A 115343-nucleotide genomic window follows, 5' to 3' on the forward strand; every position below is an offset into this window, starting at 1 on the left:
CGGTTGGCCAGTCTCGCGCCCAGGGCCTGCTCCGCGTTGGTCACCGCCAGTTGCTGCCAGCGCGCCCGCGTGCCGCGCACACGGTGGCTGATGGTCAGCTCCCGGCCGCGCAGCGTGTGGATCGCCTCGATCAGCGCCGGGAAGTCGTCGTGCATCACGTTGACGATCAGCTCGCTCGGCAGATCCCGCTCCGGGCTGCTGATGAAATACTGGCCCAGGAACGCCGACATGACCTCGGAGACATCCTCCTCGATCCCGACCTGCGGAAAGAAGTTCTTGCTGCCCAGGACCCGCCCGCCCCGCACGCTGATCAAATGCACGCACGCGCCGCCCGGGTTGACGAAAGCGGCGATGACATCGATGTCGCCGGTGCCGCCCTCCATGCTCTGCTGATCCTGAACCCGGCGCAGCAGCGCTATCTGGTCACGCAGCTCGGCGGCATGCTCGAACTCCAGATTGATCGCCGCCTCTTCCATCGCCGTGGACAGCTCATTGGTCAACGCATGGCTGCGCCCCTCGAGGAACATCACCGAGTGGCGCACGTCCTCAGCGTACACCTGCGGCTCGACCAACCCGACGCAAGGCGCCTTGCAGCGCTTGATCTGGTACTGCAGGCACGGACGGGTGCGGTTCTTGTAGTAGCTGTCCTCGCACTGACGCACGAAGAACGTCTTCTGCAGCAGGCTGAGGCTTTCGCGGATCGCGCCGGCGCTGGGATAGGGGCCGAAGTACTTGCCCTTGGCCTTCTTGGCGCCACGATGGATGCTCAGCCGCGGAAACGGGCCGTCGGACAGGAACACATAGGGATAGGACTTGTCGTCGCGCAACAGGATGTTGTACGGCGGCCGCCATTCCTTGATCAGCGTCTGCTCAAGCAGCAGCGCCTCGGTTTCGTTGGCGGTGATGGTCGTCTCGACCTGGGCGATGCGGCCCACCAGCGCGGCGGTCTTCGGCGCGAGGCCGGTCTTGCGGAAATAGCTGGCCAGGCGCTTTTTCAGGTTCTTGGCCTTGCCGACATACAGCAGGCGCGCGTCGCTGTCGAACATGCGGTACACGCCGGGGCGCCCGCTGACGGTCGACAGGAAGGCGCCGGAATCGAATGGGTCGGCCATGGTCAGAGGCTGGCGTCCACCATGCCGTGACGAACCGCCAGCAGCGTCAGCTCGACATCGCTGCTGATCGAAAGCTTCTCGAAGATGCGGTAACGGTAGGTGTTGACGGTTTTGGGCGACAGGCACAGTTTGTCGGAAATGATCTGAACCTTCTGACAGCCGACGATCATCAACGCGATCTGGATCTCACGCTCGGACAGGGCGTCGAACGGCGAGTCGTTGGTGGGCTGAAAGGACTTGATCGCCAACTGTTGGGCAATCTGCGGGCTGATGTAGCGCTGACCGGCGAACACCAGGCGTATGGCCTGCACCATTTCCGCCAGGCCGGCGCCCTTGGTCAGGTAACCGGCGGCACCTGCCTGGAGCAACCGCGTCGGAAACGGGTCTTCCTCGCACACGGTCACCGCGACCACCTTGATGTCCGGATGGCTGCGCAGCAACTTGCGCGTGGCTTCCAGGCCGCCGATGCCGGGCATCTTGACGTCCATCAGCACCACATCGGGCTTCAGTTCCCGGGCCTTGATCAGGGACTCTTCCCCGGACTCGGCCTGCCCGACCACCTGCAGGCCATCGATATCGGCCAGCATCCGTGTAATGCCTGTACGAACGAGATCATGGTCATCGACCACTAGCACCCTAATCAAGCAGACACCTCGCGAAACGGTCTTATTGAGTTGCCGGACACCTTAGCAAAAAAGTACCGGACAGACCTAGCGAAAAGCCGAAGATAAAAAGTTTCAATTCTTCATCCAGCCCTTGCCGGGCCTGCGTTTCAGAGCACAAGCGTACTCGGATCCAATTCCATCCGCAGGAAACACTCGTCCTCGCCCTGCACGGCAAATCCCTGTCTTTCATACAAGTTCCGGGCCGGATTGCTCTTGAACACGGTCAGGCGCACGGCCGGGCGCCGTTCCTGACGCGCCATCGCAACAACCTGACCGATTGCCCAGGAGCCCGCACCCTGACGGCGACAGGCTTCGGCAACCTGCAACTCACGAATATAGATCGCCCGCGCATCGCGGCTCAGGCTGAAAAAGCCGGACGTCACCCCGTCACGCACGATCAGCCAGTTTTCACGCCCCGCCCAACCCACGTCGAACCCTTCGTCCCGCCACAGCAGATCGTACTGGATGTAGTAACGCAGCATGTTCCGGCAGGTGAGTTCCCGGGCAAACGCCAGATCGGCGGGGCTTGCCGGCCGTCGGTCAAACACCATTCACACCTCCGACACAGCGGTGACCTGCCCCTGCCATGCGCCGGCCCGGCGCCGAGCGACGACCAGGCAGTCTCCGGCACCGGGCGCCGCGACGACCAGAGCCCCGTCTGCGGCCCAGATGGCGCTGCGCCCGGCCGACTGCCATCCGCCGGTCTCGCCGCCATGGTTGGCCATCAGCACCGTCATCCCATGCTCGCGGGCGTAGCCTTGCAGCAGGGTGCTGTCGGGGCCATAGCCCTTTTCGCTGATCAGCACGCCGGCGGCATAACACTGCGCGCCCAGCCGTCGGGCTGCGGCGGCATGGCTGGCATGGGTGAAGTCGGCGCAGACCGCCAGCGCGACGGTCTCGCCGCCGATCGTCAATGCCGAACCGCCCTGGCCCGGCGCGAAATAGCGATCCTCGCCCGTATGCAAGTGCTGCTTGCTGTAGACGCCCAGCGAACCATCGGCGCCCATGACCAAAGCGCCGATCAGCACCGGGCCATGCGGCTGCAACCGAATCGGCATGCCGACCGCCGCGGTCACCTTCATCTCGCGGGCGAGATCGCGCAACGGTTGCAACACGGCGTCCTGAGGATCGATGGCCAGGCCGGCGGCCAGCGCGCCCTCGTAGCCGGTGAGCGACAGCTCTGGGAAGACCAGCAGCTCGACGCCCTGCTCGGCAGCCTGCCGGATGAAGCCGCAGTGGCGCGCAATGTTGGCGCCGAGGTCGCCGTTCACGGAAACGGACTGGGCGGCGGCAATCGTCAGATCTGACATGGTTGGTCCTTGGGAATGGCTCGATGCCAGAGTGTGTCACAACGCCGCCTGCACTCAAGCGATAGAGACTGACGCAACCTGTGATAGCAATTTCTGATTGCTGAGCCGCACAGGCCTCTAGTAAGCTCGGCCCCAACCTAACGGAGACACACCATGTTCAACGTCCCTTCCCTGCTCGACACCGCCAGCGCCCTGCGCTCGGTTGCCGCTGCCCGGTCGGCTGACGTCTGCGCTCCGGCCGGTTTTTATTTTGGGTATTGGTTTAGCCACTGGCGCGCCTGATACCCACAGGGCGCCCATATGAACGGGTCGCCCACCAGAGAATTCTCAACCCCCGGTCGGCCTCCCGACCGGGGGTTTTGTTTTTCAGGCCCAAAGCTTTTTCCGCGACACACCAGACATTTTTGAGGAATCACGACATGAACTACGCCACCTATTACCGCTACGACAGTTTTACCGCCTGGCGATTTACCAGCCTCCGCTCGGGACAGCCTGCCGCCTCCGATCGGTCACCCCAAGGTGGCAAGCACACACTCGAAGCCAATACGGCCCCTTGTCGAACACCCCAGTAGGGACGAGTGCGCGGGAAGCACCCGCCACTCGCCCAGGAAGCTTGAATATGAACTCGTCCGTTTCTGCGTTGCCGCTGTCCACCCTCGATTCCGCCAACGAATCGCTGACCCTGCGCCTGCCCACCTCGTTGCAGCTCAAGCAGCAATTGCCCCTCGGCAATGTCCTGAGCCAGCAAGTCGCCGTCCACCGCCAGGCGGTCCGCGCCATTCTCGACGGTGAAGACCACCGTTTGCTGGTCATTGTCGGGCCCTGCTCGATTCACGATCCCCGCTCCGCCCTCGAATACGCTGAAAAGCTCGCCCGCTTGAGCCATGACGTCAGCGACCAGATGCTGCTGGTGATGCGCGCCTACGTCGAAAAGCCCCGTACCACAGTCGGCTGGAAAGGCCTGGCCTACGATCCGCGCCTGGACGGCAGCGATGACATGGCCGACGGCCTGACGCTCTCGCGCGAACTGATGCTGGAGATGATCCGCCTGGGCCTGCCCATCGCCACCGAATTGCTGCAGCCCATGGCCGCCGGCTACTTCGACGACCTGCTCAGTTGGGCCGCCATCGGCGCACGCACCACCGAATCGCAGATCCACCGGGAAATGGTCAGCGGGCTGCCCATGCCGGTCGGCTTCAAGAACGGCACGGACGGCGGCGTCGCCATCGCCGTGGACGCCATGCGCTCCGCCGCCCATGGCCACCGGCACTTCGGCATCGACAGCCAGGGCCACCCGGCCGTCGTCCAGACCCCAGGCAATCCCGACACCCACCTGGTGCTTCGCGGAGGCCACAAAGGGCCGAACTTCGACCGCGGCAGCGTTGCCGAGATCCAGACTGCCCTGGCCCGCCAACCGGTTCCTGGCCGGATCATGGTCGATTGCAGCCACGCCAACAGCGGCAAGGATCCCCTGCGTCAGCCCGCCGTGTTCAACGACGTGCTCGAACAGCGTCTGCAAGGCAACCGCGCCTTGATCGGCATGATGCTGGAGTCCCATCTGTTCGACGGCTGCCAGCCATTGAGCGGAACCTTGCGTTACGGCGTTTCGATCACTGACGGTTGCTTGGGCTTCAGCCCGACGGAACAGCTTCTGCTGCAGGCCGCAGAACGTTTGCGCAATCAGGCGTAGACCGGCGACGACAGCCTTCCGGATCGCCAGGGCCCGGAAGGCCCGTCGCCCCCCAGCTACGCGCTGATCTGCACCCACGCCACCTCCGACTCCTGACTGACGTCGTCCAGTCGCTCCACCGAGTAGGAAACGCGCACCACGGCGCCTCGATGCTCTCTCCAGAACCGGTAAGGCACGATGAAGGTCAAGGACTGCCAGGCCGTTTCCGCGGTGATTTCCCGATAATCGCGATGGTTGAAGTGCTCGCCGTCGCATCGCAAGTACACCAACTCACCGTTTTCGGCCTGTGCGTTGCCGATCACCACAGTGATGCCATCAAGGGCCTCTTCCACGTCAAGCACACCGGCTTCGGCCTCCAGCACCTGCGGAGCGGCCAGCGGTTGGCGCACCAGCGGAGCAACCTTGATCCGGGTCGTCTCCGACTGTCGGGCCGTTCCCTGCTGCTGTTCCACCCGATAACTGACGGTCACCTCCTCGCCCAAGGACGCTGCGATCTTGTCGTGGGCCATCCACAGCGAGAGCGGTGCCCCCACTGAAGCCGGCGCTACGGTCAAGGCATCCTCTACCTGCCCCGTTTCACCTTGCCAGGACAGCTGAATGCAGTCGCCTTCGGCCATGGCGGGGTATGGGCGAATCGTGACGGGGGTTCCTTCGGGCACCCGATCAGGATCGAGCGCGCCGCCGACCGCTTCCTCGACGATCGGCGCAAGCAGCCCGCCTTGCGACTCGCCGATGAGCAACGGCAGCCGCTCGGAGGAGACCGTCTCGCCGCACCTTGCGCGGTAAAGCGTCCAGTGCACCTGCGCGCTGCCGCCCTCCAGCGCGGCGATGCGGTCACCCTTGATGACGAACACCACGTCGCACCCCACCTGTTGCCGGCTGATATGGCGGATCAGGGAATGCCCCTCGGGAATGCCTTCGGCGTCCAGGCCGCTCCAGTGCAGGATCAGCCTGTCGCCGTTGGCCATGCCGGGGTAAGCCGCCACCGTGACGACGGCCTTGTTCCAGGCCGGATCGAGCATGCCGTCATTCAGGTGGGCGACCGAAGGCGCCGGCAAGTTCGGGGCCGCGCCGCAGGGGATAATTGATTCATTCATGTTCATTTGCCGCTCCGCTCCTTGGATCGACCGCTTTGCGATAAAGCGTCGTGTACCGCCTATTGAACGCCGTCCGGAACAAAAGAGATGTCGGGGCTTTTCGATTCGGCGTCCGGAAACGGCCGCCACGCACGGTAGGCAACCGATGGTGAGGCTAAGGTAACCGGGCAACAGATTTCCGATAGTTCCGACTCTAGCCTCAAGCAGAGATGAACCCTCCTACGTTCTCTAATCCCGTTCAGGCCGCGCCGAATCCGCTCCCGCCGCCTGCCCGACAGGCAATCCGTGCGCAAACGGCTAACCTATGACATCCACACCTACACCCTGGCACCGGACAGCCGGACGGAACATTGCCGAGAAATCGCCCGCCGAATCCGGTAGGCTCCACCCTTCATCGATTTGATTGGAGAGTTACCCCATGGCCCGAGCCACCGCCCGCCACATCCTGGTTGCCACTGAAGCCAAGTGCAACGAACTCAAGGCCGAGATCGAAGGCGGCGCCGATTTCGCCGAAGTGGCCAAGAAGAACTCCACCTGCCCGTCCAGCCGCGACGGCGGCAACCTGGGCTCGTTCGGCCCGGGCCAGATGGTCAAGGAATTCGACACCGTGGTGTTCAGCGCACCGGTCAACACCGTGCAAGGCCCGGTGAAGACCCAGTTCGGCTACCACCTGCTGGAAGTCACCAGCCGTCAGGACTGATCCAACGTCCGGCCTGTTGTGCAACGGCCCGCCCTTCGGTGGGCCGTTGCGTTTCGGTTGTGCGATACGGCTGGCGACCGGCGCGTCGCTCGCGTACAACTGGCGCTTATCGATCACCCGGCTCTAAGGCTGACAATGCGACTGGCTTTCCCCACTTTGATGTTCACTGCCGTGGCCCTGCTGCTGGGTGCCGCCGGTGTGGACGCCGCACCGCAACACGCGCTCACCGTCTATGGCGAACCGGCCAAGTACCCCGCCGGCTTCAGTCACTTCGACTACGCCAACCCGCAGGCGCCCAAGGGCGGGACGATGCGCCGCTCGGCCATCGAGATCGGCCACTTCGACCATGTCCTGCCTTACATCGACAAAGGCATCGGCGTCACCCAGATCGACGGCCTGCTCTACTCGCCGCTGGCCCAGCGCTCGCTGGACGAGCCCTACACCGTCTACGGCCTGGTCGCGCAAAAGATGGAACGCTCGGAGGACGGCCTGTCCCTGCGCTTTTTCATCAACCCCAAGGCCCGCTTCGCCGACGGTCAGGCGATCACCGCCGAAGACGTGCGCTACACCTACGACCTGCTGATGACCCAGGGCAGCCTGCGCTACCGCACCCAGTTCGCCGACGTCAAAGGCGTCGAGGTCGAGGCGCCGCTGACCGTGCGTTTCGACTTCAAGAGCAACGAAAACCGCACCCTGCCGCTGGACATCGCCACCCTGCCGGTGTTTCCGCAGCATTGGTGGAAGAGCCGTGACTTCGCCGGCGGCGGCGGATACGAACCGCCGCTGGGCAGCGGCCCGTACCGGGTCGGCAAGGTCGATTCCGGGCGCAGCATCACCTTCGAGCGCAATCCCGACTGGTGGGGCAAGGATCTGCCGGTGAGCCGCGGGCTCTACAACTTCGATCATTTCAGCATCGAATACTTCGGCGACACCGACGTCGCCCGCCAGGTGCTGCGCGGCGGCGCCTACGACTACAACCGCGAGTTCTCCGCCACCGGCTATTCCATCGGCTACGACAGCCCGGCCCTGAGCGACGGCCGTCTGCAAAAGGCCCACCTGGCCACCGAGGCGCCGCAATCGGCCCAAGGTTTCGTGTTCAACCTGCAGAAGCCGGTGTTCCAGGACCGCCGCGTGCGCCAGGCGCTGGCCATGCTCTGGGACTTCGAGTGGAGCAACCGGCAGATGATGCGCAACCTGTACATCCGCCAGCAGAGCTACTTCTCCAACACCGACCTGGCCGCCCGCGAGCTGCCGGACGCCGACGAACTGAAGATCCTCGAACCGCTGCGCGGGCAGATCCCCGACGAAGTCTTCACCCAGGTCTTCGAAGCGCCGAAGACCGACGGCAGCGGCCTGATCCGCGACAAGCAGCTCCAGGCGCTGGAGCTGCTGGAGCAAGCCGGCTGGAAACCGGACGGCGACCAGTTGGTCAACGCCCAGGGCGAACCGCTGGCGTTCACCTTCCTGGTCAGCCAGAACGGCATGGACCGCCTGCTGCTGCCCTACAAGCGCACGCTGAAGCAGATCGGCATCGACCTCAGCATCCGCCGCATCGACTCCTCGCAGTACGTCAACCGTCTGATGAGCCGCGACTACGACATGATCGTCACCGGTTACCCGGTCACCACGTCGCCGGGCGGCGAGCTGCTCAACTATTTCGGCTCGGCGTCGGCCAACGACCCCGGCGCCAACAACTACATGGCGCTGAAGAACCCGGCGGTGGACACCCTGATCAACGGCCTGATCCGCGCCTCGACCCAGGCCGACATGCTGCGCTACGCCCATGCGCTGGACCGGGTGCTGCAATGGAACTACTACTGGATCCCCAACTATTACCCGCCGGGCACCTCCACCGTGTGGTGGAACCGCTTCGGCATTCCCGCCGTGCAGGCCAGCAACGACGAGGCCATCGAGAGCTGGTGGGAAATCAGCCGCACGCCGTTGACCAACCAAGAGATGACCGCTGAGAAAATCAGCCGTGGCAGACCCGGAGGGCCGCACTGATGTGGGCTTACATATTGCGGCGCCTGCTGCTGATCATCCCGACCCTGGTGATCATCCTGCTGGTGAATTTCGTGATCATCCAGGCCGCCCCCGGCGGCCCGGTGGAACAGGCCATCGCCCACTTGCAGGGCATCGGCGGCGCTGCGGTCGGCGGCGGCTCCGGCGAAACCATGAGCGGCACCTCCCGGGCCAGCCGCGGCCTGGACCCGCAACTGATCAAGGACATCGAAAAACAGTACGGCTTCGACAAGCCGGCCCACGAACGCCTGTGGCTGATGCTCAAGAACTACGCGCAGCTGGATTTCGGCAAGAGCTTCTTCCGCGGCGCCACGGTCACCGACCTGATCCTGCAGAAGATGCCGGTGACCATTTCCCTCGGCCTGTGGGCGACGCTGATCACCTACCTGGTGTCGATTCCGCTGGGCATCCGCAAGGCGGTGCACCACGGCAGCCATTTCGACATCTGGAGCAGCACCGCGATCATCATCGGCTATGCGATGCCGGCGTTCCTGTTCGCGATGTTCCTGATCGTGGTGTTCGCCGGCGGCACGTCGCTGAACTGGTTCCCGGTGCGCGGGCTGGTCTCGGACAACTTCGAGTCGCTGTCGGCCCTGGGCAAGGTCGCCGACTACTTCTGGCACCTGGTGCTGCCGGTGACGGCGCTGGTGATCGGCGGGTTCGCCACCCTGACCATCCTGACCAAGAACTCGTTCCTCAACGAAATCACCCGCCAGTATGTGGTCACCGCACGGGCCAAGGGCCTGAGCGAGCGCCGGGTGCTGTACGGCCATGTGTTTCGCAACGCGATGCTGCTGGTGGTGTCGGGGATCCCCCAGGCGTTCATCAGCGTGTTCTTCGCCGGATCCCTGCTGATCGAGGTGATCTTCTCCCTCGACGGCCTGGGCCGCATGAGTTATGAGGCGGCGGTGTCGCGGGACTACCCGGTGGTGTTCGGCTCGCTGTTCATCTTCACCCTGTTCGGCCTGCTGATAAAACTGATCGGCGACCTGTGCTACACCCTCGTCGATCCGCGCATCGACTTCGCCGCGAGGAACGCCTGATGTTCAAGCTCTCGCCTCTGGGGCGCCGCCGTTTCCAACGGTTCAAGAAAAACCGCCGGGGCTGGTGGTCGCTGTGGCTGTTCGTCGGCCTGTTCGTCTTAAGCCTGGGCGGCGAGCTGATCGCCAACGACAAGCCGCTGGTCGTCAGCTATCAGGGCCAATGGTATTTTCCGGTGTTCAAGCGCCACACCGAACAGGCGTTCGGCGGACAACTGCCGTTCCAGGCCGACTACCGCAGCGACTATGTGCAGCAACTCATCCGCAAGGACGGCGGCTGGCTGCTGTTCCCGCCGATCCCGTTCAGCGACGACACGCCCAACTACGACCTCAACAAACCGGCCCCGAGCCCGCCGACCACGGTCAACTGGCTGGGCACCGACGACCAGGCGCGGGACGTGCTGGCCCGGGTGATCTTCGGCGCGCGGGTGTCGATCCTGTTCGCCTTGATGCTGACCTTCGTCAGCGCGCTGATCGGCATCGCCGCCGGCGCCTTGCAGGGCTACTACGGCGGCTGGGTCGACTTGCTCGGGCAACGGCTGCTGGAGGTCTGGTCGGGGCTGCCGGTGCTGTACCTGCTGATCATCCTGTCGGGCTTCGTCGAGCCGAACTTCTGGTGGCTGCTGGGGATCATGGCGCTGTTCTCCTGGCTGGCGCTGGTGGATGTGGTGCGCGCCGAATTCCTGCGCGGGCGCAACCTGGAGTACGTCAAGGCCGCGCGGGCACTGGGCCTGAGCGACCGCAAAGTGATCTTCCGGCACATTCTGCCCAACGCGATGAACGCGACCCTGAGCTACCTGCCGTTCATCCTGACCGGGGCGATCTCGACCCTCACGGCGCTGGACTTCCTGGGTTTCGGCATGCCCGCCGGCAGCGCGTCGCTGGGCGAACTGATCGGCCAGGGCAAGCAGAACCTGCAAGCGCCGTGGCTCGGCCTGACGGCGTTCTTCACCCTGGCGCTGATCCTTTCACTGTTGGTGTTCATCGGCGAGGCGTTGCGCGATGCCTTCGACCCTCGCGCCTGAAGCGGATCCTGAAATGACTGACAACCTGATCGAAATCCGTGACCTCAACGTCGCCTTCGGCGGCCAGACCGTGGTGCGCGACCTGTGCCTGGACATCCGTCCCGGCGAGTGCCTGGCCCTGGTGGGCGAATCGGGCTCGGGCAAATCGGTGACCGCCCACTCGATCCTGCAACTGCTGCCCGAAGGCGAAGCCCTCACCACCGGCAGCATCCGCTACCGCGGCCGCGAACTGGTCGGCGCCGAACCCGCCGCCCTGCGCGACCTGCGGGGCAACCGCATCGCCATGATCTTTCAGGAGCCGATGACCTCGCTCAACCCCCTGCACACGATCGAGAAGCAGATCGGCGAAACCCTGCTGCTGCACCGGGGCCTGGGCGGCAAGGCGGCCCAGGCGCGCATTCTCGAACTGCTGGAGCTGGTGGGCATCCAGAAGCCCAAGGAACGGCTCAAGGCCTATCCGCACCAGTTGTCCGGCGGCCAGCGGCAACGGGTGATGATCGCCATGGCCCTGGCCTGCGAGCCGGAACTGCTGATCGCCGACGAGCCCACCACCGCCCTCGACGTGACCGTGCAGCGCAAGATCCTGCTGCTGCTCAAATCCCTGCAGCGGCGCCTGGGCATGTCGCTGCTGCTGATCAGCCATGACCTCAACCTGGTGCGCAGCATCGCCCAGCGCGTGTGCGTGATGAAGGCCGGGCAGATCGTCGAGCAGGCACCCTGCGAAACCCTGTTCACCGCGCCGCAGCATCCCTACAGCTGCGTGCTGCTCAACGCCGAACCCGAAGGCGAGGCACTGCCGCGGGATGAGCGTGAGAATGTGCTGGAAGTGGACAACCTGCGGGTGGACTTTGCGGTGGGCGGCGGACTGTTCCGACGCAAGCAATACCTGCGCGCGGTGGACGGCATCAGTCTGAACATCCAGCGCGGCAAGACCCTGGGCATCGTCGGCGAGTCGGGCTCCGGCAAGTCCACCCTCGGCCAGGCGATCCTGCGCCTGCTCGACTCGCAAGGCAGCATCCGTTTTCAGGGCGAATCGCTCGATGGCCTCAACCAGAAGCAGTTGCGGCCCTGGCGCCGGCAGATGCAGGTGGTGTTCCAGGATCCGTTCGGCAGCCTGAGCCCGAGGATGTCCGTGGCGCAGATCATCAGCGAAGGCCTGGAAGTGCACTGCGAGTCCAGCGCCCTGGAGTGCGACGAACAGGTGATCCGCGTGCTCAAGGAGGTGGGCCTGGATCCCGAGAGCCGCCACCGCTACCCCCACGAGTTCTCCGGCGGCCAGCGCCAGCGCATCGCCATCGCCCGAGCGCTGGTGCTCAAGCCGGCGCTGATCCTGCTCGACGAACCGACCTCCGCCCTCGACCGCACCGTGCAGAAACAGGTGGTCGCCCTGCTCCGCCAGCTTCAGGAAAAGCACGGCCTGACCTACCTGTTCATCAGCCACGACCTGGCCGTGGTCAAGGCCCTGGCCCACGACATGATCGTGATCAAGGACGGCAAGGTGGTCGAGTGCGGCGCCAGCCATGAGGTGTTCGAGTCGCCGCAGCATCCGTACACCAAGGAGTTGCTGGCGGCGGCGCATCCTGAGTGATCAGGGGCACCGCGTCGCCTTCATCGCGAGCAGGCTCGCTCCCACAGGGGACTTCACTGCGCCTGGGGGTGCGGGGCCGCCCCGGCCACACACATTCAGGATCCGCCCCATGAACACCAGCGAAAACCTCAAGGACTACCAACGGGTGCGCACCCTGGCGATCCGTTCGCTGTTCGAGATCATCGAGCAGTCCAGCGAAGGCACGGTGATCGTCGACCGCGACGCCAACATCGTCTGGATGAACGAGCGCTATGCCCGGCGCTTCGGCCTGGAATCCGCCGCCGGGGCCATCGGCAAGCCCTGCGAGAGCGTGATCCCCGGCAGCCTGCTGCGCGAGGTGGTGCGCACCGGGCGGCCGATCCTGCTGGACATGCAGGACACGCCCAAGGAGCCCCTGGTGGTGATGCGCCTGCCGATCCACGACAACGCCGGCGCGGTGATCGGCGCCATCGGCTTCGCCCTGTTCGACGAGTTGCGCAGCCTGTCGCCGATGCTCAAGCGCTACCTGAGCCTGCAAGAAGAGCTGGCCTCGACCCGCTCGCTGCTGCGGGCGCGGCAGACCAAATACAACTTCGCCCACTTCATCGGCACCAGCGCCGCCAGCCTGGAAGTCAAACGGCGGGCCCGGCGCAGCGCCAGCGCCGAGTCGCCCGTCCTGCTGCTGGGCGAAACCGGTTCCGGCAAGGAACTGCTGGCCCAGGCGATCCACAGCGCCTCGCCCCGGGCGCACAAGGCGTTCGTCAGCATCAACAGCGCGGCGATCCCGGAGGCGTTGCTGGAGGCGGAGTTCTTCGGCACCGCCCCCGGCGCGTTCACCGGCGCCGACCGCAAGGGCCGCACCGGCAAGTTGCAGATCGCCCAGGGCGGCACGCTGTTCCTCGACGAGATCGGCGACATGCCGCTGCCGCTGCAAAGCAAGCTGCTGCGGGTGCTGCAGGAAAAGGAGTTCGAGCCGGTCGGCTCCAACGACGTGATCCAGAGCGACGTGCGGGTGATCGCCGCCACGTCCACCGACCTGGAGGCGGCGATCAAGCGCGGCGAGTTCCGGGCCGACCTGTATTACCGCCTCAATGTGCTGCCGATCCATGTGCCGCCGCTGCGCGAACGCCTCGACGACCTGCCGGCGCTCAGCGAGGCGATCCTGGAGGATCTGCGCAGCCAGCACGAACTCGACCGCCAGGCGCTGGAGCTGTTGGGGCAGCATGCCTGGCCGGGGAATATCCGCGAACTGCGCAACGTGCTGGAACGGGCGGCGCTGCTCAGCGACGCCCTGGTGCTCACGACCGAGGACATCCGGGCGGCGATCGGCACGTTTGTGCCGGTCGAGCGCGGGCCGTCTCCGGTGTCGGAGCCCCTGGCCCACGAAACCTTCAGCCAGGCCCGTGAACGGTTTGACCGGCAGTTGATCCAGGCCACCCTCGCGCAATGCGGGGGCAAGGTGGTCGAGGCGGCGCAGCGGCTGGGGCTGGGGCGGTCGACGCTGTACAAGAAAATGGTGGCGTTGGGGATTGCCGAGTCTCACTAGAGAGACTCGCATCTCTTTATAGAGAAGAGCGAAAGCGTCGCAGGCAAGCCTGCTCCCACAGGAGTTTGGGTCAGACACAGAAACACGGGGCTTGCCCTGGTTTTGTGGTGCTTTCACTGGCTTCATCGCCAGCAGGCTGGCTCCTACAGGGTTCTGTGGTGATTTGACTGGGCCTATTGGCTGGCTCCACAGGGTTCTGGGGTGAACACAGGTTCTGCATTCAACCTAGTCCTCTGTGGAAGCCAGCCTGCTGGCGATGGGGCCCTTCCAATCACCAGAAATCTCAAAAAAGAGACAAAAGACCCTCGCACACCCACAAAAGCGAAATTAATTCCTTATATTTCAACGTCTTAACGTATTGGCACAAAACTCGCTAACCGCCTCTGCGTACCCGCACCACCCACAAAAATAACAATCCCTGGAGACACACCATGAGTGTGATCATTGCCCTGGCGGCGCTTGCGCTGCTGATGCTGGCCGCTTACCGAGGCTACAGCGTCATCCTGTTCGCCCCCATCGCCGCCCTCGGCGCTGTCCTGCTCACCGACCCGTCCGCCGTGGCGCCCGCGTTCACCGGGGTGTTCATGGAGAAAATGGTCGGCTTCATCAAACTCTATTTTCCCGTGTTCCTGCTCGGCGCCGTGTTCGGCAAGCTGATCGAGCTGTCCGGCTTCTCGCGCTCCATCGTCGCGGCGGCGATCCGTCTGCTCGGCACCCGCCAGGCGATGCTGGTGATCGTGCTGGTGTGCGCCCTGCTCACCTACGGCGGCGTGTCGCTGTTCGTGGTGGTGTTCGCGGTGTATCCGTTCGCGGCGGAAATGTTCCGCCAGAGCGACATCCCCAAGCGGCTGATCCCGGCGACCATCGCCCTGGGCGCGTTCTCCTTCACCATGGACGCCCTGCCCGGCACGCCGCAGATCCAGAACATCATCCCCAGCACCTTCTTCAACACCACCGCGTGGGCGGCGCCCTGGCTGGGTGTGATCGGCACGGTGTTCGTGTTCTGCGCCGGCATGCTGTTCCTCCAGCGCCAGCGCCACAAGGCGCAGAAGGCCGGCGAAGGCTACGGCCGCGAACTGCGCAACGAGCCGGACACCGCCGACGACCTCAAGCTGCCGAACCCGTGGCTGGCCCTGTCGCCGCTGCTGGCGGTGGGCGTGATGAACCTGCTGTTCACCCAGTGGATCCCTCAGTGGTACGGCAAGACCCACAGCCTGGCGCTGCCGGGCATGGCCGCGCCGGTGACCACGGACATCGCCAAGCTCACGGCCATCTGGGCGGTGCAGGCGGCGTTGCTGGTGGGCATCCTGATGGTGCTGGCGTTCGGTTTCGGCGCGATCCGCAGCAAGCTTGCCGAGGGCAGCAAAAGCGCGGTCAGCGGCGCCTTGCTGGCGGCGATGAACACGGCGTCGGAATACGGTTTCGGCGCGGTGATCGCCTCCCTGCCGGGGTTCCTGGTGCTGGCCGACTGGCTCAAGAGCATTCCCAATCCGCTGGTCAACGAGGCCATCACCGTCACCTTGCTGGCCGGCATCACCGGTTCCGCGTCCGGCGGCATGAGCATCGCGCTGGCGGCGATGTCCGAACAGTTCATCAGCGCCGCCCACGCGGCCAACATTCCGCTGGAGGTGCTGCACCGGGTGGCCGCCATGGCCAGCGGCGGCATGGACACCCTGCCGCACAACGGCGCCGTCATCACGCTGCTGGCGGTCACCGGGCTGACCCACCGCGAAGCCTACAAGGACATTTTCTGTATTACGCTGATCAAGACCCTGGCGGTCTTCGTGGTGATCGGCACTTTCTACGCCACCGGCATTGTGTGAGGTATTCATGACGACTCTTTCGGGCAAGACCGCGCTGGTCACCGGTTCCACCAGCGGCATCGGCCTGGGCATCGCCCACGTGCTGGCCAAGGCGGGCGCCGACCTGATCCTCAACGGCTTCGGCGACGCCTCGGCGGCGGTCGCCGACATCGCGCGGCACGGCGGCAAGGTCGGCCATCACCCGGCCGACGTCAGCGACCCGGCGCAGATCGCCGACATGGTCGCCTACGCCGAGCGCGAATTCGGCGGCGTGGACATCCTGGTGAACAACGCCGGGATCCAGCACGTGGCCGCCGTCGAAGACTTCCCGGTGGAGCGCTGGGACTCGATCATCGCCATCAACCTGTCCTCGGTGTTCCACAGCACCCGCCTGAGCCTGCCGGGCATGCGCGGCAAGGGCTGGGGCCGCATCATCAACATCGCCTCGGTGCACGGCCTGGTGGGCTCCACCGGCAAGGCCGCGTATGTGGCGGCCAAGCACGGGGTGATCGGCCTGACCAAAGTGGTCGGCCTGGAGACCGCCGCCGGCAACGTCACCTGCAACGCGATCTGCCCGGGCTGGGTGCTGACGCCCCTGGTGCAGAAGCAGATCGACGACCGGGCGGCCAAAGGCGTCGACCCGCAGCAGGCGCAGCATGACCTGCTGGCCGAGAAGCAGCCGTCGCTGGCGTTCGTGACGCCGGAGCACCTGGGCGAGCTGGTGCTGTTCCTGTGCAGCGAGGCCGGCAGCCAGGTGCGCGGCGCGGCGTGGAACATCGATGGCGGATGGTTGGCGCAATAGCCGCTACCGCCCCTTCCCCTTTGCGGGAGCGGGCTTGCCCGCGCCCGCAAAGGGGACAGTGAGGCCATCGAATCTTTGTGTGCATACGATAAGAAGAGGCAACCCATGTCCGACATCCTCTGGCAGCCCGACGCCCGACGCATCGCCGATTCGCCCATGGACGTCTTCCGGCGCTTCGTCGAGCAACGCCATCACCTGAACCTGGCCGACTACCCGGCCCTGCATGCCTGGAGCGTCGCGCAGCGCGAGGCGTTTTGGCAGGCCATCGTCGATTTCTTCGACATCCGTTTCCGCACCCCGCCCGAGGCCGTCCTGCGCGAAGGCCCGCAGATGCCCAGCGCCGAATGGTTTCCCGGCGCCACCCTGAACTTCGCCGAACACCTGCTGCGCCGCCGCGACGAGGCTGTGGCGGTGGTGGCCGTGGCCGAAGACGGTCGGCGCGAACAACTGAGCTGGGCGGAACTGGCCCGCCAGGTCGCCGGTTTCCAGGCCGGCCTGCAAGCCGCCGGCATCGGTTTGGGCGACCGCGTGGCCGCGTGCATGCCCAACACCTGGCAGACCCTGGTGGCGATGCTTGCGGCCACCGGCCTCGGTGCCATCTGGTCGTGCTCCTCGCCGGACTTCGGCACCCACGGGGTGATCGACCGGTTCGGCCAGATCGAACCGAAAGCGTTGATCATCTGCGCCGGTTACCGCTACGCCGGCAAGACGGTCGACCAGACCGTCAAAATCAACGAGATCCTGGCGCAGCTGCCGTCGCTGCAACAGCTGATCATCGTGCCCGGCCCCGAAGCGCAGAGCGACACCGGGGTGTACCGCACCGAGGCCGACGTGGCACTGTGGAGCGACTTCTACCGCCCCGGCGGCGAACCGCAATTCGTGCCGGTGCCGTTCAACCATCCGCTGTACGTGCTGTATTCCAGCGGCACCACCGGCGTGCCGAAATGCATCATCCACAGCACCGGCGGCGTATTGCTGCAACACGTCAAGGAACACGGCCTGCACGTCGGCCTCGGCCAAGCCGACCGTCTGTTCTACTACACCACCTGCGGCTGGATGATGTGGAACTGGCTGGTGTCGGCCCTGGCGGTCGGCAGCGCCGTGGTGCTGTACGACGGCTCGCCGTTCCATCCGGCCAACGAACGGCTGCCGGACCTGATCGACGCCGAGCGCATCAGCGTGTTCGGCACCAGCCCCAAGTTCCTCGCCACCCTGGAAAGCAGCGGCCTCAAACCGCGTCACAGCCATGACCTGGGCAGCCTCAAGACCTTGTTGTGCACGGGTTCTGCGCTGTCGCCGCAGAGCTACGATTACGTCTACCGCGACTTCAAGGCCGACGTGTGCCTGGCCTCGATGTCCGGCGGCACCGACATCGTCTCCTGCTTCGTCAACGGCAACCCGCTGTCGCCGGTCCGCCGCGGCGAGATCATGGGCAAGAGCCTGGGCATGGCCGTGGAGGTCTGGAACGACGCCGGCCAACCGGTGATCGGCGAGAAGGGCGAGCTGGTGTGCACCCGGCACTTCCCCGCCATGCCCATCGGACTGTGGAACGACCCGGACCGCGAGAAGCTGCGCAAGTCGTATTTCAGCCTGTTTCCCGGCGTCTGGGCCCAGGGCGACTACGCCGAGGAGCGGCCCCACGGCGGCATGCTGATCCACGGCCGCTCCGACGCTGTGCTCAACCCCGGCGGCGTGCGCATCGGCACCGCCGAAATCTACCGGCAGGTGGAAAAGGTCCCACAGGTGCTGGACAGCGTCGCCATCGGCCAGCACTGGCAGGACGATGTGCGGGTGGTGCTGTTCGTGCGGCTCCAGGACGGCGTCACGCTCGACGAAGTGCTGCAGCAGCAGATCCGTCAGGTGATCCGCGCCAACACCACACCGCGCCATGTGCCGGCCAGGATCGTCGCGGTCACCGACATCCCGCGCACCCTCAGCGGCAAGGTAGTGGAACTGGCCGTGCGCAATGTGGTGCACGGGGAGCCGGTGAAGAACACCGATGCCCTGGCCAACCCCGAGGCGCTGGAGCAGTTCCGCGACCGGCCTGAGCTTCAGGCCTGAGCCCACTCCCCTGTGGGAGCCGGCCTGCTCGCGATAGCGGTGTATCAGTCGTATCCAGGCTGACTGACAGGACGCTATCGCGAGCAGGCTCGCTCCTACAGGTATTTGCGGTGGCCGAAGATTCTGCAGCCACCCACATTTTCTGTGGGGGCCAGCCTGCTGGCGATGGCGTCAGTCAAGGCACCGCGGGATCAGGGCAGTCGCGCCCATAGGATCAGCGGGGATCAGTCCATCAGCCCCCAATCCCCGGCCGCGCCCGCCGGCGGCGGCAAGGTGTCGGCGTGCAGTTTCAGGCGCAGGCGCAGGTTGTTCACCGAATCGGCGTTCTTCAGCGCTTGCTCCTCATCGATCACGCCCTCCGCCACCAGGTCGAACAGCGCGCCGTCGAAGGTCTGCATGCCCAGCTCCGCGGACTTTTCCATGATCGTCTTCAGTTCGACGAACTCGCCGCGGCGGATCAGGTCGCCGACGGTCGGCGTGCCCAGCATCACCTCCACCGCCGCCCGCCGCTGGCCGTCGCGGGTGCGCACCAGCCGCTGGGACACGAACGCCTTGAGGTGGTTGCCCAAGGCGTGCAGCAATTGCGGACGCCGCTCTTCGGGGAAGAAGTTGATGATCCGCTCCAGCGCCTGGTTGGCGTTGTTGGCGTGCAGCGTCGACAGCACCAGATGCCCGGTCTCGGCGAAGGCCAGCGCATGTTCCATGGTCTCGCGGTCGCGGATCTCGCCGATCAGCACCACGTCCGGGGCCTGGCGCAGGGTGTTTTTCAGCGCCGCATGGAAACTGCGGGTGTCGACCCCGACCTCGCGCTGATTGATGATCGAACGCTTGTGCCGATGGATGTACTCCACCGGATCCTCGATGGTGACGATGTGCCCGCTGCTGTGGCGGTTGCGGTGGTCGACCAGGGCCGCCAGCGACGTGGACTTGCCCGAGTCCGTGGCGCCGACGACCAGGATCAGCCCCTGCTTCAGCATCACCGACTCCAGCAGCACCGGCGGCAGTTTCAGGTCTTCGAAACGCGGGATGTCGAGCTTGACGTTGCGGATCACCACCGAGACGTCGTTGCGCTGCTTGAAGATGTTCACCCGGAAACGCCCGATGCCCGTACGGGAAATCGCCAGGTTCATTTCCAGCTCGCGGTCGAACTCCCGGCGCTGTTCGACGTCCATCAGTGAAGCGGCGATGGCGGCCACTTCGCCGGGCTTGAACGGCGATTCGGTCAACGCCGTGAGCACGCCTTCGAACCGGGCGCTGGGCGGCGCCCCCGTGGAGAGGAACAGATCCGAACCGTGGCGGCTGGCCAGTTGTTTCAACAGTGCGTCGATTTCCATGGCAAAAAGCACCCGCAAAGTTTTCAATGAACCCGCAGAGGCAGGCGACTACCGCATCAGGATAGTCGACGCCGGCCCGCCGACCGACGATCAGGACCCGACCGATGAACGCTGTACCCGCCACCGATGACGCCCAGGCGCTGATCGCCTGCACCGACTGGAGCCGCACGCCGCTGGGCGCCGCCGGCACCTGGCCGCAGAGCCTGCGCACGGCGGTGGACATCGTGATCCATTCGCCGATGCCGATGCTGTTGCTGTGGGGCCCGCACCTGACGCAGATCTACAACAACGGCTTCGCCCTGCTGGCCGGCAGCAATCACCCGCGCGCTTTCGGACAACCGGCGCATGAAACATGGCCGGAATTTCGCGACTTCACCGACCCGATCTACAGCGCCGTCCTACAGGGCCAGGTGCGCACCTACCACGAGCAGCGCTTCACCCTGCCGCAGCGGGACGGTCGGGAGTCCGATTTCTGGCTGGACCTGACCTACAGCCCGATCCGCGACGAAAGCGCCCGGGTGGCCGGGATTCTGGTCACGGCCATCGAGACCAACGAACGCCGGCGCATGGCCCAGGAGCTCAAGCAGCGCTCCGAAGACAGCCTCAAGGCCCAGCGCGAAACCGAAGAACGCCTGCAACTGGCGCTGGCCGCCACCGATGCGGTCGGCACTTGGGACTGGGACATCGGTGAGGACCGCTTCATCGCCGACGCGCATTTCGCCCAGTTGCACGGCGTCGATCCGGCGCTGGCCAACCGTCTGCCGATCAGCGAATACCTGCACGGCGTGCACCCCGAAGACCGCGCGCTGATCGCCCGCAGCATCAAGCACTGCATCACCCACGGCACCGAATACGCCGAGGAATACCGCCTGCAGCAAGCCAACGGTGAGGTGCGCTGGGTGTTCGCCCGGGGGCGCTGCTACAAGGATCACCATGGCCGGCCCGTGCGCTTCCTCGGTGCGGCGCTGGACCTGACCGAGCGTAAGCTCACCGAACAAGCCTTGCGCCAGAGCCAGACCGAGCTGCAGCTGATCATCAACGCGATGCCGATCCTGATCAGCTATGTGGACCGCGAAGAGCGCTTTCGCCTGAACAACGCCGCGTACCTGGACTGGTACGGCCTCACGCCCCAGGAACTGTACGGCCGCACCATCCGCGATGTGCTCGGCGACGAGGGCTACTTTCCGCGCAAGCCCTACATCGCCGAAGCGCTGGCCGGGCGCCCCTGTTCGTTCAGCCTGTACTCGCCGCACCGCGACGGCAGCCTGCGCCATGCGCTGATGAACTACTTGCCGCGCCACGGGCCGGACGGCGCAGTCAACGGCTTCTACATCTTCGTGATCGACGAGACTGAACGCAAAAAGACCGAAGAGGCCCTGCGCGACCTCAATGAAACGCTGGAGGAGCGCGTCGCGGCCCGCACCAAGCAACTGGCCCAGGCCAACCAGCGCCTGCAAAACGAAATGTTCGAGCGCGAGCGCGCCGAAGACGCCCTGCGCCACGCCCAGAAAATGGAAGCGGTCGGTCAGCTCACCGGCGGCATCGCCCACGATTTCAACAACATGTTGACCGGCATCATCGGCAGCCTCGACCTGATGCAGCGCTACATCGCCAGCGGCCGCACCGACGAGATCGGCCGGTTCACCGAAGCCGCGGTGTCGTCGGCCAACCGCGCCGCCGCCCTCACCCACCGCCTGCTGGCGTTTTCCCGGCGCCAGTCGCTGGACCGCAAGACCCTGGACGTCAACGAGCTGATCCACTCGCTGGAAGATTTGATCCGCCGCACCAAGGGCGACCCGATCGAACTCACCCTGCGCCTGGGGGCCGGCGTGTGGCTGGTCAGCACCGACGTCAGCCAGTTGGAGAACGCAGTGCTCAACCTGGTGATCAATGCCCGCGATGCCATGCCCGAGGGCGGCGAACTGCTGATCGAGACCGCCAACGTCTACCTCGACGGCAGCGACATCACCACCCTGGAGCCGGTCAAGGCCGGCGACTACGTGATGCTCGCGGTCAGCGACAACGGCACCGGCATGACGCCGTCGGTGCGCTCCAAGGCGTTTGACCCGTTCTTCACCACCAAACCCATCGGCCAGGGCACCGGCCTGGGGCTGTCGATGATCTATGGCTTCGCCCAGCAGTCCGGCGGGCATGTCAGCCTCGACAGCCTGCCGGGCCGCGGCACCTGCGTGCGCCTGTACCTGCCGCGCCTGCATGCCTTGCAGTCCCAGCTGCCGGCGGACGAACCGGCCGTCGCGGCGCCCGCCGCAGCGACCGGCGAGACCGTGGTGGTGGTCGAGGACGATCCGGCGGTGCGCATGCTGGTGCTCGACCTGCTCAGGGAACTGGGCTACCGCGCCTTCGAGGCCGAAGATGCGAAAAGCGCCCTGCCGCTGTTCGAGTCCGGCCAGCGGATGGACCTGTTGGTGACCGATGTCGGCCTGCCGGGCATGAACGGCCGCCAACTGGCGGAAATCGCCCGCCAGCACCGGCCGGGGCTCAAGGTGCTGTTCATGACCGGGTACGCGCAGAACGCCGCCGAGCGCCAGGGCTTTCTGGAGGACGGCATGGACATGGTGGCCAAGCCATTTTCCATCGAGGCGCTGGCGGCCAAGATCCGCACGATGCTCAGCCAAACCCCATGAGTTGAGGCATAATCCGCGCCCCGCATTCAGGTACCGCATCATGAAAGCCCAAGCCCGCCACATTCTGGTGAAGACCGCCGAAGAGGCCGAACAGCTCAAGCAACGCATCGCCAAGGGCGAAGCCTTCGACGTGCTGGCCAAGAAACACTCGACCTGCCCGTCCGGCAAGCGTGGCGGCGACCTGGGCGAAGTGCGGCCGGGGCAGATGGTCGGCGCCATCGACGCGGTGATCTTCAAGAAACCCTTGCGCACCGTGCACGGGCCGATCAAGACCAAGTTCGGCTATCACCTGGTGCAGGTGTTCTTCCGCGACTGAGCGGCAAGATCCTGCCCCGCGGCGCCTCGGCTGCCGCCATCGCCAGCAGGCTGGCGATGGCGTACGGTCAGGCGGCACCGAATCCGGAGTACCGGCCTCATCGCTGGCAAGCCAGCTCCCACAGGGTTCTCGGGCGTTCGCAGGCCTAGCGGACAGCCGCTCCTTCAGCTCATCTCGGGATCAGTGCCCCCGGCACCTGGATCACTCGGCTCGCCAACCGGTGCCCTGCCTCGGCGGCGTCCGCCGGGCCGGCGCCTGACAGGCGGCTGGCCAGGTATGCCGCGCTGAACGAGTCCCCCGCCGCCGTGGTGTCGATCACCCTCTCGACCTTCTGCGCCGGCACGTCGAAGGCTTCCCCGTCGCAGCGGATCAGGCACGCCTCGGCGCCGCGCTTGAGCACCACTTCCGGCGTACCGACCTGCGCGTAGGCGTCGAACACCGCTGCGCAATCGGCGAACCCGAACAGCGCCTGTTCGTCCTCCACCGTCAGCAACGCCAGATCCACATGGGGCAACACACTGCGGTAGGCCGCCTGCGCCGCTTCCCGCGAGGCCCACAGGCGGGGCCGGTAGTTGTTGTCGAAGACGATGCGCGCATCCCGTTGGCGGGCTTCGGCCAACACCTCGACCAGCCGTTCCCGCCCCTGCGCGCCCAGCACCGCCAGGGTGATGCCGCTGAAATACAGCACGTCGTAATCCGGCAAGGCCGCCAGCGTCGCGGCGCCGTTCGGCAGGGTGAAACAGTCGCGCACGGCCGCTTCGTTGCGCCAGTACAGGAAGCGCCGCTCGCCGGCGGCGTCGGTCTGGATGCAGTACAGGCCCGGCAGACGGCCAGGCAAGCGCTGCACCCAGTCCAGGCCGATGCCTTCGCCGGCCCAGCGGCGGCACATCTCGTCGCTGAAGCTGTCGTCGCCCAGGGCCGTGACGTAATCGACCCGGGCCCGGTCGCCCATGGCCCGCGACAGGTAGACAGCGGTGTTGAGGGTGTCGCCGCCGAAGCTCTGCTGCAGGCTGCCGTCGGCGCGCTGCTGGAGTTCGATCATGCATTCGCCGATCAGGGCGATGCGCGGGGTGTGGGGGCCCAGGGGGCTGAGAGTGCTCATCTGAATGGAGTCCTGGCAATTCAAGGGTGTTCTTTGGGCCGTCATCGCCAGCAGGCTGGCTCCCCCATTGGATCTGTGTCGGGCACATGACCCTGCGGGAGCCGGTCTGCCGCAGATGGCGTCAGTGCAAACGCCGCCGGGCGCGGCGCTTGCTGAAGCCTCAGAAACAGGTGCCCATCGTCTCGATCACCGTCAACCGCTCATCCACCAGCAGCCCCACCCGCCATTTGTCGAAGGTCAGGCACGGGTGCGAGGTGCCGAACGAGATGATGTCGCCGACCCGCAACTCCACCCCCGGCGCCACGGTCATGAACGCATGCTGGTCCATCACCGCCGTCACCTTGCACGCGCCGACGTCATCCCCCACCGCCGGCAGCACCCCGGCCCTGTAGCGCAGCAACGGCACCGGCAGGCCGGCGTCGAACGCGACGTCTCGCTTGCCCAGGGCGACCACCGCAAACCCCGGTTCCGGCAGCGACTGCACATGAGCCCAGACCTCCAGGGCCGGGCGCAGCCCTTCGTGCAGGTCGCTGCGCCGGTCGAGCACGCAGCACTGCGCTTGCTTGTAGATGCCGTGGTCGTGGGCCACGTAGCTGCCCGGCCGCAGCACGCTGAGGAACCGCCCGGCGGCGTTCTGCGCCTCGAAGGACTCGGCGATCAGGTCGTACCACGCCGACCCCGACGCCGTGATGATCGGCTTGGCGACGGCGAACGCGCCGCTGTCCTGCAACTGCACCGCCAGGCGCACCAGCGACGCGGCGAATTCGCGGATGCCGCTGACGGCATGGTCGCCGTGGATCACGCCTTCATAACCTTCGATGCCGGTCAGGGCCAGGGCCGGTTGCGCGGCGATGGCCTCGGCCAGCGCGATGACTTCCTGCTCGCTGCGGCAACCGCAGCGGCCGCCGACCACGCCGTACTCGATCATCACGTTCAGCCGAACGCCCCGGGAGGCGAAGTACGCGCCAAGATCGGCGACGTTGTCCGGGTGATCGACCATGCAGTAGAAGTCAAAGCCAGGATCGGCCAGCAGATCGGCGATCAGCGCCATGTTCGGCGTGCCGACCAGTTGGTTGGCCATCAGCACCCGGCGCACGCCGTGGGCATAGGCGGCGCGGGTCTGGGTGGCGCTGGCCAGGGTGATGCCCCAGGCGCCGGCGTCGAGCTGACGACGGAACAGCGCAGGCGTCATGCTGGTCTTGCCGTGGGGCGCCAGTTCCGCGCCGCTGTCGCTGACGAACGTCTGCATCCAGCGGATGTTGTGCTCCAGCGCCTGGCGGTGCAGCACCAGCGCCGGCAGGCTGACATCGCGCACCAGGTGGGCGCCGACGGCGGCATCGCCCTTCTCCACGGCAGCGGTAGTGTTCACGGTCGTCATGGTCGAACTCCTCACAGTCGCGCCCGCCGACGGGCGCGGTCAGTCGTTGATGCGCCGGGCGAGGCTGTTGGCGCTCTCGATCAAGACCCGGCGATAGTCGTCGTAGTTGTTCTTGGCGTCGGCGCGCGGGGCGACGATGCACAAGGTGCAGATGGCCACGCCGGCGGGGTCTTTGACCGGCGCGGCGAAGCAGTGGGTGAAGGTGTCGGCGACACTGTCGAAGGAAAAGAAGCCGTCGATGCCGGCCTGACGGATTTCCCCCAGGAACGTCTCCAGCGGCAAGCGTTCGCCGTCCGGCAGGATGAAGTCGTCGGGGTCGATCAGGTCGATGATCTGCCGGTCGCTCAGGTGCGCCAACAGAAGGCGCCCGGACGCGGTCCACGGGATCGGCGCGTTCTCGCCGATGTCCGAGGAAATGCGAAAGTGCCGCTCGCCCTCCTTCATCAGCGCCACCGTGTACTTGCGCCCGTTGAGCAGGCACATCTGCGCGGTTTCCCGGGTCTGGCTGACGATCTCCTGCAAGGCGTGGTCGGCCTCGCGGCTGAGGTCGAAATGCCGCAGGTGCGCCTGGCCGAGGAAGTACAGCTGACGGCCCAGGTAGACGTGACCGTCCTTGCCCACCGGCTCCAGGATCCGCCGCTCAAGCAAGGACGCCACCAGTTCGTAGACCGTGGACTTCGGGCTGCCGATGCCGTTGGCGATGTCGTTGGGGCGCAGCGGCTGGCCGATCTCCTTGAGGAAATCGAGAATGTCGAACGCCCGGTCCAGGCCCCGGGCCCGGCGTTTGATGGTGTCTTCGGTCATGTCTTCAGGTTCCCATTCACAGTGCCGGGAGTGTACCGAGATCGCCGTGGCGACCGGTAGGCCGCCATCGCCGGCAGGCTGGCTCCCAGAGCAAGACGCCTGTCAAAGGTGGGAGCCACCCCGCTTCAAGCCTTCTTCTTGTAGGCGATGCAATCGATCTCGACCTTGCAGTCGACCATCATGCTCGCCTGCACGCATGCCCGCGCCGGGGCGTGTTCGGGCTTGAAGTACTCGCCGAACACTTTGTTGAAACTGGTGAAGTCCCGCGGATCGTCCAGCCACACGCCGGCGCGCACCACATCCTCCAGGCCGTAGCCGGCCTCTTCGAGAATCGCGATCAGGTTCTTCATGGTCTGATGGGTCTGCTCGACGATGCCGCCGACGATGATTTCGCCGTCCACCGCCGGCACCTGGCCGGACACATGCAGCCAGCCGTCGGCCTCGACGGCGCGGGCGAAGGGACGGGGCTGGCCGCCGGCCGCGGTGCTGCCGGTGCCGTATCGGGTGATGCTCATGGATGTTTCTCCTGATTGAAAAGTGAAAGGTCAGAACCGCGTGCTTTTGAGGAATTCCGCCAGGCGCGGCGACTGCGGACGCTCGAACAGTTCCTTGGGCGGCCCCTGCTCTTCGATGCGTCCCTGATTCATGAAAACGATCTTGTCCGACACCTCGAACGCAAAGCGCATTTCGTGGGTCACCAGCAGCATGGTCATGCCGTCTTCGGCCAGGCCCTTGATCACGTTGAGCACCTCGCCCACCAGTTCCGGGTCGAGGGCCGAGGTGACCTCGTCGAACAGCATCAGGCTGGGGTTCATCGCAATGGCCCGGGCGATCGCCACGCGCTGCTGCTGGCCGCCGGACAACTGGCCGGGAAAGTGGTCGCGGCGCTGCAGCAGGCCGACCCGCTCCAGCCATTTTTCGGCCAGCGCCACGGCTTCGTCCTTGTGCATCTTCTTCACCTTCAGCAGGCCGAGGGTGACGTTCTGCAGCGCGGTCAGGTGCGGGAACAGGTTGAACTGCTGGAACGCCATGCCGGTCATCGCGCGGTGGCGGGCGATGACTTTCTCGCCATGGCGCACGCGCTTGCCGTTGACCTCGTCGTAGCCGATGGACTCGCCGTCGAGCAGGATCTGCCCGCCCTGGAACTCTTCGAGCATGTTCACGCAGCGCAGCAGCGTGGTCTTGCCCGAGCCGCTGGAGCCGATCAGCGTGACCACGTTGCCACGCTGCATGCTCAGGTCGACGCCCTTGAGCACCTCCACCGCACCGTACTGCTTGTGCAGGCCGCGGATGTCCAGCAGAGGTTGGGTCTGGTTCTGTGAAGAAACTTGAGCTTGAGTCATGGCAAGGCCACCCGCTTTTCAATGTACCGGCCGAACAATTCGATGCCGTAGTTGATGACGAAGAACAGAAAACCGGCGAACAGGTAGAACTCCAGGGTCATGAACGTGCGGGCGATGATCTGCTGGGTGCTGAGCAGCAGCTCCGCCACGCCGATCACCGACAGCAGGGTCGAGGCCTTGACGATTTCCGTCGAGGAGTTGACCCACGTCGGCAGGATCTGGCGCAGCGCCTGGGGCAGCAGCACATAACCGAGCGCCTGACGGAACGTCAGGCCGATGGCCTTGCTCGCCTCCATCTGCCCGCGCGGCAGCGCCTGCAACGCACCGCGCACGATCTCGGCGACGTGGGAGCCGCAGAACAGCGTCAGGCCCAGTGCGCCGGCCTGGAACGCGCTGATCTGCCAGCCCAGCGCCGGCGCCATGTAGAAGCACGCCAGCACCAGCACGAACACCGGGGTGCCGCGGATCAGGTCGACGTAGAAACGGAACGGGGCGCGCATCCAGAAGCGGCCGTAGGTCAGGATCAGGCCGGCGACCACGCCGACCAGCGTCCCGAGCAGGATCGCCAGCGCCGACACCTGCACGCTGGTGACAAAGCCCTGCCAGAGCGGCTCGCGCGCCACCCACAACTCATGCAACCAACCGGGCGATTCGTACATCGCAGCCTCCTATCGGCGGATCGCCAGACGCTGCTCCAGGTAACGCAGCAGCATGGCGATGAGGTAACAGGCCGCAACGTACAGCGCCGTGGTCACCAGCCAGGTTTCGATCACCCGGTAGCTCTCGACGTTGATCTTGCGTGCGTAATAGGTCAGTTCCGGCACCGCGATGGCGGCGGCCAGCGAGGTGTCCTTGAACAGCGAAATGAAGTTGTTCGACAGCGCCGGCAGCACGTTGCGCAGCATCACCGGCACCGTGACGTAGGCCTTCACCTGCCACTCGCCCAGGCCGATGGCCAGACCGGCCTCGCGCTGCCCTTTCGGGATGCTCAGCAGCCCGCCGCGGAACACCTCGGTCAGGTAGGCCCCGGCGTACAGCGACAGCGTGATGATGAACGACGGGATCTTGTCCAGCCGGATCCCCAGGCTCGGCAACGCGAAATAGATCAACAGGATCAACACCAGGATCGGCGTGTTGCGGATCACCGTCACGTACACCGAGGCCAGCACCCGCAGGGCGCGATGCCTGGACAGCAAGGCGAACGCCATCAGCAGGCCGATCACGCAGCCGATGGCGATCGACACCAGCGCCAGCTCCAGGCCCAGTCCGAGCCCCGCCAGCAAGGTGTCGAAATCGCGCCACACGGCGGCAAAGTTCAACTGATAGTTCATGGTTGGCAGTACCTTGAGCGGGGCGACGCGCATCGCCCCGCTCTCACGGGATCATTTGAATTCGACGGGGAAACCGATGGCCGGGGTCGGCAGGTCGACGCCGAACCACTGCTTGAACGAGGCCGCGTACGTCGGGAACTCCACGCCGGTCATGGCTTCATGCAGGGTGGTGTTGACGAAGTTCAGCCAGTCCTGGTCGCCGCGCTTGACCGCGCAGGCGTAGGTCTGCGGGCTCCAGGCATAGGTCGGGCTGCGGTAGCGGCCGGGGTTCTGCACCATCAGGTACTTGACCGAAGACTGGTCGGTGGCGGCGGCATCGGCGCGACCGGAGTTCACCGCCTGGTACATCAGGTCGACGCTGTCGTACTGATCGACCTTGGCCTTGGGCAGCGCCTGGTGCACCAGTTCTTCGGCGTACACGTTCTGCAGCACGGCCACGGTCACGCCGTCGCCGGCGGCCTGCAGGTCTTCGATTTCCTTGTACTTGCTGTTGGCCGGCAGCAGCAGGCCCACGCCTTCGCGGTAGTACGGCAGGGTGAACGCCACCTGCTGGGCGCGGCTGGCGGTGACGGTGATGAACTGGCAGCTCATGTCGACCTTGTCGGTCAACAGGTTGGGAATCCGCGCATCGGACGACTGCACCACGAACTCGACCTTGCCCGGGTCGTTGAACAGCCCTTTGGCCACCATCCGGGCGATGTCGATATCGAAGCCCTGCAACTTGCCGTCCGCCCCCTGGAAGTGCCATGGCGCGTTGGTGCTGCCGGTGCCCACGATCAGCTTGCCCCGGGCCAGGACACTGTCGAGCTTGCTGTCGGCCGCCTGGGCCATGCCCGCAACGGCGGACGAAGCCGCGAGAACGAAAACACACGCTTTGAACAATGAAGGACGGCGATGCATGGCAAGGACTCCTGGAGGATGTATATTCCGCTATACCGGAACTTGGTATGTAACAACGGAATAGACAGCAGAAAGTGTGCCACAGGATTCGATGGGAATCTGTGCCGGATTGAAAATTTCAGGGAATCAAGGAGATACGTTGAACGAGGGAAAGCGGCGCAACTCACCCCGATGGCGTCGAGCGCTACCGATGGCCACAGGGGGCGGGTAACAGGTACTCAATGGGGGCAACTGGAGCGGGATTGGTGCGAGGCAAGAACCGGGGAATCAGAAAGAGGTGCGTCAGGCGCTGAAAAAGGGTGGGAAGTCAGCGCTGCGCGGCTGCGTTGTACACATCTGCTCCGTCACGTTTCCCCACCGCAATGACGGTAACGATCAAATGTCGGGGCGCTCCTGTATTTGTGTGGGAAAAGTACGCGTTTTCCGAGCCCACCTGTAATTTCTGACAGTAGACCCGCCTCCTTCCCTGCCTTAACGTCAGGAAACCTTTAACGGTCGTCTGGAGGAGTCTCTGATGAAGGCGATCCCACCTCTTGCAACGCTGCCCCCCACCTACCGCAAGGCCCTGAAGACCTGGCGCCCGGTGATCCTGTATTTCACCAACGAACACTGCCCCGCCTGCGAAATGGCCGGCCCGATCTTCCGGCATGTCGCCGAGCCGTACCGGCAGCGCGCCGACATCTACATGCTCAACACTCGCGATGCGCCCCGGCATCCGAACGTCACCGGGACACCGACGGTGCTGTTCTACCGGGACGGCAAGCTGATGAAGAAACTCAAGGGCATCGGCACCGAAGACACCCTCAGGCAAGACTTCGCCCTGCACGTCGGCAGGGTCAAGCCGCCCTCCCGGCACCGCCGACGCCGGCGGTGCCATGACCTGAACTGGCTCCACGTCACCTTGCGCACCCTGCGCACCATCCCCGATGCACGCCGACGGAACTTTTCCTGAAAGTGCCACCTAAGAGCCATCATCACTGGTACTTTCGTTCCAACTGATGGACATCAATCGCGCTCCGGGCCGGATTGGACAAGCTCCGATCCGGCTGCTTTTCTTTCATTTCTCAACACGAGATCCAGCGCGCCGGCCCACGGCCGTCGTGCGCTCACGTCCCAGGAGGGGTCCATGTCCTTTAAAGTCATGATGGTTTTCGGCACCCGACCGGAGGCCATCAAAATGGCCCCGTTGGCCCGGGTTCTGCGTCAGTGGCCCGACATCCAACTGAACATCTGCTCCACCGGCCAGCACCGGGAAATGCTCAACCAGGTGCTCGACGCCTTCGAACTCACCGTCGATGAAGACCTGCAAGTGATGACCCAGGGCCAGACCCTGAACGGCCTCTCGCAACATCTGCTCACACAACTCGACCAGGCCTACGGGCGGGTCAAACCGGACATCGTCCTGGTGCACGGCGACACCACCACCAGCTTCATCGCCGCCCTCGCCGCGTTCAACCGCCAACTGCCCATCGGCCATGTCGAAGCCGGGCTGCGCACCGGCAACCTGCGCGCGCCGTGGCCGGAAGAAGCCAACCGGCGCCTGACCGGCGTGATCGCCGACCTGCACTTTCCGCCGACCTCCAAGTCCGCCGCCAACCTGCTGCGCGAGGGCGTGCCCCAGGACAACCTGGAAATCACCGGCAACACCGTGATCGACGCCTTGCTGTGGATGCGCGAGCACCAGCGCGAGACCGGCTGGCACCCGGCCGCCGACTCCCCCCTGGCCGCGCTCGACGACAACCGCCGGATGGTGCTGATCACCAGCCACCGCCGGGAAAACCTCGGCGGCGGCTTCAACAACATCTGCGAAGCGCTGGCGGAACTGGCCGAGCGCTACCCGGACGTGCAGTTCGTCTACCCGGTCCATCTCAACCCCCAGGTGCAGCAAGTGGTGTACGGCATGCTGGCGGGCAAGCCCAACCTCTACCTGATCGCCCCGCAGGATTACCCTCACTTCGTCTGGCTCATGGGCCGCGCGCATTTCATCCTCACCGACTCCGGCGGCGTGCAGGAGGAAGCGCCCGCCATCGGCAAACCGCTGCTGGTGCTGCGCGACGTGACCGAGCGACCGTCGGTGCTGGAGAGCGGCACCATGGTGCTGGTGGGCACCGACAAGGCGCGCATCGTCCAGGAGGCCAGCCAGTTGCTCGACGACGAAGCGACCTACACCCGCATGAGCCGCGTGCACTTCCCATACGGCGACGGCCACGCCAGCGAACTGATCGCCACCCGCCTCCACGCCTGGCTGAGCGCACGCTCGGCGGCGGGTAACGGGGTATGAGCCTGGGTTGGGTCGATTTCTTCGCGTACGTGCTGTTCGGTCTTAAATATGTGGCGATCCTTCTCGCCCTGCTGATGTTCATCCTCGGCCTCGATGACCTGTTCATCGACCTGGTGTACTGGGGCCGCAAGTTCATCCGGCGCTGGCGCATCTACGAAAAATTCAAGCGCGCCGACGAGGAGCGCCTGTACGCGATTCCGGAAAAGCCGCTGGCGATCATGGTGCCGGCCTGGAACGAGGTCGGCGTGGTCGGGGAGATGGCGCGCCTGGCCGCCTCGACCCTCGACTACGAGAACTACCAGATCTTCGTCGGCACCTACCCCAACGACGCCGAGACCCAGGCCGACGTCGACGCGGTCTGCCTGCACTACCCCAACGTGCACAAAGTGGTGTGCGCCCGCCCGGGGCCGACCAGCAAGGCCGACTGCCTGAACAACATCATCGACGCGATCTTCCGGTTCGAGAACGAAGCGAAGATCCAGTTCGCCGGCTTCATCCTGCACGACGCCGAAGACGTGATCTCGCCGATGGAGCTGCGCCTCTACAACTACCTGCTGCCGAACAAGGACCTGATCCAGATCCCGGTCTACCCCTACGCGCCGGAATGGAAAGGCTTCACCGCCGGCCACTACGTGGACGAGTTCGCTGAGAACCACGGCAAGGACGTGATCGTGCGCGAGGCCCTGACCGGCCAGGTGCCGAGCGCCGGGGTCGGCACGTGCTTCAGCCGCAAGGCGATCAGCGCGCTGCTCGAGGACGGCGACGGCATCGCCTTCGACGTGCAGAGCCTGACCGAGGACTATGACATCGGCTTCCGCCTCAAGCAGAAAGGCATGAAGTGCATCTTCGCCCGCTATTCGGTGAGCGATCCGAAGCTGGCGCTGGAACAGCCCTGGGTGTTCGGCATGAACCGCGAGTTCGCCCAGGTGATCTGCGTGCGCGAGCATTTTCCCCGTGACCTGCAACATGCCATCCGCCAAAAGTCGCGCTGGATCGTCGGCATCGTGTTCCAGGGCACCAAGAACCTGGGCTGGAGCCGCAAGGGCCTGCTCAACTACTTCCTGTGGCGCGACCGGCGCGGGCTGATCGCCTACCTGCTGAGCTTCATGGTCAACCTGCTGTTCCTGGTGCTTTTGGCGATGTGGCTGATCACCGTGATCGCCCCGGAGGCCTGGCGCTATCCGTCGATCCTGGCCGACAGCGCGCTGCTCTCGGCGCTGCTGTGGCTCAACGGCCTGATGCTGCTCAACCGCCTGTTCCAGCGCGGCTGGTTCGTCACCCGCTACTACGGGATCGTCGAAGGCCTGCTGTCGGCGCCGCGGATGATGTGGAGCAACTTCGTCAACTTCTTCGCCAACCTGCGCGCCCTGCGCCAAGTCATGGAAATGGGCGACTCGCGGCGCGTGGCGTGGGACAAGACCACCCACGAGTTCCCGGCCTTGACCAAGGCCCAGCGCACCCCGCTCGGCCACCGGCTGGTGGAGAAAGGCCTGCTCAGCGAAGAGCAGCTCGAAGCCGCGATCACCAGTCCGGTGCGCCGCCGGCTCGGCCGCGAACTGCTGCTGCGCGAACACATCGACAGCACGCAACTGGTGCAGACCCTGGCCGAACAGCTGGACCTGGAATGGGCGCCGCTCAATCCGTTCAAGCTCGACAAACGCCTGATCGACGCCGTGCCGCGCCGCGTGGCCTCGCACTACGGCGTGCTGCCGGTGGCCGAGGACGGCGACACCCTGGTGCTGGCCTCCGAAGGCCCGGTCAGCCAGGTCTCGCTCGGCGCGATCGGCCGTCAACTCAAACGCCCCGTGCGCTGCCGTCTGGCGCCCCAGGGCCGCGTCACCCTGGGGATCCGCCACTGGTACGCGAGCCCCCGCCAGACCGAGGAAGTGCGTCATATGCTGCAAGTGCTGGAACGTCATCAGGACGACGAAGCCCTGCTTGAGCGGGTCAGCCATCACCAGGTGCTGCTGGGCAACCTGCTGCAGGTGCGCGGCATGGTGCCGCCGACCCTGTTCAATCAGGCCCTGATCGACTTCGATGCCGAGCACATGTCCCTGGGCGAACACCTCATCTCACGGGGCATGATCACCCAGGAGATCCTCGAGCAGGCCCTGGCCGACCAGGCCAGCGAACAGCAAGCCGCCTACCGCATCGTCCGGGAGGTCGCATGAAGCCTGTCGTCAACCGCCGCACCCTGCTGATGGGCAGCCTGTTGCTCGGCCTGAGCGCGCAGCCGTCGCTGGCCGCGCCGCTGAGCGATTTCGAGCAGTTCCGCAGTTACCCCTACATGGACCGCAGCTACCGGGAAGCCAAGAAAGGCAACTGGAAGGAAGTCGAACGGCTGATGCGCCACCTGCTGGAAAAGGTCCCGAAAAACGACGAAGCCCGGGCCTTGCTGGTGGAGTCGCTGGCCAAGCAGCGCCGCTACAAGGACGCCTTGCAGGCGCTGGGCAACGACAGCGACGGGCTGCTCGACCTGCGCCTGACCTGGATCGAGCAGGATCCGCCGTCCAGCACCCAGGTCGAAGGCTGGATGGCCACCAGCAGCCTGAACGACCGCATCCGCCTGTGGCAGGCCTACAGCCTCAGCCTGGCCAGGTTCGGCGGCGCGGGCCGGGCCCACGACTGGCTGGCGCAACTGGCGCCCAAGGGCGACGACAACATCCTGCGCCTGGCCCGGGCCAACTGGTCCGAGCAGTTGCGCGACTGGAACGGCACCATCGAGCAACTGGCGCCGCTGGCCGCCCGCAGGCAGCTCGACGCCGAAGGCTGGCAACGCCTGGCCAACGCCTACGTGCAGCGGCTGGACGAAAAGCCGCTGCAAGACCTGTTGCGGCAGGCCCCCAGCCCGGAAGCGGCGCGCAAGATCCGTCTGGCGATGGTCGACCGCGCCATCGCCATGGGCCACGATCAGCAAGCCCAACGCTGGATGCAGTCGTTGCCGGCCAGCGACCTGGCCGATCCGGCCCAGCGCCAGCGCCTGTGGGAGCTGGCCCGGCAGACCGGCGACAGCGCCAGCGTCCAGCGCCTGAGCAACGATCTGCAGCGCCCGTGCCTGGAGACCGTCGAGTGGCTGTCCCGGCACGACCCGGAGGCCGCCAGCGCCCAACTGCGCCGCTGCAACCCCACGGACGATCCGCAGGCCTGGCTGGTACTCGCCCAGCGCCTGCAGGCCACCGACCTGTTGCAGTCCACCCGCCTGCCCCAACCCTGGGACAACCGCCGGCAGGCGCAACTGCTCGACGTCTGGCAGGCCGAGGGCCGGAACGACGAGGTCATGGCCTGGCTCGCCGCCCAGCCGCAGACCGCCGAGGTGATCAAGCGCCGGGCCGAACTGTTGCAGAAACAGGGCCGCAGCCAAGACGCCGCCGGGCTGTGGGAGCGCCATTACCGGCAGACCGGCAACCTCGCGTCGCTGGATCAGGCCAGCTACATCGCCTTGAACGCCGGGCAGCGCGAGCGCGCGCAAGCGCTGCTCGAAGACGCCTACGACCGGCATGGCGGCCGCCTGCCCGCCACCGCGTTGCAGCGGTTGGCCGGGCTCTACGCTTCGTCGGCCGGCACGACGCCAGCCCGGCAACGGCGCATGGCATCGCTGCTGGGCCGCGTCGACGGCGCCACCCGGGGCCAACTGCTGGCGCAACTGGCGGAGAACGGCCAGTGCGACGTCGTGCGACAAGCCATCGGCAGCCAGCCGCAGGCCGCCGGCGACTTCCGCGCCCTTGGCCGTTGCGCGATGCCGGAACGGCCCGGGGAAGCCGTCGTGTATTACCGGCAGGCCGAAAAGCTCGGCGACCGCGGCAGCCGCCTGCCGCTGGCCTATGCGCTGGAGGCGGCCGGCGATTCCGCCGGGGCCCTGGCCCTCTGGCGCAGCCTGCCGGCCTCGGAACTCAGCGACAACGCCCGGCTCACCGCCAGCCGCAGCGCGCTCAACGTCGGCGACAGCCAGACCGCCGAACGCTACTGGCAGCAAAGCACCACCCGCGGCGCCAACGAATGGGCCCTCGGCGCGGCGATCGCCGACGCCCGGGGCGACCATGCCCAGGCCATGGAGCGCCAGCGCCAGGCCTTGCGGCAGCAACCCGATGCCGGCCACTTCTACGCCGCCTCGGTCACGGCACAGAAAGCCGGCGACCTGCCTCAAAGCACCGCGTGGCTGGCCGAAGCCGTGCGCCGCGACCCGGCCAACCCGCGCTACCGCGCCGACTACGGCATGCGCCTGGCCGGCGCCGAAACCCGTGAAGAACGCGCCACCGCCATCCCGCACCTGCAACAGGCCACCCGCGACTTTCCCGAGGACTACCGCCTCGGCGAGACCCTGGCCTGGCGCTACGACGAGGCCGAGGACAGCGCGTCGGCCCGCCGGGAACTGCGCCGGGTGATCGACCTGGAGCAGAACCCGGTGGCCGCCGACGACGAGGACGGCAGCATGGAAGCCCGGCGCTACCGTCAGCGCCGCGCCCACGAAACCCTGTCGCGCCGCGACAGCCGGACGCTGGCCAGCACTTGGTCGCCGGCCGGTGTGTCGACCAACGACTTCGTGCGCCCCGACGACAGCAAAGGCACAAACCGCCGTTCCGACTCGCAGAACGTGCAACTGGCGATGTGGGACCATGCGCTGGGCGAAGAGCCGAGCCGCGCCGGCAGCACGCTGTCGGTGTATGGCCGGGTGCTGCTCGGCGGCCAGGGCCGCTCGCGCTACGCCGAATCCCTCGCCGCCGGCGTCGGCCTGCGCTACAAGCCGTGGGGCACGCAGAACATCAACTTCTACGGCGAGATCTACAAACAGAGCCAGTTCGACGACGATGACAACCATAGCCTGAACCTGGGCCAGATGCTGGTGCCGGAAAAGCTGCTGGACCAGATCGGCGACCACCGTCAGGACGGTCACACCAGCACCGACTACCTGCTGCGCGCCACCGCCTCGTTCCTCGATCAGGGCCAGTACCGCAACGACTGGCGCGTCGACGAGAACGACTGGGACGAACGCTTCCTCTACCTGGACGCCGCGTGGTGGACCAAGGCCGGTGACCACCAATGGCTGTCGCGCTTCCAGCAGGGCCATGCCTGGAAACTGCCGTTCAACGGCGCGCAGACCCTCATGCCGTACGGCTTCCTCGAGTTCGCCAGCCAGGATCCCGGCAACGACTGGCGCCAGGACTTGCGCACCGGCGTCGGCCTGCGCTGGCAATGGTGGTACGACGATGACCGCTACAACGCCTACCGCTCGAAACTGACGGTGCGCACCGAGTACCAGCAATCGCTGGGCGGCAATCTGTATGAAGGCGGCAACGGTGTGCTGCTGGGTGTGGAGTGGAATTTCTGATGGCCCGATGGATAGTGTTTTTCTGCCTGTTGCTGGGCGCGACCGTGGCGCGGGCCGACGCCCGGGTGTTCTACCAACCGCTGAACGTCGATGCGCGGCTGACCCAGGCGCAATGGCAAAAGATCTGGCAGGACACCGCCCGCCAGGGCACCCGCACGCTGATCGTGCAGTGGACGAGCTATGGCGATTCGGACTTCGGCGGCGCGGACGGCTGGCTGGCCCGAAGCCTCAGGCTCGCGCAGCGCCAAGGCCTGGAACTGGTGCTCGGGCTGGCGATGGATCCGGCCTATTACCGGCGCATCGACGAGCTGGACAGCGCCGGCCTCGGCACCTACTGGCAGGCGCAGTTGGGACGGTCGCTGGCCCGGCAACGGACATTGCGCCAGGACTGGAAACTGCCGGTCGCCGGCTGGTATCTGCCGCTGGAGCTGGACGACCTGCACTTTCTGGCGGCGGACCGGCGGGCGACCCTGCAACGCCAGCTCAAGGACTTCGCCGGCCAATTGGATGCGCCGCTGCATGTCAGCGCGTTCAGCGCCGGCAAGCTGGCGCCGACGGTCAACGGCCAGTGGCTGGGCGAGATGAGCTCGGCGGGCATTCAGGTGTGGTGGCAGGACGGTGCCGGCACCGCACGTTTGCCGCCGCTGGTGCGCAACGGTTACGCCCAGGCGTTGCCCTGCTCCGTGGGCATCGTGCGCGAGGCCTTCCGCCAGACCAGCGCCGAAGGCCAGCCGTTCCGCGCCGAACCCGCAGCGCCGGACGCCAGCGCCGCCGGCTGTCACCCCTACGCGGTGTTTTCCCTGCGCTATCGGCCGTGGGGCCGGGTGATCCTCGACAACCAGCGCGAACATCAGTAGAGCGATGTACAAAACCATTGAAGACGAAGTCCTGAAGCGAACCGCGCCCGCCGAGCTGTGGGCCGAGTTCATCCAGCATGAGTTCGAGCGCCTGCGCTCGTTCTGCCTGCTGATCTTCGTCGCCAGCATCAGCGTGTGGGTCATCTTCGACCTGATCGTGAGCTTTCTCGGCGGCCAGGGCTTCACCTGGCGCTCGATGGTGTTTCTCGTGGTCTTCGCGATGCTGACCGTGATCCTGCTGTTCACCCGCCGGGCCCGGCACTTCGACGTGCTCAACCTGCTGTTCGTGCTGACCATGACCCTCGGCGTGCGCCTGCTGATCGAGGGTCTGCCGTCCAGCTACCAGCCGGCGTGGCTGGTGCTCGGCGCCTCCAGCGTCCTCTACAGCACGTCGGTGCTGCCGATCAGCCGCTGGTCGTTCTATGCCGCGCAGGTGACGATCTGGCTGGTGCTCAACCCGTTCCTGCGCACCGACATCGGCCTGTTCGAGCTCAGGGGCGTACTGACGGCCTGCTACAGCGTCTTCCTCTGCGGGTTGACCATCTACACGTTCCTGAAGCTGCGCGAGGCCAAGCTGCACAACTACATCATGTCCCGGCTGCTGCTGGACCAGGCCTACAACGACACCCTCACCGAAATCCCCAACCGCCGCTCGTTCATGGCCCGCGCCGAAAAACGCCTGATGGCCGTCCCCCGCGAACAGGACCACTACCTGGCGATGATCGACATCGACAACTTCAAGAAAGTGAACGATGTGTACGGCCACGACGTCGGCGATGAAGTGCTCAAGGCCATTGCGGCGGACATCAAGTCGGTCATGGCGCCGTATGAATATGCGCGCCTGGGCGGCGAAGAGTTCGCCATCTACCTGGCCGGGGTGCGCCACGCAGACGTCGAGGCGCTGGCTGGCGAACTGTGCCGGACCGTGCGCGAACGGCCGACCCGGCACCCGGTGACCATCAGCATCGGCGTCACCCGGGTGGAGGACGGCGACACCCTCAACCAGGCGCTGATCAAGGCGGATGAAGCGCTGTACGAATCCAAGCACACGGGGAAGGACCGCTACACCTTTCACGGCTGATCGCGAATCTTCGCGACCCGGCCGTACGGGGTGCCGATGCCGGCCCCTTGGCCGGCAGGGCCACCAGGCAAGCATCAGCGATGCCTAGCGCCCGCCGCCCAGATCGACAAAAGTGCCGGTGGCGTAGGACGCCTTGTCCGAGAGCAGCCAGACAATCGCCTCCGCCACCTCGTCCGGCCGCCCCCCACGGGCCATCGGAATCGCCGACTCCAGCTTGCTGACCCGGTCCGGATCGCCGCTCAACGCATGGAAATCGGTGTAGATGTAGCCCGGCCGCACCGCGTTGACCCGGATCCCCTCGCCCGCCACTTCCTTGGACAGGCCGATGGTGAAGGTGTCCAGCGCGCCTTTGGAGGCGGCGTAATCGACGTATTCGTTGGGCGAACCCAGGCGGGCGGCCACCGACGAGACGTTGACGATGCTGCCGCCCTGCCCGCCGTGCTTGGGCGACATGCGCAGGATCGCGTGCTTGGCGCAGAGGATCGGCGCCAACACATTGGTTTTCATGATCTTGAGGATGCGGAACTCGGACATTTCGTCGACCCGCGACTTGTGGCCGACCGTGCCGGCATTGTTCACCAGCGCGGTGACACGGCCCAGCTCCGTGTCGACCCGGTGGAACAGGCCCACCACTTCGTCCTCGATGCTGACGTCGGCCCGTACGGCGATGGCCTGCGCGCCCATGGCCCGCACCTGGTCGAGCACCTGGTGGGCGGCTTGCTCGTCGGCCTGGTAATTGATGCAGATCCGGTAGCCCTGCGCGGCGGCCAACAGCGCCGTGGCGGCCCCGATCCCGCGCCCGCCGCCGGTGATCACAATGACTTTATCCATGCTGGCTATCCCCCGATGCACACGTGACAGTCGAGGGCAAGAATAACCGCCATCGGCGGGTTTTGCATGGCTGCACATTGCCCATCGGGATCGCCGTGGCGAGGGAACCGGGTCAGCCCGCCGCCAGACGCCCGCTGCGCTGGCGCACGCCCTGCAGGAAGTGCTCCGCCGGCATCGGATGCCCCAGCAGGTAGCCCTGCAGCGAATCGCAGCCCAACTGGGTGAGGAAGTCCTGCTGCACGCCGGTCTCGACCCCTTCGGCGACGATCCGCAGCCCCAGCGCCTGCCCCAGCGCGACGATCGCCGAGACGATGGCGGCATCATCGCTGTCGTGCTCCAGGTCACGCACGAAACCGCGGTCGATCTTCAGCTCGTTGGCCGGCAGGCGCTTGAGGTACATCAGGCTCGAATAGCCGGTGCCGAAGTCGTCGATGGACAGGTCGACGCCCATGTCCGACAGCTCCTGCAACACCGTCATGCTGGCGTCGGCATCGTTCATGGCCGTGGTTTCGGTGATTTCCAGGGTCAGGCTGTTGGCCGGCAAGTGATGGGTGGCCAAGGCCTTGGCCACGCTCTGCACAAGGCCCGAGTGGCAGAACTGCAGCGCCGACAGGTTCACCGCGATCCGCCAGTCGGTGTAGCCCAGCACATACCATTCGCGCATCTGCCGGCAGGCTTCGTTGAGCACCCACTCGCCGATGGGGATGATCAGGCCGGTCTTCTCGGCCAGGTCGATGAACTTGTCCGGCATCAGCATGCCGTCGGTGGGGTGCTGCCAGCGCAGCAGCGCCTCGGCGCCGACCGGACGGCCGTCGGCGGCGTCGAACTTGGGCTGGTAATGCAGGCTGAACTGGTTGTGCTCCAGGGCCGCGCGCAGATCCTGCAACAGCTGCAATTGCTTGCGGGCGTTGCTGTTCATCGAGGCGTCAAAGAAGCTGTAGCCGTTCTTGCCGCCGCCCTTGGCGTGATACATCGCCGCGTCGGCGTTCATCAGCAGTTCCTGGGCGTTCTGGCCGTTGCCCGGGTACAGGGCGATGCCGACGCTGGCGGAAATCTGCAGCTCGTGGTCGGCCACCCGGAACGACTGCGCGATCAGCCCCACCTGACGGGCCGCCAGGCCCAGGGCATCGTCGGGCTCGTTCAGGCGCACCAGCAGGACGAACTCGTCGCCGCCGATGCGCGCCAGGGTGTCCATGCTGCGCAGGTCCTGGCGCAGGCGCGCCGCCACTTCGCGCAGCAACTGGTCGCCCATGTGGTGGCCGAAGGCATCGTTGACCGGTTTGAAGCCGTCCAGGTCAATGAACATCAGGGCGAAGCAGCCGCCCTGCTCCTGCACCTTTTTCATGGCCTGGTTGATCCGGTCGTCCAGCAGCATGCGGTTGGGCAGGCCGGTCAGGGTGTCGTGCAGGGCCAGTTGGGTGAGTTCGCGGTTGGCCACCGTCAGGGAATGGGCCAGGTCGGCGGTGCGCGCCTCGAGGCGGGCGTCGAGGATCGAGGTCAGCAAGGCGATGGCCAGCACCGCCAGGGTGGTGATCAGCACCAGGTTGTCCAGCCCGTTGCCGTTCAGGCCGTCGAGCGCGGCGCCGCAGAAGCTGCCTTCGGGAAACCGCGCCGCCGCCATGCCGGTGTAGTGCATGCCGACGATCGCGATGCCCATGATGATTGCCGCCCCGGCGCGGAACAGTCGCACGTAGGGCGAATGCTGACGCAGGCGGAAGGCGATCCACAGCGCCGCCGCCGATGCGCCGACGGCGATCATCAGGGAGGCGCCGAACAGCGTCGGGTCGTAGTCGATCCCCGGCGTCATGCGCATGGCCGCCATGCCGGTGTAGTGCATGGCGCTGATGCCGGCGCCCATGACCAAGGCACCGACGCCCAACTGCCAGGCCGGCAGTTTCGGCTGGCTGACCAGCCACAGGGCAAAACCGCTGGACAGCACCGCGATCAACAGCGACAGCGCCGTGATCGCAATGTCGTAGCCCAGGCTGATCGGCAGCTTGAAGGCGAGCATGCCGATGAAATGCATCGACCAGACGCCGATGCCCATGGCGAACGCGCCGCCTGCGGTCCACAGATGCACGGCCCGCCCCTTGGCGGTGGCGATGCGCCCGGTGAGGTCGAGGGCGGTGTAGGACGCCAGGATCGCGACACACAGCGAAATGAAAACCAGGGTGAAGGAATAGCTACCGATGAGCATGGCGATTCTCGTGGCCACCCCGCCGCGGTCAGTCCATTGGGGTCGGGGCAAATGCGCCGATTGTACTGATTGCGCAGAAGAACGCACTGACTAAGTAATCAATTGGCCATCAAGCCGATGAAACGCTTGTTTGATGAGCGTGAACGGCTCTGGAACGACACTTGGGGCTGCCTGTGGCGAGGGAGCCTGTCGGATCGCCGCACCGTCCCGCCGGGGTGCGCAGCAGTCACGAGGCCAGTGAGCGCTGCGCGCTCACGCGGGAGCCAGCTCCCTCGCCACAGTGCACCCGCCGCCCTCAGCGGCTGTCGCTCATCTCCAGCTGGCCGTCCCAACCGCCCCCGAGCGCCGCGATCAACTGCACGCTGGCGATCAGGCGGCTCTGCAGCACGTTCAGCACGCTGCGCTCGTTGCTCAGCGCCGTGGCCTGCACCACCACCACGTCGATGTAGGCGATGAGGCCGGCCTTGTACTGGTTCTCGGTCAGGCGCAGGGAGTCCCGCGCCGCGTCGAGGGCTTCCTGGCGCACGCCCGCCTCGTTCTCGTACACCTTAAGCTGCACCAGGTAGTTCTCCACCTCGCGGAAGGCGTCCAGCACCGTCTGCCGGTACTTGGCCACAGTCTGGTCGTACACCGCCTCGGTGCGGTCGACTTCCGCCGAGCGGCGGCCGCCGTCGAACAGCGGCAGGTTGAGCTTGGGCCCCACCGACCAGAAGCGGTTCGGCAGGCTGATCAGGTTCCGGGACGTACTGCTGCTGTAGCCGCCGCTCAGGCTCAGGGTCAGATCCGGGTAATAGGCGGCCTTGGCCACGCCGATGTTGGCGTTGGCGGCGATCACCGAGCGTTCGGCCGAGGCGATGTCCGGGCGCCGTTCCAGCAGCTGCGACGGCAGGCTCAGGGGAATCTGCGGCAGCTTCGGGATGTCCTGGGTTTCGGCCAGCTTGAACTGCGCCGGCGGCTGGCCGGTCAGCACCGCGATAGCGTTCTCGAACTGCGCCCGTTGCCAGATGAGGTCCACCAGGTCGCCCTGGGTGGTCTTCAGCTGCGTCTGGGCCTGGGCCACCGCGTCACGCCCGGAGACCCCGGCGTTGTACTGGTTCATGGTCATCTTCAGCGAGCGTTCGTACGCCGCCACGGTCGATTCGAGCAAGCGCTTCTGCTGGTCGATCACCCGCAGCTGCAGGTAGTTCTGCACCAGCTCCGACTGCTGGCTCAGGCGCATCGCCGCCAGGTCCGCAAAACTGGCCTGGGCGCTGGCCTCGTCAGCCTCCAGCCCGCGGCGCAGCTTGCCCCAGATGTCGGCCTCCCAGCTGACGCCCAATTGGGTGTTGTAGGTGTCGCGGATGCCGCTGGAGGAACTGCTCAGGCTCGAACTGCTGCTGCCGGTGCCTTGGCTGGAGCGGGTCTTGCCGGCGCTGAGGTCGATGCTCGGGTAGAACGCACCGCGCGCGTCACGCACCAGGGCCTGGGCCTGGCGGTACTGAGCCTCGGACTGGGCGACGGTCTGGTTGGCGCTGTTGAGCTTCTCGATCAGTTCGTTGAGCTGGCGGTCGCCGTACAGCTCCCACCAGGCGCCGCGGGCCAGCGAGTCGCTGGGGCTGGCCTGGCGCCAGCCCTCGGCTTCCTTGTACTGGGCGATCTCGGCGGTCTGCGGGCGCTGGTAGTCCGGGCCGACGGCGCAGGCGCTGAGCATCGCCACGCACAGCGACAGGCTCAGCAGACGCGAGCCGCGGACGGAAGCCAGGTGGATAAGCGAACGGTCAGTCATAGCGGAGTTTCCAGAGCGGCATCGGTGCGCACGCCACGCCATTGGTTGAAGCGGTGGCGCAGCTTGTCGAGATAGAGGTAGACCACCGGGGTGGTGTAAAGGGTCAGCACCTGGCTGAAGACCAGCCCGCCGATGATGGTCAGGCCCAGCGGCTGGCGCATTTCGGCGCCTTCGGCGCGGCTGAGCAGCAGCGGCAAGGCGCCGAGGATCGCCGCCAGCGTGGTCATCAGGATCGGCCGCAGGCGTTGCAGGCAGGCGCTGCGGATCGACTCCAGCGGCGACAGGCCGTCATGGCGCTCCAGTTGCAGCGCCAGGTCGATCATCAGGATCGCGTTCTTCTTCACCACGCCGATCAGCAGGAACAGCCCGAGCAGCGAGATCAGGCTGAACTCGCCGCCCAGCGCGTAGATCGACAGCAACGCGCCGACCCCGGCCGACGGCAGCGTGGACAGGATGGTCAGCGGGTGGATGTAGCTTTCGTACAACACGCCCAGCACCAGGTACACCGCCAGCAGCGCACCGAGGATCATGAACGGCTGGCTCTTCTGGGTGGCGGCAAAGGCGTCGGCGGTGCCGGCCACCTTCACGATCACGTCTTCCGGCAGGCCGACCTTGGCGATGGCCCGCTCGATGGCGGCGGTGCCCTGCTCCACCGTCACGCCTTCGGCCATGTCGAAGGAAATGCTTTCGGAGGCGAACTGGCCTTCATGGCTGACCCGGTCGTCCTCCAGGCTGCTTTCGTAGTGGGCGATGGTCGACAGCGGCACCCGTGCGCCGTCGGCGGTGATGACCTGCACCTGATTGAGCGTCACCGGGTCCTGGGCGTATTTCGGATTGACCTCCATCACCACCCGGTACTGGTTGAGGCTGTCGTAGATTGTGGAGATCTGCCGCTGGCTGTAGGCGTTGTTGAGCACGGCGGTGACCATGTCCATGTCGATGCCCAGGCGCTTGGCCTGGTCGCGGTCGACGATCAGCGTCACCTGCTGCGCCCCGCGGCCCTCGCGGGCGTCGATGGCGGTCAGCTCCGGCAAGGCCCGCAGCGCCGTGACCACTTTCGGGTACCACTCGCGCAGCGCGCCCAGGTCGCCGCTCTGCAGGATGTAGGAATACTGCGAGGTGGTCTGTTCGCGGCCGCCGCCGAACTGCAGGTCCTGGTCGGCCATCAGCATCAGTTGCGCACCGGCCACCTTGGGCATTTCCTTGCGCAGGCGCTCGATGACCTTCTGCGCCGACAGGTTGCGTTCCTTGATCGGCTTCAGGCGCACGAGCATGAACGCGTTGTTGGTGCCGTTGCTGCCGCCGATGAAGCCGGCGACGCTCTCCACCGCCTCGTCCTTGAGCACCGCCCGACGGAAGATCTCCATCTTGGGCTGCATCACGCTGAACGACAGGCCGTCGTCACCGCGCACGAAACCGATCAGCTGGCCGGTGTCCTGCTGCGGCATGAAGGTCTTGGGCACCACCACGTACAGCGCGACGTTGACGCCGACGGTGACGATCAGGCTCAACAGCGTCAGGCGCCGGTGGCGCAGCACCCAGTCGAGGCTGGTGGCGTACTTGCCGACCATCCAGTCGTTGGTGCGCCGGCTCCAGCGCTGCAGGCGGTTCTCCTGCCCCGGCACATGGGGCTTGAGCCAGCGGGCGCAGAGCATCGGCGTCAGCGTCAGCGACACCACCAGGGAGACGACGATGGCCGCCGCCAGCGTGATGGAGAACTCACGGAACAGGCTTTCGATGATCCCGCCCATGAACAGGATCGAGAGGAACACCGCCACCAGCGACACGTTCATCGACAGCAGGGTGAAGCCGACTTCCTTGGCGCCCATGTACGCCGCGCGCATCGGCTTGACGCCCTCGTCGATGTGCCGGGAGATGTTCTCCAGCACCACGATGGCGTCGTCCACCACCAGGCCGGTGGCGAGGATCAGCGCCATCAGCGACAGGTTGTTCAGCGAGAAGCCGTACAGGTACATCACCGCAAAGGTGCCCACCAGCGACACCGGCACCGCCAGGGTCGGGATCAGCGAGGCGCGGAAATTGCCCAGGAACAGGAACACCACCAGGATCACCAGCGCCACGGCGATCAGCAGGGTCATCTCGGCCTCGTGGAGGGTGGCCTTGATCACCGGCGAGCGGTCCATCGCCAGGTTCAGCTTGACGCTGGCCGGCAGCACCGCCTGCAACGCCGGCAGCTGGGCCTTGATCTCGTTGACGGTCTCGATGATGTTGGCCCCGGCCTGGCGGTTGATCACCAGCAGCACCGCCGCGTCATCGTTGAAGAAGCCGCTGTTGTAGCGGTCCTCGACGCCGTCGCTGACCTTGGCCACGTCCTTGAGGCGCAGGGCTGCGCCGTCGGCGTAGTGGATGATCAGCGACTCGTAGTCCTTGGCCTTCTCCAGTTGATCGTTGGCCTGGATCTGCCACAGGCGCTGGCCGTCTTCGACCGAGCCCTTGGGCCGGCGCACGTTGGCCCCGTCGATGGTCTTGCGCACGTCGTCCAGGGACACGCCGTACTGGTTCAGGGCCTGGGGCTCGAGCTCGATGCGCACCGCCGGCAGGGAGCTGCCGCCGATCTGCACCTCGCCCACGCCCTGCACCTGGGACAGGCTCTGGGACAAGATGGTCGAGGCCAGGTCGTAGAGCTGCCCCTTCTCCAGCACGTCGGAGGTCAGTGACAGCACCATGATCGGCGCCTGGGACGGGTTGACCTTCTTGTAGGTCGGCATGCTGCGCATGCCGCTGGGCAGCAGGTTGCGCGAAGCGTTGATCGCCGCCTGCACTTCCCGCGCCGCGCCGTTGATGTCGCGGTCGAGGTCGAACTGCAGGATGACCCGGGTCGAACCCTGGCTGGAACGGCTGCTCATGGTGTTGACGCCGGCGATGGCGCCGAACGAGCGCTCCAGCGGCGTGGCCACCGTCGAGGCCATGACCTCGGGGCTCGCGCCGGGCAGGCTGGCCTGCACGACGATCACCGGGAAGTCCATCTGCGGCAGCGGCGACACCGGCAGCAGGCCGAAGCTCACGCCGCCCAGCAGCATGATCGCCAGGCTCAGGAGCATGGTCGCCACGGGGCGTTTGATGAAAGGGCCAGAGAGATTCATGGGTGGCAACCACTAGCCGCAAGCCGCAAGCCACAAGCAGGAAAGCCACACGGGATCCGCTCTTTTCCTGCAGCTTGACGCTTGAAACCGGCCATGGCCTTCATACCGCCACCTCTTCGTTGGCGGACTTGCCGAAGCGACGCCCCAACCGGTCGAAGTACAGGTAGATCACCGGCGTGGTGAACAGCGTCAGCACTTGGCTGGCCAGCAGGCCGCCGACCATCACCAGGCCCAGCGGTTGGCGCAGCTCCGCGCCGGAGCCGGTGGCCAGCATCAGCGGCACCGCACCGAACAGCGCGGCCAGGGTGGTCATCAGGATCGGCCGGAAGCGCAGCAGCGCCGCCTGGTAGATCGCCTGTTCGGGCGCCATGCCCTGATGGCGTTCGGCGTCGAGGGCGAAGTCGATCATCATGATCGCGTTCTTCTTGACGATGCCGATCAGCAGGATGATGCCGATGATCGCGATCATGCCCAGGTCGTTGCCGCTGAGCAGCAGCGCCAGCAAGGCGCCGACCGCCGCCGACGGCAGGGTCGAGAGGATCGTGACCGGGTGGATATAGCTCTCGTACAGCACGCCCAGCACGATGTACATGGTCACCACGGCCGCCAGGATCAGCAGCAAGGTGCTCGACAACGAGGCCTGGAACGCCTCGGCCGCGCCCTGGAAGCGGGTCTGCACCCCCAGCGGCATGCCGATGTCCTTCTGCACCTGCTCGATGATGTCGACCGCCTGCCCCAGCGCCACGCCCGGCGCCAGGTTGAACGACATCATCACCGCCGGGAACTGGCCGATGTGGGTGATCGCCAGTTGCGCCTGGCGTTCCTCGACACGGGCCAGGCTCGACAGGCGCACCTGGGCCCCGTCGGTGGTCTTGACATGGATCTGGTCCAGCGCCTGCGGGCCGATCTTCTCCCCGGCCTGGGCCTGGAGCACCACGCGGTACTGGCTGGCCTGGGTGTAGATGGTGGAGATCTGCCGCTGGCCGAAGGCGTCGTACAGCGCGTCGGTGATGTTCGACACCGACACGCCCAGGCGCGAGGCCGCATCGCGGTCGATCACCAGGTACACCTGCAGGCCCTTGTCCTGCAGGTCGCTGGCCACGTCGGTCAGTTCGGGACGTTGGGCCAGGGCGTCGACCAGGCGTTTGCTCCACAGGCTCAGCAGGTCGGCGTCCGGCGACGACATGCTGAACTGGTACTGGGTGCGGCTGACGCGGTCTTCGATGGTCAGGTCCTGCACCGGCTGCATGAACAGGCGGATGCCCACCAGTTTGTCCACCTGCGGCTGCAGCCGGGCGATCACGTCGGCGGCGCTCAGGTCACGTTCGCGGTGCGGCTTGAGGTTGATCAGCAGGCGGCCGCTGTTGAGCGTGGCGTTGTCGCCGTCCACGCCGATGTAGGACGACAGGCTTTCCACCGCCGGATCGTCGAGGATCACCTTGGCCAGCGCCTGCTGGCGCTCACCCATGGCGGCGAAGGAAATCGACTGCGGCGCCTCGGAAATGCCCTGGATCACCCCGGTGTCCTGCACCGGGAAGAACCCCTTGGGCACCGCCATGTACAGGAACACGGTCAGCGCCAAGGTGCCGACGGCCACCAGCAGCGTCAGCGGCTGGTGCCGGAGCACCCATTGCAGCATCCGGCCGTAGACGGCGATCATCCAGTCGATGAACTCGCCGCTGGCCCGGTAGAAGCGGCCCTGTTCGTGGGCCTGCGGCTCGCGCTTGAGCAGGCGGGCGCACATCATCGGCGTCAGGGTCAGCGACACCACGAGGGAAATCAGGATGGCCACGGCCAGGGTGATGGCGAATTCGCGGAACAGCCGGCCGACCACGTCGGCCATGAACAGCAGTGGAATCAGCACGGCGATCAGCGACAGGGTCAGGGAAACCAGGGTGAAGCCGATCTGCCTGGCGCCCTTGAGCGCGGCCTGCATCGGGCTGTCGCCCTCCTCGATGAACCGGGCGATGTTCTCCAGCATCACGATCGCGTCGTCCACCACGAAACCGGTGGCGATGGTCAGGGCCATCAGGGTCAGGTTGTTCACCGAGAAACCGGCCAGGTACATCACGCCGAAGGTGCCGATCAGCGACAGCGGCACCGCCACCGACGGAATGATGGTGGCGCTGGCCCGGCGCAGGAACAGGAACGTCACCATCACCACCAGGGCGATGGCGATCAGCAGCTCGTGCTGCACGTCGGTGACCGAGGCGCGGATGGTCTGGGTGCGGTCGGTGAGCACGGTGACCTCAAGGCCCGCCGGCAGGTTGTCGGTGATGCTCGGCAGCAACGCCTTGATCCGGTCGACCACCTCGATCACGTTGGCGCCGGGCTGGCGCTGGATGTTCAGCAGCACGGCCTGGTTCTGGTTGGCCCAGGCGGCCAGCCGCTCGTTCTCGGCGCCGTCGACGATCTGCGCGACGTCCTTGAGCCGCAGCGGCGCGCCGTTTTTGTAGGCCAGGATCAGGTTGGCGTAGTCCTCGGGTGACCGGAGCTGGTCGTTGGCGTCGAGCATCGACACCCGGGTCGGGCCGTCGAAGTTGCCCTTGGGCTGGTTGACGTTGGATGCGCCGATCAGGGTGCGCACGTCCGACAGGTTCAGGCTGTTGGCCGCCAGCGCCTCGGGGTTGACCTTGATCCGCACCGCCTGGCGCTGGCCGCCGGCGATGCTGACCATGCCGACGCCGCTGATCTGGGCGATCTTCTGCGCCATGCGCGTATCGACCAGGTCGTTGAGCTTGGGCAGCAGCATGGTCTTGGAGGTGATGGCCAGGGTCAGCACCGGGGTGTCCGCCGGGTTGACCTTGTTGTACACCGGCGGTGCCGGCAGGTCGCTGGGCAACAGGTTGGTGGCGGCGTTGATCGCGGCCTGCACCTGCTGTTCGGCGACGTCCATGTTGATGTCGAGGCTAAAGCGCAGGGTCAGCACCGAGGCGCCGCCGGAACTGGTGGAGGCCATCTGCGTCAGGCCGGGCATCTGCCCGAACTGGCGCTCCAGCGGCGCAGTCACGGCACTGGTCATCACATCGGGGCTGGCGCCGGGGTACAGGGTCATGACCCGGATGGTCGGGTAGTCGACCTGCGGCAGGGCCGACACCGGCAACAGGCGGTAAGCGATCAGGCCGGCCAGGACGATGGCCAGCATGCTGAGGGTGGTGGCGACCGGGCGGAGGATGAACAGCCGTGAGATGTTCATGCGCCCTTCTTGGCCTTGTCGCCGGCGGCCGCATCAGGCGCGCCGGCCGCGGACTTGCCCTGCAGGTGGCCGGTGGGGGTGGCCGGCACGTCCTGGCTGTCGTTGACCACTTCCACCTCGCTGCCCTCCTTCAGACGGTCGGTGCCTTCCAGCACGACGCGGTCGCCGGGCGCCAACCCTTCGGTGACCACGGTGTTGTCGCCGTCGCTGGCGCCGATCTTCAACTGACGCAGGGTGACCTTCTTGTCACCGTCCATCGCGTAGACGAAGGTGCCGTTGGTGCCGAACTGGATCGCCGCCGACGGGGCCAGCAGCACGCCCTTGAGGGTATCGGCCAGCAGGTGGACGTTGACGAACTGGTTGGGGAACAGCGACTGGTCGCGGTTGTCGTAGCGCGCCTTGAACTTCAGGGTGCCGGTGGCCACGTCGATCTGGTTGTCCAGGCTCTGCAGCACGCCGGTGGCCTGCAGGCGGGTGTCGCCGCGGTCCCAGGCCTCGGCCGGCAGCCTGGCGCCGCTGCGGTAGCGGGCGAGCACGGTGTCGAGGCTGTTTTCCGGCAAGGTGAAGGCGACGCTGATCGGTTGGGTCTGGGTGATCACCGCCAGGGCCGTGGTGTCGTTGGCCGCCACCAGGTTGCCGACATCGAGCTGACGCAGGCCGACGCGGCCGGCGATCGGCGCGCGGATCTTGGTGAACTCAAGATTGAGCTTGGCGTCGTTGACCGCCGCCTGGTTGGTCTTGACCGTGCCCAGGTACTGGCCGACCAGCGCTTCGGCGGTGTCCAGGGTCTGCTTGGCGATGCTGTCTTCCTTGTACAGGCCGCGGTAGCGCTCGACATCGACCTGGGCGTTCTTGAGTTGCGCCTGGTTCTGCAGCAGGGTGCCCTCGGCCTGGAGCAAGGCGTTCTGGTACGGGCGCGGGTCGATTTCCGCCAGCAGGTCGCCGGCCTTGACCATCTGGCCCTCTTCGAACCAGATCTTCACCACTTCGCCGCCGACCCGGCTGCGCACATTGATGGTGTTGAGCGCGGTCACCGTGCCGAGCGCCTTGTAGTACAGCGGGAAATCCCCCTTGACCACCGGCGCGACACGCACCGGCACCGGCCCCGAGCCGCCGCCGAACCCCGGACGCATCATCCCCGAACGGCCGGTGTGGCCGGCCTGGGCCTTCTCGCCGCCCTCCTTGTGGGCGGTGCCGGCGGGCCAGAATTTCCAGCACAGGCCGGCGACGGCCACCAACACAAGCAGGCTGAGCAGCCAGCGACGGGAATGACGGGGGGACGATTGCATCGAGTGATTGACCATAGGGCGCGTGGGCTTCTGTTACGGGAGGCTGAACGATAAGCACTGGTGGGGATTAAGCAAAGCGGCTTTACCGGCAATTTACCTTCAACTTACGTTTCAAGGTGTGAGCCAAGAGACTGATACACAAATGAAAACGGCCTGGACAGGGCCAGGCCGTTAACAATTGTAAAAGCGCTTACTTCAGGGCATTCAGAGCGGCGTCGTAGTTCGGCTCTTCAGCGATTTCCTTGACCAGTTCGCTGTGCAGGACGGTGTCGTTCTCGTCCAGCACCACCACGGCACGGGCGGTCAGGCCCTTGAGCGGGCCGTCGGCGATGGCCACGCCGTAGTTCTCGATGAACTCGGCGCCGCGCAGGGTCGACAGGTTCTGCACGTTGTCCAGGCCTTCGGCGCCGCAGAAGCGGGCCTGGGCGAACGGCAGGTCGGCGGAGATGCACAGCACCACGGTGTTGGCCAGTTCGTTGGCCTTCTTGTTGAAGGTGCGCACGGAGGTGGCGCAGGTCGGGGTGTCGACGCTCGGGAAGATGTTCAGCACTTTGCGCTTGCCGGCGAAGCTGGCCAGGGTGACGTCGGACAGGTTGCCGGCGACCAGGGAAAAGGCCGGGGCCTTGGAGCCGGCTTGCGGCAACTGGCCGTTGACTTGAACCGGGTTGCCTTTGAGGGTGACTTGAGCCATGAACGGAATCCTTCTGAACGTTTTGAATGTTTTGTTGGACAGCATGCAAGAGGCCGAAGTTAACCACGAAATGCGCCGCCGACCTATGCCCGGACTGAAATTGTCATGTTTCGGCACACAAAACTGGATACAACTGCCCCCGTTCATCCGTAGGAGCGAGCCTGCTCGCGATAACCGACCGCCACCGTCGCGGTGACTGATCCGGCGCCATGGCGAGCAGGCTCGCGCCTGCCGGGCTATCCCAGCAACCGCAGCATGTTGCGGTGCCGCGCCTCGAAGATCCGCCGCATGTAGCCGTTCACCAACAGCCGCTCGCTGAACGCGCCGCCGATGGCCGAGTAGGTCACCCGGTCGGTGTACAGCGTACCGCCCTCCCCCGGCGCCACCCGGTGCTCGTGGCGGAAGGCGCGCAACGGCCCCTTGAGCATTTCATCGACGAAGTGGCTGTCGCCGGCCTCGCGGATGGCCACCGTCCAGTCCGACGGGATCAGGTTGAACATCCAGTGGCGAAAGCGGAACTGCCGCCCGGCCTCGATCCGCAGGTCGTTAAGGTCGATGTCGCCCAGCGGCGCGATGCGTTCGGGGAAGATCTTCGGGAAATTGACGCCCTCCAGGCAGAAGTCCAGCACCTGCGTCGGGGTGCGGCCGGGAATCAGGGTGGTGAGTTCCAGAACGGGCATGGCGGAGGGTTCCTTGGGTGGGCCGGCATTTGTCAAAACGCAGGCGGGCATCTTTTATTTAGCGACGTTGTCGATTCCGGCTCCCGGCGTTCGACTAAGTGGCAAATATCCCACCCCCCAGCGGAGATTCACACCATGCGATTCATGATCATCGTCAAAGCCAGCCAGGACTCGGAAGCCGGCGTCATGCCCAGCGAAGAGCTGCTCACCGCCATGGGCAACTACAACGAGGAACTGGCCAAGGCCGGAATCCTGGTTTCGGCCGACGGCCTGCACCCCAGCAGCAAGGGCGCCCGGGTGCGTTTTTCGGGCGAGAAGCGCACGGTGATCGACGGCCCCTTCGCCGAAACCAAGGAACTGATCGCCGGCTACTGGATCTGGGAGGTGAAATCCCGGGACGAAGCCATCGAATGGGTCAAGCGCTGCCCCAACCCGATGCCGGGCACCGACGCCGAAATCGAAATCCGCCAGGTGTTCAGCGCAGAGGACTTCGGCGCCGAGTTCACCCCCGAACTGCGCGAGCAGGAAGAGCGCATCCGCGAACAGGCGAAAAAGCACTGAAGACCTCGGGCAGGCAATGCCGTCGCCATCACCGGCAGACGGCTGCCCGCACGGGATTCGCGACGCCGCGACATCCCTGCGGGAACAGCCTGCCGGCGACGGCGGAGCGTCAGCCGGCAGCGCGGCGTGTCATTTGGCCTTGAGCTTGAGGTAGGACTGGTGCATGTCCGCCGCCCAACCGTCGATGACCGCTTCCACGTCGTCGGCCTTCATCACCTGGGCGTCGTTCTCCAGCGGTTTGCCGGTGCCCTTGCGCACGACCTGGGCGACCACCTTGTTGTTGCCGCCGTCGAGGAACACCGCCTCGGTGGCCAGGGTGGTTTCCTGGTCGCGGATGCCGCTGGCGGTGCTGACCGCAGCGGCCACCAGGGCGATCGGGATCACTTCATAGGGCTTGAGGCCTTCGGTCTTGCTGCTCACGGCGGTGATCGCCGCGCGCACCACGATCACGCCTGGGCCCGGGCCGTTGGCCAGCGGCAACGACTTGCCGATCTCACGCTTGAGCGCCTGATCGTAATAGCCGGTGATGCCGTTGAGGGTCTGCTGCGGAATCTTCGCCGTCGGCTGTGGCTTGGGGTACAGCTGGGTCGGTTCGACGTAGACGCTGCTGAACTTTTTGATGTCCAGCTTCGGATCGACCCAGCGCATCACCGTGGCGCCCGAAGGCGACTTGGCTTCCTTCAGCTGGCTGTAGTCCTTGAGGAAGCCGGAGTACTGATCCGGCTCGACGACTTTGCTGGAACACCCCGTCACGGCAAGCGCAGCGACGCACACGGTGCTCATCATCAATGCAAGCTTCATGTCTGTAACTCCTGTCAGAAGGCCGGAAAGTACTGCTTGAGGGAGAGTTACAGGTATAGCTAAAACCTCGGATTTTGCTGTCGAAATCCGCAACATTCGCCCAACGCCGACCTGTGCCGTGCAGCGGTGTGCGGGCAAACGCCCGCGCCGCAGGCATCACCAGGACGACGTCGCCCCGCTCCTCAACGCCATCTCCCGACGACTGTGGGCCTTCATCGCCTTGATCAGCGACACCGTCCCCACCAGCAGGATCGCCGCGCCGAACAGGAAGTCGATGTTGTACAGCTCGAAGTCCTTCACCGGCCCCACCAGCACCGTGCGCACCACGGCGATGCCCACCAGGGTGGCGAGGAAGTCGATCCCCGGCTCGTCGCGGTAGAACACGTGCATCAGCGGCAGGCACAGGATCAGCAGGAGCAGCAGCACCACCACCTTGAACGACCCCTTGCGCTCGACGCTGAAGGCGCACTCGTGGGGGCCGTAGGCCTTGTAGTCTTCGTCGCGGATCATCGAGTTCTTCTCGTTGATGTACTCGACGCGGTTGTACTTCTGGATCGGCGTGAAGGTGTTGGACATCTCCATCTGCGTGGTGATGTTCTTGAAGCGCAGGTCGATGCGCTCGTTGCCCTTGAGGTAGTACAGCACCGGCTTGTAGCCGTAACGGTAAGTGTCGAAGGGAAACGCGGCGACCTGGCCCTGAACGCCGATGGGACGCGGCTCAAGCTCGGCGAAGGCGCTCTTGTCGGTCGCCGACAGGTTGCGGCTCAGGGGCTGCACCTTCACCTGTTCGAGGAAGATCGGCGTCACGCCGTACGACCACTGCAGCGGCTCCAGGCGCAGGCGCAGTTCGTTGCGGCCCAGGTCGTAGCGGTTGAAGGTGCGTTCGGACACCACCACCGAACCGCTGAGCATGAACTCGCCGCGCAGGTTGTTGGTGATGCGCAGGGTCAACTGGTCCTTGCCCAGCAATGCCGCCTCGCCGGACGGCGGCGTGCCGCACCAGGCCCGGCTGTCGCCGGCGCCGCCCAGCTGGCCGTCGCGGTTTTCGTTGAACACATAAAAGTAACTGGCCCACAGCGTCAGCATCAAAAGCAACGCGGTGAGGCCGAGGATTTTTTTGCCCGCAGCCACAAACAGACTCCCTTCTTCGTTCCGTCGTCCAGCCGAAAACCCGCTGGCGCCAAGGACTCTACCAAAAGGCCATCACCGACCCAAGGAAAAATCCCCGATTGAAGGCAGTCCTAAGGGTTTCCCCTGTGCAGAAGCCGCAGTCGCTTGAAGCTTGCGGCTTGCGGCTTGCGGCTTGCGGCTCGCGGCTTGCCCCCCCCTTTACCGGCGCCGGAACAGCGGCCGCGGCTCGATGACCGAGCGGCCGTACTGCACGCTCATCCCGGCCAGGCCCTTGAGCGCGTCTTCGGCGGACTTGTCCTCGCGTACGGCGAAGCTGTCGAAGCCGCACTGGCGCATGTGGCTGAGCTGGTCGCGCAGCACGTCGCCGATGGCCCGCAGCTCGCCGGCCCAGCCGAACCGGCTGCGCAGCAGGTACGCCTGGCTGTAGGCGCGGCCGTCGCGAAAGCTGGGGAAATCGAGGGCAATCAGCGGCAGCGAGGCCAGCCACGGGACAAGGCTTTCGACCTCGTCGTCCGGGCCCAGCCAAACCGCATGGGTGGAGGGCGACTCCAGCCAGTGGGCCAGCGGCAGGATCAACAGCCCCGCAGGCCGCGTGCCGGCCGGCTCGCGCACGAGCGTCCACGGGTCGTCCGCCACGATCCGCGCCCCGCCCTCTTCCAGCCGCAGCAGATTGTTCATGCCGTCGCCTCCAGCGCCTTGGGGTAGACCCGCTCCTTGAACGGCTCCAGGCCGATCCTCGCCAGCGTATCGACGAACAGTTCCTCGCTTTCGCGGTAGCGCACGAAGGTGCCGATGATCCGCTCGATCACCTGCGGCACTTCGGCGGCGCTGAACGCCGGCCCAATGACCTTGCCCAGCGCGCTGTGCTTGCCCTGGGCGCCGCCGAGGGTGATCTGGTACCACTCGCTGCCGTTCTTGTCGACGCCCAGGATCCCGATGTTGCCGATGTGGTGATGGCCGCAGGCGTTCATGCAGCCGGAGATGTTCAGGCTGATGTCGCCCAGGTCGTGCAGGTAGTCGAGGTCTTCGAAGCGGGCCTGGATCGCCTGGGCCACAGGGATCGACTTGGCGTTGGCCAGCGCGCAGAAGTCGCCGCCGGGGCAGGCGATGATGTCGGTGAGCAAGCCGACGTTGGCGCTGCCCAGCCCCCGCTCCCGCGCTTCGAGCCACAGGGCATGGAGCCCGGATTTGGGCACGTCCGGCAGGACGACGTTCTGCTCGTGGGCAATGCGGATCTCGCCGAAGCCGAAGCGCTCGGACCAGTCGGCCACCGCCAGCATCTGCTGGCCGGTGACGTCCCCCGGCGCGGCGGCCGCGCCCGGTTTGGTCGACAGCACCACGCTGGCGTAGCCCGGCACCTTGTGCGGCTGCACGTTGCGCGCGACCCAACGGGCGAACGCCGGGCTCTCGGCCAGGTGCGTGCCGAAGTCCAGGTCGGTGCCGGCCAGCGTCCGGTAGGCCGGCGGCACGAAGGCGCTGGCGACCCTCTGGTACTCGGCGTCGGTCAGTTGCGCCGGGCCGTCCTTGAGGTGCTGCCATTCCGCCTCGACCTCTTTGGCGAACGCCTCGATGCCCAGCGCCTTGACCAGGATCTTGATCCGCGCCTTGTACTTGTTGTCGCGCCGGCCGTGGCGGTTGTAGACCCGCAGCACCGCCTCGACGTAGGACAGCAGGTGCTGCCACGGCAAGCCGTCGCGGATCTGCAGGCCCAGGATCGGCGTGCGCCCCAACCCGCCGCCGACGATCACCCGCAGCAGCATCTGCCCGTCCCGGCCGGGGTAAAGGTACAGGCCGATGTCGTGCATCATGATCGCCGCGCGGTCCTGCCTGGCCGAGCAGATGGCGATCTTGAACTTGCGCGGCAGGAACAGGAATTCCGGATTGATCGTCGACCACTGCCGCAGGATCTCGGCCAGCGGGCGCGGATCGATCAACTCGTCCGCCGCCACCCCGGCGAAGGCTTCGGTGGTGATGTTGCGCACGCAGTTGCCGGAGGTCTGGATCGCATGCATGTTGACCTGCGCCAGGCGTTCGAGGATGTCCGGCACTTCTTCCAGCCGGATCCAGTTGAACTGCATGTTCTGCCGGGTGGTGAAGTGGCCGTAGCCCCGGTCGTAGTCGCTGGCGATGCCGGCCAGGGTGCGCATCTGCCCGGCGCTCAAGGTGCCGTAGGGGATCGCCACCCGCAGCATGTACGCGTGCTTTTGCATATACAGGCCGTTCTGCAGGCGCAGCGGCAGGAACTCCTCTTCGCTCAACTCGCCGGCCAGGAACCGGGCGACCTGGTCGCGGAACTGCGCCACGCGCTCGAACACCAGCGCCCGGTCGTAATCGTCGTACTGATACATCGGCTACCTCATCAGGGTTTTCTGTGGGAGCGGGTTGGTTCGCGAATGCGGTGTGTTAACTGACACACCGCATTCGCGAACCAACCCGCTCCCACAAATTTTCAGTGACTATGGCCGAACGGCGCAGGCCGTTACAGATTCACCTGAAACCATAAAAACCGTATCAGAGCGCGGCAGATGGCCGCAGGCAGCCATGAAATCTGATCCGCACAAATGAAAGATTCCTGAGCCTGTTTTGTTTTCGGCAGGGTTCCTACAGTGCAGCCCATGCCGGGCCGGGTGGTCCGGCAAGCCTTTGCAACCGTGGATGAATCGACCATGAGCACAGCAGCAACCGGACAGGCCTACAACTACAAGGTCGTCCGCCAATTTGTCATCGCAACCGTTTTCTGGGGTGTGGTCGGCATGGCGATGGGGGTATGGATCGCCTCGCAACTGGTTTGGCCCGACATGAACCTCGACCTGCCGTGGACCACTTTCGGCCGCCTGCGGCCCCTGCACACGAGCCTGGTGATCTTCGGATTCGCCGGCAGCGCCCAGTTCGCCGCCAGCTACTACGCGGTGCAGCGCACCTGCCAGGTGCGGCTGTATTCGGACCGGCTCGCGGCGTTCACCTTCTGGGGCTGGCAGGCAGTGATCGTGATCATGCTCGTCACCCTGCCGATGGGCTACACCACCACCAAGGAATACGCCGAGATCGAGTTCTCCGGCGCAGTGTGGATGGCGGTGGTCTGGGTGGCCTACGGCGTGGTGTTCTTCACCACCGTGGTGCGGCGCAAGACCAAGCACATCTACGTCGGCAACTGGTTCTTCGGCGCGTTCATCCTGGTGATCGCGATGCTGCACGTGGTCAACCACCTGTCGATCCCGGTGGACTGGTTCAAGTCCTACCCGGTGTACTCCGGCGCCACCGACGCCATGGTGCAGTGGTGGTACGGGCACAACGCGGTGGGCTTCTTCCTGACCACCGGGTTCCTGGGGATGATGTACTACTTCGTGCCCAAGCAAGTGAACCGGCCGGTGTATTCGTACCGGTTGTCGATCGTGCACTTCTGGGCGCTGATCACCCTGTACATCTGGGCCGGCCCCCACCACCTGCACTACACCGCCCTGCCCGACTGGGCGCAATCGCTGGGCATGGCGATGTCGCTGATCCTGCTGGCGCCGAGCTGGGGCGGGATGATCAACGGCATGATGACGCTGTCCGGCGCCTGGCATCAGTTGCGCACCGACCCGATCCTGCGGTTCCTGGTGCTGTCATTGGCGTTCTACGGCATGTCCACCTTCGAAGGCCCGATGATGGCGATCAAGACCGTCAACGCCCTCTCCCACTACACCGACTGGACCATCGGCCACGTGCACGCCGGGGCGCTGGGCTGGGTGGCGATGATCACCTTCGGCGCGACCTACCACATGGTGCCCAAAGTGTTCGGCCGCGAACGCATGCACAGCACGCCGCTGATCAACCTGCACTTCTGGCTGGCGACCATCGGCACCGTGCTCTACATCGCCTCGATGTGGGTCAACGGCATCACCCAGGGCCTGATGTGGCGCGCGATCAACGAGGACGGCACCCTGACGTACTCCTTCGTCGAAGCGTTGCAGGCCAGCCATCCGGGCTTCATCGTGCGCTTCGCCGGCGGGGTGTTCTTCCTCAGCGGCATGCTGCTGATGGCCTACAACGTGTGGCGCACCGTGCGGGTGGCGGACGTGGCGCTGGCCCACCGCGACGCGCAGATCGCCTAGGCAAGGAGCCGGCCATGTTCGAGATGTTGCTGAATGGGCTGGGGGTGGTGTTTCTGTGGCTGTCGGTGGAGTACTGCCTGCGCCACGAAACCGCCCAAAGCCTCGACGACGCCAGCCTCACGCCGTTCGCCGACGACCCGGAAGTGGCGCAGCGGGTGGAGCAGGCCACCGGCAAGACGGTGAAGGCCGTGGCGCCGGAGGAAGCCAGGCCGGGCTGGGTCAACATGGACATGTGACCCCTATGGGAGCGGGCCTGCCCGCTCCCACAGTTTGCGACGGAATGAGCGCTACAGTTGATTGGCGCTGGCATCCGCCGCCGAACCGCCGGAAACTCCCCCAAGGCCTGGCGCATCCGCACGGGCCACAGCCTGAGGACATCCAATGCGCACCATCGGCCTGATCGGCGGCATGAGCTGGGAATCCAGCGCCGAATACTATCGCCTCATCAACCAGCAGGTCCGCGACCGGCTCGGGCCGCTGCGGTCGGCGCAGCTGCTGATGCACAGCGTGGATTTCGGCCCGGTCGAACAGGCCCAGCACGCCGGGCGCTGGGACGACGCGGCGGCGATCCTGGTGGATGCCGCGCGCCGGCTCGAAGCCGGCGGCGCCGAATGCGTGGTGCTGTGCACCAACACCATGCACAAGGTGGCCGAACCGATCCAGGCCGCCGTCGGCATTCCGTTCCTGCACATCGCCGAACCCGCCGCCCATGCGGCCCTGGAGATCGGCGCCAACACCGTCGGCCTGCTCGGCACGGCGTTCACCATGGAACAGGACTTCCTCAAGCAGCGGCTGCACGCCCAGGGCCTGAACGTGCTGGTGCCGGACGAGGCCGAACGCCGTGCGGTGCACCGGATCATCTACGACGAACTGTGCGTCGGCGTGATCAGCGAAACGTCACGGCAGGCCTATCAGCGGGTGATCGAATCCCTGACGGCCCGGGGCGCCCAGGCGATCATCCTCGGCTGCACGGAAATCGGCCTGCTGATCAAGCCCGAGCACAGCGCCCTGCCCCTGCTCGACACCACCGCGCTGCATGCGCAGGCGGCGGTGGCGTTCGCCCTGGACGACTGAGTCACGCCTTGGGGCGCGGGCGCAGGCGGGCCATGCTCAGGGTGTCGACCCATTGCCCGTCGCGCACGGCGTAGTCACGCAACAGGCCTTCGGTCTCGAAGCCGAACTTGCGGTACAGGCCGATGGCGGCTTCGTTGTCGGCGTACACGGTGAGTTCGACCCGGTGCAGGTTCATCCAGTTGTCGGCGACGTCCAGCGCCGCCGCCAGCAGCCGGGAACCGACGCCCTTGCCCTGCCACGCCAAGGCGACGCCCATGCCGAAACTGGCGGCATGGCTGCGGCGCATCCGCGAGTACGCCTCAAGCCCCAGGTTGCCGATCACCGCGCCCTGATGCAGCGCCACCAGTTTCACCGCCCGTTCGTTGTCCGCCTGCAACCGCTGGCGCCAGACCTCGCTGGACTGGAACGGCATCTGCAGCACTTGCCGGCCCACGGCCGGATCGTTGTAGAGCGCGGTGACGCCCTCGACATGGGATTCGTTGAAGCGTTCGAGGTGGATGGCGGTGTCGTCAGGCATGGCGGATCCCTCCTGGATCGGTTGCGTGGCCGTCCACTCTAAACCGCCCCAAATCATTTGATCCAGCTTCAGGCTATTCGAACCACTCCTGCCGTTCGCTGAAGGTGTGGCGGATCAGTCCGGCCAATGCCTGCACCTCGGCCGATGCCTGCGACTCGGCATTCACCGCCAGCCACGCCTGCAACCGCATCGGCTCCTCGAACAGCCCCGGCAACGCCACCAGACCGCGGTCGAAGCGGCCCATGTACATCGGCAGCAGGCCGATGCAGGCGCTGCAGCGGATCATCTCCAGCATCAGCTCGTAGGACTGCATCTGCACCACCCCGGCCAGGCGTTGTTCGACGAGGTTGTTCCAGGGACGGAAGCCGTCGATCTGACGGTCGTGGCGCCACTGCACCAGCATGAAGTCGGCCAGGTCGTCGAGGGTGTCCGGACGCGCCGTCACCCGCGAATAGCGCTTGGCGATGTGCGGCAGGTAGTCCAGGGTCGCCAGGCGTTGCGGTTCGTCGGTGGCGAACGTCGGGCCGGGATGGGGGCTTTCGCCGGGGGCCAGCCACAGCACCACGTCGGCGCTCACCGCTTGCAGCGCCAGTTCGCTGTCCACCGAAATGATCTCCAGGCGCACGCTGGCGTTGCGGCGCAAAAGCGCGATCAGGTCACGGCCGAGGATGTCGTGCAGGATCGACTCGGCCACGGCCAGGCGCACCAGCGGCTGCTCGACCACCGGCAGTTTGCGTTCGTGGGCCAGGGCGACCAGCCGCGCCTGCAACTGCTGACCTTCGCGGGTCAGGCTCAGGGCGCTGCCCTGGAAGCTGAACAGCGCACATTGCAGTTGCTGCTCCAGCTGCGCCAGTTGCTTGCGCAGCAAGGTCGAACGCACATTGAGGCTGCGGGCCGCCTGCATGAAGCAACCGCAGCGGGCGCTGACCAGGAAGTATTGCGCCACGTCGCCGTCGATGGCGGCGGCCCGGGCCTGCCAGGGTTCTTCCTTGTCCTGCGGCCAGCGGTATTCGGGGCTGCCCTGTCGTCCTGCGGGTTCGGTGAATGACATCGATGACTCCCTGTCGATCTTTGTTGTTTGCCTTTGCGCACGTCCATTGTGGGCGCTGGCTTGCCAGCGATGCGGTCGGCAGATCCAACCTGCCTGGAGGCTGACACGAAGCCATCGCCGGCAAGCCGGCTCCCACAAGGTTCAGCGGTGGATCTGAATTACCGTTTTTCCTCCAGCACCTTGTTGAGTTCGGCCCCGTCGATGCTCAGCGTCGCGGTATTGAGCATGCCGTCCAGGTACGCCTGGGCGATTTGCTCCTGGCGCCGGGCGCGCAGGGCCTGGGTCAGTTGATCACGCAGCTCGTCCAGGGTCGCGGTGCGGGCCGGCTGCAGTTCGGTGAGCTTGATCACGTGAAAACCCGCCGCGCTCTGCACCGGCTCCGACACTGCGCCGACCTTCAGCCGCGCCACCGCGCCACGCACCTCCGGCACCAGCTGCTGCAACGGTTGCAGGCCGCTGTCGCCGCCCCGCTCGGCCGTCGTGCGGTCCTGCGAGTACTGGCCGGCCAGTGCGGCGAACTCCCCCGGCGCAGCCTGGGCCTTTTTGCTCAACTCCGACGCCTGCTTGCGCACGCTTTCGAGGTTCTGCGGATCGCCCACGCCGAGGAAGATCTGGCTGACCCGGTACAGCGCCGGGGTCACCCAGTCGGCCTTGCCGGCCTCGTAGGCCTGCTGCAGTTCGGCGGCGCTCGGGTAGTCCGCCGGCACCTCGCTGACCGACCGCAAGTAATCGCGGAAGATGATCTGCTCGGTGGCCGCACGGGTCTGCCGGGCGACGTCGGGACGCTGCGCCCAGCCCTGGGCGTCCGCCTGCTCCAGCACGGCCTTTTCGGCCAGGCGCGAACGGATCCAGCGCTCCAGCGCCTCGCGGTTGCCTTGCAGCTGTTCGCGGGACGCCGGCGGCAGGCTGGCCAACAGCGCCTGCACCTCCTGCGGCGACACCTGCTGATTGCCCAGGCGGGCCAGCGCGGGCCCCGCCTCGGCCTTCATCGACGGCGCCGGCTGCTGAGCGGCGACCGGGTCGCTGCCCGGCCGCACCGCCAACGCCACGGCCACCACCAGCAGCGCCACCGTGGCGGCGCCCATCACCATGGCAGGCTTTTTCACAGCACGGCTTCCTCTTGCGCGGCCGCCTCGGCGTTCACCGCAGGCGCCGCGGCCTGCTGACTGAAATCACGCAGGTACACGATGAACTCCTGAAGCAGCCGGTCCCACAGTTCCAGGTTGCCGCGCAGGTGCGCAGCGCTGACGCCCGCCGCCACCACCACGTCCATTTCCATCACCAGGAACTCACCCTGCAACGACAGCCGGGCGAAGCGGCGCGAGGCGTTCCACTGCTCGGCCACCCCGGCCGGCAACTCGCCCTGCACCCGCAGGGCGCAGCTGAAGGTGAAGTCCACGAAACCGCCCGCCTCCGTCGCCGGGTTGCCGAAACGCACCGCGTAGCCGATGCCTTGGCTGGCGCTGAGCAACTGGACGATGCCGTTCTGTTCGGTCTGGTTGACCCGGTAACCGGCGGCTTGCAGCACTTCGGTCAACGAGGCCGGGGTCACGTGGCTGATCAATTGAGTCATGGTCGCTTCCTTGTCATATCACTGGGCGAGCGCCGCTCGGGGCGCATCGAAATGGGTCTTGTAGAGCTCGTCGCCGAAGCCCTGGGCCAGTTCGTCGAACTTGACCCGGGCGCTGCCCGCGAAGGGCTGGCGGATCTTCATCACCTGGGCCACATCGATGTTTTCGTAGGCGGTGAGGATCTCCTTGGCGACGCCGTACATCTGCTGATTCTTGACCGAACATTGCTGCACTTGTGTGTCACGTTCGGCCAATTGCGCCTGAAGCTTAGACCGTTCCGCCTCTTTGGCACGGGTCATGGCCAGCAGCTCGTCATAGGCTTTCTTGAACTTGCCGACCTGCTCGTTGCTGGCGGCCACCTGGGCCTGGGCCTGGCTGTGCAGGCTCTGCTGCTGGCCGGCCAACTGCTCGGCGACGCCCTTGGCCTTGGCCAGTTCGGCGGTCAATTGCTTGATCTGCGCCTGCGCAGCCTTGGCCTCGTTCTGCGCCGCCAACTGCGCGGCGCTGGCCTGGGCCTGCTGGCTCTGCAAGGCCTGCAATTGCTGGGCGGTGCTGCGCAACTGGGTGCGCAGGCGCTCCTCCATGCCTTCGGCGCTCGCGCCGGTGGCGACCAACAGGCCCAGACCGAGCCACAGAAAACGCGTGTCCATTACCCTCTCCCGGCGCCTCAGAAGCGCGTGTTGATCTCAAGCTGCATGACGTCGATGTCGAACGGCGCGCCATACACCGCCTCGGTGCTCATCCAGCGGCCGGTGGCGTAGACGTTCTTGGCCAGCCCGTAGTTGCCGCCCAGGATGTAGCCCTTGGCGTTGGTGCCGCCCAGGTGGAACGAGGAATCGTTGAAGCCGTCCGGCAAGGCGTCCGGCTGGATGTACTTGTAGCCGGCGAACAGGTTCCAGTCGCCCTGCTTCTTCAGGTCCAGCGCGTTGCCGAGGGTGAACTGCACCATCCAGGCGTTGGCGCCGCTCTTGATCTCGCCGTCGCTGCCCAGGTTGTTGACGATCTGCCCGGCCGAACGCTTGCGCATGTCGCCTTCGTCGTAGCCCAGGTTGTGGATGTAGTTGCCTTGACCGCGCAGCTTGAAGTCCTGCGGCAGGTCCGCGTCCCACACCAGGTTCAGGTCCAGCAGGTTGAACTCCGACGCAAGACCGACGAACTGCGGCTGCGGCGTGCCCGCCGGGTTGAGCGGGTTGGGCGTGATGTCGCGCAGCAGGAACACGCTGTTGCCCTTCTGCATGAACGCGGCGCGGGTGCCGTCGCTGTCGCAGCCCGGTTCCCCGGCCCAAGGCCGGCAAGGGCTGGAGCGCTGGCCTTCGATGTCGTCGAAGCGGTAGTACGCCAACGCGCCCTTGAGCCGGTTGTCGCTGTTGATCGCCCACTTGGCGCCGATCTGCGCGCCGTACAGCCACTTGTTGTCGCTTTCTTCCTTGTCGAAGCCGTTGCTGGTGGTGGTGTCGTTGGTGTAGTCCACCGGGAACGCGCCGACGGTGCCGAACACGCCCCAGTCGCGGCTGAGCTTGCGGTCGAAGATCGCCGCCACGCCGTCGAAGTTCAGGTCGTTGGAGTACAGCATGTCGGTGGACATGAACGGGTTGGCGAAACGCCCGCCGGTCAGGGTCAGCTCATCCGACGGCTTCCAGGTCAGGTAGCCCTGGTCGAGCCAGATGTCTTTCTTGGCGAAGCCGCCGCCCAGGTTCTGGGTGGTGGACACCGGGTTGTTGTCCGAACCGGTGCCGATGCGCACCCCGGCGGTCCACTGTGGCGCGATCTCGGCCTTCATGCCCAGCCGGGCGCGCAGGCGGAACAGGTTCTCGCGGTCTTCGCGGGTGTTGAGCAACGGCGGCAGGTTGGTGCTGCTGTTGGGGTTCACGTCGTACGGGCCGTTGTTGTTGAGCTTGGCGAAGTCGACGATCTCGTTGCTGTTGCTGCCCGAGTAGTAGCGCGACTCGTCGCGCAGACGGATGTCGCCGTCGAAGCTGATGCGCGCGACCCACTCCGGAAAGGTGTTGGGCTGGGCCCAGTTCTCTTGCTTGGCGGTGGCCATGACCTCGGCCTTGACCTGATCGCGGATCTGGTCGCGCACCGCCGCCGGCACGTACTGCACGCGCACGTCGCCCGGCGCTGCGACCGGGCCCGCCGCCACGGCGGCCGAAGCGGCGGCCTGCTTCGCCTGGGCGGCCTCGTTCTGGGCCTGGGCGATCAGCGCGTCGGCCTTGTCCTGCTTGAGGATGCCCTGCTCGACCAGCAAGCGGATCAGGTTGATCGTGGCGTTCTCCGAAGGCGCAGGCGCTGCCGCGGCCTGACCGACCAGGGTCGCGACGACCATGCCGACCGCCAGGGACAACCGGTTCACGTGGGAAATCATCTGCACACAACTCCTTTTGGCAAATCTTGAGAAATTCGGTCAGCCCGGACGCCGCCCCTGCAGGGACAGGCGCACAGGCAATGTGATGGAGGCCGGCGGCCGTTCGCTCAGGGCCGGCGCGGCACGCAACGCCGCCAGCACCTGGGCGTCGATGTCGGGCTGGCCGCTGGACTTGGTCAGTTCCACGCGAGTGATTTCGCCGGTGCCGCTGAGCCACACATCGGCCTGCAGCGAAAACGCCAGGTTGCGCAGGTCGGGGTTTTCGCGCAGCAGCTTCTGGAAGGTGAACGCCAGGAACTGGCTGTAGGTGCCGTTGCCCAAGCGCCCGCCGCCAGCCCCGGCCATGCCGCCGCCCTTGCCCGCGCCGATGTTGAAGGCATCGCTGCCAGCCTGGGCGTCGCCGTCGATCTGCATCGGGTTGGCCAGGTCGTCCGCCGGCGACGGCGGCGCTTCCTCCGCGGGCTTGACCTCTTGCGGCTCGGGGGTCGGCTGCGGCTCGACGATTTTTTCCTCCACCGGGGTTTCCGGCTCCGGCGGCTTTTCCGGAGGCGGTGGCGGCGGTGGCGGCAACGGAATGATCGTCGGCACCTTCGGCGCTTCACGGCGCACGCCGCTCATGTCGTTGGCCCACTGCCACAGCAGGTAAGCCGCGAGCGCGCCGACGATCAGCCCGGCGCCCCACTTCACGTAGCGCAACGGCGAGGCCTTCTTCACCGGCAACGGCTCGATCGGGTTGTGTGCGGTCATGGCTCAGCCCTGGCTCGGTTTGCCGGTGACGAGACCGACCTGGGACAGTTCGAGCCGGCGCAGCAGGTCCAGCACCTCGATGACCTTCTGGTACTGCACCGTGGCGTCGCCGCGCACGATCACCGGGAAGTCCGGGTTCTGCGCCTTCTCGATGCGCAGGCGCTCCTCCAGCTCCGGCAGGGTCACCGGGTAGGCGTCGAGGAACACCTGGCCGCCGTCGTTGACCGAAATCGCCTTGGTCTTGGCCTCGGACAGCGACACCGCCGCGCTGGCCTTGGGCAGGTTGATCTGGATCCCGGACACCTGGGCGGTGGCGGTGAGGATGAACATCACCAGCACCACCATCAGCACGTCCACCAGCGGGGTGATGTTGATGCTGTCCACCGCTGCGTCTTCGTCATCGTCGTGGGAGGCATTTACGGACGCCATGTCAGTGCTCCTCAGGCCGGTACGGAGTGGTTGGCGTGATGGCCGCGCACCTGCGCCGCCTCACTGGACTGGCCTTCGCCGTGCATTTCCGCCAGACGGGTGATGAACTCGTCGACGAACACGCGCATGTCGGCGCTGACTTCCTTGTTGCGGGTGATCAGCCGGTTGTAGCCGAACAGCGCCGGGATCGCGACGAACAGGCCCATGGCGGTGGCGAGCAGCGCGGCGGCCATGCCCGGCGCGATGGCGTTGATGTTGACGTCGCCGGCCATGGCCGTGCCGAGGAACACCACCATGATCCCCAGCACGGTGCCGAGCAGGCCGATGTACGGACCGCCGGCGATGGCGTTGGACAGGGTCGAGAGCTTGGCGCTCAGGGCCTGGTTTTCCCGGGTGCGCACGCCGTCCATGGAGCAGCGGATGGCTTCGATGGTGGCCGCCGACACCGACGAGGTATCGGCGCCCTGCTCACGGCGGGTGCGGATCTCTTTCACGGCCACCAAGTACAGGCGCCACAGCGGCGAATGCTGCAGGCGCCGGGCGAGCTGGGTGTCGTCGGCGAACATCTCCAGGCGCGTGCCGACCTTGGCGAACTGCGCGCGGAAATCTTCGTTGGCGGCGGTGACGCGGCCCAGGGTGCGGTTCTTGCGCAGCATGATGATCCACGACTGGAACATCATCAGCACCAGCACCGCGATGATCACCCAGGCGTCCACCGGCACCGCGTTGAGCAAAAAGCCCAGGCTGCCGAAGCCGAAGCCGGACTGTTCTTCATCGACACCGTAGGCGACCAGTTTCGACTCGGCGCCCTGGGCGGTGGCATCGGCCAGCAGCAGCGCCGCCGGGCGTGCGACCTTGGACAGGCGCAGCTCGTCGATGGCGCCCGCGAACGGCTGGTACGGGCCGGCGGCGAGGTCGGCGCCGACCGCCATGGCCGAGTTGAACGCCGGCATCGCTTGCGCCAGCGCGACGTTTTCGCGGCCGTTGACGTACAGCGCGGTCTTGCTGCCTTCGGCGGTCAACGCCAGGTGTTGCCATTGGCCAGGGTTCAGCGCCTGGCCGGCGACGGCGCGCTGGCCGTCGATCTCCACGAACGGCACGCCCTGATTGACGCCCACCAGCAGGCTGGCGGCGCCTTCGCGGCGGGCCAGGATCAACTGCTCGCCGTTGGCCTGGTCCAGCCGCAGCCAGGCACTGAAGGTGAAGGCGCTGCCGGCGCTGTGCTGCAGCGACGGGCTGGCCGGCAACAGCAGCGGCTGGCCGCTGAACTGCAAGGCGCGCCCCACCACGCCGTCGATGCTTGCGCCGGTGGCGCTCTGGGCGGTGTTGCCGTAGGCGGTGGTGTCCTTGGCCGGCGTGCCGGTGGCGCCGTCGAAGTGATAGAGCGCGGTGTAGTTCGGATCGAACGTCAGTTGACCGTTGCCGGTGGCCGGGGCCTTCGGGTTGCCGTAGTACATCCAGATGTCCTGGCGCTGGCCGCCCTCGACGTTCGGCACATCGACCCAGACCAGCGCCATGCCCATCAGCGCATCGAAGCTTTCGATCTGGTGGTTGAGCACGGTCTTGTCGTCGGCGGCGACGAAGCGCAGGTCCGAGCCGTCCTCCTTCACGCCATCGAAGGTGAAGTTGCCGGTGTGCAGGCGCACCAGCAGCGCCGTGCGGCCCAGGGGCTGCTGGATGCCCGCGCCCTGGGGCGTGGTGTCCACGGCGATCTGCTTGCGGTAGTGCCAGTCGTCCTGCCACCAGGCCTGGGCCGTGGCCGGGAGCACGAAGCCCAGGCAGATCAACAACGATAGGAAAAGGCGCTGCATGGAAAGTGCTCCTGTTAGAAAGTGGCCTGAAGGTTGAAGTGCAGGCGCGATTCCTGTTTCGAGGTGTTCGGCCCTTCGAGTAGCGGGTAGCCCCAGTCGAGGCTGCCGGACAGCCATTTGCTCAGGCTGGCGCGGGTGCCGAGGCCGACGCTGGCCAGGGCGTAGTCGGCGTCCTGGTCCGGCAGTTCGTCGCGCAGGTACAGCTGCGCGCCTTCGGCGAAGGCGTAGAAGCGCCAGTCCTGCATCCAGCCGCCGACGAACCTGGCCAGCGACGGCGTGCGCAATTCCTGGCTGAGCAGGAGGCCGTCGTCGGCGGTGCGTTCGGCCGCCAGGTAGCCGCGCACCGAGGTCGCGCCGCCGGCGGAGAACTGCTCGTTGGAGACCAGCGGCCCGGACGCGAGCTGGAACGCGGCCTTGCTCGCGCTCTGCCAGTCGTTGTCGAAGGTCCAGGTGAAGTTCGTGTCGCCCTTGAGCACGGCGAAGCTCGGCTTGGCGCGGTAGCGCTTGTAGTCGAAGTCTTCGTCGGAGCTGCCGTAGCCGAAGAGGCTGCGGGTGGCGGCCACCAGGCTCAGGCCAAGGCCCAGCTGACTCTTTTCGGTGTAGCGGTAGCCGTTGTAGGCGAAGGTGAACGGCGCGTACTTGAGCGGCACCTTGTCGCTGTCGCCGGCCAGGGTCAGGCGCTCGTCGAAGTCCTTGAAGTCGATGCCCGCCGACAGCGAGTTCGACCAGTTGCCGCTGGACGGCAGCGTGTAGATCGCCGACACCCCGTAGGAATGGCCCTTGCCCAGCACGTTGCTGCCGCCGAGGGTGGCCACGTTGCTGTCGGACTGGTAGCCGGAGAACTGCACGCTCCAGCGGTCATTCAGCGGCGCGGTGTAGGACGCCGACCAGACCTTGGCGTTGTCGGTGTCCTGGGGCGCGGTGAAGTAGGTCAGGCTGATGCTGTGACCGAGCTGCCAGAGGTTGTTGTAACCGAGGCTGGTCACCGCCCGGAGCTTTTCGGTGTCGGCGCTGTAGTCGTTGTTCAGGCCGACGCTGGCGGTCCACGGGTTCTGGTCTTCGACCTGCAGGTCCACGTCCATGGTGCCGGGGCGCTGGCCTTCGCGCACCAGCGGCATGACTTGGCGGCCCGGTGTCTTGTTCAGTTGCGCCAGTTCGCCCTGTACCTTGGCGAAGTCCGGCACCTCGCCTTCCTTGAGCGCCGGGACGTTGTCGCGGATGTCCAGCGGCGAGTAGTGCTTGGCGCCGACCACCCGCACCCGGCCGACCTTGGTCTCGCTGACTTGCAGGTAGACGATGCCGTCGGCCACCGCCTGCTCCGGCAATTCGACGAACACCGATTGGTAGCCGCGGTCCTGATAGGCCTTCTGCAAGGCATCCCGCGCGCCTTCGATGTCGCTCAGGGCCTTCTGCGGGCCGAGGAACGGGTACACCGCCTCTTCGATGGCCCGCGCGTCGAGCACGGTGTTGCCGCGCACGAAGTATTCGTTGACGTCCACCAGGCGCTGCGGCGCGGCGCCCTCTTCGGCGATCGCAGGCTGCGCGCCGGCCGTCACCAGCAGCCAGCCCCACAGCGCCAGCCGTGACTTGAAAATCCGTTCCACACCATTCCCCTGAATTCGCGATGGTCTACGGCGCGACAGCGCCCCGTGTGCTGCGTCGGTCAATTGCTGGCGGCAGACGCCCCGGCGTGCTTGCCCAGCCATGTGTGCAGCAGGGCGAAGTTCAACGAGAACTCGGGCATCTGCAGCAGTGCGCCGCAGAACACTTCGCCGATGATTTTCTGGATGAGCTGCACCGCACGCGGGTTGTTGAGCAGCGTGGCGGTGTCGCGGCCGAGGGTGTTGAAGCTCCAGACCTTCTGGTTCAGGCCAAGCCCCACGAACCAGCGGAACAGCAGGTTGTAGTTGAGCTGCTCGAACAGCTGCTGCTCGCTGGGCACCGAATACAGCAGTTGCAGGAGCAGGATGTGCATGACGGTCTGTGCGGGAATGACCATGCCGGGCTCGGCATTGAGTTCATGCAGGAGGTCGCGGTGCTCGTCGAGCAGGTCATCGATCTGCGGGCGCAGCAGCACCAGCGAATGGCCCGGAGGAATGTAGCTGGAGACCTCTTTCAAGGCGCCCTGCCAGTCGTCCTGCGACACGATCCAGACCCACGGCGCACCGTAGCGGTACACCGACACCGGCTTCTTGCGCGCGGCCTCGACAATCTTCGACAGGCGTTGATCGAGTTCCTGCATGCCCACTTTCGAGTAGCGTTCCATAGTCCCCATTGCCTCACTCCCGGCGTCCCGCCTCGGCTTGCGATGACTGCCCCGAAGGGCCCCTCAAGCGCGTTACATAGGCATGACCGGACTGGCGATGTGCTACCGAACTTTTGTCACAAAAGCTTCATTACCGAAGGTGGCGAGTGGGTGTGTGGCGAGGGAGCAAGTGCCCTCGCCACAGGGTTGGGCGCTTTGATCGGGGAAAAGCGGTCAGCCGTACACCGGCCAAGTGTCGACGATCTTGCCGCCGCGCACCGCCAGCAGGTCGCCGAACTGCAGCAGCACCGCTTCGGTCTGGGTCGGGCGCAGGAAGACCTGATCCTCCACGTTCAACCCCACGGCGCTGGAGCCGTTGACCATTTCCTGGTTCGAACTGCGCCCGTAGACGCCGTTGCTTTGCAGCCCCGGCGGCGATTCGAATTCGGCCATCCAGTTGCCGCCGTAGATGAAGAAGGTCTGGCGCTGGTTGGTGTCCCACCAGGAGAACAGCTTCGACTTGTCGTCCAGCGCCGGGATGTTCACCGCGCCGGTGCTTTTCAGCACAGGGGTGGCGATGTAGGCGGCGGGCTCGTGCTCGACCAGCGACGGCAGGTCGTAGTGGGTCGGCTTGAGCATCGCGGTGCCCACCGACACCTCGGTGCTCAGGGCTTCGTTCTCATGCATGCGGTAGCTGGGGCTGCCGGCGGTGTTCAGGCACAGGCCGTCGTGCCACAGGGCCGGGAAGCGCTGGCGGGTGAAATCCACGCAGCGCTGATAGATCGCCATCACCTTGGCGAACAGCTCCTGCGGCGAGCCGAGGATCCCCGGCACCCCCATGCCCACGAACGGGTCGTAGCCCATGAGCCCGGCGAACGCCAGATGCTGCGGGTTGGCGGCGATCAGCGTGAGCATCTGCCCCAGCGTTTCCAGCTCGCCGACCCCGCCCCGGTGCAGGCCCACATCCAGCTCGATGTTGACCTGCATCCGCGTGCCCAACCCTTGGGCCAGCGCCAGGTACTGCTGCAGGCGTTCGGGGCCGTCGAGCAGCCATTGCAGTTGCGTCGACGGGTCGAACGGGCCTTGGTGGGTCTGGTAGAACAGCTCGGCGGAACGCACCGGCAACGGCTTGCCCAGCAAGATGTCGGACTGCGGGAACGTCACCGCATCGTGGTTGAGGAACGGCTGGTGGAACGACATCAGCCGCTGGGTGCCGGCACGCTGGGCGATGTAGCTCAGCAGCCCCGGCGCCGGCAGGGATTTCTCCACCAGCCGCAAGTGCTTGCCAGCCCGTTTGGCCGAGCGCACCACCACGTCGATGTTGTGGTCCAGCCGGTCCAGGTCGATCAGCAGCACCGGGCGCATCGGCCCGCGGGCCTTGAGTTCGCGGTTCAGCTCGCGAAAGTAATCGCTGTAGGGCCCGCCGCGGTCACCCGGCCGCAACAACGCGCCCACGCCGGCCAGCAGCACGCCGACACCCAAGGTGCCCAACAGGAAATTGCGTCGGTCAACGGCCATCAGCTCACCCCCAGAATCGACGACAGATGGGCATTGAGGAACTTGCCCTGCGGATCCAGCGCCTGACGCACGTCGGTGAACTCGCGCCAGCGCGGATACAGCGGCTGCAGCGTCCGGGCGTTGAGCGTGTGCAATTTGCCCCAGTGCGGCCGGCCGTTGTACTTCCAGAAGATCGGCTCGACGGCGGCGAAGAAATTGTGGTGATCCATCTGGTAATGCTGATGCACCGAGATCGAACAGCTGTCGCGGCCCTCGAACATGCTCAGCGGGATGTCGTCGGCCTTGACGTAGCGGTACTCGATGGGAAACCAGGTGCGCAGGTCCTTGTCGCGGATCAGCTTGAGGATCTCGCGCAGGCAGGCCGGCCCGTGCTCCGCCGGCACCGAGTACTCCATCTCGTTGAAGCGCACGGTGCGCACGTTGGCGTAAATGTCGAACGAGTCGCCCACCCGGTCATCGAAACTGGCCAGGTGGCGCAGGCTGTTGAGCAGCGAACTACGCAGGTCGGGGAAGTCGCTGCCGTACTTGTCGAGCTTCTCGATCAGGGTCACGAACTCATTGCCGCCCTCCTCTTCGGGGCTGATCGGCGGCGTGGCCGGGTCGGTGGTTTCGTTGAGGGCGATGGACAAGGCGTAGTCGGAATGGGTGACCACGAGCATTTCCCAGTGCTGGTTTTCCGAGGTGTTCTTGTCGATGTCCTCCAGCAGCTCTTCGGTCTTGGCGATCCACTGACGCTCGCGCAGGCGGTAGGCCGGACGGTTCTGCAGGCGGATCTTCGTGGCCACGCCGAGGGCGCCGAGGGACACCCGGGCGGCGTTGAACACCTCGGGGTGGCGCTGGCTGTCGCAGTCCAGCACCCCGCCGTCGGCGCTCACCAGTTGCAGCCCGCAGACGTGGGCGGAATAGGACTGGAAGGTTTTGCCGGTGCCGTGGGTCGAGGTCGAAATCGCCCCGGCCAGGGTCTGGTAGTCGATGTCGGCCATGTTGTGCAGGGCCTGGCCGATGTCCTTGAGCGGCTGGCCCATGCGCGACATCGGCGTGCCGGCGGCGAACTCGGCCTGCAGGGTGTTCGGGTCGTGGCCGAGCAGGCCGTTGAAGTAGCTCAGCGACAGCAGCGTGCCGTCGGTGGGCACCAGTGCGCTGAAGGAATGTGCCGAGCCCACCGGGCGGATCTTGCCCGGCGCCTGGCGGATGGCCTGGCTCAACTCGTCAATGTTCTTGGGCGCCAGCCGCGCCGCCGGCAGGCAGCTCTGCCCGCCCGACCAGTTGCGCCAGGGAATCAGCCGCGGGGCGCGCATCAACTGGCCCAATGCCGGGTTCGCCGCCAGCGCGCTGAACGCGCCGACGATGCTCGCCCGTTGCAGCAACTGACGCCGTGTCAGATTCATCGTCATGCGGGCACCCTTATTGTGGAATCGGTTGGTCGGCCATGAAGCCGATCAGTTGCAGGAATTGCTCTTCCGAGCACTCCACGCACTGGCCCATCGGCGGCATGCCGTTGTAGCCGTTGATGGCGTGGTCGAGCAGCGTGTCGCCGCCCTGCCGAACGCGCGGCTCCCAGGCCTTGCGGTCGCCGGTCAGCGGCGCGTTGGCGGCGGGGTTGGCGTGGCAGAGCTGGCAGCTGTTGGCGTAGATCTGCGCCAAGGCCGGATCGGCGGGCGTGGCGGTGCTGGCGATGCCGGCGGCAGGCGCCTTGGCGTCATCGCCGCAGCCCCCCACGGCAACGGCCAGCAGCAGCGGAAGCAGGAATCGGGCGGCCCCCATGGCAATCCTCGCGTGTGGCGTCGCGCCCATGGCGGCGGCGCCTTTGTTGTTGTGGTCAGGCAGGGTCAACCTTAAGCCAGCGCCGCGTGGCGGTTGAGGGCATTGCGGGCCAGCGAGGGGGCATCCGGGGCCATGGCGCTGTGGGCGAACAGCATTTGCCGTGCAGCGCTCCGACCGGCGCCATCGCGGGCAAGCCCGCTCCCACAGGTTATGCGGCGCTTACGACACTTGTGAACGACAGGGAATCTTGTGGGAGCGGGCTTGCCCGCGATGGCGGCAGGTCAGCCAGCCATCAAGTGCCTGAGACGCCCTCATCGCGAGCAGGCGCGCTCCTGCAGGTGCCGCGGCGCTTACGACACTTGTGAACGACAGGGAATCTTGTGGGAGCGGGCTTGCCCGCGATGGCGGTAGGTCAGCCAGCCATCACGTGCCTGACACGCCCTCATCGCGAGCAGGCGCGCTCCTGCAGGTGCCGCGGCTCTGTTTCGCGCCTTTGACTGACCCGCACGGGTTTAAATTCGGGGCCGTTCAGGCGTATAACCATTCAAGCCTTTTCCAATCCGCACGCCGACATCATCTACAGGGTAGTGACATGACCTCAGCAAACATCCTTGGCAACCTGTTCCCATCTGTCAGCGACATCCCGGAGAAATACCGCCTCGACGGCCAGACCGAGCAGCGCGAATACCTGGTCGACGGCCAATTGCGCCGCTGGGACGGCCCGCTCGCCACCGTTCGCAGCCCCGTGTACCTGAATGGCGACAACGGCGACGAACAGGTGATCCTCGGCAGCACGCCGCTGCTGGACGCCGACACCGCCCTCACCGCCCTCGACGCCGCCGTGCGCGCCTACGACCGGGGCCAGGGCCTGTGGCCGACCATGCGGGTGGCCGAGCGCATCCAGCACGTCGAAGCGTTCCTGGGCCGCATGCGCCAACAGCGCGACGCGGTGGTGAAGCTGCTGATGTGGGAGATCGGCAAGAACCTCAAGGATTCGGAAAAGGAATTCGACCGCACCTGCGACTACATCGTCGACACCATCAACGCCCTCAAGGAGCTCGACCGCCGCTCCAGCCGCTTCGAGCTGGAACAGGACACCCTCGGCCAGATCCGCCGCGTGCCGCTGGGCGTGGCGTTGTGCATGGGCCCCTACAACTACCCGCTGAACGAGACCTTCACCACGCTGATTCCGGCGCTGATCATGGGCAACACCGTGGTGTTCAAGCCGGCCAAGCTCGGCGTGCTGCTGATCCGTCCGCTGCTGGAGGCGTTCCGCGACAGCTTCCCGACCGGCGTGATCAATGTGATCTACGGCAGCGGCCGCGAGACCGTCAGCGCCCTGATGGCCAGCGGCAAGATCGACATTTTCGCCTTCATCGGCACCAACAAGGCCGCCAGTGACCTGAAGAAGCTGCACCCCAAACCGCACCGCCTGCGCGCCGCCCTGGGCCTGGACGCGAAGAACCCCGGCATCGTCCTGCCGGAGGTGGATCTGGACAACGCCGTCAACGAGGCGGTCACCGGTTCCCTGTCGTTCAACGGCCAACGCTGCACGGCGCTCAAGATCCTGTTCGTCCATGAGGACGTGGTCGAGCGCTTCATCGAGAAATTCAACGCGAAACTGGCCAGCCTCAAACCGGGCATGCCGTGGGACGGCGGCGTGGCGCTGACGCCGTTGCCGGAGTCGGGCAAGGTCGATTACCTGCACGGCCTGGTGGCCGACGCGGTGAGCAAGGGCGCGGCGGTGGTCAACCCCAACGGCGGCGAGGCCCGTGCATCATTCTTCTACCCGGCGGTGCTGTACCCGGTGACGCCGCAGATGCGCGTCTACCAGGAAGAGCAGTTCGGCCCGGTGGTGCCGATCGTGCCGTACCGCCACCTCGATACGGTGATCGACTATGTGCTGGAATCGGACTTCGGCCAGCAGCTGAGCCTCTTCGGCACCAACCCGGTGGCGATCGGCCGGCTGGTGGACACTTTCGCCAACCAGGTCGGCCGCATCAACCTCAACGCCCAGTGCCAGCGCGGCCCGGACACCTACCCGTTCAACGGCCGGAAAAACTCCGCCGAAGGCACGCTGTCGGTGCACGACGCCTTGCGGGTGTTTTCGATCCGCACCCTGGTGGCGACCAAGTTCCAGGACAACAACAAGTATCTGATCAGCGAGATCATCCGCGGGCGGGACTCGAACTTCATCGCCACCGACTACATCTTCTGAGGAGCGAACGCCGCTGAGCACCTTCAGCCCTCACCGCTGGCCGCCGCTGCTGCGGCGGATCCTGCGGCCGCTGCTGGACCCTTACCGGCGCTACCGGCATGCCCGGCTGATCCATGCCGTGCGGGTGGCGCTGGGGCTGCTGGCGACCATCGCGCTGACCACCGGCATCCACCTGCCCCACGGCGAGTGGGCGTCGGTGACCATGCTGGTGGTGATCGGCGGCCTGCAGCACCACGGCAACATCGGCAAGAAAGCCGCCGAACGCGCCACCGGCACCCTGATCGGCGCAGGCGTTGGCCTGGCGCTGGTGGCGCAGCAGGCCTGGCTCGGTCTGCCCTGGCTGACGTACTTCGCCATGGCTGCGGTCTGCGGCTTCTTCTCCTATCACGCCATCGGCAAGGGCGGCTACACCGCCCTGCTCTCGGCCATCACCGTATTCATCGTCGCCGGCCACGGCGACAACCCCATCACCGACGGGCTGTGGCGCGGGGTCGACATCCTGATCGGCATCGCCCTGGCCCTGGCCTTTTCCTTCGCCTTGCCGTTGTACGCGGTGTATTCGTGGCGCTACAACCTGGCCGACGCCCTGCGCGACTGCGCGACGGTCTACGGACGGATCATCGGCGGCCAGCCGGTCAACGCCGATGAACACCTGAAACTGATGAACCGCTTGAACGCGGCGATGGTGCAGCTGCGTTCGCTGATGCCGTCGGTATCGAAGGAAGTGAACGTGTCGATGACCGAACTGGATGCGATCCAGCGCAACCTGCGCCTGTGCATCAGCACCCTGGAGATCCTCGGCAACACCCGGCCGGACGGGAACGACCCGCACGCCATGGCCCACCTGCAAGCGGCCCTGAAGGCCGAGCACCGGCATGTCCGCGTGCAGTTGGTCGGCATGGCCCGGGCGCTGAAGTCCGGCGCGGTCCAGCGTCTGGGACGGCCGATGGCGCTGCCGGACGCGAGCCTCGACGCACCGGTCTACAGCCCGCTGGACGGCTACCGGCTGCTGACCCGGCAACTGGCGGCCAACATCGGCGACATGCGCCAGCGCCTGGCGAAGTCCGCCCCACGCTGGAACCTTTGAGGATCACTGCGCGGCCAGGCGCCGCGACTTCAGGCCCCAACCCTGCTGCATGCCGGCGGCGGCCAGCAGAATCGCCGCCACGCCCACCCATTGCAGGGTCTCCAGGCGATGGCCGAAGGCAACCCAATCGACGAAGATCGCCGCAATCGGGTAGATGAACGACAGGGCGCCGGTCAGCGCGGTCGGCAGTTTCTGGATCGCACCGTACAGCAGCACATACATCAGCCCGGTGTGGACGATGCCGAGCGTCACCAGGCTGGCCCACGCGTTCGGCGTCTGGGGCAGCGCGGAAAAGTGCGCGAACGGCGCCAGCGCCAGCACGCCGGTGCAGACCTGGATCAACGCGATCAGGTGCGGCGGCGTGCCGGTGAGGCGCTTGATGATCAACGCGGCGATGGCATAGAGAAACGCCGCGCCCAGCGCCAGGGCGATGCCCGTCAGATAGTCGTTGCCGCTTTCGCCCTGCCCGCCGTGGGCACTGACGATGGCCAACATGCCCATGAACGAGACCGCCAGCCAGAACAGTTTCTGCAGCGTGATCTTCTCGCCGAGGAACAGCGCCGCCAGCCCCACCAGCATGAACGGCTGCACGTTGTACACCGCTGTGCCGATGGCGATCGAGGCCCGCGAATAGGAGGCGAACAGCAGCACCCAGTTGCCGACGATCGCCAGTCCGCTGAGCACCGCCAGCAGGAAGGTGGCGCGGGTCAGGATGCCCGGCCGCAGAAAGCCGAACGCGGCGCAGATCAGCAGCAAGGTGCCGGCGCCGAACACGCAGCGCCAGAACACTACGTCCAGCACCGGTTGCCCGGACACCAGCACGAACCAGCCGATCGTCCCGGAAATCAGCATGGCGGCGGTCATTTCGAGTGAGCCGCGGCGCAAGGTCTTGTCCATTTCAAATCTCCTGTGTTGTGGCCAAAGTATGCCAAGCCGCGCCGACACCTCTCCAGCGCAAAAAGAAGGCTAAACTCAAGATCCGCCTTTTTTATCGAGGGTGGATTTCCTCCAACGCCTAATCAGGAACCGCACCATGACCGACGACATCGACCAGATCCTCATCGGCGCCTTGATGGAGGACTCGCGCCGTTCGCTCAAGGCGCTGGCGCAGATCAGCGGCCTCTCCTCCCCCAGCGTCGCCGAGCGGCTGAAACGGCTGGAAGAGCGCGGCGTGCTCAAGGGCTACACCGTGGAAATCGACCCGAAGTGCTTCGGCTACCAGTTGCAGGCCATCGTCCGGGTGCGGCCGCTGCCGGGGCAGTTGCAGGAAGTGGAGCGGCAGATCCTGTCGATCCCCGAGTTCACCGAGTGCGACAAGGTCACCGGCGAGGACTGCTTCATCGCCCGCCTGCACGTGCGCTCGATGGAACAGCTGGACACCCTGCTCGACCGGCTCAACACCCTGGCGGAAACCAATACCGCCATCGTCAAGAAAACCCCGGTGAAACGTCGGCTGCCGCCGATGAACTGAGTGCTTGGCCGGCGGGATCGGCGTAAATTGATGCTTTTCCGGCAAAGGAATGCAGCATGAGAGTTACGGCAGTGATACTGGCGGCGTTGACGCTCACCGGCTGCGGGACGGTGCAGACCGTGGCGCGCTCCGACCAGACGTCCGTCGACTACCTCAAGGACAAGAAGACCTATTGCGGCGCCGTGCCGCGGATCTACAGCGGCGTGGCATTCGATTTCTGCCAACTGAACGCGCAACTGGGAGACGGCGTCGACGCCTTCAACCACAGCAACGCCCCGCTCGGCGTACTGATCGATGCGGCGGCGTCCGGGGTACTGGATACCCTGCTGTTGCCTTACACGGTCTACCGGCAGCAGGCCGACGGCAGCATCGTCATCAACTGATTGCGGCGTCCCGCGTTTTCACAGGCAGCAAAAAACCCGCCGAAGCGGGTTTTTTTACGTTTACGCGATAGCCGATCAGTCGTCGCGGCCCAGGATGCCGAACAGTTGCAGCAGGCTGACGAACAGGTTGTAGATCGATACATACAGGCTGATGGTGGCCATGATGTAGTTGCGCTCGCCGCCGTGGATGATCGCGCTGGTCTGGAACAGGATGCAGACCGACGAGAACAGCACGAAACCTGCGCTGATCGCCAGTTGCAGGCCGCTGATCTGGAAGAAGAAGCTGGCCAGCGTCGCACCCAGCAGCACGAAGAAACCGGCGGTGATGAAGCCGCCCAGGAAGCTCATGTCCTTGCGGGTGATCAGCACGTAGGCCGACAGGCCGCCGAACACCAGAGCGGTCATCGCGAACGCGGAGCTGACCACTTCAGCGCCGCCCTGCATGCCCAGGTAACGGTTGAGGATCGGGCCGAGCAGGAAGCCCATGAATCCGGTCAGGGCAAACGCCGACACCAGGCCCCAGGCCGAATCGCGAAGCTTGTTGGTGAGGAAGAACAACCCGTAGAAACCGATCAGCACCACGAAGATGTTCGGGTAGCCGACGCGCATCTGCTGGGCCACGAACGCCATCACGCCACTGAATGCGAGGGTGAGCGCCAGAAGGCCGTAGGTGTTGCGCAGGACGCGGCTAACTTCTAGCTGCTCGGCCTGCACGCCGTTGTGAACTGCGTAATCCTGTTCGCGCATGGCGACACTCCTGTTGGTTTGAAACGTTCAGTCGCAAAGATCATAACAGACGCTCTGCAACAAGCCATGCACAGAGTTTGACAGTGTGTTTCATTCAGGTATTATGGCGCCCGCAATGCAAACGGAGGTGTGGCCGAGTGGTTTAAGGCAACGGTCTTGAAAACCGTCGACTGTAACAGGTCCATGAGTTCGAATCCCATCGCCTCCGCCATCTTAAGTACGACAAAGCCCTGATTATTCAGGGCTTTGTCGTTTCTGGGCTTTTGATATTGCCGCTATTCAAAATCTAGGCTTCAGCATGTTTTCGGACGCGCCCCAAAACTAAATCGCCTCGAACGAATTACAGAAGTTCGTGACGGAACCCGCTGATGAATTTTTTGGAAAGCATCGGTATTGACTCAGGTTCGCGAAGGTCGAAGTGTTCCGTCGAAGTCACTCATTGCGGGCATCGGCAACGGTGCGTGCTGCTCCAGGTCGAGCAGATGCCGACAGTATTGCGTGAGGTATTCGCGTCGCTCCTCGTCGGTGATGTAGGGCACATGCCAAGCGATGAACGGCGGCAGAGTCGCCCGACGCGCGCTTCGGGCCTGGGACTGGTGGGAGGAGAGAACACTCCAGACCCGTTCGAGTCGGATTGACCCGCCCTGAACCCGGCCGACGGCACCCGCTCGGCGGCGCGGCGACGCTCATTCGTCGAACGGTTGCCTGCCCAGCGTGTCCGTCATGTGGTCAACGAAGCAGGTGATGCGCGATGCCAACGTCGTGTTGCGGTAGTACACCGCGTTGATCGGCTGGAGCACATCGAACGTTTCCCTGGAAAACAACTGCACCAGCCGCCCGCTGCGACGGTCCTCGCGCGTCATGAAGTCCGACAGGCAGACAATGCCCAGGCCCGCCAGCGCCATGTGCCGGAGCGTTTCGCCGCTGGACGATGCGATCGTCGGTTTGATGTGCAAGGTCGATCCGCCGGCTTCGCGCAGCGGCCAGTCGTTCAGCGATTCCGGCTGGCTGAAGCCCAGCAGCGCGTGCTTCTCAAGCTGGGCCGGGTCGGTCGGCGTGCCGTGGCGTGCCAGGTAGTCCGGGCTTGCGAGGATACGGATGCGGCTGCTGCCGATCGGCCGCGCATGCAGCGTGGAGTCCTTCAGCGGCCCGATGCGTAACGCCACATCTGTGCGCCGCTCGATCAGGTCGATGATGCCCTCGTTCGAGTTGAGCTCCAGCTCCACGTCCGGATAACGGGCGCGGAACCCCTCCAGGAGCGGCACGATGACGTGCAGCATGAAGGGCGTGGCCGCATCGACCCGCAGTCGCCCGACGGGTCGCCCCCGCCTTGCCGCCATGTGCTCCTCGGCTTCATCGACCGAGATCAGGATGGCACGGGCCCTCTGCAAGAAGGCCGCGCCCTCTTCCGTCAACTCCAGGCGCCGAGTGGTCCGTTGCAGCAACGTCGTCTGCAGCTTCTCCTCCAGGCGGCTGAGCGTGCGGCTGGTCGCCGAGACCGTCAGGCCGGCATGTTCCGCCGCCGCGGTGATGGAGCCGGTGTCCACGACGGCGACAAACGCCTGCAGTTCATCTAGCGTAGTTTTCATTATTGACTTCAAATCAAATAAATTTGGCTTATACAGGGCTTAATCCGCAAATGTAAACACCGCACACTGCGCTCCATCGCTTAACCCACCGGATCGCACCATGCCTCTTGCATTGCTCGCTCTCACCTTGGCGGCCTTCGCCATCGGTACCACGGAATTCGTGATCGTCGGCCTGATTCCGACCATCGCTGCGGATCTCAATGTCTCACTGCCCAGCGCCGGCCTCCTGGTCAGCCTTTACGCCCTTGGCGTCGCCATCGGCGCACCGATCCTGACCGCGATGACGGGGCGCGTGCCGCGCAAGGCGCTGCTGGTCGGGCTGATGGCGCTGTTCACCGTCGGCAACCTGGTGGCCTGGCTGGCGCCCGGCTACGGCACGCTGATCGTTGCCCGCCTGTTGACCGGCTTGGCGCACGGCGTGTTCTTCAGCGTCGGCTCAATCGTCGCCACCAGCCTGGTGCCGCGCGAGAAGGCGGCCAGCGCCATCGCCACCATGTTCAGCGGCATGACCGTGGCCTTTGTGACCGGCATCCCGCTGGGGACTTTCATCGGCCAGCACTTCGGCTGGCACGCCACCTTCCTGGCCGTTTCCGCCTTCGGCCTGGTCGCCCTCGTCGGTGCGCTGGTGCTGGTGCCGCGCAACATCCCGAACAACGCTCCCGCGCCGATCGCCCGGCAGTTGCGTGTGCTGCTGCAGCCGCGCCTGTTGCTGGTGTATGCGATGACGGCAGTCGGCTACGGCGGCTCTCTCATCGCCTTCACCTTTCTGGCGCCGATCCTCGAAGAGATCTCAGGCTTCAACGCCAACATGGTCAGCCTGGTGTTGCTGGCCTATGGCCTTTCGGTGGCGGTGGGCAATGTCTGGGGCGGTCGCATGGCCGACCGCAAGGGCCCGGTCGCGGCACTGAAGACTGTCTTCGGATTGCTCGCCCTCGTGTTGCTGGCGCTCACCTTCACTGCGTCGAGCAAGCCGCTGGTGCTGCTGACGGTGCTGGCGTGGGGAGCCGTCGCGTTCGGCAGCGTCCCGGCCCTGCAAGTCTATGTCGTGCGCCAGGCCGAAAACGTTGTGCCTGATGCGAGCGACGTCGCTGCCGGCTTCAACATCTCCGCGTTCAACCTCGGTGTGGCCGGCGGTTCCTGGGCCGGCGCACAGGTCGTCGGCCACCTCGGCCTGGCCCATACGCCGTGGATCGCGGCGTTGGTGACCTTGCTCGCCCTGGGGCTCACGGCGCTGTCCGGCCGGCTGGACCTTCGCGCGGACTCGGCCCCGGCCCGACCTGCCCAAGCCTGATCGCATTCTCGGTTCTTTTTTTCTACCCCTCCATTCTTGCCAGGAGTTAATCATGAGTGTTCCTTCCTTCGGCGTCGGCACCTTCCGCCTGACCGGCCAAACCGTCATCGACTCGGTGCGCACCGCACTGGAACTGGGTTACCGCGCGGTCGATACCGCACAGATCTATGGCAATGAGGCCGATGTCGGCCAGGCCATCGCCGAGAGCGGCGTCCCGCGGGACGAACTGTTCATCACCACCAAGATCTGGGTGGACAACTACGGCCGCGACGCACTGGTTCCCAGCCTGCGCGAAAGCTTGAAGAAACTGCGCACCGACTACGTGGACCTGACCCTCATCCACTGGCCCGCGCCGGGCAACGGCGTCGATCTGAGCGAATACATGGCGGCCCTGGCCGAAGCCAAGGCACTGGGCCTGACGCGCCAGATCGGCATTTCCAACTTCAACATCGAGTTGACCAGGCAGGCCATCGCCGCCGTCGGCAAAGAAGAGATCGCCACCAACCAGATCGAACTCAGCCCGTACCTGCAGAGCGATGAACTGACCGCCTTCCTGAAGGAGCAAGGCATCGCCGTCACGTCCTACATGACCCTGGCCTACGGCAAGGCACTCAAGGATCCGGTGCTTGCGCAGATCGCCCAAAAGCATCAAGCCACGGTCGCCCAGGTCGCGCTGGCCTGGGCGCTGCAACGGGGCTATGCGGTGATTCCTTCCTCTACCCAGCGCGAGAACCTGGCCAGCAACCTGTTGGCCCGCGACCTGCGCCTGGATGCCGACGACATGGCCAGGATCCAACAGCTGGAACGCAACGGTCGCGAAGTCAATCCCGAAGGCCTGGCTCCGGTCTGGGACTGAGTGAGGAAACCGCCATGCGCTGCGCTCTCACCCGTTTGACCGCCGGTGGTTTCAGCATCGGCATCGAGGCTCCGCTCGACAACGACTGGACGCCCGCCGGTGAACACGCTCGCCGGCAGGCCGGCCGTCTTCCGGGCGAGCCGGACCTGCGGCGTCATGCCGATCTGGCGCGGCTCGCCGACCGGCTGGGCTTTCGCGCCCTGTGGATTCGGGACGTGCCGCTCTATGACCCGTCCTTCGGGGATGCCGCCCAAGTGTTCGAGGTGTTCGCTTACCTCGGTTACCTGGCCGGCATCACCGAGGACATCCTGCTCGGCACCGCTGCGGTGGTGCTGCCAATCCGCGAACCGTTGCTGACGTTGAAAGCGGCCGCGACCGTGCAGCGCTTGAGCGGCGACCGCCTGCTGCTCGGCGTCGCCAGCGGTGACCGGCCCGTGGAGTATCCGTTGTTCGGCCGCGATTTCGACAACCGCGGCGACAGCTTTCGCGAGCAAGTAGCGCTTCTGCGCGACGGCGCGGCGGGACAGCTGCCGTCCGGGCTGGCGGTTCTGCCCGCGCTGTCATCGCCGCTGCCGTTGCTGGTGGCCGGCCTGGCCCGGCAGCGTCCGGACTGGGTGGGCCAGCACATGGACGGCAGCCTGGCCTATCCGGGCTCACCTGACGACCACGCGCGCCGCCTCGCGGCCTGGCGCGCAGTGGCGGGCCAGAAACCCTACGCCACCTTCATCCACTTGGACCTGGACGAATGTCCCGGCGAACCCATGCAACGCTGGCGGTTCGGTTTCCGCTCAGGCCGCGATGCCCTCATCGCCGAGCTTCAAGCGTTGCGTGCAATCGGGGTCGACCACGTAAGCCTGCATTTTCGCCGCAACCGACGTCCTCTCGACGAAACGCTCCACGAGATCGCCGAGTACGTCTTGCCTCATTTCCATGCCCCATCGGCCGACGCACACGCCGCGGCGGTGCCCGCAGCCTGAACAACACTGGAGATTCACCATGAAGACCTTTACGGGATTCGCCCTGGCGGCCCTGTTGCCGCTTGCCATGCAAGCCGCATCCGCCGCCGACTGGTACCCGTCCGCCTATGGCCCGAACGATGAGATCGGCGCCGCCAACCTGATGACCCCGCAAGTGGTCAAGCAGGCGGTGGGTCTGGTCAAGAAGGGCAAGACCTCTGCGCTGGCCGTCCCCGTGGACAAGAACCTTCCGGCATTCCGCCACCGCAGCTTCCGCCTGTACAACGTGCAGGTCGGGCAGCAGGCCGGCAAATCGCTGGGGCCGAACAAGTTCACCTTCAACGATGAACTGGTGAACGCCTGGACCGGCGTCGGCACCCAGCTCAACGGGATCGGCCACATCGGCATCGACAACGTGTACTACAACGGCAACAAGGCGGCCGACTTCGTGACAGTCGATGGCGTCACCAAGCTCGGCATGGAGAAAGTGCCGCCGATGGTGACCCGCGGCGTGGTGCTGGACATGACGGCCCATTACGGCAAAGCCATCGTGCCCGGCGGCACCGAGTTCAGCGTGGCCGACCTCAAAGCCGTGCTGAAGCAGCAAGGCTTGACCCTGCGCAAGGGCGATGTGGTGCTGTTCAATACCGGTTGGCTGGAACTGATCGGCAAAGACGACAAGCAGTTCCTGGAAGTGGAACCCGGCATCGGCATGGAAGCGGCGCAGTGGCTGGCGGATCAGGGCATCGTCGCCTTCGGCGGTGACACCTGGGCCTCCGAGGTCTATCCGAACCCGCATGGCAAGGACGAATTCCCGGTCAACCAGTACATGCTCGCCAAGCGCGGCATCTACAACCTGGAACTGATCGACAGCCGCGCGCTGGTGCGCGACAAGGCCTGGGAGTTCCTGTTCGTGCTCGGCCAGCCGCTGTATGTGGGCTCCACCCAGGTCAACATCAACCCGGTCGCCATTTACTGACCGCCTGACCGCCAAGGCCCGGGTGCGCTGCGGTTGCTCCCGCGGCGGGCCTGGCGCCCCGATTCGTGATTCCTGGTCAAAAGTCATTGGTGCGGCGATGGCTTAATCCGTCCGCGCAAGGTAGCGATACTGCGCACACCCGAGCGATCCGCTCCCCCTCAATCGCCAACCGGAGACCCTCCGATGACCCTGCATGATCAGACCTTCCACCGAATACCAGGCACGCCGACCGAATTCGCCCCGCAGGAGCTCGCCCCATGAAGCCCGGACACGTTCTGACGGCCCTGGCCATCGGTGCCTTCGGCATCGGCACCACAGAGTTCACGCCCATGGGACTGCTGCCGGTAATTGCCGAAGGCATGGACGTCAGCATCCCCAGCGCCGGCATGCTGGTGACCGCCTACGCCATCGGCGTGATGGTGGGCGCCCCGATCATGACGCTGCTGTTCAGCCGCTTCGGCAAGCGCGGCGCGCTGATCGCACTGATGGCCATCTTCACCCTCGGCAACCTGCTCTCGGCCCTGGCGCCCGGCTACGGCACGCTGCTTGCCTCGCGCCTGATCACCAGCCTCAACCACGGCGCCTTTTTCGGGCTGGGGGCGGTGGTGGCCGCCAGCGTCGTGCCCCGCGAGAAACAGGCCAGTGCCATCGCCACGATGTTCATGGGCCTGACCCTCGCCAACATCGGCGGCGTCCCCGCCGCCACCTGGGTCGGCCAGCAGATCGGCTGGCGCATGGCCTTCGCCGGCACCGCGCTGCTCGGCATCCTCGCCATGGCCGCGTTGTGGTTCGCCTTGCCCAAGGGCGAGCGCGGCAGCGTGCCGGATGTGCGCCGCGAACTGGCGGTGATCGCCCGGCCCAACGTGCTCCTGGCCATGGCCGCCACGGTGCTCGGCGCCGGTGCCATGTTCACCCTCTACACCTATGTCGCCCCGGTGCTGGCCGAATTGACCGGCGCCTCGGACCGATTCGTCACCTTGGGCCTGGTGCTGATCGGCGTAGGCTTCACTCTCGGCAATAGCCTGGGCGGCCGCCTGGCCGACTGGTCGCTGGACGGCTCGGCACGGATCTTCCTCGGCACGCTGGCCGTGATCATGGTGCTGATGCCGCTGGTGCTGGGCAGCCACATCGGCGCTGCCCTGGCCTTGCTGGCCTGGGGCATGTTCACCTTCGCCGTGGTGCCGCCGCTGCAGATGCGCGTGATGATCGCCGCGGCCGAGGCCCCGGGCCTGGCGTCCTCGATCAACGTCGGCGCGTTCAACCTCGGCAACGCGGTGGGCGCGGCACTGGGCGGCGGCGTCATCAGCCTGGATCTTGGCTATGCTGCAATACCGGTCGCCGGCGGCCTGCTGGCGGCAGGCGGACTGTTGCTGGTCTGGCTTGGCGGACGCGGCGAGGCCACGGACAAAGCCATCGGCGAGGCTGCGTAACATCGCAAGGCGGCCCTCGCATCGGCTACGCCAACCACGCCATCCACACCGGCGTGCTCTCCGGCGCGGTGCGGGCGGTCCGTGGCGAACGTCCGCAGATCCACAACGCCCTTCCATAGGAGCCATCCCATGAACATCGACCTCGGCGGACGCACCGCCATCATCAGCGGCTCGACCAGCGGTATCGGCCTGGCCATCGCCCGCGGCCTGGCACGTGCCCATGCCGACGTGGTCATCGCCGGCCGCAGCCAGAAATCGGTGGACGCCGCCCTGACCGAACTTCGCGCCCAGGGCGGGCGCGGCCATGCCCAGGGCGTCGTCGCCGACCTGGGCACCGCCGCCGGCGCCGAAACCCTGTTCGCCGCCCACCCCACGGCCGACATCCTGGTCAACAACCTGGGCATCTACGACGATGTCGACTTCTTCGAAGTGACCGACAGCGAGTGGATCCGTTTCTACGAAACCAACGTCATGTCCGGCGTGCGCCTGGCTCGCCACTACGCACCGGGGATGGTGGAGAAAGGCTGGGGCCGGATCCTGTTCATCTCCTCCGAATCGGGCATCGCCATCCCTGCCGACATGATCAACTACGGCGTGACCAAGAGCGCCAACCTCGCCGTCTCTCACGGCCTGGCCAAGCGTCTGGCGGGAACCGGCGTCACCGTCAACGCCGTGCTGCCCGGACCGACCCTGACCGACGGCGTCGCCAACCTGGTGGCCGATGCGGCCAAGGCCTCCGGCCGCAGCCTCCGCGAAGAGGCTGACCATTTCGTGCGCAGCGCCCGCCCGAGCTCGATCATCCAGCGCGTCGCCGAGGTCGACGAGGTCGCCCACCTGGCGGTCTACCTCGCGTCCCCTTACTCCTCCGCCACCACCGGAGCGGCCCTGCGGGTCGACGGCGGTGTGGTCGACAGCCTGGCGATCTGAACGCCCGCTTCACCCCAAGGGCCGCTGCACAGCGGCCCTTTTACTTGGGCGGTCGCGACGCAACGGTCTAGTCCTGAAACAGGTGTGAACCTTATTCAGGACGGGACAGTTCCCTTTTCTGCTATCGCTGCATGCCGTGTTGACCGTGCTCGGCATCAAGAATGCCGTGATGACGATACTTCATGTACTCCTGCGAGAAGTCCAGGTACGCCCGCACAATGGCAGACGGGTGACGATGCGATGGGTAGAGCAAGTTGATTTGCTGCTCCGGAAGTGGATGTTCGGGAAGTAGCGCAAGTAACTTCCCTTCCCGGATGGCACTCGCCGCCAGAAATGGCGGAAGCTCCGTCACCACATCACCCGCCAACGCCCGACTGCGCAGGTGCGCATAGTCGTTGGTGGACAGTATCGCTTCAGGTTTGAATACCACTCCCCCCAACTGCCATGTCGCATTGGGGCCCTGACTCCAGACCGCACAGGGATAGTCGGACAGAGCCTCGATGCTACCAAGTGCACCGAGCCGTTCAATCAACGCCGGACTGGCCACGAGAATGTGACGATAGGTCAGCATGCGGCGGGCGACCATAGTCTCGTGCGCGATCATGCCGACACGCAGAGCCACATCGACGCCGTCTTCGATGAGATCGATGCGGCGCTCGGTGGTGTAGACGCTGATCTGGATCTGCGAATAGCGGCGCTGGAAAGCCGCCAGTACCTCCCACCACGGCTCAAACGAGGGCGGTAATGACAGCCGCAAGTGTCCCTTCAAATGAGCCTGATCACTGATCACGGCCTGTTCGCCTTCAATCAAAGCCTCAATGCCACGGCTGGCGTGTTCGTACAACCGCGTCCCTGAATCCGTGAGTTTGGTGCCACGTACAGAACGTTCGAGCAACTGCACCTTCAACTGCTGTTCAAGCTCGCGAATGCGTCGGCTCAAGGTCGGCAGCGGAATGCTCAGGCGCTCGGCTGCGGCCGAGAGGCTACCGGTCTGCGCCACGCTCACGAACATCCGGACAGCGTTGAAATCCATTACCGCACTCCTCTCATTTTTGAGACCAAGCCTATCTCCCATATGGATTATGTTCCAGATTCGAGTGGTGGATAGTGTGTTCGCTGGCTTGAACGCCAACGCTTCAACTGACCACCTGCCTGAGGAGGCAACCATGAAAGCTTATGTCATTGAACAACCGGGCGGCCCGGAAGTCCTGCAACTGCGAGACATCCCGTCCCCCGAACCAACGTCGGACGAAGTGCAAATCCGCGTCCGTGCGTTTGGCCTCAACCGCGCCGAAACCTACCTGCGCGCTGGCAAAATGGGGGATATCACCACACCGCGCGTGCCCGGCATCGAGGCCGTGGGCGAAGTCATCCATGACCCCGCCGGGGTTCTGCGCCCCGGTCAGCGCGTGGCCACAGCCATGGGCGGCATGCAGTTCAGCCGTAATGGCAGCTATGCCGAGCAGGTTACGGTTCTTCGCAACAATGTGATCTCACTGGACGACACTTCTCTCTCGTGGGAAGAACTCGCCACGCTTGCGCAGGCGTATCTCACTGTCTGGGGGGCGCTCGACAAGAGTTTGGCCATTCAACAAGGACAGACGTTGCTGATTCGGGGAGGCACTTCATCGATCGGCCTGGCTGCCCTCACTTATGCGAAGGCCCGCGGATTAACGGTGATCGCAACGACGCGTTCCGCTGCGAACACCCAACGACTTTACGAAATGGGCGCCGACGAGGTACTCGTCGACAACGGTGACATCGCTCAGCGCGTTCGCGAAGTCACTCCTCCAGGGGTGGATGCCGCACTGGAAATCGTCGGTGCCCCAACACTGCGCGACACGATCAAAACGCTGCGACCGTTCGGCGCAGTGAGCGTCATCGGCCTGCTCGGCGGCCCGCCGGTAGTGGAGCAATTTCACCTGATGCAGGACCTGCCAGCGGGCACGCGACTGAACTTCTTTCCGAGCGGTTTACTGGGGACACCGGCCTTGCCGTTGCACGACACGCCGCTGCCATGGCTCGCAAAGGAAATCACGGCCAAGAGAATGCCTTCCATCCGTACCCGAACCTTCGCTTTCGACGAGGTTCGCCAAGCGCATCGCTTGATGGAAAGCGATCGCGCACTTGGCAAGCTCGTCGTCCTGCTCTGACATTGAGGAGTACTGCCATGCGTACCGCATTGATCGCACTGGTTTTCAGCGCATTTCTACTGCCCATGACGGCTCAGGCCGCCAAACCCGCCTCCGAGGATACGGTGAAGGCTGCCGTTCGCAAATGACCGCTATCGGCCCACGGTAGACGTCAGGCAACGCGATCAAAGGGCGCCGCGCGGCCTCTACCCGCAAAGCCAATGCGCTTTTGAATGAGTGCTTGGGAAAAATCGGATGCCTCAAATGAACGTTGAGGCATCCTTTTCTGCCGGTCATATGGCCAGGCTATCCACAACACCGCCATCCACTCGTAGCGCTGCGCCAGTGGTCGCGGAGGAGTACGGCGAGGCGACGTAGGTAACCAGAGCGGCGACTTCATCAACGTCGGCAACGCGCTGGATGATCGAGCTGGAGCGTTCGCGCCGGACGAAGGCGTCGGCTTCCTCACGGGCGCTGCGGCCGGACTGGCGCACGGCGTCGGCCACGAGGTTCGCCACGCCTTCGGTGAAGGTCGGGCCGGGGAGAATGGCGTTGACCGTCACGCCGGTGCCCGCCAGGCGCTTGGCCAGGCCGTGGGAGACGGCGAGGTTGGCGGCCTTGGTGACGCCGTAGTTGATCATCTGTGCGGGGATGGCGATGCCCGACTCCGAAGACAGGAAGATCACCCGGCCCCAGCCGCGCTCGACCATGCCGGGGGTGTAGTGACGAGCCAGGCGCACACCGGAGAGCACGTTGATCTCGTAGAAGTCCAGCCATTCCCGGTCGCGCGTCTCGTAGAAATCGACATCGTTATAGATGCCCAGGTTGTTGACCAGGATGTCGGCCTGGGGTTCGGCGGCGAACAGCGCTTCTGCACCGGCGGCGTTGCCCAGATCGGCGACCACGCCGCGGGCCTTGCCGTTGGCGGCGCGGATACCGGCCACGGACTCGTTCACGGAGGCGGCGTTGCGCCCGACTATGACGACATCGGCACCCGATGCGGCCAACTGGCGGGCGATGCCCAGGCCTATGCCGCCGGTGGAGCCGCTGATAATGGCGGTCTTGCCGCCGAGATCGATCTGCATGTCTTCAATCCTCATCCAGGGGGCGCGGAATGCGCCGGTGATCGTCTGGATATGGCGCCATGCTAGGAGTGCCTTGTAAGATCGTACATCACTTAATTCGACATACTTGAGTCCTTGAGGGTCTATGCTCGATCTCAGACAGATCCGTTATTTCGTTGCCGTGGCCGAAGTCGAGCACGTCGGCAAGGCAGCGGAGACGCTGCACATTTCCCAGTCGCCGCTGAGCCGGCAGATTGCCCAGTTGGAGGAGCGTCTCGGCCTGCAGCTGTTCGAACGCAGCCAGCAGCGCCTACGCCTCACCTCCGACGGGCGCACCTTCCTGCACGAGGCCAAGGCGCTGCTCAAGCATGCCGAGCGCCTGGAGTCCCTCGGCCGTCGCCTGGGCCGGGGCGAGACCGGCGGGCTGTGCATCGGCTACGTCAGCCATGCCATCCATGCCGGCGTGCTCCCCGAGGCGCTGCGCCATGTGCGCGAGGAGCGTCCGGGCATCCACATCGCGCTCTATAACCTCTCGGCCCGGGAGCAGTTCGAGGGCCTGCGTCAGCGCAGCCTGGATATCGCCCTGGTCTGCGAGCCGCCGGCAGAGGACGACCCGGACCTGCTTGCCGCGCCGGTGTTCGACGACCCGCTGCACCTGGCCTTGCCGCTGGATCATCCGCTGGCGGACAAGCCGGTGATCGAGCCGGCCGACCTGCACGAGCAGGACTGGATCATGGTGGAGGGCCAGTTGCAGCCCAACCGCCGCGAGCGCTTCCTCGCCAGTTGCGTGGCCGCCGGGTTCACCCCGCAGATCTGTCTGGAGGCTGCCGAGCCGCTCAGCGCCATCGGCCTGGTGTCGGCGGGCCTGGGGTTGGCGCTGATCCAGCAGAGCATCGGTGGCGATAGCAATCCCAACGTGGTGCTGCGCGAGCTGCCCTGGCTGGGACAGAGCACCGGCCTGTGGGCAGCCTGGCATCGTGTCGACCTGCGGCCGATCGTGGGTGACTTCCGTGAAATGGTGCTGGCGGGCGCCCAGGTCTGAGAGCCCGGCGACCTTATGATCAAATGGGTCTCAAGTCTGTCGAACTATGACTTAGACAGTCTCATCTGAGCGGACATAGGATTGCCGTCACTGGAGTTCGCAAGCGACTCCCCAACCCGGAGATCCCCCCCTATGAGTCTCAAGTCCCTGATCCCCTCCCGCCTTGGTTTCGGTACCGCGCCGCTGGGCAACATGTTCCGCAACGTGCCCGCGGAGGAAGTGCAGGCCACCGTCGATGCTGCCTGGAACAACGGCGTGCGCTACTTCGACACCGCTCCGTTCTACGGCGCCGGCCTGTCCGAATCGCGTCTGGGCGCCGCCCTGGCCAACCGCCCGCGTGACGAATACGTCCTCAGCAGCAAGGTCGGCCGCATCATCCTCGACGAAATGGAAGACCCGGCCTCCCGCGAGCTGGGCGAAAAGAGCGGCCTGTTCGAACACGGCAACCGCAACCGCATCGTCAACGACTACAGCGCCGACGCCACCCTGCGCTCCATCGAGGACAGCCTGAAGCGCCTGGGCACTGACCGCCTGGACATTGTCTGGATCCACGACATCGCCCAGGACTTCTACGGCGATGAGTGGCTGACACAGTTCGAGATCGCCCGCACCGGCGCCTTCCGTGTGCTCACCCGTCTACGTGAGGAAGACGTGATCAAGGCCTGGGGCCTGGGCGTGAACCGCGTCGAGCCCATCGAGCTGACCCTGGACCTGGACGAGCCGCGCCCCGACGGCTTCCTGCTCGCCGGCCGCTATTCGCTGCTGGACCATGAGCGCGCGCTGCAACGCGTTATGCCGCAGGCGGTGGAGCAAGGCGTCGGTATTGTCGTCGGTGGCCCCTACAGCTCCGGCGTGACCGCCGGCGGCGAACACTTCGAGTACCAGAAGGCCAGCCCGGCCGTGCTGGCAAGACTGGAACGCATCCGTGCCGTGGCACGCGACCATGGAGTGGACGTGAAAGCGGCTGCGCTGCAGTTCGCCCTGGCCCATCCGGCCGTGGTCGCGGCAATCCCTGGCTCGACTCGTCCGTTGCACGCCAACCAGGATCACGCTGCACTCAGCGCCGTCATCCCGGCCGCGTTCTGGAACGACCTGCGCGCCCAGGGCCTGATCAGTGCCGTGGCACCCGTCCCGGCCGTTTGAGTCTTCTGCCGCCGGGCCTCTCGGCCCGGCGCAACACCGTCAATCATCGAATCATGGGGGCAAGCGCCCCGGGAGTCATACCATGGCCAAGGCCAACGCTTTCATCGACCTCAATGCCGACATCGACAAGGTCTGGCAACTCATCGGCGGCTTCGATTCGCTGCCCGACTGGCTGCCGTTCATCCCGCAGAGCACGCTCAGCGAAGGTGGCCGCGTGCGCACCCTGAAGAGCGTCGCCGGCGAAACCATCATCGAGCGCCTGCTGGACTTCAACGAAGCCGGGCGCAGCTACAGCTACACCATCCTCCAGGGCCCGGCTCCAGTGCGCGACTATCAGTCGACCCTGCGTGTGCTGCCCGGCAGCGAGGGTCAAGGCGTGCGCGTGGAATGGTTCGGTTCATTTTCGCCCGAGGGCATCAGCGATGCCGAAGCGACTGCGATGTTCACCGGCATCTACGTCGATGGACTCGCGGCGCTGAAACAACGCATGGAGGGCTGATTTGCCCATCTCGCCCCTTTCCCGAAGCGATACGGTCGTTGCGAGAAAGGGGCACTTCGTTGGCTTATCGCCCCAGGACGGTAACGAACCCACAAGTTCGAACCCCCTCGCCTTCACCTTCCGCATTACGACAAAGCCCCGATCACTCGGGGCTTTGTCGTGTCTGGCACTCTGAAAACCTCTCACCTTGCCAGATCTGCAAACCTACAGCCCGGCACCTTCCTCAGGCCCCGTCACAAACACCCTCGGATCGCCTCGGCCCTGCGGTCGCGCCGCGTTTCGAAGACGTTCGCCACGAAGTAAACCTTCACCTCGGAGCCCGTGGCCGTCGGGATGAAATCAGCGAACTCTGGTTGTCCGACACTGACAATCGTTTTACCGCCACCCTGAAGCGGCTGGATAGTGACTTCATGAATCACCCCCGCCCACTTCTGGCTCTGCCAGGCGAAAAGCGAGCATTCGGCGACGGTCGCTGCGTCCTTGTTGCTCGTGAAACTGCGCGCCCACTACTCCTAACAGAATTCGCATGTTTCACTCCCTATGAAAAAGCGAACTGTAGCGCTTTCCTCAGGCCTACGTCGAAGCCTGCGGCAACTTCGCAATCACCTTGATCTCAAAATCAAACCCATACAGCCACGTCACCCCCACCGCCGTCAGCGTCGGATGGGGTGCCTGGCCCCAGTACTCGGGCACGACCTCCCAGATGGCTTCGAACTTTTGTTCGGGGTCGACGATGAAGACGGTCACGTCGATCACATCGTCGAAGGTGCAACCTGCCGCTGCCAGAGTCGCATTCAGGTTGGCGAACGCGCGGTGGACCTGGGCTTGCAGGTCAGGCTCGGGCGTGCCGTCCTCGCGGCTGCCCACCTGTCCTGAGACGAACAGCAAACCATTGCTGCGGATCGCCGGCGAGTAGCGGTTGCGCTCGTACAGCGCCTGGCGGCCGGCGGGGAAAACTACATTGCGTGTTGCCATCGACTTTCTCCATCAAGGGGCCCATGCGACCCCGTTTTCAACGATGGGACAACGTTACGGTGGCGCCTTTGGCGGATAAACGGGCAATCTTGACCATCACTGTTTTCAGATTCCAAACAATCCACCGGAGCACCCATGGACCGATTTGATGCGATGCAAGCGTTCGTGCGCGTGGTGGACACCGGCAGCTTCACCAAGGCCGCCGAGACGCTGCACATGAGCAGGACCAGCGTGACGCAACTGGTTCAGCAGTTGGAGGCGCGGCTGCGCGTCCGGCTGATCAACCGCACCACGCGCAAGCTCAACGTGACCGCCGACGGCGCCGCCTACTACGAGCGTGCGGTGCGGTTGCTGGCCGACCTGGACGACGCCGAAACCAGCCTGTCCACCGCCTCCGCATCGCCCAGGGGCCGGCTGCGGATCGACGTCCCCAGTCCGCTGGCCCGGATGATCCTGGTGCCTGCGCTCCCGCAGTTCCACGCGCAGTACCCCGATATCCAGATCGACTTGGGCGTCAGCGACCGCATCGTCGACCTGATCGATGAAAACGTGGACTGTGTGATACGCGGCGGCGAACTCACCGATCAATCGCTGATTGCCCGGCGTATCGGCGACCTGCAGTTGGGAGTGTTCGCGGCACCGGGCTATCTGGAGCGCGCGGGCGTTCCGGGGCATCCGCATGAGCTGGAAGACGCCCGTCACCGCATCGTGGGGTTCATCTGGGCCCGCAAGGGCAAGGTCGTGCCCTACGCGATGCGCCGCGGCGACGAGTCCGTCGAGGTGCACGGCCACTACGCGCTGGCGGTCGACGACGGCAACGCCTACCTGGCGGCCGGGCTGGCCGGCATGGGCGTGCTGTGGTTGCCGCACTACATGTCCCAGGCGCATCACGCACGGGGCGAACTGGTCCAGCTGTTCGCCGACTGGACACTCGACCCCATGCCGCTGTACCTGGCGTTCCCGCCGAACCGGCACGTGAGCACCAAGCTGCGCGTGTTCATCGACTGGGCCGTCGGGCTGATGGCCAGGCACGCGCCTGTCGCCGCTCCGTCCGTGTAACGCCATAACGAAGAGGTTGACGCCGCATGAAGCCCTTGGACCTGACCCGTTTCGATCTCAACCTGCTGGTCGTGCTGGAGGCGCTGTGGGCCGAAAGGCATGTGGGCCGCGCGGCCGAACGGTTGAGCCTGTCCCAGTCCGCCACCAGCCATGCCTTGTCGAGGTTGCGCGGCGCGTTCGACGATCAGCTGTTCATCCGTAACCCCCGTGGCATGGCGCCGACACCGCTGACCATCGAGTTGATGCCGAGGGTGCTGGCGGTGCTTGAATCGATCAGGCTCGTGGCCAGCCCGCGGGGGCCGTTCGATCCCGGCCGTTTGCAGGCGACCCTGTCCGTGGCGGCGACCGATCATGCGGTCGTGACCGTCATCGCCCCGGCGCTGGAGAGGATTCAGGCCGCTGCACCGCACCTGGTGCTGAAGCTTCGGCCAGCGGATGCCGAATCGGCCCTGCGCCTGCTGGACGCCGGCGAGGTCGACATCGTGCTGGGCTCGGGCTCCTTTGCCCAGCGGCCGCAGCGCTTCGATTGCCGGCGGGTCCGTCAGGAGCGTTTCGTCGGCATCGCGCGCAAGGGCCATCAGGCGTTGGCCAAACGCGGCAAGACGCTGCGGATGGAACTGGATGACTTTGTCCGCCTGCCGCACATCCTGGTCTCGCCACGGGGCGATGCGCGGGGCGCGGTCGACGAGGCGTTGGAGCTTTTGGGCCACAGCCGCCAGGTGAGCGTCACCTGCCCGAACTTTTTGGCGGTGCCGTTTTTGGTCGGCGCTTCGCAGTCGATTGCCGTGGTGGCCGAGCAGGTTGCCTTGCAGATGCAGGAGGCCGCGCAACTGAGCCTGTTTGAGTTGCCTGTGACGTTGCCCGCCTGGGAGGTGTTCGTGATTCAGGCGCAAGGGCGCGCCAACGAGCCGGCCATCGAGTGGCTGACCGGGCTGTTGACCGCCGGTTGAGCCTCGTGGCGCGATGCATCCCGTGCATCGAGTTGCTGCGCCGATGCCATTGGATCGCAGGCCCAGGTTCTCCTAGAGTCCGGTTGTCGTTCATTCAACCGCCTGGAGTGCCCCATGAACACCGCGCCCACCCTGGTCATGATCCCTTGCTTCGCCGGAGCTCCGTGGCAGCTGAACCAATTGACCGGCCTGCAGGATCGCCCCATGCGCACCCTTCGCTTGCCGGACGACGTGCGCGAACTGGAGACACTGGCCGACTTCATCGTCGACCAGGTGAAGGACCTCAAGAGCTACGTGTTGGTGGGCGATTCCTACGGCGCGGTCTCCTCCATCGCGGTGGCGACGCGCCGCCCGAAAGGCCTCAAGGGCCTGGTGCTGTCGGGCGGCTTCGCCAAGAGCCCGATCACCTCGCCCCTGCTCAAGGCGCTGGCGGCGTTGGCGCCGTTCTTCCCCGGCCCCTTTTACCGGCAGACGACCCTGCGGATTCATGCCGCCCAACTGGCGTCGTCGTTCGACAAAGAGGGGGAGATCCCCTGGTCGGCCCGCAAGAGCCGCGCCTTCTTCCTCAAGGAGACGCCGCACAAGGCCTACGTCAACCGCATACGTTCAATCGAGACAGTGAACTACACGGACCTGCTGAAGAACATCGACGTGCCCACGCTGATCCTGACGCCCGAGGAAGACAAGCTGATCGGCGAGGAAGCCGCCGGGGTGCTGCTCAAGGGCATCCAAGGCTCGCAGGAAGTCATCCTGCCGCGCAGCGGCCACATGTTCAGGTTCTCGCACCCCGGCGCCTACTCGCGCGAGATCAGCAGGTTTCTGGAACAGGCCTCGCTTTGAGCCGGCCCGAACCCGCCCTGCTCCCTAGGCTCTGTGTGAAAAGCCTTGATACTCGGTGATGCTGCGTTGAAAACAGCCTCGGAATGCTCATTTACAACCCGTAAACTCCGCTTCCTCGGCTGTTTTCGCCTTGCCTGACCTTCGTCTCAAGACTTTTCACACAGACCCTAATTGGCTTCGTCCTTGTGATCAAAGAACGCTCGAAGCAAAGCCTGTCTCTTTTCATCATCGGAACCGTGGCCGCGCGGCCCCGTCAGGGAGCGCTCCATGCGGGCGACGATCTCGGCGTTCAAACTTCGCTGGTTCTGCTTCGCGATGCGTTTCAGCGTCTGGCGCAGGCCTTCCGGCAATCGAAGCACAAACCTGTCGACTGTTTCAGCCACCCTCCACCTCCGAAAAACCTGAATGCCGATGATCGATGCGTGTCATTGGCCACCTCACTGGATCGACGTGGTCAAGGGCGCCGCCGGCGCTGTCAGCAGCCCTTTGACGGCGGCCGAAAAGCACTCCACCTGCAGCGGGTATTCCTGCCCCATCAACCGCCCCTTGCCGTACCAGACGATGCCGCCCTGACTCAGGATCAGACCGTTGCGGCCAAACTCGAAGACACTGCCCACCGAGCTGCTGAACACAAAGCGGCTGTCGTCCATCTGCAGCAGTTTGTACTGGGTGTTCGCCGGCGGCAGCTGTTCCTTGATGCGTTGCAGGTACGTCGGAGCCAGGCGGGCAAACAGCTGCCCGGCCTGTTCGCGGTACTGCGGGATCGTCAGGCCAGGGCTGCGCTGCAGCTCAACGGCGATCAAGGCGAAGACATCGGCGTTGGCCCGCGCCACCGCCAGTTTCACCGACAGCGTCGACGTCAGCAGCGCGTTGTCGATCTGCAGCGACGACCGCTCCGGCTGGCCGTTGGCGGCCGGCACGGTGACGGGGCGCATGAACTCGGCCACGTTGACGGTCGACAGCACCGTCGTCGCCAGGTACGCCGCGCACGCTGAGGCTTGCCCGGCCCGGTCGCCGTTGATCAGCAACGAGAGCGGGCTGCCCTGCCGGGGCAATGTCTGCGCGTCGATTCCCTGCTGCGTGAGGAACGCGTTGACCTGTTCCTGTTTCGCCTCACCCCGCGCCAACCCGCAAAGCTGCTCCATCATCAGGGTCTGGCGCGGTTCGTCGAACCTGGGCGACAGCTGGAAGACCGCTTCCTGGATCACCGGCAGTGCCGGCGTGCGCAACCAGATGCGCGGCGCATCGGCCGGTTTGCCGCTGAGGAATTTGTCGTAGCCGGCCAGGGCCACGAGCATGATCAGGATGGCGACGAATACGGATTTCATGTTCATGGTGTTTGCCTCAAGAGTTTGATCAAGACCTGCACAAGACCCATCTGCGGGTCACCACTGATAACCGATGCCCACCGCCACCCCGACCTTGCGCTGGGTGTCGGTGCTGCCCTGCAGCTTGGTCACCCAGCGGCCGTTGGCGGACATGTGCGATACGCCGAAGGCCAGGGACGACTGGCCGCGATAGGTGCCCGCAGCGGCCACCGTCATGCTGGAGCCCGGCGAGTACGACTGCGGCAGGCTGGCCATCGCCATCGCACCGGCGATGCCCGCGCTGAGGATTTCGTCCTGCTGCTTGAGGTCGTTCTTCAGTTCCATGTAGCGCGAGTCGGTGTAGGCATTGGCGTTGGCGGTGATGTCCGCCACGCTGCTGTTCAGCTGGTCGAGGTTCACCGCATCCGTGCCGCGGGTGCCCGCCGCAAGGTTGGTGAGCTGCCGCTCGTTGCCGCTGCTGCCGAGCGATACGCTGTTGTCGCGATCCGCCACCGAGTTGGCGCCCAGGGCTGCGGCATTCCTGGCCGACGCCTTGGCGCCGTTGCCCAGCGCCACCGAGTTCTCCCCGCTGGCCTGGGACCGCGTGCCGACCGCCGCGCTGTTCTTGCCGGACGCCACCGCCCCCGCGCCCCCGGCGAGCGAATCGGCGCCCGTGGCTTTGGGCTTGGCCGCCGCGTTGCCGTTGCTCACCTGGAACATGCCGTCGGTGCCGTTCTTGATGTTGGCGACATCCCCCTCCACCGAGGTGATGCGGCCGTCCTGCTGACCGGCGTTGGCCCCCAGGTTGGCGATCGAGTCGTCCGTGTATTGCTTGGCTTCGGCCACCGCGCCGTCGAGCTGGCGCACGTTGACCGCATCGTTGGCGTTCTTGCCGTCGGCGACGTTGCTGACCGTGCGGGTCTGGCCGGTTGCGGCATTGCCCACCGATACGGTGCCCGACGTCACGTTGTTCGCCCCGGAATATTGACCGCTGTAGGTTTCGGCGCCGCGTCCGTCATCGCTGGCGCCGCTGCCGAGCGCGACACTGCCGGCGGCGGACGCCGTGGCGCCGCTGCCCGCCGCCACCGAGCCGGTGCCCGACGCCTGGGCCTGGGCGCCCAACGCCATGGCGTCGGTGCCGGTGGCGCTGGAGTCTGCCCGGGTGGAGTTGACGTGCAGGTACTTGATGCCGCCCCCCGCGCCGATCAGGGTTTCAAGCCCGCCGACCCGACCGCCCAGGTTCGTGATGTCCGCGGTGTTCTGGTCCACCTGGTCGCCGACCGCTTTGAGTTGGGCCACGTTGACCGCGTCGTTGTCCTGCGTGCCGGCCGCCAGCCCGGTGAGCTTGCGGCTGCCCAGCGCCGTGCCGATGCCGACCTCGCCGACCGACGTCTGCGGGCCCGCCAGCCGATAGGCGCTGTAGCCCGTCTCGGCACCGACCGTGGTGAGCGAGCTCGAACCCAGCGCCACGCTCATGGCATGGCTGGCATTGGCGCCGGCGCCCAGTGCCACGGCCTGCTCCGCCGCCGCCTGAGCCGCGCTGCCCATCGCGATCCCGGACGCCATCAACACCTGAGTGTTGCGGCCGATGGCGATGCCCCCGGCGGCGGCCTGACTGACATTGGCCTGGTTGCCGAGCCCGATGCCGTTGTCACCGTTGACCACGGTGCCGGGGCCGACGGCGACCGATTCCGTGCCGCTGGCGAGCGAGTCCGTGGGGTTGGTCGAATTGGCGTGGAAGTACAGCGTGCCGGTAGAACTCAGCGAACCCATCGCGCCGGTCAACTGGCGCAGGGTCACGGCGTCGTGGTCGTCGGTGGCGTCCGCCACGTTGGTGATCTGCCGGTAGCTGCCGGCCTTGCCCACCGACACCGAGCCCAGCAAGGTGGCATCCGACGTGTCGTAGATGATCGTCCCGGCGCCGGCGGCAATCGACCCCGTGGTCGGTGCCAGGATCCGGTCGGCGACCGAGCCTTCGCCCAGCGCGATGCTGCCCGCCACCTGCGCCTGGCTCAGCCGGCCCAGCGCGAGGCCGCCATCCGCGCTCGCACTGGCGCCGGAACCGGCCGCGAACGAATTGACGCCGCCGGCAATGGCCTGCGGCCCGATTGCGATGCTGTCCTGACCGTTGGCTTGCGCGTCGGCCAGCGTCGAGTTGCTGTGGAAGTACTTGATGCCGGCGCCGTTGTTGACCAGGTTGTCGACGGTCTGGTTGGTCGCGAACAGCTGCGAGCCGTTCACCGCGTCGGTGCTGGTGGCGTTCAACACGCCGGCCGCAACGTTGGTCAACTTCACAGAGGTGCCCGCTGGGTTGAAGGTCACCTGGGTCTTGGTCGCGGCATCGTCGTACTTCACCGCCACGGCGGCGGTGTTGGTCACGCTGGTGTTGAGGTTGGTCAGCGCGGTGCCGACGTCACTGCTGACCAACGGGCCGGTGTTGGCGCCGGTGGCGCTGATGCTGTTGGTCGAATAGCTCGGTGCGGTCCAGGTTCCGGTGGTCGCATCCAGCGTTGCACCGCCGCCCAGTGCGGTCGCGGTGTCCTGCCCGGCCTTGTTCAATTGGCTGACGTTGACGGCATCGGTGGCACCGGAACCGGCGGCAAGGCCGGTGATGCGGCGGCCGTCGGCGCCGTTGGCGATGTTCACTTCCCCGCCCGCCGTCGCCGTTCCGCCGACACCGTAAGCTGCGTTGGCCAGCGTCGCGCCAGTCGCGGACGAGCCTGCGCCCAAGGCGATACTGTTGGCGAAGCTGGCGGTGGCGCCATTGCCTAACGCAATGCTGTTGGTGCTGCCGGCGATGGCGCCAGGACCCACCGCCACGCTGTCCTGACCGTTGGCTTGCGCGTCGGCCAGCGTCGAGTTGCTGTGGAAATACTTGATGCCGGCGCCGTTGTTGACCAGGTTGTCGACGGTCTGGTTGGTCGCGAACAACTGCGAACCGTTCACGGCGTCGGTGCTGGTGGCGTTCAGGGCGCCGGCTGCGACGTTGGTCAGCTTCACCGCCGTGCCGGCCGGGTTGAAGGTCACCTGAGTTTTCGTTGAGGCGTCGTCGTACTTCACCGCCACGGCGGCGGTATTGGTCACGCTGGTGTTGAGGTTGGTCAGGGCTGCGCCGACATCGCTGCTGACCAGCGGGCCGGTGTTGGCCCCCGTGGCGCTGATGCTGTTGGTCGAGTAGCTCGGCGCCGTCCACGCGCCAGTTGTCGCGTTGACCGCCGCGCCGCCGCCGAGGGCCGACGCCGTGTTCTGGCTGTTGGCAAACAACTGCGAGCCGTTCACGGCGTCGGTGCTGGTGGCGCTCAACACACCGGCCGCGACGTTGGTCAGCTTCACCGCCGTGCCCACCGGGTTGAAGGTCACCTGGGTCTTGGTCGCGGCATCGTCGTACTTCACCGCTACGGCGGCGGTGTTGGTCACGCTGGTGTTGAGGTCAGTCAGCGCTGCGCCGACGTTGTTGCTGATCAGCGGGCCGGTGTTGGCGCCCGTGGCGCTGATGCTGTTGGTCGAATAGCTCGGTGCGGTCCAGATTCCGGTGTTCGCATCCAGCGTTGCGCCGCCGCCCAGTGCGGTCGCGGTGTCCTGCCCGGCCTTGTTCAGTTGGCTGACGTTGACGGCATCGGTGGCGCTGGAGCCAGCGGCAAGGCCGGTGATGCGGCGGCCGTTGGCGCCGTTGGCGATGTTCACTTCCCCGCCCGCCGTCGCCGTGCCGCCAACGCCATAAGCTGCATTGCCCAGCGTCGCGCCAGTCGCGGACGAGTTGGAGCCCAGCGCCACACCATTGGCAAGTGTCGCGCTCGCGAGCGGGCCGATGGCGACGCTGTCCTGGCCGGTCGCGCTGCTGTCGGCCAGTGTCGAGTTGCTGTGGAAATACTTGATGCCGGCGCCGTTGTTGACCAGGTTGTCGACGGTCTGGTTGGTCGCGAACAGCTGCGAGCCGTTCACCGCGTCGGTGCTGGTGGCGTTCAACACGCCGGCCGCAACGTTGGTCAACTTCACAGAGGTGCCCGCAGGGTTGAAGGTCACCTGGGTCTTAGTCGCGGCATCGTCGTACTTCACCGCCACGGCGGCGGTGTTGGTCACGCTGGTGTTGAGGTTGGTCAGCGCGGTGCCGACGTTGTTGCTGATCAGCGGGCCGGTGTTGGCGCCGGTGGCGCTGATGCTGTTGGTCGAATAGCTCGGTGCGGTCCAGGTTCCGGTGGTCGCATCCAGCGTTGCACCGCCGCCCAGTGCGGTCGCGGTGTCCTGCCCGGCCTTGTTCAATTGGCTGACGTTGACGGCATCGGTGGCACCGGAACCGGCGGCAAGGCCGGTGATGCGGCGGCCGTCGGCGCCGTTGGCGATGTTCACTTCCCCGCCCGCCGTCGCCGTTCCGCCGACACCGTAAGCTGCGTTGGCCAGCGTCGCGCCAGTCGCGGACGAGCCTGCGCCCAAGGCGATACTGTTGGCGAAGCTGGCGGTGGCGCCATTGCCTAACGCAATGCTGTTGGTGCTGCCGGCGATGGCGCCAGGACCCACCGCCACGCTGTCCTGACCGTTGGCTTGCGCGTCGGCCAGCGTCGAGTTGCTGTGGAAATACTTGATGCCGGCGCCGTTGTTGACCAGGTTGTCGACGGTCTGGTTGGTCGCGAACAACTGCGAACCGTTCACGGCGTCGGTGCTGGTGGCGTTCAGGGCGCCGGCTGCGACGTTGGTCAGCTTCACCGCCGTGCCGGCCGGGTTGAAGGTCACCTGAGTTTTCGTTGAGGCGTCGTCGTACTTCACCGCCACGGCGGCGGTATTGGTCACGCTGGTGTTGAGGTTGGTCAGGGCTGCGCCGACATCGCTGCTGACCAGCGGGCCGGTGTTGGCCCCCGTGGCGCTGATGCTGTTGGTCGAGTAGCTCGGCGCCGTCCACGCGCCAGTTGTCGCGTTGACCGCCGCGCCGCCGCCGAGGGCCGACGCCGTGTTCTGGCTGTTGGCAAACAACTGCGAGCCGTTCACGGCGTCGGTGCTGGTGGCGCTCAACACACCGGCCGCGACGTTGGTCAGCTTCACCGCCGTGCCCACCGGGTTGAAGGTCACCTGGGTCTTGGTCGCGGCATCGTCGTACTTCACCGCTACGGCGGCGGTGTTGGTCACGCTGGTGTTGAGGTCAGTCAGCGCTGCGCCGACGTTGTTGCTGATCAGCGGGCCGGTGTTGGCGCCCGTGGCGCTGATGCTGTTGGTCGAATAGCTCGGTGCGGTCCAGATTCCGGTGTTCGCATCCAGCGTTGCGCCGCCGCCCAGTGCGGTCGCGGTGTCCTGCCCGGCCTTGTTCAGTTGGCTGACGTTGACGGCATCGGTGGCGCTGGAGCCAGCGGCAAGGCCGGTGATGCGGCGGCCGTTGGCGCCGTTGGCGATGTTCACTTCCCCGCCCGCCGTCGCCGTGCCGCCAACGCCATAAGCTGCATTGCCCAGCGTCGCGCCAGTCGCGGACGAGTTGGAGCCCAGCGCCACACCATTGGCAAGTGTCGCGCTCGCGAGCGGGCCGATGGCGACGCTGTCCTGGCCGGTCGCGCTGCTGTCGGCCAGTGTCGAGTTGCTGTGGAAATACTTGATGCCGGCGCCGTTGTTGACCAGGTTGTCGACGGTCTGGTTGGTCGCGAACAGCTGCGAGCCGTTCACCGCGTCGGTGCTGGTGGCGTTCAACACGCCGGCCGCAACGTTGGTCAACTTCACAGAGGTGCCCGCTGGGTTGAAGGTCACCTGGGTCTTGGTCGCGGCATCGTCGTACTTCACCGCCACGGCGGCGGTGTTGGTCACGCTGGTGTTGAGGTTGGTCAGCGCGGTGCCGACGTCACTGCTGACCAACGGGCCGGTGTTGGCGCCGGTGGCGCTGATGCTGTTGGTCGAGTAGCTCGGTGCCGTCCACGCGCCAGTTGTCGCATTGACCGCCGCACCGCCGCCCAATGCCGACGCCGTGTTCTGACTGTTGGCGAACAACTGCGAACCGTTCACCGCGTCGGTGCTGGTGGCGTTCAACACGCCGGCCGCAACGTTGGTCAACTTCACAGAGGTGCCCGCAGGGTTGAAGGTCACCTGGGTCTTGGTCGCGGCATCGTCGTACTTCACCGCCACGGCGGCGGTGTTGGTTACGCTGGTGTTGAGGTTGGTCAGCGCGGTGCCGACGTCATTGCTGACCAACGGGCCGGTGTTGGCGCCGGTGGCGCTGATGCTGTTGGTCGAGTAGCTCGGTGCCGTCCACGCACCGGTTGCCGCGTTGGCCGCCGCGCCGCCGCCGAGGGCCGACGCCGTGTTCTGGCTGTTGGCGAACAACTGCGAACCGTTCACCGCGTCGGTGCTGGTGGCGTTCAGTGCGCCGACAGCGATATTGGTCAACTTGACCGCCGCCCCCGCCGGGTTGAAGGTCACTTGAGTCTTGGTCGCAACGTTGTCGTATTTCACGGCCACGGCGGCGGTGTTGGTCACGCTGGTGTTGAGGTTGCTCAGTGCCGAACCGACGTTATTGCTGACCACCGGACCGGTGTTGGTGCCGGCAGTGTTGATACTGTTGATGGAGTAGCTCGGCGCCGTCCATGCACCGGTGGTCGCGTTGAGTGCGGCGCCGCCGCCCAGGGCCGTCGCCGAATCCTGCCCCATCTTGTTCAGTTGGCTGACGTTGACGGCATCGGTGGCGCCGGAGCCGGCGGCAAGGCCGGTGATGCGGCGGCCGTTGGTTCCGTTGGCAATGTTCACTTCGCCGCCCGCCGTCGCCGTGCCGCCAACACCGTAAGCCGCATTGGTCAGTGTCGTGCCTGTGGCGGACGAGTTGGAGCCCAACGCCACGCCGTTGGCGATAGTCACGGAAGCATTGGCCCCCACCGCCGTGCCGCTGGCGGCAGACACCGCGGCAGAGGAACCCAGCGCCAGACCGGCGGTGCCCGCCGACGTTATCGAAGATTTAACGCCCAATGCCGTCGCATCCGTGGCCGCCACACCAACGCCCCAACCGATACCGGTCGCGTTGTTGCCCGTGACGTTGATCTGCCGTCCAAGCGCAATGGAGTTGTTGCCCGATGCCACGGCGGCATCGCCTATCGCGATACTGATGTTACTCGCGGTGGTGGTTGAGCCCCCGCTGATCGCGATGGAGTTATCGGCTGCGCTGGAACCGCCACCCAGATTGGCGGCGGCCATTACGCCAGGGCTGAGGGTGCCCGACGACAATGCGACCACAATAGCGGCCATGGTCGCCCGTTGGGGTGCCGGACCGCTCCGGGTCTTCTTGTCAGCCAGTTCTGACGCCACTACCCAGCAGCGCAACGAGGTGTTCCAGACCACCGAAAATATTCTGTTCATCACTGCACTGGCCTCAAGCCAGCCTCCGAAACCCGCGTCATCCATGGCGTGATGACTTCCGCCTTCAACTCGATTGCGGATACGGAGCTTTGCCGACAAACATCGAATCACGTCATTGGCCGACGGGAATTCAAACTTCGTTTGACATAGCGAACAGGCATCACAATGGAATCAAGTGAATGTATTGTCTCGACTCGATCCGCGGATTCAGTTAGGAAATTTCCTGCTGTTTGTAGGAAATTTCCCAAGTAACAAACATCAATAAACTCATTTAAGCGCCCATAAAAAAACGCCAAAAAACATGAGTAACTGTCTTTGGCGTTATGCACTTGCGAATGAACTTATACATACAGTTCAACCACTGGCCTCGATCCCCCGCTGAAGATCCAGCCAGTTCAACAGACTGGCGGCCGACATCGGCCGCGCGCACAAGTAACCTTGCCCTTGGGTACACCCCAGTTCCAGCAGCACGGTGCGCTGTTCTTCGGTTTCGATCCCTTCGACCACCACCGACATGCCCAACGCCTCGCCCAGGGCCAGGGTGCTGCTGATCACGGCCCGGCGTCGCGGTTCATGCCTAAGCCCGCGCACGAACTCGCCGTCCAGTTTGATTTCGTTGAACGGCAACTGACACAGCCGTTGCAGCGAGGAGAACCCTGCGCCGAAGTCGTCGATGGACAGACTGCAGCCCATCATCCGCAGACGCACCAGGCTTTCCAGGCTGATCGCCGGGGCCTCGAGCAGGCCCGTTTCGGTCAGCTCGAAGGTCAGCCCGGAACCGGGCAGGCCGTGCGCCGCCAACAGGGCCTGAATCCGGCCGGTCAGCAGCGGATTGACCAGTTGCCCGGCGTGCAGGTTGAACGCCACATTCAGGGCGACGCCCTGATCGAGGGTCTGACGCTGGAGCCTCAGCCCCTGCTCCAGTTGCAGGAACAGCAATTCGTCCAGCAGCCCGCAACGCTCGATCACCGGCATGAACACCGAGGGCGGCAAAACGCCTTTGAAAGGATGGTGCCAACGGGCCAGCGCTTCGATGCTGCACACGTCACCGGTCTGCAGATTGAACTTGGGCTGAAAGTAGGTGTGCAACTGGTGGTCGGCGAGCGCCTGGCGAACCTCCTCTTCGGAGGCCGGCACGACAGGCAGCGTATCCGCTTCGTTGTCGGGTTCGTTCAGGTGCCTGGCCAGCAGCAGCTGCAAGGCCTGCGGTTGCGACAGCTTGCCGGCATCGTCCTGCAGCGCCATGCCCAGCAGCGAAATCAGTTGCCCCGCCACACTGCCCGCATCGGCCGCCAGCGCACCGCTGATGATGATCGCCCCTCCCTGCCCGGCACGCCCCAGGGTCTGCAACAGGCCCGGTACATCCTGCCGCCCCTGGCTCAGCACACACAGCGTGACGTCCACCGGACCGAACTGTTCGAGGTCCGCGAACGCCTGACGGTCATCCGCGACCACCAGAACCTCCCGGCATCCGCCCTGCCGCAGCCTGTTGGCCACCCTCAACGTGCGGGAAGCGTTGTCGCCGATAACCAAGACGCGTAGTGGGAGCATGGGCATGGAAGCAGCTCACTCTGGAAGGAATGAGCCCATTGTCCGGCGTTGAACCAGCGGTATCTCTAGGAAACGTCCTTTTGAATGTAGGAAATTTCCGAAAACTAATAGGCCATCCAGACTGCTCGGATCAGGGAGGACAGCAGACTCAAGACTCCACCGTGCCCGGATCACCGATCCGGTGCTCCAACGTGTGCGCCAGGCGCTCCATCGCTTGCTGCAACGCATCCACCGCCTCGGTCAGGGCGGCGGCGTCAGCCCCCATGCAGATGGCCTCCAGTTGCTCGCAGCACTGAATCAGGCCGCCCGCCTTGATGATCCGCGCCCCGCCCTTGACCCGGTGGGCCAGGTCGGAAAGCCCCGACAAGTCGTGTTCGCCGAACAGCTTGATCAGCCGCAACATGTCCTCTTCGTTGCTGCTGGCCAGATCCCCCAACAGTTTCCTGACGGCGCTCTGGTCGCCCCGGGTCAGCTGCTGCAAGCTGTTCAGGTTGATGTCGCCTTCGGCAGCAGGGCTGGCGGCACCCTGCGCGGGCGACTCCGCGGCGGACTGCACCGAGGCCAGGCGGGTGCTCAGGTCACCCAGGCTGATCGGTTTGAAGAGGCAGTCGTCCATCCCCTCCGCCAGGCAGCGGTCCTTTTCCTCCGGCTGGGCATTGGCGGTCAGTCCGAGGATCAAGCAAGGCCCGGCTCCCGTGGACTGCTCTTCGTCGCGGATGGCCCGGGTCAATTCATAGCCGTTCATCACCGGCATGTTGCAGTCGGTGATCACCACATCGAAACGGCCGTTGCGCCAGGCGCGCAGGCCATGGGCGCCGTCCTCGGCGTCGCTGACGCTGTGGCCGAGGTAGGACAGCTGCTGGGAAAGCAGCAAGCGGTTGGCCGGGTAGTCGTCGATCACCAGGATGTTGAGCACGCTCGCCTGGTCCGTGAGCTCGGCCGCCGGCAGTTCGGCGGCCGGCACCGGTTGCAGGATCAAAAGATCCAGGCAGATGTCGATCTGCGTGCCCTTGCCTGGGGCACTGGTCAGGTGCAGCTCGCCGTCCATCATTTCGCACAGGGTGCGGCTGATGACCAGACCCAGCCCCGAACCGCCCCGCGCCGACTGATGATTGTTGCGGGCCTGGCCGAACGGGTTGAACAGCAGCGCCTGGTCTTCGGCCGATATGCCGATGCCGGAGTCCTTCACCTGAACATGGATCCTCAGGCGTTCGCCGCACGCACCCAGCACCGCCTGAACGCTCAGGCGCACTTCGCCTTCGTCGGTGAACTTGATGGCGTTGCTCAGCAGGTTGGACAGGATCTGCTTGAAGCGCAGGGGGTCGATCAGCACGTCGCGGCTGGCCTTGAGATCGAAGTCCAGCAGCAGCCTCAAACCCTTCTGCCGGGCCACGCCCTCGAACATACGCACCACCGACTCGACCAGCTCCCGCAGGCTGGCCCGCTCCGGGGTCAGGGACAGCCGGCCGGACTCGATCCGCGCGATGTCGAGGATGTCGCCGATCAGGTCCAGCAAGCCCCTGGCCGCGCCCGAGGCGACCTCGATGGCAAAGCGGTCCATGACGCCTTGGTCGGCCTTCTTCATCGCCAGTTCGAGCATGCCGATCACGGCATTCATCGGGGTGCGGATCTCGTGGCTCATGGTCGCCAGGAAGGTGGTTTTCGCCCGGTTGGCGTCGTCGGCGCTTTTCTTGGCGCTCTGCAGTTGGTCCATCAGGCGCTGACGGTCGCTGATGTCGATCCAGCCGGCGATGATGCCCATCACCACGCCTTCGCTGGTGTGGTACGGCAGCATCCAGTGATACACCGTGTGCACCACGCCGTCGCTGTGGATGTAGGTGCGGTCCTGGATCCAGCGCGTGCCGCTCTCCATGACCTTGACGTATTCGGCCTGGAAGGTCTGGGCGTCGGAATGCCCCACCACCGGGCTGTCGGTCAGCCGCTTGCCCATCACGGCCTCGCGCGGCAGGCCCAGGGCGTCGAGGTAGGCCGAGTTGCAGCTGATCAGCCGGCCTTCGCGGTCGCGCACGTAAATCGCATGGGGCGTGCCGTCGATCAAGGCGCGCATGAATTCCATCTGGTCGTTGAGCGCCCGCTCGGCCTTTTCCCGGGTGTACACCAGTTTGCGCAGATGAATGATCCAGACCGCCGCCAGCATCAGCAACAGCGCAAAGATGACAAAGCCCTGAATGACCGCCGAACGGTGATGCAGCCAGCTGTCGTTGTCGATCACCACGTCGTGGCGCCAGCGGCTGGTCAGTTCGTCGAGTTCTTCCGGGGGAATGCTTTGCAGGGCCTTGTCCAGGATCGAGTACAGCTCCAGCGCCCCGCGGTCGGTGGCGAACCCGGTCGGCGCCGACAGCGGGCCGACGACCGCGGCCACCCGCAGGCGGTCGCGGTACTGGCGCAGAATCATGTAGCGCCCGTTGATCAGCGAATTGAGCGCACCGTCCGCTTCGCCTTTGTCCACCAGCGCCAAGGCTTCGGCCGACGTTGTTGTCTCGATGAGCCGGATGCCCGGGAAAGACTCACGGATATAGTCTTGCAGCGCATTGCCGCGGCGCATCGCCAGGCGTTTGCCGACCATGGCTTGCAGCGATTGCGCCCTGTCCGGCAGGTCCCGCGTGATCAGCACGAACGGGCTGGTCAGGTAAGGCCGGGTGAAACGCAGCTCGCCTTCACGGGCCGTGCTGGGGGTGAAGGCCGCGATCAGGTCCGCCTTGCCGGCCCGGATCTGCTCGATCAGCTTTTCCATCGAGCTGCTGCGCAGCACATCGAACTTCAGCCCCGTGCGCTGGCTGACTTTGGCCAGCACCTCGGCGCCGATGCCCCGGAACTCGCCCTGCCCGTCAAAGAAGGAGACCGGCGGAAGGCCGTCGTTGACGGCCACGGTCAGGCGCGGATGGTTTTGCATCCAGCGCTGTTCGGCGGCGGTGAACGGGAGCGGATCCAGGCCGGCGACATTGAGGTCCCCCGCCCCCCACCGACGCAGGATCGCCATGCGGTCGCTGATCGGGATCACCTCCAGCGCAGCGTTGAGAATGTGCAGCAACTGGCTGTTGCGCTGGTTCAGGGCGAAGGAGAAATGCGTGTTGAGCACACCCGATAGCGTCGTCAGGTAGACATCGTTGAGGAAGTACTTGCCCACCAGATAATGGGTGCTGACGGCATCGCCCAGGTAAGCGTCCGCCTGATTGAACGCCACGGCGCCGATGGCGTTCTGGGCCGAGGTATGGAACTGGAGCTCGGATTTGGGGTAGTTCGCGACGACCGCATCCGTCGGCTGAAGGTGGTCGACGATGGCGAGCCGTTCGCCGGCCAGGTCCGGCGCCAGCGCCTTGCTGGCGCCGCTGCGCGTCACCAGCACCGACGGGGCCTGCACATAGGCCGTGGTGAGCGCCAGTTCGGGGTCGGTGCCGTCGAAACTGTTGACCGCGCCCACCAGGTCCACCTCGCCGTCCCTGAGGGCCTGCATCGCTTCGTTCCGGGAATCGTAACGAAGCACTTCGATCTTGATGTGCAGCATGCCGGCCAGCAACGCGGCATAGTCGGCTGTGATGCCCTCGTAGTCCTGGCCCCCGGTGATCATGCCGAAGGGCGCGTTGTCCGGCAGCGCAGCCCCCAGGCGCAGCGAGCCCTTGTTGCGCAGCCAGCGCCAGTCCGCCTCCTCCAGCACGACCGCCGGCAGTTCGTCGGTGGAGCGGCCGAAGAGGTTCAGGGCCTGCACCGCCGCCTGCACCGGCGAAGCGCTCTCCCACTGGCCAAGCAGGCAGGCGGCCAGTGCGCAGCAACGCAGAAGAGTCTTCATTCAGATCAGGTTGTTGCGCTTGGCGAAGTCGGCCAGGTACACCACCGACTTCACATTGAGCTTTTCGATGAGGCGGGTCTTGTAGGTGCTGACCGTCTTGTTGCTCAAAAGCATGGCGTCACCGATCTCCTTGTTGCTCAGGCCCCGGGCGAGCTGCTGCAGAATGACCAGCTCCCGGTCCGACAAGCCGCGGATCATCTCAAGTTCGGTGGAGTCGATGTCGCTGCGGCGTACGGAGTTTCCGGCAAGGTTGGGAAAAAAGGTATAGCCGGCCATCAATGCCTTGATCGCCTTGCTCAGCTCGCTCAGCTCATCGGTTTTCGAGATGTAGCCCGCCGCGCCCGCCTTCATGCAGCGCATGGCGTAGAACGCCGCCGACTGAGAGGTCAGCACCAGGATCTTGCTCGACAGTTTCAGCGCACTGATCCGGTTGATGACTTCCAGGCCGTCGAGGCTGGGCATGGCGATGTCCAGCAGGATCAGCTCCGGCTGGTGCCTGCGAGCCATCTGCACGGCATCGGCGCCGTTGTCGGCCTCGGCGACGACTTCGAACTGCTCGCGTTCAAGCAGCACCTTCACTGTCGCCCGGATGAACGGATGATCGTCTACAACCAACGCTTTATGCATTTGAACCTCACTGCGGTACGCACAGGAAATACCAGTGACGAATGGGCCATGCATCACAAAAGTATGGAACAGATCACTGGCTTATGCTGCCTGCTTGATTCAGTCATCAGGCAATTGAATCGGACAATTCAGGAACCGGGGCTGCCGCGCTCAGGCGGGGGATTCGGGCGCCTGCAGCCACCGCAGCAGCCGCCCGGCCTCCATCGGGCGCGCCAGATGGAAACCCTGGCCGAACGAACACCCCATCGCCACCAGGCCGTCGCGGATGGCACGGCTGCCGACGCCTTCGATCACCAGGCCCATGTTCAGCGCCCGCGCCAACGCCACGGTGCTGGTGACCATCGCATGGGTGCGCGGATCGTCGATGGCGCGGACAAGCTGGCCGTCGAGCTTGAGCTGGTTGAACGGCAGTTGGCAGAGCAGCGTCAATGACGAGAAGCCCATGCCGAAATCGTCGATGGACAGGCCGCAGCCCATCATGCGCAGGCGGATCAGGTTTTCCCGGGTGGTTCGCGGAACATCCAGCAAGCCGTTTTCCGCCACCTCGAACAACAACGTGGTCCCCGGAAAGCCGTGAACACCCAGCAGCCGTTCGATGTGATCGATCAGGTCGTTGCGCGCCAATTGCGAGGCATGGAGATTGAACGCCAGCTCCAGGCGCAGGCCGGCGTCGTGCAAGGCATGCAACAGAGCCATGCCTTGCTCCAGAAGCTGGCGGAGCATTTCATCGATCAGGTCGTAGGCCAGCACGGCGGCCAGGAAGTCCTTGGGCAACAGAAGCCCCTTGTCGGGATGCTGCCAGCGCACCAGGGCTTCCGCCCCGGCCAGTTCGGCGGTCTTGAGATCGAATTTGGGTTGGAACCAGGCCTTGAACTCACCCTGGGCCAGGCCCCGGCGCACATCCTCTTCGCTCGGCAGCCTGGCGGGCGGCACCGGCTCGGCTTCGGCGGCCAGCCACCGGCGGGTGTAGCGATTGAGGATTTCCTGCAACGCGTACAGTTGCGTGGGCTTGCTCAGAACCCCCAGCATCTGCATCCCCGACAGGCAGGTCATCTGCTCGACCGCACGGCGCAGTTCCGGCCTCAGGTCACTGCACAGCGCCACCGCACGCGCCAGTCCGCCTTCGCCGACCCGGGTCAAGAACTCCAGACCGCTGATGGCCGAATGGCTCAGGTCGCACAGCACGATGTCGACGCCTCCCACCCGGCTGATCTGCACCATCGCCTGTTCGCTGTCGCTCGCCTGCAGAATGTCGTTGACGCCCAGATACTGGAGAGCCCTCACCAATGTGCCACGCTGAAACGATTGACCCTCCAAAACCAAAACGCTGGGTACACACATCTCGTCAACTACTCGCAATGACTTGAGGTGAAAATTCTCGCAAGTGCATTTAACCGGCAACGAAGGATTTATCTCGGCGATTTGTAGGAAATTTCCTAAAGCCGATCCGCAAGCCGGCACCGCCGAAGTGCCTGGCATGGCGGGCCGACATGCCGGCGGGTTCTCACTGTTTCTGAGTGCCCTCGCCTTGATCCTTTCCGGCCCTGACCTACACTCCCCCACACTGACCGCAGGGTCACATCAGTGTTTTCCCGGATGCCCCGTACCACCACACCCAGGGGCACACGGAAAACCTTCAGGACATGGATGCCGGAAACCATTGAATAGACGGGGCGAACTCCGAAAAGCCAGACGAGTAGGAACTTAAATATGGAGATTTAATTCATGACAGCTCAAGCACATCTCGTTGGTGGATGGACTCCGTACCACGCACTGACGCCTAAGGATCAGGAAGTGTTCAAAGAAGCCCTGGCCGGATTCGTTGGCGTGAACTATACGCCCGAAGAGGTTTCGACCCAGGTCGTCAACGGCACCAACTACCGTTATCTGTCGAAAGCGACGCTGCCTGGCTCGTCAAGCAGCTGGAAAGCAATCGTGGAGATCTACGCGCCGATCAACGGCAAGCCGCACATCACCCAGATCCACCGGATCTAGGCCCGCGCCCGATCCGCTGCAGGTTCATGAAAGCCCGCCCCGCGCGGGCTTTTCTATTTCCGCCGCAGACCGCAAGCACCGACGACAACCGTCAGTCAGGCCGCCAGGTGACCGCGGCGGATTCGTCTAAACCTGTAATCAGTGAGATTCGTCGGCCCCTCCCACGAATTCCATGGCTTGCGAAGCGCCATACGGAACGGCAGTACCTCAAGCTTCGGGTTTCATTTCTAAAGGAATGGAAAAATGAACACCAGCAGCAAAAACTGGCATGCCTGGCTGAACGCCATGCCGCCCAAGCCCGACAGTTTCCACGTAGTGGGCGATGTTGAAGTGGCCAATCCAGGCGTCAAGGCCATCCTGACCATGCGGGCTCCGCAGGGCATCAACCCGGGAATACTGATGCTGGATCTGCACCTGATCCAGGAGCCGGGAATATGGCCCCAAATGATGGTCTGCACCCAGGCCCGGTACGACCGGGTAATGCCCCCCGGCTCGCCGAACTACTCGGCGGTTGACGTTTATCAGCACGGC

At 65.5% G+C, this 115343-nt stretch carries 95 protein-coding genes, 1 tRNA gene and 1 pseudogene (2 of these 97 only partly in view); 43 read left to right on the forward strand and 54 right to left on the reverse strand.

The window, feature by feature from the left end; all coding sequences use genetic code 11:
• From uvrC to KVG96_RS11830, 4 genes are all read right to left on the reverse strand, one after another.
• A protein-coding gene (gene uvrC / locus KVG96_RS11815) for an excinuclease ABC subunit UvrC (protein ID WP_085582566.1) crosses the window boundary here: on the reverse strand, positions 1-1112 show its 5' portion. 712 nt of this gene lie to the left of the window's left edge; the window shows 1112 of its 1824 coding nt (coding positions 1-1112); it begins with the start codon at positions 1110-1112; its stop codon lies off the left edge, out of view.
• Positions 1113-1114: 2 nt separating this feature from the next.
• Entirely contained in the window at positions 1115-1756 is a 642-nt protein-coding gene (gacA, locus tag KVG96_RS11820; RefSeq protein WP_085582564.1) for a response regulator transcription factor GacA, read from the reverse strand.
• A gap of 128 nt (positions 1757-1884) precedes the next feature.
• Positions 1885-2328, reverse strand: a complete 444-nt coding sequence (locus KVG96_RS11825) for a GNAT family N-acetyltransferase (RefSeq protein ID WP_217892227.1) — start codon at positions 2326-2328, stop codon at positions 1885-1887.
• Positions 2329-3087 (reverse strand): carbon-nitrogen hydrolase family protein, encoded by a 759-nt coding sequence (locus tag KVG96_RS11830; protein ID WP_217892228.1) that lies wholly within the window; start codon positions 3085-3087, stop codon positions 2329-2331.
• 153 nt (positions 3088-3240) lie between these two features.
• Here KVG96_RS11830 and KVG96_RS27610 point away from each other — a divergent pair, with 153 nt between their 5' ends.
• The gene (locus tag KVG96_RS27610; RefSeq protein ID WP_264082369.1) at positions 3241-3369 is read left to right on the forward strand and encodes a hypothetical protein; all 129 of its coding nucleotides are present in this window, start codon (positions 3241-3243) and stop codon (positions 3367-3369) included.
• Positions 3370-3706: 337 nt separating this feature from the next.
• The gene (locus KVG96_RS11835) at positions 3707-4777 is read left to right on the forward strand and encodes a 3-deoxy-7-phosphoheptulonate synthase (RefSeq protein ID WP_217892229.1); all 1071 of its coding nucleotides are present in this window, start codon (positions 3707-3709) and stop codon (positions 4775-4777) included.
• Positions 4778-4833: 56 nt separating this feature from the next.
• Here the strand turns inward: KVG96_RS11835 and KVG96_RS11840 are convergent, their stop codons facing one another.
• Entirely contained in the window at positions 4834-5880 is a 1047-nt protein-coding gene (locus tag KVG96_RS11840) for a hypothetical protein (RefSeq protein ID WP_217892230.1), read from the reverse strand.
• Positions 5881-6292: 412 nt separating this feature from the next.
• On the opposite strand from KVG96_RS11840, the gene KVG96_RS11845 reads away from it, so the two are divergent.
• The 9 genes from KVG96_RS11845 to KVG96_RS11885 all read left to right on the forward strand — a co-directional run bounded on the left by KVG96_RS11845 (position 6293) and on the right by KVG96_RS11885 (position 18439).
• Entirely contained in the window at positions 6293-6574 is a 282-nt protein-coding gene (locus tag KVG96_RS11845; protein ID WP_217892231.1) for a peptidylprolyl isomerase, read from the forward strand.
• A gap of 135 nt (positions 6575-6709) precedes the next feature.
• Entirely contained in the window at positions 6710-8578 is a 1869-nt protein-coding gene (locus KVG96_RS11850; protein WP_217892232.1) for an extracellular solute-binding protein, read from the forward strand.
• Entirely contained in the window at positions 8578-9639 is a 1062-nt protein-coding gene (locus KVG96_RS11855; RefSeq protein WP_217892234.1) for a microcin C ABC transporter permease YejB, read from the forward strand. Before KVG96_RS11850 ends, KVG96_RS11855 begins: the two co-directional genes overlap by 1 nt.
• Complete coding sequence (locus KVG96_RS11860; protein ID WP_217892235.1) at positions 9639-10661, forward strand: ABC transporter permease; 1023 nt, start codon at positions 9639-9641, stop codon at positions 10659-10661. Before KVG96_RS11855 ends, KVG96_RS11860 begins: the two co-directional genes overlap by 1 nt.
• A 13-nt stretch (positions 10662-10674) precedes the next feature.
• Positions 10675-12249: an ABC transporter ATP-binding protein gene (locus KVG96_RS11865; RefSeq protein WP_217892236.1), complete on the forward strand. Its 1575-nt coding sequence runs from the start codon at positions 10675-10677 to the stop codon at positions 12247-12249.
• 109 nt (positions 12250-12358) lie between these two features.
• On the forward strand, positions 12359-13774 hold the full coding sequence (locus KVG96_RS11870; RefSeq protein ID WP_217892237.1) for a sigma-54 interaction domain-containing protein: 1416 nt from the start codon (positions 12359-12361) through the stop codon (positions 13772-13774).
• A 431-nt stretch (positions 13775-14205) separates the two neighbouring features.
• The gene (locus KVG96_RS11875) at positions 14206-15597 is read left to right on the forward strand and encodes a GntP family permease (protein WP_217892238.1); all 1392 of its coding nucleotides are present in this window, start codon (positions 14206-14208) and stop codon (positions 15595-15597) included.
• A 7-nt stretch (positions 15598-15604) separates the two neighbouring features.
• Complete coding sequence (gene hbdH / locus KVG96_RS11880) at positions 15605-16378, forward strand: 3-hydroxybutyrate dehydrogenase (RefSeq protein ID WP_217892239.1); 774 nt, start codon at positions 15605-15607, stop codon at positions 16376-16378.
• Between the two features lie 105 nt (positions 16379-16483).
• The gene (locus KVG96_RS11885) at positions 16484-18439 is read left to right on the forward strand and encodes an acetoacetate--CoA ligase (protein ID WP_217892240.1); all 1956 of its coding nucleotides are present in this window, start codon (positions 16484-16486) and stop codon (positions 18437-18439) included.
• A 224-nt stretch (positions 18440-18663) separates the two neighbouring features.
• Here KVG96_RS11885 and KVG96_RS11890 read toward each other — a convergent pair whose 3' ends face one another.
• Complete coding sequence (locus KVG96_RS11890) at positions 18664-19773, reverse strand: PilT/PilU family type 4a pilus ATPase (protein WP_217892241.1); 1110 nt, start codon at positions 19771-19773, stop codon at positions 18664-18666.
• A 104-nt stretch (positions 19774-19877) separates the two neighbouring features.
• Between KVG96_RS11890 and KVG96_RS11895 the strand changes: the two genes are divergently transcribed.
• Together KVG96_RS11895 and KVG96_RS11900 are read left to right on the forward strand one after the other, a co-directional pair.
• Positions 19878-22418, forward strand: a complete 2541-nt coding sequence (locus tag KVG96_RS11895) for a PAS domain-containing hybrid sensor histidine kinase/response regulator (protein ID WP_217892242.1) — start codon at positions 19878-19880, stop codon at positions 22416-22418.
• Between the two features lie 40 nt (positions 22419-22458).
• The gene (locus KVG96_RS11900; RefSeq protein ID WP_217892243.1) at positions 22459-22734 is read left to right on the forward strand and encodes a peptidylprolyl isomerase; all 276 of its coding nucleotides are present in this window, start codon (positions 22459-22461) and stop codon (positions 22732-22734) included.
• Positions 22735-22903: 169 nt separating this feature from the next.
• Here KVG96_RS11900 and KVG96_RS11905 read toward each other — a convergent pair whose 3' ends face one another.
• From KVG96_RS11905 to KVG96_RS11940, 8 genes are all read right to left on the reverse strand, one after another.
• Positions 22904-23836, reverse strand: a complete 933-nt coding sequence (locus KVG96_RS11905; RefSeq protein WP_217892244.1) for a sugar kinase — start codon at positions 23834-23836, stop codon at positions 22904-22906.
• 160 nt (positions 23837-23996) lie between these two features.
• A complete protein-coding gene (locus KVG96_RS11910; RefSeq protein ID WP_217892246.1) occupies positions 23997-25214 on the reverse strand; it encodes an amino acid deaminase in 1218 nt (405 codons plus the stop codon).
• Between the two features lie 39 nt (positions 25215-25253).
• The gene (locus tag KVG96_RS11915; RefSeq protein WP_217892247.1) at positions 25254-26018 is read right to left on the reverse strand and encodes an IclR family transcriptional regulator; all 765 of its coding nucleotides are present in this window, start codon (positions 26016-26018) and stop codon (positions 25254-25256) included.
• 125 nt (positions 26019-26143) lie between these two features.
• Complete coding sequence (locus KVG96_RS11920) at positions 26144-26533, reverse strand: RidA family protein (protein WP_039768794.1); 390 nt, start codon at positions 26531-26533, stop codon at positions 26144-26146.
• Between the two features lie 30 nt (positions 26534-26563).
• Positions 26564-27361, reverse strand: coding sequence for an amino acid ABC transporter ATP-binding protein (locus KVG96_RS11925; RefSeq protein WP_217892248.1), 798 nt, complete (start codon positions 27359-27361; stop codon positions 26564-26566).
• Positions 27358-28020 carry an amino acid ABC transporter permease gene (locus tag KVG96_RS11930; protein ID WP_217892249.1) on the reverse strand — a complete coding sequence of 221 codons (663 nt, stop codon included), beginning with the start codon at positions 28018-28020 and terminating at the stop codon, positions 27358-27360. Before KVG96_RS11930 ends, KVG96_RS11925 begins: the two co-directional genes overlap by 4 nt.
• 9 nt (positions 28021-28029) lie before the next feature.
• A complete protein-coding gene (locus tag KVG96_RS11935; RefSeq protein WP_007960243.1) occupies positions 28030-28692 on the reverse strand; it encodes an amino acid ABC transporter permease in 663 nt (220 codons plus the stop codon).
• A gap of 51 nt (positions 28693-28743) precedes the next feature.
• Positions 28744-29592 (reverse strand): transporter substrate-binding protein, encoded by an 849-nt coding sequence (locus KVG96_RS11940; RefSeq protein ID WP_217892250.1) that lies wholly within the window; start codon positions 29590-29592, stop codon positions 28744-28746.
• Positions 29593-30106: 514 nt separating this feature from the next.
• On the opposite strand from KVG96_RS11940, the gene KVG96_RS11945 reads away from it, so the two are divergent.
• The 6 genes from KVG96_RS11945 to KVG96_RS11970 all read left to right on the forward strand — a co-directional run bounded on the left by KVG96_RS11945 (position 30107) and on the right by KVG96_RS11970 (position 39137).
• A complete protein-coding gene (locus tag KVG96_RS11945; protein ID WP_217892251.1) occupies positions 30107-30544 on the forward strand; it encodes a thioredoxin family protein in 438 nt (145 codons plus the stop codon).
• Between the two features lie 174 nt (positions 30545-30718).
• On the forward strand, positions 30719-31873 hold the full coding sequence (gene wecB / locus KVG96_RS11950; RefSeq protein ID WP_217892252.1) for a non-hydrolyzing UDP-N-acetylglucosamine 2-epimerase: 1155 nt from the start codon (positions 30719-30721) through the stop codon (positions 31871-31873).
• Complete coding sequence (gene nfrB / locus KVG96_RS11955; RefSeq protein ID WP_217892253.1) at positions 31870-34044, forward strand: cyclic di-3',5'-guanylate-activated glycosyltransferase NfrB; 2175 nt, start codon at positions 31870-31872, stop codon at positions 34042-34044. The genes wecB and nfrB overlap by 4 nt, the downstream gene beginning before the upstream one ends.
• On the forward strand, positions 34041-37199 hold the full coding sequence (locus KVG96_RS11960) for an NfrA family protein (RefSeq protein ID WP_217892254.1): 3159 nt from the start codon (positions 34041-34043) through the stop codon (positions 37197-37199). The genes nfrB and KVG96_RS11960 overlap by 4 nt, the downstream gene beginning before the upstream one ends.
• Entirely contained in the window at positions 37199-38056 is an 858-nt protein-coding gene (locus tag KVG96_RS11965; protein WP_217892255.1) for a DUF4434 family protein, read from the forward strand. The genes KVG96_RS11960 and KVG96_RS11965 overlap by 1 nt, the downstream gene beginning before the upstream one ends.
• Positions 38057-38060: 4 nt before the next feature.
• The gene (locus KVG96_RS11970) at positions 38061-39137 is read left to right on the forward strand and encodes a GGDEF domain-containing protein (protein ID WP_217892256.1); all 1077 of its coding nucleotides are present in this window, start codon (positions 38061-38063) and stop codon (positions 39135-39137) included.
• An 84-nt stretch (positions 39138-39221) separates the two neighbouring features.
• Here the strand turns inward: KVG96_RS11970 and KVG96_RS11975 are convergent, their stop codons facing one another.
• The 8 genes from KVG96_RS11975 to KVG96_RS12010 all read right to left on the reverse strand — a co-directional run bounded on the left by KVG96_RS11975 (position 39222) and on the right by KVG96_RS12010 (position 52890).
• Positions 39222-39968, reverse strand: a complete 747-nt coding sequence (locus KVG96_RS11975) for an SDR family oxidoreductase (protein WP_217892257.1) — start codon at positions 39966-39968, stop codon at positions 39222-39224.
• A gap of 112 nt (positions 39969-40080) precedes the next feature.
• Complete coding sequence (locus KVG96_RS11980) at positions 40081-42165, reverse strand: putative bifunctional diguanylate cyclase/phosphodiesterase (protein WP_217892258.1); 2085 nt, start codon at positions 42163-42165, stop codon at positions 40081-40083.
• A gap of 295 nt (positions 42166-42460) precedes the next feature.
• Entirely contained in the window at positions 42461-43930 is a 1470-nt protein-coding gene (locus tag KVG96_RS11985; protein WP_217892259.1) for an efflux transporter outer membrane subunit, read from the reverse strand.
• Positions 43927-47034: an efflux RND transporter permease subunit gene (locus tag KVG96_RS11990; RefSeq protein WP_217892261.1), complete on the reverse strand. Its 3108-nt coding sequence runs from the start codon at positions 47032-47034 to the stop codon at positions 43927-43929. Before KVG96_RS11990 ends, KVG96_RS11985 begins: the two co-directional genes overlap by 4 nt.
• Positions 47035-47134: 100 nt before the next feature.
• Positions 47135-50230, reverse strand: a complete 3096-nt coding sequence (locus tag KVG96_RS11995) for an MdtB/MuxB family multidrug efflux RND transporter permease subunit (protein ID WP_217892262.1) — start codon at positions 50228-50230, stop codon at positions 47135-47137.
• Entirely contained in the window at positions 50227-51534 is a 1308-nt protein-coding gene (locus KVG96_RS12000; RefSeq protein WP_217892263.1) for an MdtA/MuxA family multidrug efflux RND transporter periplasmic adaptor subunit, read from the reverse strand. Before KVG96_RS12000 ends, KVG96_RS11995 begins: the two co-directional genes overlap by 4 nt.
• 175 nt (positions 51535-51709) lie before the next feature.
• On the reverse strand, positions 51710-52210 hold the full coding sequence (tpx, locus tag KVG96_RS12005) for a thiol peroxidase (RefSeq protein WP_217892264.1): 501 nt from the start codon (positions 52208-52210) through the stop codon (positions 51710-51712).
• Between the two features lie 236 nt (positions 52211-52446).
• Positions 52447-52890 (reverse strand): SRPBCC family protein, encoded by a 444-nt coding sequence (locus KVG96_RS12010; RefSeq protein WP_217892265.1) that lies wholly within the window; start codon positions 52888-52890, stop codon positions 52447-52449.
• Positions 52891-53025: 135 nt separating this feature from the next.
• On the opposite strand from KVG96_RS12010, the gene KVG96_RS12015 reads away from it, so the two are divergent.
• Positions 53026-53451, forward strand: coding sequence for a YciI family protein (locus KVG96_RS12015; RefSeq protein WP_085582486.1), 426 nt, complete (start codon positions 53026-53028; stop codon positions 53449-53451).
• A 129-nt stretch (positions 53452-53580) separates the two neighbouring features.
• On the opposite strand, the gene KVG96_RS12020 is transcribed toward KVG96_RS12015, so the two are convergent.
• The 4 genes from KVG96_RS12020 to KVG96_RS12035 form a co-directional block, all read right to left on the reverse strand.
• Positions 53581-54252 carry a DUF3313 domain-containing protein gene (locus KVG96_RS12020; protein WP_217892266.1) on the reverse strand — a complete coding sequence of 224 codons (672 nt, stop codon included), beginning with the start codon at positions 54250-54252 and terminating at the stop codon, positions 53581-53583.
• 156 nt (positions 54253-54408) lie between these two features.
• Positions 54409-55383, reverse strand: a complete 975-nt coding sequence (locus tag KVG96_RS12025) for a hypothetical protein (RefSeq protein ID WP_217892267.1) — start codon at positions 55381-55383, stop codon at positions 54409-54411.
• 198 nt (positions 55384-55581) lie between these two features.
• A complete protein-coding gene (locus KVG96_RS12030) occupies positions 55582-56061 on the reverse strand; it encodes a DUF934 domain-containing protein (RefSeq protein ID WP_217892268.1) in 480 nt (159 codons plus the stop codon).
• Entirely contained in the window at positions 56058-57731 is a 1674-nt protein-coding gene (locus KVG96_RS12035; RefSeq protein WP_217892269.1) for a nitrite/sulfite reductase, read from the reverse strand. Before KVG96_RS12035 ends, KVG96_RS12030 begins: the two co-directional genes overlap by 4 nt.
• A gap of 318 nt (positions 57732-58049) precedes the next feature.
• Here KVG96_RS12035 and ccoN point away from each other — a divergent pair, with 318 nt between their 5' ends.
• The 3 genes from ccoN to KVG96_RS12050 all read left to right on the forward strand — a co-directional run bounded on the left by ccoN (position 58050) and on the right by KVG96_RS12050 (position 60551).
• Positions 58050-59477, forward strand: a complete 1428-nt coding sequence (gene ccoN / locus KVG96_RS12040; protein ID WP_217892270.1) for a cytochrome-c oxidase, cbb3-type subunit I — start codon at positions 58050-58052, stop codon at positions 59475-59477.
• Positions 59478-59491: 14 nt separating this feature from the next.
• Positions 59492-59713: a cbb3-type cytochrome c oxidase subunit 3 gene (locus tag KVG96_RS12045; RefSeq protein ID WP_217892271.1), complete on the forward strand. Its 222-nt coding sequence runs from the start codon at positions 59492-59494 to the stop codon at positions 59711-59713.
• 145 nt (positions 59714-59858) lie between these two features.
• Positions 59859-60551, forward strand: coding sequence for an aspartate/glutamate racemase family protein (locus tag KVG96_RS12050; RefSeq protein ID WP_217892272.1), 693 nt, complete (start codon positions 59859-59861; stop codon positions 60549-60551).
• A 1-nt stretch (position 60552) separates the two neighbouring features.
• On the opposite strand, the gene KVG96_RS12055 is transcribed toward KVG96_RS12050, so the two are convergent.
• The 14 genes from KVG96_RS12055 to KVG96_RS12120 form a co-directional block, all read right to left on the reverse strand.
• Entirely contained in the window at positions 60553-61068 is a 516-nt protein-coding gene (locus tag KVG96_RS12055; protein ID WP_217892273.1) for a GNAT family N-acetyltransferase, read from the reverse strand.
• 73 nt (positions 61069-61141) lie between these two features.
• The gene (locus KVG96_RS12060; RefSeq protein WP_217892274.1) at positions 61142-62119 is read right to left on the reverse strand and encodes a LysR family transcriptional regulator; all 978 of its coding nucleotides are present in this window, start codon (positions 62117-62119) and stop codon (positions 61142-61144) included.
• A gap of 158 nt (positions 62120-62277) precedes the next feature.
• Positions 62278-63225, reverse strand: coding sequence for a peptidylprolyl isomerase (locus KVG96_RS12065; protein WP_217892275.1), 948 nt, complete (start codon positions 63223-63225; stop codon positions 62278-62280).
• Positions 63222-63692, reverse strand: coding sequence for a YbjN domain-containing protein (locus KVG96_RS12070; RefSeq protein ID WP_217892276.1), 471 nt, complete (start codon positions 63690-63692; stop codon positions 63222-63224). Before KVG96_RS12070 ends, KVG96_RS12065 begins: the two co-directional genes overlap by 4 nt.
• Positions 63693-63710: 18 nt before the next feature.
• Positions 63711-64340: a DNA repair protein gene (locus tag KVG96_RS12075; protein WP_217892277.1), complete on the reverse strand. Its 630-nt coding sequence runs from the start codon at positions 64338-64340 to the stop codon at positions 63711-63713.
• Positions 64341-64357: 17 nt separating this feature from the next.
• Positions 64358-66055, reverse strand: a complete 1698-nt coding sequence (locus KVG96_RS12080) for a putative porin (protein WP_217892278.1) — start codon at positions 66053-66055, stop codon at positions 64358-64360.
• A gap of 39 nt (positions 66056-66094) precedes the next feature.
• The gene (locus tag KVG96_RS12085) at positions 66095-66802 is read right to left on the reverse strand and encodes a TonB C-terminal domain-containing protein (RefSeq protein ID WP_217892280.1); all 708 of its coding nucleotides are present in this window, start codon (positions 66800-66802) and stop codon (positions 66095-66097) included.
• 3 nt (positions 66803-66805) lie between these two features.
• Entirely contained in the window at positions 66806-67231 is a 426-nt protein-coding gene (locus KVG96_RS12090; RefSeq protein ID WP_096821810.1) for an ExbD/TolR family protein, read from the reverse strand.
• Between the two features lie 11 nt (positions 67232-67242).
• The gene (locus KVG96_RS12095; RefSeq protein WP_217892281.1) at positions 67243-69042 is read right to left on the reverse strand and encodes a DUF2341 domain-containing protein; all 1800 of its coding nucleotides are present in this window, start codon (positions 69040-69042) and stop codon (positions 67243-67245) included.
• 14 nt (positions 69043-69056) lie between these two features.
• Positions 69057-70646 carry a ShlB/FhaC/HecB family hemolysin secretion/activation protein gene (locus tag KVG96_RS12100; protein ID WP_217892282.1) on the reverse strand — a complete coding sequence of 530 codons (1590 nt, stop codon included), beginning with the start codon at positions 70644-70646 and terminating at the stop codon, positions 69057-69059.
• Positions 70647-70705: 59 nt separating this feature from the next.
• On the reverse strand, positions 70706-71317 hold the full coding sequence (locus tag KVG96_RS27785; protein WP_217892283.1) for a transposase: 612 nt from the start codon (positions 71315-71317) through the stop codon (positions 70706-70708).
• Between the two features lie 204 nt (positions 71318-71521).
• Positions 71522-72730, reverse strand: a complete 1209-nt coding sequence (locus tag KVG96_RS12110; protein WP_217892476.1) for a DSD1 family PLP-dependent enzyme — start codon at positions 72728-72730, stop codon at positions 71522-71524.
• A 74-nt stretch (positions 72731-72804) separates the two neighbouring features.
• Entirely contained in the window at positions 72805-74133 is a 1329-nt protein-coding gene (locus KVG96_RS12115; protein WP_217892477.1) for a D-arabinono-1,4-lactone oxidase, read from the reverse strand.
• Positions 74134-74209: 76 nt separating this feature from the next.
• The gene (locus KVG96_RS12120) at positions 74210-74569 is read right to left on the reverse strand and encodes a c-type cytochrome (protein WP_217892284.1); all 360 of its coding nucleotides are present in this window, start codon (positions 74567-74569) and stop codon (positions 74210-74212) included.
• 592 nt (positions 74570-75161) lie between these two features.
• Between KVG96_RS12120 and KVG96_RS12125 the strand changes: the two genes are divergently transcribed.
• Positions 75162-76787: an NADP-dependent glyceraldehyde-3-phosphate dehydrogenase gene (locus KVG96_RS12125; RefSeq protein ID WP_217892285.1), complete on the forward strand. Its 1626-nt coding sequence runs from the start codon at positions 75162-75164 to the stop codon at positions 76785-76787.
• A gap of 46 nt (positions 76788-76833) precedes the next feature.
• Complete coding sequence (locus KVG96_RS12130; protein ID WP_217892478.1) at positions 76834-77874, forward strand: FUSC family protein; 1041 nt, start codon at positions 76834-76836, stop codon at positions 77872-77874.
• Positions 77875-77877: 3 nt separating this feature from the next.
• On the opposite strand, the gene KVG96_RS12135 is transcribed toward KVG96_RS12130, so the two are convergent.
• Positions 77878-78771, reverse strand: a complete 894-nt coding sequence (locus KVG96_RS12135; protein ID WP_217892286.1) for a DMT family transporter — start codon at positions 78769-78771, stop codon at positions 77878-77880.
• Positions 78772-78907: 136 nt separating this feature from the next.
• On the opposite strand from KVG96_RS12135, the gene KVG96_RS12140 reads away from it, so the two are divergent.
• The gene (locus KVG96_RS12140; RefSeq protein WP_085582410.1) at positions 78908-79345 is read left to right on the forward strand and encodes an Lrp/AsnC family transcriptional regulator; all 438 of its coding nucleotides are present in this window, start codon (positions 78908-78910) and stop codon (positions 79343-79345) included.
• A 56-nt stretch (positions 79346-79401) separates the two neighbouring features.
• The gene (locus KVG96_RS12145; protein ID WP_217892287.1) at positions 79402-79728 is read left to right on the forward strand and encodes a YceK/YidQ family lipoprotein; all 327 of its coding nucleotides are present in this window, start codon (positions 79402-79404) and stop codon (positions 79726-79728) included.
• Positions 79729-79803: 75 nt separating this feature from the next.
• Here KVG96_RS12145 and KVG96_RS12150 read toward each other — a convergent pair whose 3' ends face one another.
• Positions 79804-80475 (reverse strand): Bax inhibitor-1/YccA family protein, encoded by a 672-nt coding sequence (locus tag KVG96_RS12150; RefSeq protein ID WP_085582406.1) that lies wholly within the window; start codon positions 80473-80475, stop codon positions 79804-79806.
• Between the two features lie 123 nt (positions 80476-80598).
• Between KVG96_RS12150 and KVG96_RS12155 the strand changes: the two genes are divergently transcribed.
• Positions 80599-80686: transfer RNA gene (locus KVG96_RS12155), tRNA-Ser, on the forward strand.
• 475 nt (positions 80687-81161) lie between these two features.
• Here KVG96_RS12155 and KVG96_RS12160 read toward each other — a convergent pair.
• Complete coding sequence (locus KVG96_RS12160) at positions 81162-82064, reverse strand: LysR family transcriptional regulator (protein ID WP_217892288.1); 903 nt, start codon at positions 82062-82064, stop codon at positions 81162-81164.
• A gap of 100 nt (positions 82065-82164) precedes the next feature.
• Here KVG96_RS12160 and KVG96_RS12165 point away from each other — a divergent pair, with 100 nt between their 5' ends.
• From KVG96_RS12165 to KVG96_RS12190, 6 genes are all read left to right on the forward strand, one after another.
• Positions 82165-83355 (forward strand): MFS transporter, encoded by a 1191-nt coding sequence (locus tag KVG96_RS12165; protein WP_217892289.1) that lies wholly within the window; start codon positions 82165-82167, stop codon positions 83353-83355.
• A gap of 52 nt (positions 83356-83407) precedes the next feature.
• Complete coding sequence (gene dkgB, locus KVG96_RS12170; RefSeq protein ID WP_217892290.1) at positions 83408-84211, forward strand: 2,5-didehydrogluconate reductase DkgB; 804 nt, start codon at positions 83408-83410, stop codon at positions 84209-84211.
• A gap of 14 nt (positions 84212-84225) precedes the next feature.
• On the forward strand, positions 84226-85188 hold the full coding sequence (locus tag KVG96_RS12175; RefSeq protein WP_217892291.1) for a TIGR03571 family LLM class oxidoreductase: 963 nt from the start codon (positions 84226-84228) through the stop codon (positions 85186-85188).
• 19 nt (positions 85189-85207) lie between these two features.
• Complete coding sequence (locus KVG96_RS12180; protein ID WP_217892292.1) at positions 85208-86146, forward strand: cyclase family protein; 939 nt, start codon at positions 85208-85210, stop codon at positions 86144-86146.
• 257 nt (positions 86147-86403) lie between these two features.
• A complete protein-coding gene (locus tag KVG96_RS12185; RefSeq protein ID WP_217892293.1) occupies positions 86404-87576 on the forward strand; it encodes an MFS transporter in 1173 nt (390 codons plus the stop codon).
• 129 nt (positions 87577-87705) lie between these two features.
• The gene (locus tag KVG96_RS12190; protein WP_217892294.1) at positions 87706-88503 is read left to right on the forward strand and encodes an SDR family NAD(P)-dependent oxidoreductase; all 798 of its coding nucleotides are present in this window, start codon (positions 87706-87708) and stop codon (positions 88501-88503) included.
• Between the two features lie 121 nt (positions 88504-88624).
• On the opposite strand, the gene KVG96_RS12195 is transcribed toward KVG96_RS12190, so the two are convergent.
• Positions 88625-89536 carry a LysR family transcriptional regulator gene (locus KVG96_RS12195; protein WP_217892295.1) on the reverse strand — a complete coding sequence of 304 codons (912 nt, stop codon included), beginning with the start codon at positions 89534-89536 and terminating at the stop codon, positions 88625-88627.
• A gap of 133 nt (positions 89537-89669) precedes the next feature.
• On the opposite strand from KVG96_RS12195, the gene KVG96_RS12200 reads away from it, so the two are divergent.
• On the forward strand, positions 89670-90656 hold the full coding sequence (locus KVG96_RS12200) for a zinc-binding dehydrogenase (RefSeq protein WP_217892296.1): 987 nt from the start codon (positions 89670-89672) through the stop codon (positions 90654-90656).
• A gap of 272 nt (positions 90657-90928) precedes the next feature.
• Here KVG96_RS12200 and KVG96_RS12205 read toward each other — a convergent pair whose 3' ends face one another.
• Positions 90929-91720: an SDR family NAD(P)-dependent oxidoreductase gene (locus tag KVG96_RS12205; protein WP_217892297.1), complete on the reverse strand. Its 792-nt coding sequence runs from the start codon at positions 91718-91720 to the stop codon at positions 90929-90931.
• Between the two features lie 124 nt (positions 91721-91844).
• On the opposite strand from KVG96_RS12205, the gene KVG96_RS12210 reads away from it, so the two are divergent.
• From KVG96_RS12210 to KVG96_RS12220, 3 genes are all read left to right on the forward strand, one after another.
• A complete protein-coding gene (locus tag KVG96_RS12210; RefSeq protein ID WP_217892298.1) occupies positions 91845-92741 on the forward strand; it encodes a LysR substrate-binding domain-containing protein in 897 nt (298 codons plus the stop codon).
• A gap of 132 nt (positions 92742-92873) precedes the next feature.
• Complete coding sequence (locus KVG96_RS12215; RefSeq protein ID WP_217892299.1) at positions 92874-93884, forward strand: aldo/keto reductase; 1011 nt, start codon at positions 92874-92876, stop codon at positions 93882-93884.
• An 82-nt stretch (positions 93885-93966) separates the two neighbouring features.
• Positions 93967-94383: an SRPBCC family protein gene (locus tag KVG96_RS12220; RefSeq protein ID WP_217892300.1), complete on the forward strand. Its 417-nt coding sequence runs from the start codon at positions 93967-93969 to the stop codon at positions 94381-94383.
• A gap of 573 nt (positions 94384-94956) precedes the next feature.
• Here KVG96_RS12220 and KVG96_RS12225 read toward each other — a convergent pair.
• Positions 94957-95358, reverse strand: a complete 402-nt coding sequence (locus KVG96_RS12225; RefSeq protein ID WP_217892301.1) for a RidA family protein — start codon at positions 95356-95358, stop codon at positions 94957-94959.
• Positions 95359-95493: 135 nt separating this feature from the next.
• Here KVG96_RS12225 and KVG96_RS12230 point away from each other — a divergent pair, with 135 nt between their 5' ends.
• From KVG96_RS12230 to KVG96_RS12240, 3 genes are all read left to right on the forward strand, one after another.
• Positions 95494-96417, forward strand: coding sequence for a LysR family transcriptional regulator (locus KVG96_RS12230; protein ID WP_217892302.1), 924 nt, complete (start codon positions 95494-95496; stop codon positions 96415-96417).
• Between the two features lie 26 nt (positions 96418-96443).
• On the forward strand, positions 96444-97367 hold the full coding sequence (locus KVG96_RS12235) for a LysR family transcriptional regulator (protein ID WP_217892303.1): 924 nt from the start codon (positions 96444-96446) through the stop codon (positions 97365-97367).
• Between the two features lie 114 nt (positions 97368-97481).
• Positions 97482-98207, forward strand: a complete 726-nt coding sequence (locus KVG96_RS12240) for an alpha/beta fold hydrolase (RefSeq protein WP_217892304.1) — start codon at positions 97482-97484, stop codon at positions 98205-98207.
• A gap of 167 nt (positions 98208-98374) precedes the next feature.
• Here KVG96_RS12240 and KVG96_RS12245 read toward each other — a convergent pair whose 3' ends face one another.
• The 8 genes and pseudogenes from KVG96_RS12245 to KVG96_RS12275 form a co-directional block, all read right to left on the reverse strand.
• Positions 98375-98590: an Arc family DNA-binding protein gene (locus KVG96_RS12245; RefSeq protein ID WP_217892305.1), complete on the reverse strand. Its 216-nt coding sequence runs from the start codon at positions 98588-98590 to the stop codon at positions 98375-98377.
• Positions 98591-98644: 54 nt separating this feature from the next.
• On the reverse strand, positions 98645-99541 hold the full coding sequence (locus tag KVG96_RS12250) for a hypothetical protein (protein WP_217892306.1): 897 nt from the start codon (positions 99539-99541) through the stop codon (positions 98645-98647).
• Positions 99542-99592: 51 nt separating this feature from the next.
• A complete protein-coding gene (locus KVG96_RS12255) occupies positions 99593-106336 on the reverse strand; it encodes a YadA-like family protein (protein WP_367617487.1) in 6744 nt (2247 codons plus the stop codon).
• A gap of 210 nt (positions 106337-106546) precedes the next feature.
• Positions 106547-106876: pseudogene (locus KVG96_RS27695) on the reverse strand (ESPR domain-containing protein); the annotation flags it as partial.
• 309 nt (positions 106877-107185) lie between these two features.
• Positions 107186-108286, reverse strand: coding sequence for an EAL domain-containing protein (locus KVG96_RS12260; protein WP_367617482.1), 1101 nt, complete (start codon positions 108284-108286; stop codon positions 107186-107188).
• Between the two features lie 244 nt (positions 108287-108530).
• Positions 108531-112190 carry a transporter substrate-binding domain-containing protein gene (locus KVG96_RS12265; protein WP_217892309.1) on the reverse strand — a complete coding sequence of 1220 codons (3660 nt, stop codon included), beginning with the start codon at positions 112188-112190 and terminating at the stop codon, positions 108531-108533.
• Positions 112191-112817, reverse strand: coding sequence for a response regulator transcription factor (locus KVG96_RS12270; protein ID WP_085582310.1), 627 nt, complete (start codon positions 112815-112817; stop codon positions 112191-112193).
• Between the two features lie 150 nt (positions 112818-112967).
• Positions 112968-114101, reverse strand: coding sequence for an EAL domain-containing response regulator (locus KVG96_RS12275; protein WP_367617483.1), 1134 nt, complete (start codon positions 114099-114101; stop codon positions 112968-112970).
• 441 nt (positions 114102-114542) lie between these two features.
• Here KVG96_RS12275 and KVG96_RS12280 point away from each other — a divergent pair, with 441 nt between their 5' ends.
• Positions 114543-114812, forward strand: coding sequence for a hypothetical protein (locus tag KVG96_RS12280; protein ID WP_217892311.1), 270 nt, complete (start codon positions 114543-114545; stop codon positions 114810-114812).
• Positions 114813-115055: 243 nt separating this feature from the next.
• Positions 115056-115343, forward strand: the 5' portion of a protein-coding gene (locus KVG96_RS12285) for a hypothetical protein (protein ID WP_217892312.1). The gene runs 42 nt beyond the window's last position; the window shows 288 of its 330 coding nt (coding positions 1-288); the start codon lies at positions 115056-115058; the stop codon falls past the right edge of the window.

The sequence above is a fragment of the Pseudomonas ekonensis genome, from assembly GCF_019145435.1.
GTDB classification, from domain to species: Bacteria; Pseudomonadota; Gammaproteobacteria; order Pseudomonadales; family Pseudomonadaceae; genus Aquipseudomonas; species Aquipseudomonas ekonensis.

Coding starts and splice junctions, on each gene's coding strand:
- KVG96_RS11825 (WP_217892227.1), bottom strand. CDS start 2,328: ATGGTGTTTGACCGACGGCCGGCAAGCCCCGCCGATCTGGCGTTTGCC.
- KVG96_RS11830 (WP_217892228.1), bottom strand. CDS start 3,087: ATGTCAGATCTGACGATTGCCGCCGCCCAGTCCGTTTCCGTGAACGGC.
- KVG96_RS27610 (WP_264082369.1), top strand. CDS start 3,241: ATGTTCAACGTCCCTTCCCTGCTCGACACCGCCAGCGCCCTGCGCTCG.
- KVG96_RS11835 (WP_217892229.1), top strand. CDS start 3,707: ATGAACTCGTCCGTTTCTGCGTTGCCGCTGTCCACCCTCGATTCCGCC.
- KVG96_RS11840 (WP_217892230.1), bottom strand. CDS start 5,880: ATGAACATGAATGAATCAATTATCCCCTGCGGCGCGGCCCCGAACTTG.
- KVG96_RS11845 (WP_217892231.1), top strand. CDS start 6,293: ATGGCCCGAGCCACCGCCCGCCACATCCTGGTTGCCACTGAAGCCAAG.
- KVG96_RS11850 (WP_217892232.1), top strand. CDS start 6,710: ATGCGACTGGCTTTCCCCACTTTGATGTTCACTGCCGTGGCCCTGCTG.
- KVG96_RS11855 (WP_217892234.1), top strand. CDS start 8,578: ATGTGGGCTTACATATTGCGGCGCCTGCTGCTGATCATCCCGACCCTG.
- KVG96_RS11860 (WP_217892235.1), top strand. CDS start 9,639: ATGTTCAAGCTCTCGCCTCTGGGGCGCCGCCGTTTCCAACGGTTCAAG.
- KVG96_RS11865 (WP_217892236.1), top strand. CDS start 10,675: ATGACTGACAACCTGATCGAAATCCGTGACCTCAACGTCGCCTTCGGC.
- KVG96_RS11870 (WP_217892237.1), top strand. CDS start 12,359: ATGAACACCAGCGAAAACCTCAAGGACTACCAACGGGTGCGCACCCTG.
- KVG96_RS11875 (WP_217892238.1), top strand. CDS start 14,206: ATGAGTGTGATCATTGCCCTGGCGGCGCTTGCGCTGCTGATGCTGGCC.
- hbdH (WP_217892239.1), top strand. CDS start 15,605: ATGACGACTCTTTCGGGCAAGACCGCGCTGGTCACCGGTTCCACCAGC.
- KVG96_RS11885 (WP_217892240.1), top strand. CDS start 16,484: ATGTCCGACATCCTCTGGCAGCCCGACGCCCGACGCATCGCCGATTCG.
- KVG96_RS11890 (WP_217892241.1), bottom strand. CDS start 19,773: ATGGAAATCGACGCACTGTTGAAACAACTGGCCAGCCGCCACGGTTCG.
- KVG96_RS11895 (WP_217892242.1), top strand. CDS start 19,878: ATGAACGCTGTACCCGCCACCGATGACGCCCAGGCGCTGATCGCCTGC.
- KVG96_RS11900 (WP_217892243.1), top strand. CDS start 22,459: ATGAAAGCCCAAGCCCGCCACATTCTGGTGAAGACCGCCGAAGAGGCC.
- KVG96_RS11905 (WP_217892244.1), bottom strand. CDS start 23,836: ATGAGCACTCTCAGCCCCCTGGGCCCCCACACCCCGCGCATCGCCCTG.
- KVG96_RS11910 (WP_217892246.1), bottom strand. CDS start 25,214: ATGACGACCGTGAACACTACCGCTGCCGTGGAGAAGGGCGATGCCGCC.
- KVG96_RS11915 (WP_217892247.1), bottom strand. CDS start 26,018: ATGACCGAAGACACCATCAAACGCCGGGCCCGGGGCCTGGACCGGGCG.
- KVG96_RS11920 (WP_039768794.1), bottom strand. CDS start 26,533: ATGAGCATCACCCGATACGGCACCGGCAGCACCGCGGCCGGCGGCCAG.
- KVG96_RS11925 (WP_217892248.1), bottom strand. CDS start 27,361: ATGACTCAAGCTCAAGTTTCTTCACAGAACCAGACCCAACCTCTGCTG.
- KVG96_RS11930 (WP_217892249.1), bottom strand. CDS start 28,020: ATGTACGAATCGCCCGGTTGGTTGCATGAGTTGTGGGTGGCGCGCGAG.
- KVG96_RS11935 (WP_007960243.1), bottom strand. CDS start 28,692: ATGAACTATCAGTTGAACTTTGCCGCCGTGTGGCGCGATTTCGACACC.
- KVG96_RS11940 (WP_217892250.1), bottom strand. CDS start 29,592: ATGCATCGCCGTCCTTCATTGTTCAAAGCGTGTGTTTTCGTTCTCGCG.
- KVG96_RS11945 (WP_217892251.1), top strand. CDS start 30,107: ATGAAGGCGATCCCACCTCTTGCAACGCTGCCCCCCACCTACCGCAAG.
- wecB (WP_217892252.1), top strand. CDS start 30,719: ATGTCCTTTAAAGTCATGATGGTTTTCGGCACCCGACCGGAGGCCATC.
- nfrB (WP_217892253.1), top strand. CDS start 31,870: ATGAGCCTGGGTTGGGTCGATTTCTTCGCGTACGTGCTGTTCGGTCTT.
- KVG96_RS11960 (WP_217892254.1), top strand. CDS start 34,041: ATGAAGCCTGTCGTCAACCGCCGCACCCTGCTGATGGGCAGCCTGTTG.
- KVG96_RS11965 (WP_217892255.1), top strand. CDS start 37,199: ATGGCCCGATGGATAGTGTTTTTCTGCCTGTTGCTGGGCGCGACCGTG.
- KVG96_RS11970 (WP_217892256.1), top strand. CDS start 38,061: ATGTACAAAACCATTGAAGACGAAGTCCTGAAGCGAACCGCGCCCGCC.
- KVG96_RS11975 (WP_217892257.1), bottom strand. CDS start 39,968: ATGGATAAAGTCATTGTGATCACCGGCGGCGGGCGCGGGATCGGGGCC.
- KVG96_RS11980 (WP_217892258.1), bottom strand. CDS start 42,165: ATGCTCATCGGTAGCTATTCCTTCACCCTGGTTTTCATTTCGCTGTGT.
- KVG96_RS11985 (WP_217892259.1), bottom strand. CDS start 43,930: ATGACTGACCGTTCGCTTATCCACCTGGCTTCCGTCCGCGGCTCGCGT.
- KVG96_RS11990 (WP_217892261.1), bottom strand. CDS start 47,034: ATGAATCTCTCTGGCCCTTTCATCAAACGCCCCGTGGCGACCATGCTC.
- KVG96_RS11995 (WP_217892262.1), bottom strand. CDS start 50,230: ATGAACATCTCACGGCTGTTCATCCTCCGCCCGGTCGCCACCACCCTC.
- KVG96_RS12000 (WP_217892263.1), bottom strand. CDS start 51,534: ATGGTCAATCACTCGATGCAATCGTCCCCCCGTCATTCCCGTCGCTGG.
- tpx (WP_217892264.1), bottom strand. CDS start 52,210: ATGGCTCAAGTCACCCTCAAAGGCAACCCGGTTCAAGTCAACGGCCAG.
- KVG96_RS12010 (WP_217892265.1), bottom strand. CDS start 52,890: ATGCCCGTTCTGGAACTCACCACCCTGATTCCCGGCCGCACCCCGACG.
- KVG96_RS12015 (WP_085582486.1), top strand. CDS start 53,026: ATGCGATTCATGATCATCGTCAAAGCCAGCCAGGACTCGGAAGCCGGC.
- KVG96_RS12020 (WP_217892266.1), bottom strand. CDS start 54,252: ATGAAGCTTGCATTGATGATGAGCACCGTGTGCGTCGCTGCGCTTGCC.
- KVG96_RS12030 (WP_217892268.1), bottom strand. CDS start 56,061: ATGAACAATCTGCTGCGGCTGGAAGAGGGCGGGGCGCGGATCGTGGCG.
- KVG96_RS12035 (WP_217892269.1), bottom strand. CDS start 57,731: ATGTATCAGTACGACGATTACGACCGGGCGCTGGTGTTCGAGCGCGTG.
- ccoN (WP_217892270.1), top strand. CDS start 58,050: ATGAGCACAGCAGCAACCGGACAGGCCTACAACTACAAGGTCGTCCGC.
- KVG96_RS12045 (WP_217892271.1), top strand. CDS start 59,492: ATGTTCGAGATGTTGCTGAATGGGCTGGGGGTGGTGTTTCTGTGGCTG.
- KVG96_RS12050 (WP_217892272.1), top strand. CDS start 59,859: ATGCGCACCATCGGCCTGATCGGCGGCATGAGCTGGGAATCCAGCGCC.
- KVG96_RS12055 (WP_217892273.1), bottom strand. CDS start 61,068: ATGCCTGACGACACCGCCATCCACCTCGAACGCTTCAACGAATCCCAT.
- KVG96_RS12060 (WP_217892274.1), bottom strand. CDS start 62,119: ATGTCATTCACCGAACCCGCAGGACGACAGGGCAGCCCCGAATACCGC.
- KVG96_RS12070 (WP_217892276.1), bottom strand. CDS start 63,692: ATGACTCAATTGATCAGCCACGTGACCCCGGCCTCGTTGACCGAAGTG.
- KVG96_RS12075 (WP_217892277.1), bottom strand. CDS start 64,340: ATGGACACGCGTTTTCTGTGGCTCGGTCTGGGCCTGTTGGTCGCCACC.
- KVG96_RS12080 (WP_217892278.1), bottom strand. CDS start 66,055: ATGATTTCCCACGTGAACCGGTTGTCCCTGGCGGTCGGCATGGTCGTC.
- KVG96_RS12085 (WP_217892280.1), bottom strand. CDS start 66,802: ATGACCGCACACAACCCGATCGAGCCGTTGCCGGTGAAGAAGGCCTCG.
- KVG96_RS12090 (WP_096821810.1), bottom strand. CDS start 67,231: ATGGCGTCCGTAAATGCCTCCCACGACGATGACGAAGACGCAGCGGTG.
- KVG96_RS12095 (WP_217892281.1), bottom strand. CDS start 69,042: ATGCAGCGCCTTTTCCTATCGTTGTTGATCTGCCTGGGCTTCGTGCTC.
- KVG96_RS27785 (WP_217892283.1), bottom strand. CDS start 71,317: ATGGGGACTATGGAACGCTACTCGAAAGTGGGCATGCAGGAACTCGAT.
- KVG96_RS12120 (WP_217892284.1), bottom strand. CDS start 74,569: ATGGGGGCCGCCCGATTCCTGCTTCCGCTGCTGCTGGCCGTTGCCGTG.
- KVG96_RS12125 (WP_217892285.1), top strand. CDS start 75,162: ATGACCTCAGCAAACATCCTTGGCAACCTGTTCCCATCTGTCAGCGAC.
- KVG96_RS12135 (WP_217892286.1), bottom strand. CDS start 78,771: ATGGACAAGACCTTGCGCCGCGGCTCACTCGAAATGACCGCCGCCATG.
- KVG96_RS12140 (WP_085582410.1), top strand. CDS start 78,908: ATGACCGACGACATCGACCAGATCCTCATCGGCGCCTTGATGGAGGAC.
- KVG96_RS12145 (WP_217892287.1), top strand. CDS start 79,402: ATGAGAGTTACGGCAGTGATACTGGCGGCGTTGACGCTCACCGGCTGC.
- KVG96_RS12150 (WP_085582406.1), bottom strand. CDS start 80,475: ATGCGCGAACAGGATTACGCAGTTCACAACGGCGTGCAGGCCGAGCAG.
- KVG96_RS12160 (WP_217892288.1), bottom strand. CDS start 82,064: ATGAAAACTACGCTAGATGAACTGCAGGCGTTTGTCGCCGTCGTGGAC.
- KVG96_RS12165 (WP_217892289.1), top strand. CDS start 82,165: ATGCCTCTTGCATTGCTCGCTCTCACCTTGGCGGCCTTCGCCATCGGT.
- dkgB (WP_217892290.1), top strand. CDS start 83,408: ATGAGTGTTCCTTCCTTCGGCGTCGGCACCTTCCGCCTGACCGGCCAA.
- KVG96_RS12175 (WP_217892291.1), top strand. CDS start 84,226: ATGCGCTGCGCTCTCACCCGTTTGACCGCCGGTGGTTTCAGCATCGGC.
- KVG96_RS12180 (WP_217892292.1), top strand. CDS start 85,208: ATGAAGACCTTTACGGGATTCGCCCTGGCGGCCCTGTTGCCGCTTGCC.
- KVG96_RS12185 (WP_217892293.1), top strand. CDS start 86,404: ATGAAGCCCGGACACGTTCTGACGGCCCTGGCCATCGGTGCCTTCGGC.
- KVG96_RS12190 (WP_217892294.1), top strand. CDS start 87,706: ATGAACATCGACCTCGGCGGACGCACCGCCATCATCAGCGGCTCGACC.
- KVG96_RS12195 (WP_217892295.1), bottom strand. CDS start 89,536: ATGGATTTCAACGCTGTCCGGATGTTCGTGAGCGTGGCGCAGACCGGT.
- KVG96_RS12200 (WP_217892296.1), top strand. CDS start 89,670: ATGAAAGCTTATGTCATTGAACAACCGGGCGGCCCGGAAGTCCTGCAA.
- KVG96_RS12205 (WP_217892297.1), bottom strand. CDS start 91,720: ATGCAGATCGATCTCGGCGGCAAGACCGCCATTATCAGCGGCTCCACC.
- KVG96_RS12210 (WP_217892298.1), top strand. CDS start 91,845: ATGCTCGATCTCAGACAGATCCGTTATTTCGTTGCCGTGGCCGAAGTC.
- KVG96_RS12215 (WP_217892299.1), top strand. CDS start 92,874: ATGAGTCTCAAGTCCCTGATCCCCTCCCGCCTTGGTTTCGGTACCGCG.
- KVG96_RS12220 (WP_217892300.1), top strand. CDS start 93,967: ATGGCCAAGGCCAACGCTTTCATCGACCTCAATGCCGACATCGACAAG.
- KVG96_RS12225 (WP_217892301.1), bottom strand. CDS start 95,358: ATGGCAACACGCAATGTAGTTTTCCCCGCCGGCCGCCAGGCGCTGTAC.
- KVG96_RS12230 (WP_217892302.1), top strand. CDS start 95,494: ATGGACCGATTTGATGCGATGCAAGCGTTCGTGCGCGTGGTGGACACC.
- KVG96_RS12235 (WP_217892303.1), top strand. CDS start 96,444: ATGAAGCCCTTGGACCTGACCCGTTTCGATCTCAACCTGCTGGTCGTG.
- KVG96_RS12240 (WP_217892304.1), top strand. CDS start 97,482: ATGAACACCGCGCCCACCCTGGTCATGATCCCTTGCTTCGCCGGAGCT.
- KVG96_RS12250 (WP_217892306.1), bottom strand. CDS start 99,541: ATGAACATGAAATCCGTATTCGTCGCCATCCTGATCATGCTCGTGGCC.
- KVG96_RS12265 (WP_217892309.1), bottom strand. CDS start 112,190: ATGAAGACTCTTCTGCGTTGCTGCGCACTGGCCGCCTGCCTGCTTGGC.
- KVG96_RS12270 (WP_085582310.1), bottom strand. CDS start 112,817: ATGCATAAAGCGTTGGTTGTAGACGATCATCCGTTCATCCGGGCGACA.
- KVG96_RS12280 (WP_217892311.1), top strand. CDS start 114,543: ATGACAGCTCAAGCACATCTCGTTGGTGGATGGACTCCGTACCACGCA.